The following is a 115,093-nucleotide window of genomic DNA, read 5'->3' on the forward strand; positions in this document are numbered from 1 at the left end:
GTATGTCGTGCATTTGCCGGGCTTGGGGCCGGTGTTTATCTGGCAACCGGAATCACGGCTTGTGCGACGGTCTCTGAACCGCACAGGCGCGGTCGAGCGATTGCTATCATCATGGCCGGAATGGCCAGTGGGACCGTTCTGGGTGTCCCTTTAAGCCTGCTGCTCGCTGAGCAGTCAGGGTGGCAGGCCGCTCTGTGGCTCATTGCCTTGCTAGGGGCTGGCTCATGGCTGGGATTGCTGATCAAACTACCCGATCTGCCTGCCGGGCCGCAGATGACAATCCGTAGCAAACTCCTGCTGCTGGAAAACAGAAAAGTCGTGAGCATCCTGATGGTCTCGCTGTTAGCCGCAGTGTCCAGTCTGGGGATGTATACCTTCATCGTCCCGTTTATAACTGATCCCAGTTATGCAAAAGTCGACAACGTGACCCCCTATCTCTGGGTCTGGGGTCTTGGTGGCGTCGCGGGAAGCTTCTTGATTGCTCCGCTGGTTGAGCGGACTGAGGGGCCAGTGCTGATATTTATCATCATGCTGGTGTTGACCGTTTCACTATTGGCATTGCCAGTGGCCGCCGCCGTATCGCCCTGGTTGGCCATGATTCCTATAGCGATATGGGGTGGCGTGGGATGGGCCTTGCAGGTTCCCCAAAACAACGAATTGATCTCGGCGCGGGAGCGAAATGGCGATGGTAATTTGGCCGTTGCCTTGAACGAGTCTGCCCTTTACCTGGGAAGCGCAGCAGGTGCCGGTGCAGGAGGTTTTCTATTGCTGTTGAACATGCCAGGTTGGACGCTGGCGATCTGTGCCGGTGCAGTGGCGTTTCTTGGCACCGTTTTACAGTTCATGAATTTGCGCGCACATAAAACCCGACTTCCAGGACTCATCCAAAATGTCGAACACCGCTCGATCGATTGAAAAGTACATTTTTGCCAAGGATGCAAACCGGCCTGACCTTCTGCGCCAATCCTTCACTCCGGATGCAACCCTTGAAATGGTTGTGCATACAGGAACCATTTCATTTCCCCCTCAGGTCAGCGGCCGAGCAGGCATCGCTGATGTGCTGGTACGACGCTTTGGCCAGAGTTATGAAAACGTCTATACGTTCTGCCTGGGTGAACCTCCCTCGGCAGAGGCCGTTACCCATGACTGCAAATGGCTGGTGGGGATGTCTGTTAAAGAGACTGGCGAGCTGCGCATAGGGTGCGGCGAATATCACTGGTGTTTTGAACCGCAATCGGGGCTCGTAGAGCAACTGCGCATCACGATCGAACACATGCAGGTGTGTCCACCCCAGGAGTTGGAGCCGGTCATGAACTGGCTGCAAAGTCTCGATTATCCGTGGTGCTTGCCCGGCGAGATGATTGAGCGCGCCCCGCAGATCAGCTGCATGGCCCCGGTCATTGAGTACCTACAAGACTGAGCCTTGGCCCGCGGTCTGCACAATCCTAAAGCGGAACAGCTCCATACACACACCAGGTCTTTGCACCTGGTGTGCTCATTTTCAGCCTGGGCATTGAATTTCTTGCTATAAACGCACTCCATTAACCCCCGCCAGGCATGTTTTTCATCACTTTTCAGGTTTTGCTGGACAAATAGGTGTGTTTTCGGTTGCTGAGTCGATAAGTCGGCCTTAGACTGCCGCCCCTCGTAAATTGAGTGCCGGGTGGCGCTTGAAATAGATGGCACCTAACTGGTTGGGATGAAGAACGGTCAGGACGCTCCCTAATTCGCCTTAATGCACGTATTTTTTATAGAGAAATCAATGACAAAGGATAAGTTGCTGGCCATGCCGGCGGATGACTACATGAATGCCGAGCAACATGCTTTTTTCAGTGAGCTGTTGCAAAACATGAAGGTCGAAACCCACGCGCGTATTGAGCAGAACCGCATCGCGATCGAGAGCCTGGACACTCCGGCCGACCCTGCGGACGCCGCTTCGGTTGAGGAAGAGCGCACCTGGCTGGTGAACGCAATTGACCGCGACCAGCGCATGCTGCCTCAGTTGGAACAGGCTCTGGAACGTATCAAGGATGACAGCTTCGGCTGGTGCGATGACAGCGGCGATGCAATTGGCCTTAAGCGCCTGCTGATCAGCCCTACCACCAAGTACTGCATCGAAGCTCAAGAGCGTCACGAGCAAATCGACAAACACCAGCGTCAGGCCTAAGCGCCTGACCTTGCCGGAGCCGCGCCATGCGGTTCCGGCAGCTTGACGGGTTTGCGGTCGTTCGTACTGCAGCCATACACCCCGCTGTAATCCCCGCTAAAATTTAAACTAGACGTTGAGCTGAATGTTCCGGTTGTGTCCCCTTATATTTGGCACGGCGTGTTTGCGCGAGGCTGAATTAATCGAGGACCAGTGTCATGAGACACTCAAACATTACGGGGCGCGTGCTGCGTGTCGGTATTTTTTTCGATGGTACGGCCAATAACGCGTTCAATATTCTGTCCGGGCAAGCCAGGCATGCTCAAGGTCTGGTGGTCGATACCGGTAGCAGTTATGCCGGTGTGGCGACCAATATAGCCAAGCTGTACCAGTGCTACCCCGCGCAGAAGGCGTTTGATGGTAACGGCCAGGCGCTGGCGGCGCTGTATGTCAGTGGCATAGGCACTACCACGGGGGCAGCCGATACTGCTTTTCCAGGCCTGACCTACGGCCGTGGACGTACCGGAGTATTGGGCAAGGCCGATCAGGCCCAAGCACAGTTGATCGAGTGCATGAGGCACTTTGTGAGCCTTGAGGCGCCTGGTTCGATTACACGTTTGCAACTGGATCTTTTTGGCTTCAGTCGCGGTGCGGCGGCGGCCCGGCACTTTGCCAATCAAGTGCACAGCATCGCATTTAAAACACAATTCCAACTGGCGCCCGAGTTTGAGTGCGAGATCCAGTTTGTGGGGCTGTTCGATACTGTCGCGGCGATGGGCGGGCTGGAGGACTTGGGGGATGTGGGTGACGAGGTCAACCCGGGCCTCAATCTGTACCTTGGGCCAAAATGCGCCCAGCAAGTGGTGCAATTGAATGCGCGTGATGAGCAGCGGCGCAATTTTTCGTTGAGTCGAATCGCGCCACAATGGCCGATGGATATTGCGGTGCCCGGTGCTCATGCCGATGTGGGCGGTGGCTATCCGGATGAAACGCAGGAACAGGTATTTTTGACCCGCAGGCAGAGCAATCTGGTCAGCCCGTCGACTTCGATCAAAGCCACTCAGACCTGGAAGTTGACACAGGCACAACTGCTGGCCTGGCAGGCCGAAGATCTGATTGACCCAAAGGACCCGGACGCCTTTTTAGAGATACGCACCCGCGAACAGCCCGAGGGCAGCCGCCAAGATCCCATGAAACGCGTACAGGCCGCAGTCTTTATGCAGCGTCGGGTTCAGGGGCAGCTGTCGCGGGTGTACCTGCGCATCATGCACGGGCTGGCATGCGAGCAGGGTGTGCCCTTCGGCAAATTGACCGATGCACAGGCCGGGCTACCCGATGAACTACTGCCTATCGCTGCGCAGCTTGAGGTTCAGGTGCGTCAGGGGCGCATTCGTTTGAGTGCTGGCGAAGAGCGTTTGCTGCGCCAGCGTTACGTCCACCAGTCAGCCAACTGGAATGCCAATGTGGGCGAAGGGCTTGGCGTGCTGGACAAGGCTTTCTTCAATATACCGCAAGAGGGCGGGCGCTCGGTGTACGAGCAGAAGGCACCGGTTTAAACCGGCGCGAGGGAGATATTGTTACCGCTGATGCAATGGATCTATGCATTACATAGCTTTTTCCGGCGGCGCTAACGCTCTAAGATGGTCGACATCGTTAGGTAACTAACTAAATAGGTGGAGTCACCATCATGTCTAACCAGGTTGATGTCGCCGTGATGATCGGCAGTGGTGTACCCGCTGGCTTGCGTGCCATGGGGCAGAAGGTCTGCTGGGTAGTACTGGTCAATGGTGAGCAGCGCGGTACGGCATTTTCCAGCCGCCCGGAGGCTGAAGAGTGTCAGGCAGCCTGGCTCGCGCAGCTGAACGCCGACCATTGCGCAATGCAGGTTCGGGCTCAGCGTGCTTGATATGGGCTCGGATGGCGCTAGTTGAAGGTGATCGGGATTTAAGCGTTGAGGGCGCCAGCGTCCACCGCAAGTTTTAGCTCTTGTGCAGAGCTTTTGGCTGCAGTTTCAGCTTGCTCGGCGGTCTTGAACCAGCGGTCTTTTTCGACCTGATGGTAGGTAACCGTTTTCAGCGGTGGCTTGGCCCGCATCACGATCACTGCCTGAAACTCACCGTCGACTTCTTTGGACTCGCCGCGGATAAAAAATTCGCCAATATCAAATTCCGTCACGTGTCACTTTCCCTTCGAGGTAATGAAGCCCAGACAACCCGGCGTCATGGGCCAGGTCGATTTTTTTGCAAGTATGGCAGTTGTTGCCTCTGAGCGGCGCAGTTAACTGAACCGGGCGACGAAAGCCCTGTTGAACAGGGCCCAAACGAAGTAAAAAAATCATCGAATACCTGACACAGAAGTGGATGTGTATACCCAACTTCAGGCCTGAGCCGTTAGAATGGCGCCCCGACGGTATTTTTTAGCCGGTTTTCACTGATGCAGGCCCGGCTTGACGCCCATCCATCTGCGGCGCTCGTTAGTCTTGTTGTTTTATGTCACTCCTGACTCTGGGTTGTATCCGGTTTTCTTATCAAGTGGGCTGAGGCCTTTTTTCTGCTGCCTGTCATTTGTTCTGGTAGCTCCACTTTTAGTTTCGAGGGTTTTTCGTTGGCAGTCAGCAATTTGGAAATGCATGCGTTGTTTGTTCTGGGTGATTTGCGGGCACGGTTGGTCAAACTGTTCCAGTCCCGTTTCGTGTACGTCACCGAGCAAACCGCAGAAGGTATTTACATCGCTGAAATCGATACTGAATCAGCGCTGGTGGTAGACGACAAACCGGGCCTTGGGCTCAAGGTCGGCGATCACTTTCGCGCAGCAGTCTTGCCCAGCCGAGAAGGTGGCAAGTTCGAAATAAAATTTCGTGACATCAAGATGACTGTCTACGGGATTGGTGAATACGCCTATGTCAGCTCGCCTCTGGGCGAAGGCATCGTGTTCAAGGAAGGCCAGACCGTGATGTTGATCTTCGCGGCCAAGGAACAGCTCACCGAAGGTTTGAGCAAAACCTTGAAAGCCGTGACCGCCAAAGCCGCCAAGTGGCCCAAGGGCGAATTGACCTTCAAGGCCAGTAAAGAGTGACCCATTATTTGTAGCCGCTGCGCTCCCTAGTGACAGGGATACTTCAAGCGTGGGAGCGAGCCTGCTCGCGAATGACTTCGCGAGCAGGCTCGCTCCCACAAGGGGCTTGACCCGCAACAGAGTATCTACAACGCCGCAGGCCCTCCCTCAAACAGCCTAGCCCCTATGGACGATGTTCCGGGTGGCAGGCCGTTTGATTATCGTGATCACTTCTAACAAGTGTGCGAGGGACCGCGGGCATGGGCGCAATCGTCTTTTTATCTGCTGTGTGTGGCTGCTGATGACTGGCCCACTCAAGCTCTCGCCCATGCAGCGGTTTGTAAGCAACTGCGCCGAGCTATTAATGGCGCAGCGTAAAGGCTTGCTCGGCTTTTTTCTGTTGGTGACCCTGGCTCTGGGCTACAGCGCCACCCAGGTACGGCTGGACCCCGGATTTAACAAACAGATCCCCGTGCGCCATGCCTACATGGTCAATTTTCTGGATTTCAGCCGGATCTTTACCGGCGCCAATCGCCTGCTGGTGAGCGTGCACTGGAAAGGCCAGGGCGATATCTACAACCCCGAATTCCTGCAGACCCTGCAACAGGTCACGGACGATGTGTTCTTTATTTCCGGGGTCAGCCGCCCCAGCGTGACCTCGCTGTTCACCCCCAACGTGCGCTATATCGAAATCACCGAAGACGGCTACGTCGGTGATCTGGTCGTGCCGCCGCAATACGCCGCAACCGCTGAAGACTTGCAGCAAGTACGCAGCAATGCCGCACGCTCGGGGCAGGTCGGCCGCTTGCTGGCCAATGATCTGAAATCGGCAATGGTGCGCGCCGACCTGCAGGACATTGATCCCAAGACCGGGCAGCCGGTGAGTTATGTGCAAATCGCCCAGCGCCTGGAAGATATCCGCGCCAAATACAGCAGCGCCGATATCGAAATCAACATTGTCGGCTTTGCCAAACTGGTAGGCGATGTGGTCGAGGGACTGAATACCGTGATGGGCTTTTTCGCCATTGCGTTCCTGATCACCGGGGCGTTGCTATGGGTGTATTCACGTTCGTTGCGCCTGACCCTGGTGGCGCTGTTTGTCGCCTTGCTGCCGGTGATCTGGTTGCTCGGTTTGCTGCCATTGCTGGGCCTGGGAATCGATCCGATGTCGATTCTGGTGCCGTTCCTGATTTTCTCGATTGGTGTATCCCACGCGGTGCAAATGACCAATGCCTGGAAGCAGGAAGTACTGGCGGGCAGTGACTCGGTGACAGCGGCGAAGGCGGCATTCAGCAAGATTTTTATCCCCGGTGCCCTGGCATTGCTGATGAACGCCCTGGGCTTCGGGGTCATCATGCTGATCGATATTCCCATCGTTCACGAACTGGGCGTCACGGCCTGCATCGGTGTGATGCTGATGATCATCACCAACAAAATCATGTTGCCGCTGATCATCGCTCATCTGCGCCTTGAGCCGCGCTTGATGAGGGCTCAGGCGCAGTTGTTGAACCAGCGCCACCCGCTGTGGTGGCGTCTTTCAGCGTTGGCCACGCCGGGGCCGGCACTTTGGGTGTTCGCCATCAGCCTGGTGCTGCTGGCGGTGGGTGCGATCAAGGCCCGTGAGCTGGCCACTGGCGATATCGGCTCGGGTGCGCCGGAACTGCGCGCCGATTCGCGCTACAACCAGGACAACCAGAAAATCATCAGCCATTACTCCATCGGCCTCGACGTGCTGTCGGTGTTTCTGACTATTCGTGATCGCAGCGAAGCCTGTCTGGATCCGGCCGTTATGCGGGCGGTGGAAACCTTCGATTTCAAGATGCGCGAAGTCCCCGGCGTGCAGTCGGTGCAAAGCGTGGCGGGCATGAGCAAGCAAGTAATTGCTGGTAACAACGAAGGTAACCCGCGCTGGGCGGCAATTCCAGGTTCAGCCCAGGGCTTGCAGCAGGGCGCCTATGCCTATTCGCCGGACTCGGGGCTGGTGACTGACGGCTGCCAGCAGATGCAAGTTCTGGTGTTTTTGACCGATCACGAAGGCACCACCGTGGCCCACGTGCTGGATGAAGCCAAACGCGTGATCGCCGGGATTCAGGTGCCGGGCGTGGAGTTCAAATTAGCCGGCGGCAATATCGGCGTCATGGCCGCGTCCAACGAAGCGGTCAAGCACGCCGAAGTAGTGATGCTCGCGGCGCTGTTCATCTCCGTGGCGCTGTTTTGCCTGCTGACCTTTCGCTCGCTGCGTGCAGTGCTGTGCATTCTGGTGCCGCTGGCGATCGTTGCCGTGCTGTGCAATGCGCTGATGGCATTGCTGGGCATCGGCCTCAAAGTGGCGACCCTGCCGGTGATGGCGCTGGGCGTGGGGGTAGGGGTGGACTACGGGATCTACCTGTACGAGCGCATCGAGCATGAAATGGCCGAGGGGCAAGACCTTCGCGAAGCCTTCTACCGCGCCATGTGCCAGCGCGGCACGGCGGCGGTGTTTACCGCGCTCACCATGTCACTGGGGGTGTGCACCTGGGTATTTGCGCCGCTCAAGTTCCAGGCCGATATGGGCCTGCTGCTGGCCTTCATGTTTATGGTCAACGTACTGGGCGCGATCTTCCTGCTCCCGGCGCTGGCCGCCTGGTTCAACTTCAGCAATCAACCCCATGCACAAAAATCTGTAGCCGCTGCCGCAGGCTGTGATCGGACGCGCAGCGTTCGTGAAGTTTGAATCTAATAACAACAAGGAGAACTCCATGCGACGTATCACTCATATGGGCGGCTGGCTGTCAGTCGCCCTCGTTTTGCACGGTTACAGCGGGCTGACTTTGGCCCAGGCCCCAGCCGATCAGATCGCCCGACTGGGCAAGGATTTGACCTGCGTCGGTGCCCAGAAGGAAGGCAATGCCGAAGGCACCATCCCGGCATTTGGCGGCCAATGGCTGGGTGCCGCGCCGGGGATGAAGTTCGAGGGCACGGGCAAGCATCCAATCGACCCCTATCCCAACGAAAAGCCGCTGTTTGTGATTACCGCGCAAAACCTGAGCCAGTACGGCGCGCACCTGTCCGAAGGGCAGAAAGCCTTGTTCAAGCTGTACCCACAGACCTTTCGCATGCCCATATACCCGTCGCACCGCGACTTCCGTTTCTCTGACACGGTGTGCAAGGCCACCCTGGAAAACGCTTCGGTGGCCAAGCTGGTCGACGACGGTGAAGGCGTAGTCGCACGCACCGGCGGGGTAGCCTTCCCGATCCCGCAAAACGGTATTGAACTGCTGAAAAATGCATCGCTGTTTACCGTGCGCGCCTGGACCGAGGAATACACCTCGGACAACGCCTATGTGCTCAAGGACGGAAATATCAACTGGGGGCGGGTGCACTCGCGCAACATGGCGCCGGGGCTGGAACCGGGCAAAATTGGCGAGACTGTCGGCAACTCCTCGTTCTATCTCAACGAAACCCTGCTGCCCCAGCGCGACAAGGGCGAAATCAACACCGGCACCGAGTACTGGAACGACAAGACCGAGCCGCGCCAGAGCTGGCGCTACGACCCCGGCACACGCCGCGTTCGCCAGTCACCGGGTTACGGTTTTGATATGGCATTTCCAGGCTCGGGAGGCTCGATCACCGTCGACGAAGTGCGGATATTCAACGGCTCGGCCCAGCGCTATAACTGGAATATCGTTGGTAAAAAAGAGCTGTATATCCCCTATAACACTGCGCGGCTGCACGCCAGTGATCTGAAGTACGCCAGCATGTTGACCCCCGGTCATATCAACCCGGACAACATGCGTTACGAATTGCACCGCGTGTGGGTACTCGAGGGTGTGCTCAAGCCCGGCAACCGCCATCTGTACGGCAAACGCACGATGTATATCGACGAAGACAGTTGGTTCCCGATCATGGGCGACAACTATGACAACCGTGGCGAGCTGTGGCGCACCTCGATGGTCAATTACTTCTACGCCCCGGAAACCCAGACCTGGCAGGCCGGTGTTGGCCTGTATCACGATCTGAACGCAGGCAGCTACCTAGCCTTCAACCTGATCAACGAACAACGTAACGGCTATGTGCTGAACAAAGGCGGTTTTGCTGCGGGTGACTTTGGTCCCGAAGCGGCACGCCGGGCCGGCAAGTAAACCTGTAACGCCCTGACTCCGCTTGGCGCTCTGCCACAGGCCCTGACCTGTGCGCAGAGCGCTGGGCGGAGCAAAAACAAGAATAAAAAGGAGCATGGCATGTTTAAGCAGTACACACGTTTTGTGGGCACCGGTTTGCTGTCGGGGCTCAGTACCCTGGCGCTGGCTGCTCCAACCATCGAGCTGGGTGAAGACACCACACTCGACTCATCACTGACCGTGAACTACACGGCTTCGATGCGAACCGAAAAGCCTGATCATGAATACCTCAACAACATCAACTACGACGATGCCACGCGCAACTTCAAGCGCGGCTCATTGATCAACAACCGGGTTAGCGTGTTTGGCGAGTTGATGCTCAAGCACGACAACCTCGGCGCGGTGGTGCGCGGCAGTCATTTCTATGACGAGGTCTACCACCAGCGCAACGACAACGACTCGCCAGACACGGTGAACAAAACCGGACGCTACAACGACTTCAGCCAGGACACGCGCAAACTCAGCGGGAGCAAGGCGCGGTTGCTGGATGCCTACGTGTATGGCGACTTCACCGTCAATGACGACCAGTACCTGTCGCTCAAGGCCGGTCGGCATCTGGTGGCGTGGGGCGAGAGCCTGTTCTGGCCCAACATCAGCCAGGGCCAGGCACCGGTAGACGCGACCAAGTTCAACGTGCCGGGAACCGAAGCCAAGGATGCTTATCTGCCGGTTGGGCAGCTATCGGGCTCCTGGTCGGTCAACGAAGACCTGGCCTTGCTCGGGTTCTACCAATACAAGTGGGAAGAGACCCAGCTAAACCCGGTGGGTGACTACTTTGGCAGCGACACCTTTGGCCCCGGAGCCGAGTTCTTTCGTCTGGCTCCGGGTGTGGTCAACAACCTGCCGGACTCGGCAGCTGTCGGTTATGGCGGCTCGGTCAAACCCGGCAACAGCGGTGAGTGGGGCCTTGGCACCCGCTACCGGCTGACGCAAAACACCGAGATTGGCCTGTTCCATTACCGCTACCACGACCGCGTGCCGTCGCTGTTTTTCGACTTTACCGGGCAGACCCACTATTCCTCGCTGAGCAAAGTGGGGGGCAACGGCAATGGCCCAAGCTACCAACTGGGCTACTTCGACAACATCAAGCTCACCGGCGTGAGTTTCACCACCAAGGCGGGTGATTCGGTGCAGTTTGCCGGTGACCTGAGCTATCGCGACGGCGCGGCGGTCTACCTGAGCAACGGCGCTCCGGCCCGTGGCCAGGTGTGGCAAGGCAACCTGAACGCGGTGTATATGATCGGGCCGACGTTTATGGCGCAACAGACCACGTTGATGACCGAAGTGGTGCACCAGCGAATTCAGGGTGTGGACGATCTGACCATTACCGGTGGCGGCGCGGGCACGGACGGCACCTTCAACAAATACGTGTATGACGGCCAGACCCGGGGCTCCAGCCTGTTGGGGATCGGTGCGTACTTCGATCACCCTAACGTGTTTAACGGCTGGGACTTGACCACCAAGGCCACCTGGACCCAGAACATCGATGGCAGCGCCTATTCCGGGCTGGGCCGTGCTGAAAAACGCCTGACACTGGGCGGCGATTTCAAATACCTGGGCAACTTTCAGTTGGGCCTGACCTACGTGGCGTATTTGAGTTCGGCAGATATTGCCCAGGGGCGGACCATGGCGGATCGGGACTATCTGTCGTTTAACGGCAAGTACACGTTCTGACCCGGATGTAGACCGGGTTACCTAGCCGGACGCAGCCTCGCGCTGCTCGACAGCGGCTGTAGCCGCTGTCGAGCAGCGCGAGGCTGCGATTGGTCAGGCAGTTCTAACGCGCTTCGCGCGGCATCCCCAGTGCCCGTTCGGCAATGATGTTGCGCTGGATCTCATTGCTGCCGCCGTAAATAGTGTCTGCCCGGGTAAACAGGAACAGCGCCTGCAACCGCGTCAGCTCATAGGGCGCGCCTGCCAGCAATTCAGCTTCAGGCCCAAGCACATCCATCGCCAGCTTGCCCAACTCGACATGCCAGGTCGACCAGGCCAGTTTGTAGATCGTCGCTTCAGGGCGCAGGCTGCCATCCTGAACGCCGGACAACATGCGCAACGAGTTGTAGCGCAACACCCGCAAGCCGCTCCATGCCTGGGCGATGCGTTGGCGCAGGACTGGGTCTTGCGCCGCGCCGTTGGTCTTGGCGATTCGCACCACTTCGTCCAGTTCATTCTGAAACTGCATCTGCTGGCCCAGGGTCGACACCCCACGCTCAAACCCGAGCAACGCCATGGCGATTTTCCAGCCGTCGCCGGGTTGGCCGATCAGGTTGTCTGCCGAAGCGCGTGCCTGATCAAAAAACACCTCGTTGAACTCACTGGTGCCGGTCAATTGCCGGATCGGTTGTACCCGGATACCCGGCTGGTCCATCTCGACCAGCAGAAACGACAGGCCACGATGGCCGACACTGCCCGGCTCGGTCCGTGCCAGCACAAAGCACCAGTCCGACTCATGGGCCAGCGAGGTCCAGACCTTTTGCCCGCTGATTAACCAGTGTCCGCTGGCGTCATCCAGGTTGGCCCGAGTCTTGATATTAGCCAGGTCCGAGCCGGCCCCCGGCTCGGAGTAGCCTTGGCACCAGAAGTGTTGCCCGGCCAGTATGGGTGGCAAAAAACGCAGTTGCTGCTCTCGGGTGCCGAAAGCGGCAATCGTCGGCCCGACCAGCCCTTCGCCAATATGTCCCATGCGTCCCGGACCTCCCGCCCGGGCATACTCCTCAAAGAAAATCACTTGCTGGTTGATACTCAGGCCACGACCACCATGCTCGGCAGCCCAGCCAGCACCGATCCAACGGCCTTGAGCCAGTTGCTGCTCCCAGAGCTTACGCAGCTCTGGAGAAAAGTCTTCATCCCCCGGACCACCACGAAAGCGCAGAGCGGCAAACTCGCCCGTCAGGTGCTGGTGCATCCACTGGGCTACCTGCTGGCGAAACTGCTCGTCTGTCGCGCTAAAGTCGATATTCATGTGCGCTCTCCGAAAATCTGTCTGGCCAATTGTTCGCGATGAAACGCCGGGGTGCCGAGCATCTGCTCATTGGCCCGTGCCCGCTTGAAGTACAGATGCGGGTCGTATTCCCAGGTGAAACCCACGCCGCCATGCAGCTGGATGGATTCTGCCGCGCACTGAAAAAAACCTTCGCTGGCGAAAATTTTTGCCGTGGCGCCAGCTTCACCCAGTTGTTGCCGGGCACTCGGATCACCGTCGATATTCAGGCACTCGTCGGCGATGCAGGCTGCGTAGTAACTGGCTGAGCGGGCGCATTCGATTGCCAGCATCAGGTCGGCACAGCGATGCTTGATTGCCTGAAAGCTGGCAATGCGACGGCCAAACTGCTCGCGCTGGCTGATGTAGCTCAAGGTGATGTCCAGCGACTGCTGAGCGCCACCGGTCTGTTCAGCCGCCAGGCCGATACAGGCGATATGCAGCACATCGCGCAGCATTGGCCAGCCCTGTCCGGGCTCGCTGAGCAACTGTTCGTCGTAGACGACCACGTCGGTCAAGGTGAGGGTGGCCAGGCGGCGAGTCTGGTCCAGTGTGGGTTGCCAATGGCGCTGGATCCCGGGTGTGTCGGCAGATATCGCAAACAAACGGATACCGGCTTCACCGACGCTCCCCGGGGTACGGGTGGCAATGATCAACAGATCGCAGTCGGCGCCGTCAATTACATAGCGATACTCGCCGTTGAGGCGATACCCACCTGAGTGGCTTTGCGCATACACCTGCACGCCGCTGTCGTCCCAGCGCGGCGCGCTGGTGAAAGCCAGGCTGGCGCGAATTTCCCCAGCGGCGATCAACGGCAGCCAGCGCTCCTTGAGTGGTTCATTGCGGCTAAGCAGCAGGGCAGGGGTGGCCAGGCTGCACGTGGCAAAAAATGGGCTTGGCAGCAGACGTCGGCCCAATTGTTCCTGTAACAGGCAGACCTCGACAAAGCCCAGCCCGAGCCCGCCATACACTTCGGGGATCGCCAGTGCTGGCCAATACAACTCCTGAGCCATTCGCGTCCATGTCTCGGCGTCGTACCCGCGCTCGCTGGCCATTGCCGTGCGCACGGCGCTGGAGCTGGCAACCTGGGTCAAAAAACGCTCGGCAGACGTTTGAATCATTCGCTGCTCGTCAGTCAGGGCAAGCTCCATGTAGGCCTCATCGTAGTCATACGGATCGAGGCACCAGCATGAAAGCGTGCAGCGCGGGTGCAATCCCTGAGCTGGACTAGTCCATATGAATACTTCGCGTCAGACTTCGGAGTCCCAGACGACGGTGATATTGCCCTTTGTACTTGCCTTGCGCGGACAACATTTCTTCAACATGCTGTTTTTTGATTTCGAAGTGCAAGGTGGACGGCTTGTTTTCAACCTAATGCGTGGACTTGAATAACTGCTCTGTCGTAACACCCAACTGTTTACGAGAAACTGCCGAGCCATTTTAGCCTGTTTTCGGCAAGGTGCCTGGACTGGTGTTTTCCAGAAGAAGCCATAACTGTTGGGTGAGTAAAACCCAACGCCGCTGTATACACAGTTCAAAGGAGGGGTGACCCCAGTTGCTCCCCATCAGCCAAGGCCGAGCACTATTTTTTGAGGTGGTCAGTGCTATGTTCATTTTAATACCGCGACTTAGGTCTGTTTGTATCTTTGCTGTTTAGGCTGCCCGGATTTTACGTGGCAGTTCAGATGCCATAGTATTTGGCGGTTTTCTGTTAACGTACCGGAGCTAGAGCATCAAATATGATCTGCACACTGCCGTAATACTCACCCGCCTTGAATCCGTCTTGAGGCTTGATCGCCTCGATTCGCAATGGGACTCTGGAACCGTTTCTTGCTTCGCTTTCGGGCACGATTACGGTGTTGATCGGTGTGAGCGGGTGGTTGTTTAAAATCACGCTAAGTTCGATCTCATCGCGCCCATTGGACAACGCTGGCTCATGACCCAAGCGTGCGGCGATGCCGCCGCTGGCGTTGCGCACATCGAATGATGCGCGCAAGGGGTGAAGAAACTCGCGGCCCAGATCCCAGTTCATTCGCTGCTCGCGTTCCAGAAATCCCGGATCCACGGGCAATACATAGAAATCCAGAGTCGGGATGCTGACACTGACTTCAAACGTGTGTTCTTCGCGTGCTGCAAATCCTGCCTGCATCCAGAGTGCCAAGCTTGCCGCGACAGCCAGGTATGAGATTTTGCAGGCAGGACGGTGCATTAGCCTTTAACCTCAATGATTTTTTGTTTATCGGCTTCGATCAGCATAAAGCGATAATGGCGACCGGGCTCTTTAATGAAACTGAATGTACGACCCGGCAAAATATGGTTTTTGGTGACAGGCTTGCAGTCTTGTAAATCCTTGCCCGAGCAATCCTTGAATTCATCGACCACGACCACGGTGTTGCCTTTGTTGTTGAGCGAGTACTTGCCTTTGCTGTCTTCGATACGCGTATCAATGTGGGTTGCCTTGGGGCGCACAAAAAATACCGTGCCATAGCCCGCCAATATATTGACCCCGGCAGACAGGGTCTTTTTGTAGTTGTCGGTTTGGTCCTGGTTCAAGGCAAATTCATCTTCTTTTTCAGGCACTACCGGGACAAAACGTACGCGAAAATAGCGCTCTTTATCGCGGTTGCCCATAAACAACAAACGTGAACCCTGGGTGCCTTTTGCGGGCACAATCAAGCGCGCCGGGCTGGCCATCAAACCGTCACGCACACTGCCTGCCTGGGTTTTTAGTGGCACTTCTTCACTTGAACCGTCTGCCTTGTAAACAATCTCCATGATCTTGATCCGCACAAATGCAGTGCTGGTGCCGCCATTGAATACACGCTTCAGATAGGTGCTTTTATCGCCGTCCATATAGTCATAGACGGTGCCGACATTAATGTTGGGGCCCGCAAGGGCACTGAGTGAAACCAGCCAAAGACCAATAATTGAATAGATGTGTTTCATTGTTTAATCTCACTGTGAATATAGGTGCAGTAAATAATGTGTATAGATTTGCTTTCTGGCTTTTTCACCCGGCTATTTGCGGGTTGTTCTTCATGTCTGCCAACGTATCGGGATGGCAACGTAAATCGCCGATTTGCAAAACGTCTTTCTCTTTTGTGGTGTTCTTGGCGTCAATCCGGAACTGGCACAGCAACTGGTCATCCTTGCGCACTTCCAGGGTTGGTGTGCGGGCATTCATTTCCATCGAGAAGAACCCGTCCACTTCGCTAATGCCCCGGCTGGCGTGGTTGATGATGTGATGGCCCTTGAGTGGGTCGCCTTTGGGGTCGAGCAAACGGCCGAGTACGGTTACGGTTTGCACCACACTGATGGTGCGATAGTCCACGCCGCCCTTGTTCAGGTGGTAGCGGCTGCGAGCGGGTTGAATGGTGGCAGCCGGGACGTCAGTCCCTTCAAAGTCGAAACTTACCGCGCTGTTTTTATACGCCGTGAGCGGGATAAAGTTGCGCCCCGGTCGCAGTATTGTGCTGCTGCCACTCAAGTCATCGGCGCGCAAGGTGATGCCGTCGACATCGGATTGCACATCGACAATCATGCCCGCGCCGCGACCACTGTATTCACTGGCCATCACCGCTTTACCGCCCCCGACTGCGACAGTGCTGTCCAGGTTCAGGCCACCGGTGAACTTGCCGTTATACGAGGAGCGTTGCACAAAGCCGTCGCCATTGAGCGTGTTGGTCTGGACGCTCGCGCGGCCGGACAAGCCGACACCGTAAGTGTCGGTGGTTGCCGTGGCCGAGACGCTTTGCAGCAGGTGATGTTTCAAGGTTTTGTTATAGGTCAGCGAGCCGTTGTTGTCGCGTCCACCGTCGCGGGAGCTGCGTGAACCGAGGCTGGCGGACCATTTTTCGCCCGGACCGCCAAGTGCCAGGCTGACAGATAAGTCGACCCCGCGGTTACGGTTGGCACCACTGCTTGCGCTGGCAGGCCGATCAAAGACCGATAGCCGCCAGTTGCCATCACTGCCGAACAAATGGGTCGTTTGCGCCCAGCCCACGTCAATCCCATGGCCCTTGGTATAGCCATCCGCGTAAGAAAGACGGGCATTCAGGCTGTTTTTGGGGTTGAGACGGTGGTTCATCGAGATCGACGAATTGCTGTTCTGGCCAACATAAGCAGTGCGTTTGCGCAGGCGCGTACCATCCGCCAGGGTTTCGTAGGTGTTACGGGTATCAAGCCAGCTACGGTTGTGATTGAACACCAGGCTGCCGTTGCCGTAGCTGTAAAGCGCGTTCACATCGACACCGGTGCCGTAGTTTTGGGTTTGATAGACGTTGGCGTATACGCTGGCGTTGTTGGCCAGCGTCCAGTCGACTGAGGTTCCCAGCTGCATATTGCCTTTGACCTGTCGTCCGGACAGACCCAGCACCACGCGTGGGTGCAGCAAATAGTTGAGCGAGGCCCCGCCAGTCATATCACCGCTGGATTGGTCTTCCCAGTTGCTTAACAACTTGGTTTCACGCCCGGCAAACAGGTTGTAGCGCCAGCGCTGATCGTGGTTGCGCCAGTTATTGGGCTTGTACACCAGTTCCGAAGTGGTACTGGTGGTCTTGCCGTCTTCGACAAGGCGCACTTCCACTTCATAAATACCGCCTGGCAGGGAGCGGGTATCGATGTTTTGCAGACCAGCCTGTACGGGTTGCGTGTTGATCAGCAGGCCATTGCGGTAAATCTCTACCGCACCTTCACGGTTTGCCGTGATGTGGATGGGGTAAATGCTGGGTTTGGCCATGTCGATGGCCAGGCTATCAGAGCTGCCGTACATCACGCCTAACGCGGTATCGGGGCTGGCGCCGAAGGTGCGAACCTGGCGGGTCAGGCCTTCGGAGCTGGGGGTGAAATAACCGAGGCGAAAAAAGCTGCCCTCGAACTCACGTTGGGTATAGGCCTCATGCACTGCATGATAAAGCTTGGTGTCGTCCGGGCCACCAATACGTGACAGTTGCAGATTTAGCCCTTGGGTCCAATTACCCAAGCTGCTGCTGGCTTCCAGGCCGAAGCGACCGTTGAGGTTTTCTTCCTGGCCGCCGTTGATATTCAGTTGATTGCGCACAATCAGGCCACGGCTGCCGTCTTCTGGCAGGTCGTAGTACATGCTCTGCTGGTTTTCACGCTCGGCGTTTTCAGTCAGCAGCGAGATCAGAGAGTTTTCAAGGTTGTAGTGAACTGCCAGCAATTGTTCGGGGCAGTTGGCAGAGCAGTTGCCCAGTTTGACGCCCTGTTTAAGGTAGTCAGACCATGTATCACGTTCGGCGACCGGGAGGGTGCTGCCGTCGTGGTTGGTAAAGTCAATAAGTGTTAATCGATCGTCACGGGAAAGTACGATCATTGCTTCGCCCAATAGTTGCCCATCGCGCTCGACTTGCACTGCCAATGGAACATCGAAAAAGTGTTCTTCAAAGTCCGCAGGCAAGCCTTTGGCCTGAGCCAATAAACTACGGGGCGTAGTGCCATTGGTTTCAGAGGCTGCAACTGCAGTTGTACCAATCAGAAGGGCAAGCGCCGCCGCGATGGGAGTCATCGGGAACATAATCGAAATACTCGATAGCAGGCAGTAAAGGCAGTAAGAAGCGTTCGGCCAGCCTGAACTGACCGAACGCGATACCTGTTGCGTTACATCAATTACAGGCCTGGATCAAAGGGTTGGCACGTTGTCGAATACAACGGTGTATGCGGCGCTGAAGTCGCCCGACACGCCATCGCCAGGCGCTGCAGGAGTGATTACCAGATCAGCCGAGGTGCCTGCAGTGGCTATAGCGCCGCTGGCGAGTACTTGCTGCGGAGCAGCAGTCAGTGTTGTACCGTTGAAGGTGGTGGTCAGTGCGATGTTGTTGGCGGCAGTACCATTGGACAGCGCGACTGGACCGCCATCGATATAGGCCTTGATCGAACCGGCGGTGTTCTTGATGTTGTATGACTGGCGCAGGGTAGACAACAGACCTGTTTGCAGGTTGTAGTTCATCACTTCGGCCCTGCCGAAGTCAGGGTTTACCGGCAAGACGTGGAACACTTGGGTTGGAATAGAAGCCGTGATGTTGATAGCGGTGGTGGCATCATTTGCAGCCCATGCACTTGAAGAACCGATAGCCAGGGTGACGAGGGAAGTTGCGATTGCTTTCTTGAACATGATTATTACCTGTTTATATGTGTTGAGGACGTGGTATTCCAGTCCTTCAGTGCTGAGCCGGAACTTTATAGTGGCCGGTTGTCGATGCGTTGAATGCTTGGCCGTCTGCAAGATTGTCTTGGTTATCTTGTGAAGTAGGTGGGCTGTCAAAGCGAGGAGAAGTATTGCTTGATCGCATTATGAATAACATAGCAAAGTCCTACTTGTTTTGTGGTTTTATGCCTTCAGTTTTGAAGGGGATTTCCTACGTCATGTAGCGCTGTGTTTTCTACTGCGAGGACTGATTATCACGTGATTGGCTGTTTCTACTTTAAAGGTCAAGCTGGAGGGGTACTTTTTCTATTTTTATGTAAGCCATATTTTCAGGTGTTGTGTGAGATGTATCTCTGCTCGCTGTGTGAGCTGTGCGTTATTTTGGGTGATAAGTTATGTCCATATTTGGTTTGTAAGTTGTATCTTTTCTATTTTGGCTCTTATCTGTTTCAGTAGTTGTACAACGGTGTTTTAGTCACAATTTGAGTTATGGTTTAAGTTCTATTTTTCGCTTTGGGATGTCAGAAAAATGAACGAGCATTATTCTCAAGCTACAGACGCAGATAAACCCACTATTGTGGTCAGGAACTCGGCCCGTGAGCGTGCTGCACGTAACCCCCGGATCTTTGCATCAGGTGATTTGAAATTGTTATTGCTGGAGTTGATTGGCGAACATCCTCGTCATGGCTATGACCTGATCCAGCAAATTGAAGGGTTGTTCGACGGCGCCTACAGCCCCAGCCCCGGGGTGATATACCCGGCCTTGGCCTTTCTTGAGGCCGGGAAACTGGTAGAAGTTGCTATTGAGGGTGATAAAAAAAATTACAGCATTACCGGGACGGGACGTTTATATCTCGGCCAACAGGCGGTCGCCCTTAATGGTGTGCATATGCGTATTGAAGTCAGCCGACGTTCGTTGTTGGGCCAGGAACGGCCGGCAGAGATTCATGAGGCGATGCACAACCTGCGTCACGCGCTGCAATTGCACCAGAGGTATTGGAGCCCGGTAGAGATCCAGCGCGTACATGATCTGCTCAACAACACTGCCAGAGCCATTGTGGATGGGGATGGATAACCAAGACTGGCTACCCTGTAGCAGTTGACTCGCGAAGCGAGGCTACGTCCGGCTGCGTAGCAGTCGTAAAACCATTCAGCTTGGGTGTTTCAGATACATCGCGCTGACCGGGTTTGCGACTGCTGCGCAGTCGGACGTAGCCTCGTTCTACTCGTCAACTGCTACAGGGGGGTGCAGCTCCTGCAAGCTTTAGTCTCAACGGACGATGAGCCACCCCCGGCGCGTTCCCATACTGCTCCCATGCCTTTGCCAACCCGGGAGCACATGTGAACAGCGCAACTCATACCGCATTTCACACCAGTATCGACGCAGGCGTCGCTGAACTGGTGATCGACAGGCCGCCAGTCAATGCCCTCAACAGCCAGGAGTGGCTGGACCTGGCGCACACCCTCGAAGCGCTTGGCCTGGACCCTGAGGTGCGAGTGATCGTGATCCGGGCCGAAGGCCGCGGCTTTTGTGCAGGTGTCGATATCAAGGAACTGGACGCTCACCCGGAACTGATCGTCAAGGTCAACGCGGGCAACTACGCCACTTTCAAGGCTGTGCATCGCAACCCGGTGCCGGTCATCGTCGCAGTCCATGGCTTTGTGCTGGGTGGCGGGATTGGCATTACCGGTGCCGCCGATATTGTCGTGGCTTCCGACTGCGCCACCTTTGCCCTGCCGGAAGTCGACCGTGGCGCCATGGGCGGCGGTGCGCATTTGCAGCGTTTGTTTCCGGTGCAAAAAGTCCGCTATCTGTTCTTTACCGGCGACAAGATTGGCGCAGTTGAAGCGCAGCAGTACGGTTTTATAGAGCGCGTGGTGCCCCGTGAGCAACTGCGCGAAACCGCGCTGCAAATCGCTCACAAGATCGCAGCGAAAAGCCCGGCCATGATCCGCATCGCCAAAGAAGCGTTGAACGGCATCGAAGACGGCAACCTTGAAGACAAATACCGCTGGGAACAGGGCTTTACCCTGCAGGCCTATACCAGTGCGGACTCCGCCGAAACTCGCCGCGCGTTCGTTGAAAAACGCGACGCCAGGTTCTGAGGAGCCGACCATGGAACTGACTTACTCGCCCAAGCAAAAGGCCTTCCGTCAGGAGGTCCGGCAATGGCTGGCGGCGAACCTGCCGCCTGAGCCGCTGGCCAGCTACGACACCCGCGAAGGCTTTGAACAGCATCGCCAGTGGGAAGCCAAGTTGTTCGAAAGTCGCCTGTCGATGGTGATGTGGCCCACCGAGTTGGGTGGACGCGGCTGCGATCTGATTGAGTGGCTGATTTTCGAAGAAGAATATTACGGTGCTGGCGCGCCGATGCGGGTCAACCAGAACGGCCAGTTATTGCTCGGCCCGACCCTGATGGAGTTTGGCACCGAGGCACAGAAAAAAAGCTTTCTGCCACGCATGGCGGCCAGCGCCGACATGTGGGCCCAAGGCTGGTCCGAACCCAACGCTGGTTCCGACATGGCCGCGATCACCAGCAAGGCCACCCGCGATGGCGACGGCTACCTGCTCAACGGCCAGAAAACCTGGTCGACCCGGGCCATCTTTGCCGATTGGTTGTTTGGCCTGTTTCGCAGCGATCCAGCTTCAAGCCGTCACCACGGATTGTCGTTTGTGATGGTGCCGCTCAACGCGCCGGGGGTCACAGTGCGCCCGATCAAGGCCTTGAACGGCAAGGATGCGTTCGCCGAAGTGTTCTTCGATGACGTGCGCATTCCCCTGGAAAATCGCATCGGCGATGAAGGGCAGGGCTGGCATGTGGCAATGGCCACCGCCGGTTTTGAGCGTGGTTTGCTACTGCGCTCCCCGGCGCGCTTTCAGTACACGGCGCGCAAGTTGGTGGAGTTGTACCAGGCCAACCGCGCCAGTGCCGACCGTGACCCGAGCTTGGGCGACGCGGTGTGCAAGGCTTGGATGGATGCGCAAGCCTACGCCTTGTCCGCCTATCACACCGTGGGCCGCCTGAGCCGTGGAGCGCAGATTGGCGCCGAGTCGAGCACCAACAAAATCATCTGGTCGGAACTCGATTTGCGCATGCACGAAACCGCCATGCGCATCCTGGGTGCCAGTGGCGAGTTGACCGGTAAATCGGCAGACGGCCACGACTGGCTGGAAGGTTTTCTGTTTGCTCAGGCCGGGCCCATCTACGCCGGTACTAACGAGATCCAGCGCAATATCATTGCCGAGCGCATGCTCGGTCTGCCGAAGTGAGGCCGGGGATGGACTTTACCTTTACCGATGACCAGCAAACTTTTCGCGAAGCCATCAGCCGCTTTTTGATGACCGAAGCCGCGCCGGAAATGCTTCGTGAAATCTGGGAAACCGACGTCGGCCGCTCTCCGGATTTGCGTAACAAGATTGCCGAGCAAGGCCTTACCGCGTTGTCGATTCCTGAGGCCTTTGGTGGCCTGGGCATGGACGATGTGGCCTGGGCCTTGATGACCCAGGAGCTAGGTTACTACGCCATTCCCGATTCGCTGGCCGACACCGCCTATGTTGCCAGCGCCCTGATCGCCGGCTTGCCCCACAGCGTTGCCCAGCGCGGCGAATGGCTGGAGCGCATTGCCGACGGCAGCTTGCGGGTCGCCATCGGCCACCCGGTCAATCCGCTGGTGGCTGACGCCGGTCATGCCGACCTGTTGCTGTTGGCCCACGGCGATGAAGTCCATGCCGTACCGCGTAGCCAGGTGGATGTGCAAGGGCACGGCAGCCTGGATGCCTCGCGCCGTCTGGCGCAGGTCAGCTGGCAACCGAGTGCTGCGACCCTGGTGGCGCAGGGCGAGCAGGGCCGCGAGCTGTGGGCGCAGACCCTCAACCGTGGCGCACTGTCGGTAGCTGGGCAACTGCTCGGGCTGGCTCAGCGCATGCTCGATCTGTCGGTGGACTACGCCGCCCAGCGCAAGCAGTTCGGCAAGCCGATCGGCAGTTTTCAGGCGGTCAAGCATCACCTGGCTGACGTCGCCACTCAGCTGGAATTCGCCAAACCGGTGCTGTACCGCGCCGCTTATGCCTTGGCGCACAACGAACCGAATGCCGGGGTGTGGGTGTCCCAAGCGCGTCTGGCCAGTTGCGAAGCCAGCTGGCTGGCGGCTCGCCACGGCATTCAGGTGCATGGCGCGATGGGTTACACCTGGGAAGTCGACCTGCAAATGTTTATGAAACGCGCCTGGGCACTGGACAACGCCTGGGGCGACCGTGCGCTGCACAAGACCCGTGTGGCCGAGTATGTATTGAGTGGCGCGGCGCCTTTGGGCCCCGGCTACACGTTTGAGGATTGACTGATGCCCGAAGCCTATATTGTGGACGCGTTGCGCAGCCCTACCGGCAAGCGCAAGGGTGGTCTGGCCCATGTCCATGCGATTGATCTGGGCGCCCATGTGCTCAAGGCGTTGGTAGAGCGTAACCAGATCCCGGCCGACGAATACGACGACGTGATCTTTGGCTGCGTTGATACCATCGGCTCTCAGGCAGGGGATATCGCCCGCACCAGCTGGCTGGCCGCCGGTTTGCCGCTCAACGTTCCCGGCACCACCATTGACCGCCAGTGCGGCTCATCGCAGCAGGCGCTGCACTTTGCCGCGCAAGCGGTGATGAGTGGTACCCAGGATGTGATCGCCGTCGGCGGTGTTCAGACCATGACCCAGATCCCGATTTCCTCGGCGATGCTGGCCGGCCAACCGCTGGGGTTCAGCGATCCGTTCTCGGGCAGCAAAGGCTGGAAAGCGCGTTTTGGCGACCAGCCAGTGAACCAGTTCTATGCCGCTCAGCGTATCGCCGATCACTGGAATATCAGCCGCCAGCAGATGGAAGCGTACGCTCTGGAAAGCCATCGCCGGGCACTGGATGCCATGGCCAGCCGCCGCTTCGTTAATGAAATTGTGCCCTGTGAAGGGGTGTGGGATGACGAAACTCCGCGCCATACCAGCCTGGCAAAAATGGCCGAGCTGGAACCGGTGTCCGCTGAATTCCCTTCGATCACTGCCGCCGTTTCCAGTCAGACCTGCGATGCCTCGGCCGCGATGTTGGTGGTTTCTGCTGCGGCACTCAAACGCTACAACCTGACGCCACGGGCGCGGATTCATCACCTCTCGGTAATGGGCGACGACCCGATCTGGCATCTAACCGCACCGATAGCCGCGACCCGGGCCGCACTGAAAAAAGCCGGCATGAGCATACGGGATATCGACCTGGTCGAGATCAACGAAGCCTTCGCCTCGGTAGTCATGGCCTGGGCCAAGGAGCTGGATTATGACCCGGCCAGGACCAATGCCAACGGCGGCGCCATTGCCCTTGGCCATCCACTGGGTGCCAGCGGGGCACGATTGATGACCAGCCTGCTTAACCAGCTTGAGCAAAGCGGTGGCCGCTATGGCTTGCAGACCATGTGCGAAGGCGGTGGGCAAGCCAACGTGACGATTATTGAGCGCCTCTAGGAGCATTGACATGGCAATTTGTGCAGCACGTACCGTGATTATTACGGGCGCAGGCGGTGGTCTGGGTCGGGCCTATGCGTTGGCTTTCGCCGGGCAGGGCGCCAATGTGGTGGTCAACGATATCCGCCGCGAAGCCGCTGAAGAAGTGGTGGCTGAAATTCGCGAGGCGGGCGGGCAGGCTATCGCCAACGCCGATGACATCACCACTATCGCCACCGCGCAAAACATCGTCGATGCGGCCCTGGCGGCATTTGGCGAAGTGCATGTGTTGGTCAACAACGCCGGGATCCTGCGCGACCGGATGTTTATCAGCCTTGGCGAAGATGACTGGGATGCCGTGATGCGCGTGCACCTGAAGGGGCATTTTTGTCTGGCCAATATCCTTGGCAAACGCTGGCGCGATCTGGCCAAGGCCGGTCAGCCGGTGGCCGCGCGCATCATCAACACCAGTTCCGGTGCAGGCTTGCAGGGCTCGGTGGGGCAGTCCAATTACAGCGCCGCCAAAGGCGGAATTGCCGCGTTGACCCTGGTGCAGGCGGCAGAGCTGGCGCGTTACGGCGTGACCGCCAATGCCTTGGCTCCGGCGGCGCGTACCTCGATGACCGAAAGCGCGATGCCGGACGTGGTGAAAAAGCCAGAAGACGGAGGCTTCGATGCCTGGGCCCCGGAAAACGTCGCACCGCTGGTGGTGTGGCTGGGCAGCACTTTGTCGGGCCATGTGAGCGGGCAAATCATCGAAAGCCAGGGCGGGCGACTGTCCCTTGGCGATGGTTGGCGCACCGGCGTGACCCGCGACAAGGGCGCGCAATGGCAGCCCGAAGAAGTGGGTGTGGTCATGGCCCAGATTCTCGCCGAAGCCCCTGCACCGCAAAGGGTGTGGGGTAGCTGAAAGCACAGGGATACTTCAAGTGTGGGAGCGAGCCTGCTCGCGAAGTCATTCGCGAGCAGGCTCGCTCCCACAAGGGGCTTGACCCGGAACAGAGTATCTACAAGAAGCGGACTTAGCCGTTTGTTATACAGAGAGAATTCAACCATGAGACAAGCGCCCCCTTACGTACCCGGCCACCAACTCTTGGCCGGCAAGTCGATTTTGATCACCGCCGCGGCTGGCGCAGGTATCGGTTATGCCGCGGCCAAACGCTGCGCCGAAGAAGGCTGCCGCGCCTTGATGATTTCCGATATCCACCCGCGTCGCCTCGAAGAGGCAGTCGAACGCCTCAAGGCTGAAACCGGGTTGCAGGCGGTATACGGGCAACTGTGCAATGTCACCGTCGAAGCCGATGTACAAGCCCTGGTCGCGGCGGCTGAAGAAGCCTTGGGCGGGGTCGATGTGCTGATCAATAACGCAGGCCTTGGCGGTCAGGTACGCCTTACCGAAATGACCGATCAACAGTGGTCCTCGGTGTTGGATATCACTCTCACCGGCACTATGCGCATGACCCGCGCCATGCTTCCACACATGGAGCGCCGTGGTGCCGGGGCCATCGTCAACAACGCCTCGGTACTGGGCTGGCGGGCGCAGAAAGAGCAGGCCCATTATGCCGCCGCCAAGGCCGGGGTCATGGCTCTGACCCGTTGCAGTGCGCTGGAAGCGGCCGAAAGCGGGGTACGAATCAACGCCGTGGCACCGTCCATTGCCTTGCACGAGTTCCTGAAAAAAGCCTCCAGCAGCGAACTGCTGGAACAACTCACCAGCCGCGAAGCCTTTGGCCGCGCCGCTGAGGTCTGGGAAGTGGCTAACGTCATGGTGTTCCTGGCCAGCGACTACGCCTCATACATGGTCGGCGAAGTGCTGCCTGTCAGCTCGCAACAAGCCTGAGGACCACCCCATGAGTACGTTATTCAGCAGCGCCGAGCAGTTGCTCGCAGCGCAGGGGCAAGACCTTGGCCGCACCGACTGGCTGGTGCTGACCCAGGAGCGGATCAACCTGTTTGCCGAGGCCACGGGCGATCACCAGTGGATTCATGTCGATCCGGAACGTGCGGCCAAGGGGCCGTTCGGTGCCTGTATTGCCCACGGCTACCTGACCCTGTCCCTGGCCAATCTGTTTATGCCGCAACTGATGCAGTTCGAAAATCTGGCCATGGGCGTCAACTACGGCAGTGACCGGTTGCGTTTCCCGGCAGCGGTCAAGGTCGGTTCGCGGGTGCGTGGGCATGGCCAGGTCGTGCAGGTCGAGGCACTCGGCCTGGCCTTGCAGGTAGTGGTGCGGATCAGCGTCGAAATCGAGGGCAGCGAGCGCCCCGGCTGTGTGGTGGACACCATCAGCCGCTACACCTTCAACCCTCTTGAGAAGTGAGCCTTGAGCATGAATTTGAATGACGTTGTAATCGTCTCCACCGCCCGAACCGCCCTGACCAAATCCTTTCGTGGCTCGTTCAACGACACCGAAGCCCCGGTGCTGGGCGGCCATGTGGTACGTGCCGTGGTGGAGCGCGCGGGTATCGAGCCGGGTTCGGTGGAAGACGTGATCATGGGGGCAGCTGCGCAGCAGGGCACTCAGGGTTACAACATCGGGCGGTTGTGCGCCAACACCGGCGGTTTGCCCAACACCGTGCCGGGCATGGCGATTGATCGCATGTGTGCCTCGGGCCTGATGAGTATTGGCGTGGCGGCGAAAGGCATCATGACCGGGGAAATGTCGATTGCCGTGGCGGGTGGTGTCGAGTCGTTGTCGCTGACCCAGAACAAGTACAAAAACACTTACCGGGCACAATCCGAGGCGGTGCTTGAATGCATGCCGACGGCCTACATCCCGATGCTCGAAACCGCTGAAATCGTCGCTCGCCGCTACTCTATCAGCCGCGAAGTGCAGGACCAGTATTCCCTGCAAAGCCAGCAACGTACCGCCGCCGCCCAGGCCGCGGGTCTGTTCGCGGATGAAATCGTACCGCTGGCTGCGCGCAAGCTGTGCTTCGACAAGGAAGGCAAACCCAGTGGCTATCAGGATGTAATCGCGGACCGCGACGAGTGTAATCGCCCGTCCACCACCCTTGAGGATTTGGCGGCACTCAAACCCGTGTGGAAAGATGGCAAATGGGTGCAGCAAGGTGAGTTCATCACCGCGGGCAACGCTTCGCAATTTTCCGATGGCGCCTCTGCCGTGTTGCTGATGAGCCGTGCCGAAGCCAAACAGCGCGGGATCGAAGCGTTGGGCGTGTATCGCGGGATTGCCGTGAGCGGTTGTGCGCCGGAAGAAATGGGCATTGGCCCGGTGTTCGCGATTCCCAAGCTGCTCAAGCGGTTTGGCCTGACCGTATCTGACATTGACCTGTGGGAGATCAACGAAGCATTCGCCTGCCAGGTGGTGTACTGCCGCGACTTCCTGCAGATCCCCAACGACCGCCTGAACGTCAACGGCGGGGCGATTTCCATTGGTCATCCGTTTGGTATGTCGGGTGCGCGGATGGTGGGCCACAGCCTGCTCGAAGGCCGCCGCCGTGGCGCCCGCTTTGTTGTGGTTGCCATGTGTATCGGCGGCGGCATGGGCGCGGCGGGGTTGTTTGAGCTGAACTGACAGTTTTTGATACTGGTGGGAGCCAGGCAAAACCCGTAGCAGCTGCCGAAGGAACGAGGCTGCGTTCGGCGGCGAAGCCGTCGCAGAATCAGGCACTGCGGTCTGCCAGAAAAACCTTGCTCTCAGGGTTTACGACGGCTTCGCCGCCGAACGCAGCCTCGTTCCTGCGGCAGCGGCTACACGTTTGGATGCGCCACCGCGGACGCCATCTGCGGTATCGGCTTGCGCATCAGCGTCCCCACCACCAAAGCCCCGATCAGCCCCAGCACCCCCGCGACCCACAACACCAGGCTGAACCCGGTTACAAAGGCCCGGGTTGCCAGTGGCTCAATCTGGGCTTGTGCCGCCAGCGGCAATTGGCTCAAGGCTCCCTGCATATCCCCGGCCACCACCCGCGAAGCAATAAAGTGACTCTGCTCCAGCCATTGCCCGGCATCCTGCTGAAGGCTGGTCTGCAGGTTTTGCTCCGTGTGGCTGCCGAGCAAGGCGCCAAACACCCCAATCGCCAACACAATGGCGCTGAAGCGCATGGTGGTGCTCATGCCGGAGGCCATGCCCACACGGTCTCGGGGAACGCAGGCCATGATGTTTTTCTGGGTATCGCCATTGAGCAAACCGGCCCCGGCACCTGTCACCGCCGTGGTCAGGGCAAAACTCAGGTAACCGCCATGGTCTACCGCCCAAGCGCTGAGCAAGTTGCCGCAACCGACCAAGGTCAAACCGGCAGCCATCATACTGGCCGGGCTGAAGCGCGACGCCAGGCGAGCGCCGATACGTGGGCAAATCAACATGGTCAAGGCAAACGGCAACATACCCAGGCCTGACGTGACTGCACTGAACCCCAAGCCGTTTTGCAAATAAAAGGGCAGCAAGGTCATCATCACCTGAGCACAGCCCGCATAGGCAAACATGCCCAGCAGAGCGCCGATAAAACGCGGGTGGCGGAACAGTTGCAGGTCAATCATAGGGCGGCGCTGCATGGCTTCGATCATTACAAACAGGCCCAGCAACAGCACCCCGGCACATATTCGGGCATAGGTCAGCGGGTGGTTCCAGCCAATGCGGTTGGCTTCGATCAAGCCCCAGATCAGGCACAGCAAGCTGGCGCTGAAGGCCAGGCTGCCCCAAGGGTCGAGCCGGGCCGATTGCGGGTCGCGAGACTCGGCAATGGCATGCCTGACCAGCAGCATCAGCAGCAAGCCAACCGGCAAGTTGAGATAGAAAATCCAGCGCCAGCCCAGGTACTCGGTGATCAGCCCGCCGAGGGTTGGTGCCGCCGTCATGGCCACGCCCATGCACGCCCCCCAAAAGGCCCAGGCTTTGGCTCGTTCGACTTCGTCGTGGAAGGCATGCCCGATTGAGGCCAGCGCCGAGGTCAGTAGCAAGGCTGCTCCCACGCCTTTTACGGCGCGGGCGATTTCCAGTAACAGGCTGTTGGGTGCCGCGCCACAGCCGAGGGACGCGAGGATGAAAATGCTCAAGCCCCACAGTAGGGTTCGCTTGCGCCCGAAGCGGTCGGCAATGCTCCCGGCAGGCAGCAACAGGGCGGCAAACGCCAGCATATAAGCGCTGACCACCCATTCGATATCGACAAAGCTGGCCCCCAGATCCCGGGCGATGCTCGGCAGGGTGACCGCGACAATATTGGTGTCGAGCACGATCAGCGAACAGACCCCGCTGGCGGTCAGCAGGGTCAGGCGTGGGCTTACAGTCTTCATGGACGCAACTCCCCGGCAAGCTCAGGCATTACTTTGCAGGCAATTAATTTTACGGGCATGCTCGGTTCCTCCAGTGTGGCGATGGCCACAGTGTAGGGCTGGGCGTTGGCTGGTTTGTTAGCTGACAGCCTGAACTTCATTACCTTTGAGCTAATGCTGCTATGGATATACGCCATTTCCGTTATTTCCTGGCCGTTGCCCAGCAACGCAACTTCACCCGTGCTGCCGAAGTACTGGGAATTGCGCCGCCAACCTTGACGCGGCAAATCCAGGATCTTGAACACGCCTTGGGCGTACGTCTGTTTGTGCGCCAGCAGCGTCAGGTCAGCCTGACTGAAGCGGGCCAGGCGTTATTGCCCGAGGCTGAGGCCACCGTGCGCCAGTTCGAGTTTGCCCAGCGCAATGCACAGCGGGCCGGGCGCGGCGAGACGGGCCATATCGAATTGGGATATGTAGCATCGGCCGTGTATTCGGGGGTGTTGCAGCAACAGGTACAGGCATTTTCAAGTGCGTGTGCCGAGGTCAGCCTGAGCGTACGGGAGGCGCCGATGGCCAGCTTGCCTTCGATGGTTGCCGAAGGGCGCTTCGATCTGGGCTATGTGCGCTCTCCCATGACTTTGCCACAAGGCCTGGAAGCGATTCGTCTCAAGGCTGAGGGCTTTGTTTTGGCGCTGGCGACTGACAGCTGGCTGGCGCGCCTTAAAAGCGTCAGCGCGGCGCATTTGCAAAACGAGACATTTATCTTGCCCGAGCAAATCAGCGGCACCTTGCACGTGGCTGCCCAAGGAGGTTACGCGCCCAGGCTGGGTGCCCAGCCGGGTGGCCTGGTGGCGGTGATCGCGCTTGTATCGTTGCGCCAAGGGGTGGCGGTAGTACCGGCATCGGTGGTCGGTCATATCAGCCTGCCGAATGTACTCTACCGGCCGATCGAGGGCTGTGACGCGCAGTCATGGTTGTCGTTGATCCACCGCCGGTTCGAAAAGTCGGCGGTGGTGACGCGTTATATCGAACAGGTCAAGCGCTTCTGATTGGTCGAATCCAACTGCAGGATTTTGTCGTTTACATGGATGCGTCAGAACCTGGAAGCAGTACAATCGCGCCCCCTTACCGAGCATGGATGCTGTTCGGCACACGTTCACGAGAAGGTCCATGGTGTCTGCAACTTACTCTCCCTCGCTGGTTTTGATTTCCCTGTGTGTCGCCATTCTGGCGTCGTACACAGCCCTTGATCTGAGCGGCCGTATTGCCACGGCGCGAGGCCGCAGTGTGTACCTGTGGATCGGTGGCGGCGCACTGGCCATGGGCTTTGGTGTGTGGTCGATGCACTTTATCGGGATGCTCGCGCTGGAGTTGCCGCTGGAGTTGGGTTACGACCTGGGGCTTACTCTGTGGTCATTACTGGTGGCTATTCTGTCGTCCGGCTTTGCCTTGTGGCTGGTCAGCCAGCCGCGACTGCCCGCGCTGCAACTGTTGTTCGGTGCCTTGATCATGGGCTCGGGCATTAGCGCCATGCACTACAGCGGTATGGCCGCGTTGCGCATGCAGCCGGGGATTGATTACGACCCGACGCTGTTTGGCCTGTCGCTGCTGATTGCGGTGGGGGCTTCAGCCGCCGCGTTGTCGATTGCGTTTCATCTGCGCAAGCAAACCCCTTACGTGCGTCTGGTACGCGGCGGGGCGGCGGTGATCATGGGCCTGGCGATTGTCGGTATGCATTACACCGGCATGGCTGCGGCGAGTTTCCCCCCCGGCAGTTTTTGCGCTGCCGCCGTGGACGGTCTGAGTGGCAAGGGGCTGGATAATCTGGTGCTGGTGTCCAGCCTGGCCGTGTTGGTGATTGCGTTGCTGACCTCGGTTTTTGACGCCCGGCTCGATTCCCGCACTGCCGCTCTGGCGGACTCATTGACCCTGGCCAATGAAGAGCTGACCCAATTGGCACTGCACGACACCCTGACCGGACTGCCCAATCGCATCCTGTTGGCTGACCGTATCGCTCAGGCAATGAGCAAGGTGACGGAGCAGGGCGGGTGTTTCTCGCTGATGTTTATCGACCTCGACGGTTTTAAGCCGGTGAACGATGCCTTCGGTCATCATCTGGGCGACCGCTTGCTGCGTGAGGTGGCCTTGCGTTTGCGCGAGCAGTTGCGCAGCCAGGACACCCTGGCACGCATTGGCGGGGACGAGTTTGTGTTGCTGGTGCGTTTGCTTGAGCCCGATGATGCGCCGCAAGTGGCTGCGCGGCAGGTCGGGCTGTTGTCCAAGGCATTCCGGGTCGACGATCATGACTTGCTGATTTCCGCGAGTGTCGGTATTGCGCTGTACCCTGGTAACGGCCTGACCGCCGAAGAGTTGCTGATGAACGCCGATGCGGCGATGTATCACGCCAAGGGTGCGGGCAAAAATGGCTACAGTTTTTTCGATGCCTCGATGAACATCAACGCCCGCAAGCAACTGCAATTGCTGCAAGACCTGCGTCAGGCTCTGGTGTTGCAACAGTTTTGCCTGCATTACCAACCCAAGTTCGACGCCAGCAATGGCCTGCCGGTAGGGGCTGAAGCCCTGCTGCGCTGGGAGCATCCGCAGCAGGGATTGCTGTTGCCAGAGCACTTTATCGCCCTCGCGGAAAAAACCGGCCTGATCATTCCCATTGGCGATTGGGTGCTCAACGAAGCCTGCCGCCAGATGCGTGTGTGGTTCGATCAGGGCTATAGCCACTGGCGTATCGCAGTCAACCTGTCGGCGCTGCAGTTCTGCCATTCGGGGCTGGTCGACAGTGTGGTCGCAACGCTGGAGCGGCACCAGTTGCCAGCCAACAGCTTGACCCTGGAAATCACCGAAACCACCGCCATGAGCGACGCCGATGCGAGCATGGTGGTGTTGCAGCGCCTGTCGCAGATGGGTGTGGACCTGTCTATTGATGATTTCGGTACCGGCTATTCCAGCCTGATGTACCTCAAACGTCTGCCCGCCAATGAATTGAAAATAGACCGTGGTTTTGTGCGTGACCTGGAGCATGACAGCGATGATGCTGCGATTGTTTCGGCCATTGTTGCACTGGGCCAGGCACTGGGCCTGCGAATTGTGGCCGAGGGCGTTGAAACCGATACCCAACAAAGCTTTTTGACCACGCTGGGCTGTGATGCCTTGCAGGGTTATCTGCTGGGCCAGCCGCTCCCGGCCAATCAGTTTATGGTCGATATTCATCGCGCAGAGGACCTGAGCGCTGGTAAACCGGCGGCGACCTGACAAATCAAACCCTTGACGGTTATGCTGGCGGCCAGATTTGAAATGTTGAGTGGGGAGCGTACTTTTATGGACAAAGTTATCGTGATCACCGGTGGCAGCCGTGGCATAGGCGCCGCAACAGCAGTACTGGCGGCGCAGCAGGGCTATCGAATTTGCATCAACTATCTGGCTGATGTTGCGGCTGCCCATGAAGTGCTGGCCCAGGTTCAGGCTTTGGGCGCAGAAGCTATTGCGGTGCGCGCCGATGTCAGCGACGAAGAGGAAATCATTCGTCTGTTTATCGAGGTTGACGAGCGGTTGGGGCCGGTCACGGCACTGGTCAACAACGCTGGCACCGTGGGGCTCAAGTCACGGGTCGACGAACTGTCCGAGTTGCGCATCATGCACACCCTGAAAACCAACGTGCTTGGCCCGATCTTGTGTGCCAAGCATGCCGTGCTGCGCATGTCGCCCCGCTACGGTGGGCAGGGCGGCAATATCGTCAATGTGTCATCGGTAGCGGCACGCTTGGGTTCGCCCGGCGAGTACGTCGACTACGCTGCCTCCAAGGGCGCGCTGGACACTTTCACCGTGGGCTTGTCCAAGGAACTGGCGGGCGAGGGGATTCGGGTCAACGCGGTGAGGCCAGGCTATATCTACACCGACTTCCACGCCTTGAGTGGCGATCCCGGGCGGGTCAGCAAACTTGAACCGATCATCCCCATGGGCCGGGGCGGGCGTGCCGAAGAAGTAGCCGAGGCGATTATCTGGCTGCTGTCGGACAAGGCTTCCTACACCACCGGCACCTTTCTGGATCTGGGCGGCGGTCGGTAAGATGTAAAAACTCTGTTCCAGGTCAAGCCTTTAGTGGGAGCGAGCCTGCTCGCGTATGATTTTCGCGAGCAGGCTCGCTCCCACGCTTGAAGGATCTTTGCCGCTGCCATCGTAAAACCTGACATCGCGTAGGGTCAGGCCGGAACGGGATTTAGCATGTGCTGGCGCTGCGCGCCAGATCGCAGCCTCGCTGCGCTCCTCAGCGGCTACACAGTGATTTACGACTTGCCATTTCACCTTTTGCGACGATAATGCGACTTATTGCTATTTAAGTCTGGTTATCTATCGTGCCTATTCCTGTGGACCCCAAAACCCTGCTGGCCAGCCTCTATCTCGACAATCATGCCTGGTTGCGCGGCTGGCTGTCGCGACAGGTGCGTTGCCCGCAGGATGCGGCCGATCTGACCCAGGACACTTTTCTGCGCGTTTTCGACGCTCAGCAACTGGAGCGCATCCAGGAGCCCCGCGCTTATCTGAGTACAGTTGCCCGCCGCTTGCTCTGCTCGCTGTGGCGGCGGCGCAAACTTGAACAATCCTATCTTGAGCAGTTGGCCGATCTGCCCCAAGGCTATGCGCCGTCCGCTGAAGATATAGCGCTGGTGCGCGAGGCGATTGAAGCCATTGATCGCGTGCTTGAAGGTTTACCGTCGCGGGTGAAACGGGCCTTTTTGCTCAATCGACTTGAAGGTATGCCCCAGCAAGCCATCGCTGACCAGTTGGGTGTCTCGTTGGCCACGGTTGAGCGTGACTTGCGCCGCGCCTTTATTCATTGCCTCTCGCAAACGGCGCCATCCCAATGAGTACAGCCAAGGTTGATTCGACCACCCGTGCCGCCATTGACTGGATGCTGCGCCTTGAGTCCGGGAATGCCAGCCCTTCGGAGCGTCAGGTGTTCAAGGCCTGGCTGGCGCAAAGTCCAGAGCATCTGGCCGCGTGGCAGCGGGTAGCCGGGGTATTGAAAGCTCCGGTGGCCGATTTGCAATCAGTGGAACGCCGCAGCCCCGGGCAATTGCAGGCTGCACGCCGAGCTCTGCTGAGCGGCACGTCGCCCTCAGGCAAAAATGCCTTGCGGGGCAGCTTGCTACTGTTGCTGCTCGGCTTGGGCGCGGCAGGCTTGGTGAATCGTGTAACGCCATTGACAGGCTTGATGGCCGATCAACACACCGGCACCGGTGAGCGCAAAACCATCGAACTGGCGGATGGCAGTCTTCTGACACTCAATGCCCGCAGCGCGGTCGATATCGAGTTCAGTAACGGCCAGCGGCGGGTACGGCTGCGCGAAGGGGAGTTGCAGGTGGACGTGGCCGCCGATGCCGGACGACCATTTGTGGTAGCCACGGCCCAAGGCCAGGTGCAGGCACTGGGGACGCGTTTCATGGTGCGCCAGGGCGCGGACGAAAGTCTGGCCAGCGTGCAGCAGCACAGCGTGCAACTGGACACGCTGGGGGGGCAGCAACGACGTATCGACACCGGTCAGGCGGTGGCATTCACGGCCAATCAGATAGACCCGCAAACCCCGACATCACGGAGCCAGGCCGATTGGCTCCAAGGCCGGGTCGAACTGCATGATGAGCCATTGTCGGCACTGGTCGAGGCGCTGCGGCCCTACCAGACCGGTGTGCTGCGCATCAGCCCCGAAGCGGCACGGGTGCGGGTGTTTGGGGTTTTTGCGCTGGACAACACCGCGCAAACCCTCAGCGCGCTGGCGCAAACCTTACCGATCAAGGTCACGCGTTACGGGCCATGGCTGACCCTGATTGATGTGAGTCGATAAAAACAACCGAATGCGAATTAATTGCAAATAGTGTGAGGGGAAACCCTTGCTCGTTGGTCAAGGTTACAACTGCCTACCTTGCAACGAGAAAGGACGCCCCATGCCGTACGCCCCGCTAAGACCTTGTCTGCTGGCCCTGACCATCACCCTGTGCCTTGCTGGCCACCCGCTGACTGCGGTGGCCGAGGCGATGCACCGTGAGCAAAGTACCACTCGTTTTTTTGATCTGCCTGCTGCGCCTTTGGGTGTGACCCTGAGCCGGATCGCCCGTGACAGCGACTTGACTCTGTCGGTCGCACCCGCCTTGCTGCAGGGCAAAAAATCCGCTCCGGTGAACGGCATGTATACCCCACAACAGGCTGCCGAACACGCCTTGGTGGGCAGCGGCCTGGGCCTGAGTGTGACCGACAGCGGCGCGTTGAGTGTTTACCCGCAAGCCGAAGCGGGGGCGTTGAACCTGGGAGCAACCAATGTCTCGGCGTTGTTGGCCGAAGACGGTCGTGGTCACGTTGACGGCTTTGTCGCCACTCGTTCGGCGACGGCCACCAAAACCGACACGCCGATTCTGGAAATTCCGCAGACCATCAACGTGGTCACGGCTGATCAAGTGCAGGTGCAGGGCGCCCGCGACCTGACGCAAGCGCTGCGTTACACCCCGGGCCTGAGCACTAACGGCTACACCGACCGCAACACCATCGCGGACGAAATCACCAGCCGCGGCTTTGCCCCGACCTTGCTTTACCTCGATGGCGCGTATTTACCGTCGGCGGGCAGCTTGGGCGGCACTCCGCAAATCGATCCATACACCCTGGAACGTATCGAAGTGCTCAAGGGGCCGTCCTCGGTGTTGTATGGGCAGAACCAGCCAGGCGGCATGATCAATATGGTGTCCAAGCGCCCGAGCACTGAGGCCAAACATCAGATAAAGGTCGGCACTGGCAGTTTTGATCGCTACAACCTGGCCTTTGATTTCACTGGCCCGCTGGATGATGCAAAAACCCTTAGCTATCGGCTGATCGGTGTCGGCAACACCGGCAGCGAGCAGGTGGACCACACTGAAGATTCACGCCAGTTGCTGGCGCCAAGTTTTACCTGGGCGCCCAACGACAACACTGAGCTGACGCTATACGCGCAGGTGCAACGTGATGATGCCCTGGCCGATTACCAGGCCTTGCCTGCGGTGGGCAGCCTGTACCGCAACTCGCAAGGCAACAAGATTGATCGCGACAAGTTTTTGGGCGACTCAAAGTGGAACGATTACAAGCGCGACCAGTATGTGCTCGGCTATCAGTTTTCCCATGCCTTCAACGAGGCGATGACTTATCGCCAGAGCCTGAGTTATATCGACGTCGACGACCGGTACAAGGGTTTTTACCTGAACCGTTTTGTCACCGCCCCGGATGGCGCGACAGACACCCACGCCAGCCGCACCAAGCTCGACTGGCGTCAGCAGAACAGCTCTTACACCTTCGACAACCATCTGCAGAGCGACTTTGTCACCGGGCCTTTGCAGCACACCTTGCTGGTGGGGCTGGACTACAGAAGTTTCATTCGCAAATATCAGGGCTACAACCTGTCCGGCAGTGAGATTCTCGACCTTTACGGTCCGGGAAACTACCGCACCGATGGCGTGCCGACCCTGACCACCCAGTGGGACAACCGGGTCAAGCAAACCGGCCTGTATGTGCAGGACCAGATCAAGCTGGACAACTTTATCCTGACCATTGGCGGGCGCCAGGACTGGGCCAAGGTTGAAAACAATGACCTGCTGGCCAACACGCGGGAGCAGCAAAACGACAACAAGTTCACCGCTCGCGTGGGCCTGACCTATGTCACCTCGTTCGGTCTGGCGCCGTACATCAGCTACACCGAATCGTTCCTGCCGTCAGTGGGCACCTCGGCCCCGGCACGTGGCGCCAAGGCGTTCAAGCCGATGACGGGCAAGCAGTATGAAGTGGGGGTCAAGTACCAGCCCAATGACACCAGTCTGCTCACGGCCTCGGTGTTCGAGATCACCCAGCAAAATGTCCTGACCGGCGATTTGCAGTATCTGGAGTACCAGGTCCAGGAAGGTGAAGTCAGATCGCGGGGCATTGAACTGGAAGGTAAAAGCCGCTTTAACAACGTCGACCTAATCGCCTCGCTGTCGTATCTGGATGTGTTCTACAGCAAGTCCAACTACAACAACCAAGGTAACCGAAGTGAAGCGCAATCGCCGTGGGCGGCGAGCGTCTGGGCCGACTATCACTTCACCGGGCAGGCGCTTGCGGGTGTGACCCTGGGCGGCGGTGCGCGTTACACCGGAAAAAACTTCGGCGACTCGGCCAACACCTTCAAGACCCCGTCATTTGTGATCTACGACGCCACGCTCAGCTATGACCTGGCGGCCCTTGATCCGAGCTTCAAGGGCGTCAGCACCAGCCTTAACGTGCAGAACCTGTTTGATCGCGAGTATGTGTCCTCGTGCAACTACAGCTTTGGCTGTTATTACGGGCAGCAGCGCACGGCGGCGCTGGAAGTCAAATACGATTGGTGATGACACTTTCACTCTTGTGGGAGCGGGCTTGCTCGCTATTGCATCACCACGGTTTGCCTGATTGGTCGCGCCGTTTGCATCGCGAGCAAGCCTGCTCCCACAGGTCTCTGTCGGTTTTTTGGTGCGGGTTCAACGACGCAATTTGAGTGCACTGGCCAGGCTGATGGCCAGTGGTAGACGTGGCAACAGTGTGGCCTGGTAAGCATGGTAAAGATCCGGTTTGCCGGGCCAGATGTTTTCCGAAGGCAGGTTATCGATCCCCAGTTCGTGATGCCAACTGCCGTGCTGGCGGTCGATCATATGCAGGTCGATATAGTCCCAAAACTGTTGATACCAGACCTCGTATGGGTGCTCGTCGGTGCGTTGCAACAACGCAGCCGCCGCCGCTGATGCTTCGGCCAGGGTCCAGTGCAGGCGCTCGCGCACCACCGGCTGATTGTTCCAGTCCAGGGTGTAGACAATTCCGCTGCCGCCATCGACATTCCAGCCATGCAGGCACGCACTGCTGAACAGTTGGCGAGCGTCTTCCAGCAGCCACGCTGGCGCCGACAAACCGCGCTGTTTGCGGGCGGCTTCAAGGTGCAGCAACAAACGCGCCCATTCGAAGGCGTGCCCCGGGGTTTTGCCGAAGGGGCGAAAGCCATCCGCCGGGTTGTCCCGGTTGTAGTCGGGCAACGGCTGCCAGTGGGCATCGAAATGCTCGACGGGCAGGTAGTCGGACTGCGCCGCATGCTGGTGAATAACCCGCTCGGCAATGCGCAAGGCGCGGTCCAGCCACAGGTCTTCGTCGAGCACATCGGCCAGGGCCAGAAAGGTTTCGGTGCCATGCATATTGCTGTTGGCTCCGCGATACGCCTCGCAGTCACTCCAGTCGCGGGCAAAGGATTCCAGCAGAGCCCCCTCGGCTTCGGACCAAAAACGCTCTTCAAGTACGCCAACAGCTTCGGCCAGCAACTCTGCTGCGCCCTGACGCCCGGCCACCACTGCCGAGCTGGCGGCCAGCGCTACAAACGCATGCAAATAGGCTGCTTTGCGGGTGTTGCCATCTTGCGCAGCGGGGCTAGAAAACCAGCCGCCATGCTCGGCGTCACGCAACGGGCCCGCCAATGCGGCCAAGCCGAGGTCGATCAGCGGAGCGCATCCCGGCAGGCCTTGAATGTGGGCCAGAGAAAAGCTGTGCACCATGCGTGCAGTGGTAACGGTGTCAGCCGTGGCATCATCCGGGCGCTGGCCAAATCGATCCAGCTGGGCGAAACCGAGCGGTACGCGGGCCGCTTTGGCGAAATCCACCAGTGCCCGGCCCTGTTCGTGCAACCACTGCTGATGGGGGGCGGATGTCAGCCAGCTTTCGTTGGTCCGGGTGAGGTCGGTCATGTGCCACCTGTATTGTTTTTGTCGTTATTCAGCGCTCGCAGACTAAGGGATTGGCCGCCCGGCTGAAAGCTTTCATCTCTGGGTATAGCTTAAATTTCCGGCACCCAGCGCTGCGACCAGTCGCTGTCCTGCTTGACGATTTCGCGCAGCAGTTCGATGCCTTGTTGCAAGGCCGCACTGTCTCGTTCGCGCGAGTACACCAGATAGGTCGGGTAGCTGAATTCGGGGGCCTTGGGTACACGCTCAAGGGCCCCGCTGTCCAGGTAGCTCTGCACCACGCGAGTGCGGAAGTAGCCGCTACCGCCGTTTTCCAGAATGTAATGCAGGGCTACCGGCCCCAGATTGAAACTGATGGCTGCCCGCGACTTGTCGGGAAGGGCGGCGTCATGCTGGCGGCGAAAGTCCTCGCCCCACTCGATGTACACATAAGGATCGGGTTGCCCCGGCCGACGAATCTGGATCAGTTTTTCTTCGAGCAACTGCTCCACCTGGACCCCGGGCCAATAGGCCGGTTGATAGACCAGAGCAGCGTCCAGCAAGCCCATTTCAACCTGGCGCAACAACTGCTCGGCATCGCTGATCTGGATGCGCAGGGCATGGGTGGTGAGGTGTTGGCGCAAGGCCTTGGCCCAGCTCAGGATCAGTGGGTTGCACAGGCTGACTTCGCCGCCGATGTGCAGCAACTGATCCAGACCTTCGGGGCGCGGCAGGTCGCGACGGGCGGCCTCCCAGGTTTGCAGCAGTTGATTGGCGTATACCACAAAGGCTTCGCCCTCGGGGGTAAGCCGGGCGCCTGCGCGGTTACGGATAAACAGCGTGACGCCGAGCAGGCTTTCGAGCTTGTGCACCCGAGCAGTTACGGCGGTCTGGGTGACATGCAGTTTTTCAGCTGCGCCAACCAGGCTGCCATAGCGAACTATTTCAAGGAAGGTGCGAGCCAGGTCGAGGTCCATAAACACGCCAGTGTGCAAGAGGCCAGCAGTGTAAGGCTAATGCGTCAAAAACACATGAAACAACGACCTTTATTGGCACGCATCAATGTTTATTTCCTGCATCAGGCTAACGTCTCTCCCCTTGGCACAGGGTGGCAGTGATGTGCTGAGCAACGATACATAAAAAAAGGGATTACAGACATGGATGACTTGAAGCGACAGTACGACATTCAACCTTTGATGCAGACCGATATGTCCATTCTCATCAATGGCCAAACGGTTGACGCAGCTCGAGGAGAGACCGTACTCAGCGTATTGAACTCAGTCGGCATACGGCAATTGTCGCCCAATGATCACGGCCAGATAAATGGCGCTTATTGCGGTATGGGTGTGTGCTACTGCTGCCTGGTGAATATCGATGGCCGACACAAGCGTCGCGCCTGCCAGACGGTGGTGCAGCCTGGTATGCAGGTCGAGACCGGAACAAACCGGATCGCCGAGCAGGAGCTGGCGCTATGAATGCCAAACCGGTGATTGTCGGCGGCGGCCCGGCGGGTATGTCGGCTGCGATAGAGCTGGCAGAACACGGGGTGCACAGCACGTTGCTCGAAGAAGCTTCACGCCTGGGCGGCGTGGTCTATCGCGGACCTTTGCGTGACGGTGTCGAACTTGACTACCTGGGCGAGCGCTACAAGGACGCACTGCAAAAGCTGCACCGCGAATTTTCGGCCATTGCCCATTTTGTCGATGTGCGTCTCAACCATCGCGTGGTTGGCGGGCAAGGTGAACAATCTCTGCAAGTGCTGGACGACAGTGAGCAATTGCAGCAAATCGGCTTCGAACAACTGGTGTTGTCCGCAGGCTGCCATGAACGCAGCGTGCCGTTCCCTGGCTGGACTACTGCGGGTGTAATCATGCTCGGTGGTCTGCAACTGCAGATCAAAAGTGGCGTGGTCAAGCCCAAGGGGCCGGCGCTGATCGCCGGTACAGGACCTTTGCTGATGCTGGTGGCCTGCCAGTTGCACGCGGCGGGTGTGGAAGTGGCCGGGGTATATGAGGCGTGCGAGTTTGGCCGGATTGCCAAGCAAAGCCTGGCACTGCTCAATCAGCCGCAGCTGTTTCTCGACGGTTTGAGCATGCTGGTTTACCTCAAGCGCCATGGCGTGGCCGTGCATTACGGTTGGGGTGTAGTGCAAGCACGGGGCGAGGGTGAACTGAGCGAAGTGATCGTGGCCCCGTACTCCAGCACCTGGCTGGCCGATATGAACAAGGCGCAGGCGGTGCCAGCTCGCACCCTGGCGGTGGGCTACGGGTTTATTCCGCGGACTCAACTCAGCCAGCAGATGGGCCTTGAGCACGCTTACAACGTCGATGGTTATCTGGCGGTCAAAGCCAACAACTGGCAGCAGAGCAATCAGCGGTCAATCCACCTGGCCGGGGATGTCACCGGCATGCGCGGCGGTGAAGCGGCGATGCTCACCGGGCGCATTGCAGCGTTGTCGATTTTGCTGCAACGCGGGGTTTTGAGTGAAAAACAGGCGCTTGAGCAGCGCCGCGTGTACCAGTCCAGGCTCAACACTATCGTGCGCTTTCGTGGCGGCATTGACCGCTACACCCAGCGCGGCACGCGTCAGATCGAATTGCCGCAGGCGGACACGGTGGTGTGTCGTTGTGAAAATGTGACCCGTGCGGACATCGACCTGGCCCTGAGCCAGGGCGTGCAAGACATGGCCAGCCTGAAAATGCGCACCCGGATCAGCATGGGCGACTGCCAGGGCCGGATGTGCGTCGGCTATTGCAGCGATCGCCTGCGTGAAGCCACCGGGCGCAAGGATGTGGGCTGGTTGCGCCCGCGCTTTCCGCTGGAACCCGTACCGTTTTCGGCTTTTACCAATGCGTGCAAGGATGCCTGACATGATCAAGACTTATGATGTGGTGATTGCTGGTGGTGGTGTTATTGGCGCGTCCTGTGCCTACCACTTGTCTCGTCGCCAGGATCTGAAAATTGCCATGATCGACTGCAAGCGCCCCGGCAATGCCAGCCGCGCTTCGGCAGGTGGTTTGTGGGCTATCGGCGAGTCTGTAGGGCTGGGTTGCGGGGTGATTTTTTTCCGCATGATGTCTGCTGAACGCAAGCGCGAAGCACAGGGTTCGGCAGTAATTGTCGATTCCACCACGCCGCATATCCTGCCTGATTGTTTTTTCGACTTTGCCCTGCAATCCAATGCGCTGTACCCCGGCTTGCACCAGGAGCTGCTGAAAAAGCACGGCATGGATTTCAAGTTCGAGCGCACCGGGCTCAAGTACGTGATTTATGACGAGGAAGACCGACAGTATGCCGAGCATATCGTCGCCAACATTCCACACTTGGCCGATGAGGTCCGCTGGCTCGATCAGGCGGCCCTGCGCGAGTCGGAGCCGAGTGTCAGCCACGACGCGCAAGGTGCACTGGAATTTCTGTGCGATCACCAGGTGAGCCCGTTCCGTCTGACCGATGCTTACACCGAAGGGGCGCGGCAAAATGGCGTCGACCTGTACTTCAATACCAACGTCACTGAGGTGTTGCGTCAGGGCAGCAAGGTGATCGGCGTGCGCACGGATAACCATGGTGCATTCCACAGCAAAACCCTGATCAACGCTGCTGGCGCCTGGGCGGCAGACCTCAGCGTAATGGCCACCGACCTGAGCATCCCTGTGGCGCCGGTCAAAGGTCAGATTGTGCTGACTGAACGCATGCCCAAGTTACTCAACGGCTGCCTGACCACCAGTGATTGTTACCTGGCGCAAAAGGACAACGGCGAAATCCTGATTGGCAGTACCACGGAAGACAAAGGGTTTGACGTGAGCACCACCTTTCCTGAAATCACGGGGCTGGTGCAGGGCGCGATGCGGTGTATTCCTGAACTCAAGGACGTGAACCTCAAACGTACCTGGGCCGGGCTGCGTCCGGGCTCGCCCGATGAGTTACCGATTCTTGGACCAATGAAGGGGGTCGAGGGGTATTTGAATGCATGCGGTCACTTCCGTACCGGCATCCTGACCTCTGCGATAACCGGTGTGATGCTCGATGCGCTGGTACGAGATGAGCCGCTACCGCTGGATGTCACGCCGTTTCTGGCAGATCGTTTTGACTTGCAACCGGTGATGCGGAAAAAAGTCATGGGCGCATAAACGCCTCTGAAGGCTGTGGGAGCGAGCCTGCTCGCGATGTTTTTGAGGCCTTCGCGAGCAGGTTCGCTCCCACTGATGTTTTAGAAGGTGTATTTGGTGGTCAGCATCAGGTTGCGCGGTTCGCCGTAGTAAGTGGTGCTGAAGTTGCCCAGGCCTGACAGGTATTTTTTGTCGAATACGTTGTTGGCGTTGAGGTTGAATGTCAGGTGTTCGTTGTACTCGTAGCGGGTCATCAGGTTGACCAGCGCATAGCTCTGCTGCTCGATGATGTCGTAGTCAGATTTGGATTCGTTGTAGATCCTGCCGTAAAACGGGCTCTGCCAGTTTACGCCACCGCCCACGGTAACCTTGTTCATCACTCCCGGCAGGCGGTAGCTGGTGAACAGTCGTGCCACGTTTTCAGGCTTGGTAGTTTCCAGCGGGTAGCCATACAAACGGCCGCCATCTTCGGTTTTGGTCTGGGCGTAAGTGTAGCCGGCCATCACATTCCAGTCGGGCATCAGCTCACCGGCCAGTTCAAGTTCGATGCCTTTGGTGGTCGCACCATCAACCGACTTGTAGTAGGTCTCGTTGGCTGCATCGATACCATCAACGACGGCCAGATTTTTCTGCTCGGTGCGAAAAATCGCTGCGGTGGCATTCAGGCGACCGTCGAAGTATTCACCCTTCAAACCGATTTCGTAGCTGTTGCCTTCGGTGGGGGCCAGGGTGGTTCCGGATTTGCTCCTCTCGGTGACCGGTTTGTAGATCGAGGTGTAACTGGCGTACGCCGAGTAGGTCTCGTTCAGGTCATACACCACACCGGCATACGGCGTGACTTTGCCGTGCTGCTTGGAGGTGGTTTTGTTGTCTGAAAATCTAGCGGACTGCACGTAGTATTTATAGGTGTCGTTGTACTGGTAGTCGCTCAGGCGACTGCCAAGGATCAGCGCCAAATCGTCGGTCGGTTTGAAGCGCGCAGCGATATAGGCGCTGTTCTGGTTTTGATTCTTTTCGTACTTGCCGTTTTTCGGGAAGTACGGTTTCGGGTAATCGCCGGACCAGTCAAAGATGCTGCCCGGGACCGCGCCGACCTGGGAGGCGTCAAAGGTCGCACCGGTTTGTCTGGACGACTGTGAAGTGGCGCCTACCACCAACTCATGTTCGCGGCCAAACAGGCTGAACGGGCCGGTAGCGTTGATATCAGCAGTGTTCTGTACGCGATGGCCTTCCCACTTGCCCCAGTAGAAGAACATACCTTTACCGGTGACCGGATCAGGCATGCCACCGCTGGCCGATGCCAGTTGAGTGTCGTGATCATTGGTTTGCTGGGTCAAGGTGCCTTTGACTTTCCAGTCGTTGGCAAAGCGGTGTTCAAGGGAGGCGAAGGTCGACTGTGCCTGAACGTCGCGACGGCTCCAGTCAGTGGCCGGGTTGAATGAGCGACTGAAATCGGTCTTGGTGTAGTTGGAGAAGTAGTACGGGTTACCGGTCCATGACGAGCCGCGTGGCTTGATGTTCTGGTAGTCCATGCCGAAGGTGAACAGGGTGTCCGGGGTCAGGTCGGCCTCGATGATGCCGTAGAACACATCATTCTTTTTCGAGGCGTGATCGCGGTATGAGTCGGCATCCTGATAGACCCCGACAAAGCGTCCACGCACGCTGCCGTCTTCATTCAACGGCCCGGAAATATCACCTTCGGTGCGGTAGTTGTCCCAGGAACCGGCGCTGGCAGTGACTGAGGCCTTGAATTCGCGGGTCGGTTTTTTACGGATCAGGTTCACCGTAGCCGATGGCTCGCCGGAGCCTGACAACAGACCAGTGGCGCCTTTGATGATATCGACGCGGTCATACAGAGCCATGTCGACCTTGGTCGCGCCTTCATCGAACACACCGTCATACTGCGTGTTGACGCCATCGTACTGGAAGTTGGTGATGGCATAGCCACGGGCCGAGTATTCCATGCGGTCGCTGTCGTAGGCCTGGGTGGAAATCCCCGGCGCGTTGCGCAGCACATCGCCGATACTTTGGGCAGCCTGGTCGTCCATTAGCTGACGGGTGATCACGGTAACGGTTTGCGGGGTTTCGCGGATCGACAACGGCAGTTTGGTCGAGCTGTTTGTGGCACCGGTGGTGTAGGAATGTGTGTCTTCGGTGGTCAGTGAACGGCCCATGCCCTCGCCGGAAATATTGGTCGCGCCAAGCTCCAGGCCTTTGCCTTGAGGTGCACTGAGAATCACCGTATCGCCATTGAGCTGATACGAAATGCCGCTGCCTTGCAGCAGGGATTCCAGTGCCTTGACCGGTTCCAGCGAACCGGACACGGAATGCGACTTGATGCCTTGAACCTGATCCGGGCTGTACAGGATTTGCAGGTTGGCTTGCTTGCCCAGTTCATTCAGCGCGCTGGCCAGTGACTGCGCCGGAATATTCAGGGCCACCGGAGCCGCCTGAGCAATGGATGAACCCAGTAATACCGAGGCCACAAAGGCGCTGGACAACAGGGTGCGGCGAACAGTCTGGCGCTGGGTAGCGATCGAAAGAGGGGTCCGGCTCAAGTTTGGTCGTTGCATTGCGTGCCTAGGCTCCAGAGAAGGAAAAATTTTTCTTGTTAATGGGAATAGTTATTAGACGCAGCACGATCAGGAAACCAGAAACAAGTTCCGCAATTAATTCGGATTATTTTTTTCAGCTGTTGCGGGAGTCGCGGTGAGTTGTGTCAGGCGACATCCAGCGCGGTGCTGACTTTGCCGCTGTCCATGCGTACCAGTTGGTCGGCAACGTCGAAGTAACGGTCGTCGTGGGAAATCACGATGATGGTTTTGCCCAGGCGCTTAAGGTCCGGCAACAGCTCGGTGTAGAAAATGCGGCGGAAGGTGGGGTCCTGGTCGGCGGCCCATTCGTCAAATACCAGCACCGGGCGTTCTTCGAGCCAGGCATTGACCAGCGCCAGGCGCTTGCGTTGGCCGGTCGAGAGGTCGGTGGTGCTGAACTGACCGTCGGTGATACTGACCTTGTGCGAAATTTCCAGGCGCTTGAGGTATTGCTCGGCGTCCTGGGGGATTTTCATGTCGCCTTGCACCACGTCGTCGAACAGGTAGTAGTCGGCAAAAATGGTGGTGAACAACTGGCGGTAATCATCGCGGCTTTGGGCTGTGACGGGGTTGCCGTTCAGGCGGATTTCACCTTGCTGCGGTGCGTACAGGCCTAGCAGCAATTTGATCAGGGTAGTTTTGCCGCAACCGTTTTCACCGACGATAAACACAATATCGCCCTGCTTGATCTGCAGGTTGACCGGCCCCAAGTGGAACGGGGCACTGCCATCCACGGCTGGAAAAGTGTAATTGACGTCCAGCAGTTCCAGGCTATTTACCGTCTTGTCCTGTTCCCCCGGCTCGCTGAGCAGCAAGTGCGGTTCGGGTGAGTTGAATTGCTCGGACAAGTCGGCGATACGCCGGAATGCGATTTGCGCACGGCTGATGATCGGCAGGGTGCTGATCAGATGCTCCAGCGGGCCTTTCATATACAGCAGCACCAGGACAAAACCACTGATAACGCCAGGATTATTGCTGGGCCACCAGGACTGCATGGCCAAGGCCAGGCCAATGACCACGAAGAACAGCATCGAGCCCAGGCTTTTGGCGATCACAAAGGTATTGATCGAGCGTACTTGGATGTCGCAGATTTTTTGCGCCGTGCGCGCAATGCCGCTGACGAACATACGCTGACGGCGTGGGCGATGGATGCGCAGTTCCTTGGCGCCCTCGGCAATTGCGTTGTAATGCTTTTGCAGTTCGTCCTCGGCTTCGCGGGCTTCGCTGAAGCCGTTGAGGCCGTAGCCACGGGCAATGTATTGAATGACGCTGCCGATCACGATTGCCACCAGCATCATCAAGAACATGGGCCACGACAGCATCGCCAGATAGCCCATGCAGCCCAGGGTCACGGTCAGGGAAATGGCCAGCGGCGCAAAGGCAAAGGCAAAATCACTGATGGTGTCGACATCGTGGGTCAGCACCGGGATCAGGCGGTGGCTGCGGTAGCGTTCGATTTGTGAAATCGGCGCCGAGAGTACTTTTTCGCCCAGCTCTTTGCGCAACCTGGCAATGATGTGCTGGCCGACGTAGTTGCTGCCAATATCCGAACAGATGCTACTGGCCAGTGCCAGCACGCAGAGCCCGGCGAACAGGGCGACCACCTGCTGTGTGAGGCCGCCTTCGGCATGCAGTGCGTTATTGATGGTTGCCAGCAATACCGTGACGCTTAACCCGCCGACCATCCCCAGCAATACGGACAGGCTGACGATCAGGCGAAACGGCTTGAGCAGGGTCAACAGTTCTCTCAGAACCCCGGGCGAGGTCCGGGGTGTAGCGGGCTGGCTCATAAACAAGAGTTCCTTGGATCAAGGGGAGGGCAGTCTCTTGTGAACGAGTGATTGGGTCGCGGATTTAGCGGCTGAGTGGTTACAGATCACGCTCTACCCGGAACCCGATCCAGTCGCCACGGGTTTGCGGGTAAATATCGTTGCGGTTGCCCGAGCGGGAGAACACCGGCGCCTCACCCCAGTCGTTGCCGCGAATCTGGTGCAGTTCGCAGGTGCTGTCAGTGACCCAGGCGCTGCCGTCGGCGGGCGCACCGATGTAGTCGTTGTGCTTGCAGTCCGCCAGCCACTCATAAACGTTGCCGTGCATGTCGTATACGCCAAATGCGTTGGCCGGGTAGCTGCCCGCCGGTGAGGTGTAGCTGTAGCCATCGGCGGGGCCGTAGGTGTTGGCATGTTTGGCAATGCTGTATGCCTTGCCTTCATCCATCGGGAACGGGAAAGGCCCGGTAGACCCGGCCCGTGCAGCGTATTCACGGGTGGCCTCGCTGACCATGCGATACGGTTTGGCGGTTTTTTTGGAAATCCAGCTGACGTAGTTTTTGACGTCGTTAAAGTCCATGCACACCGCTGGTTGGCGCGGCCCTTGGGGATAGCGCGGTTTGCTGGCGATGCAGGCGCGCCCCGGGCGGTCGTCGCCATCGGCAATCGTGACTCCGGTCTCCTTGATATACGCATCGAACTCGCCCGCTGTGATCTGGAAGCGGCTGATGGCAATCGGTTTGCTGAAGGTCACGGTGTGCATCGGGCCTTCATCAGGTTCGCGCCCGACTTCATCTTGCGGTGTGCCCATGACGAAACTGCCAACGGGCAGTACCACCATTTCAGGGCAATGCTTGCAGTCCTTGAAGACCGTGCCCGGTGGTGCGGGTGGGTTGGCCTGGGCCAATGCGGGTATGGCACTGGAAAACAGGGCGGTGAGGGGCAAGTAATACAGTGGCTTCAACTTAAACATGGGCTGTGGTTTCACTTTAGTGAGTGGGTGCTGGCCTGGCGGCTTTTTGCACGGTGTCCCAGACGCGCAAAAAGTTGCCGCCCCAGAGTTTGGCTATGTCCGCCTCCGAGTAGCCGCGCTGCAGCAGCTCGGCGGTGACGTTGCGGGCCTCGCTGACATCCTTCCAGCCATCCAGGCCGCCGCCGTCGTTGAAGTCGGAACTGATACCGACATGGTCGATGCCGATCTTTTTCACCGCATAGTCGATCGCATCGCCGTAATTCTTGAGCGTGGCTTTGGGTTCTTGTTCGACGATGCTGTACAGGCCGCTGGCGTATTGGCCGAAGCGCTGTTCGGGCCACACGGTAATGATCGCGTCGCCGGGCATCAGGGCCATTTCCAGATTGCGCAGCGGCGGTAAATCGAACTGGCGGCGCAGGGTATTGAGTTTGTCCTGGCTGTCCTGGCTGAGCGGGCGCAGATAGGTGCCGAAACCCACAATCTGCACGACCCCGCCACTGTCTTTGATCAGTTGCATTTCCTTGTCACTGAGGTTGCGCGGGATGTCTACCAGGGCCCGTGGCGCTGAGTGCGAGGCCACCATTGGGGTGCGGCTGAGCTGGCTGACTTGCTCCAGGGCTTTGCTCGACATTTGCGACACGTCAATGATCACGCCCAGGTCGTTTAGCCGCTGCACGGCCTGTTTGCCGGTCGCGGAAAGGCCGTTGAGCGCATCCGGGGTGTCATTGAAAAAGGGCAAGGGGCGTGAGGAGTCGGCCCACTGGTTATTGCCCACATAGCTGAAGCCAAACATGCGCATGCCGCGCGCGGCCCATTGGTCGAGCTGGTTGAGGTCGTTACCCAGTGGATAGGCGTTGAGCATGCTGATGAAAATCGCAAATTTGCCCTCGCCGTGTAGTCGCCTGAAGTCATCCGGGGTGTAGGCAATTGCCACTTGATTGGGGAAGTCACGGACCATTGCACTGATGATTTGGTAGCGCGCCTCCTGTTCATTGCGCGCCGCTGCGACAAACCCGTCAGTTGGTCGATGCGGGGCGTTGGGCCCGTTCCAGATTTCCGGCCAGGCAAAGATCGTCAACGCAGCACCCGACAAGCGCCCCTTGGCCGTCTTCACCAGATCGAACTGGCCAGGGCCATCCTTGTCGGCTTCATTGCCTGCTGTACCAAACTCCAGTGGCACAGTGATATGGCTGTCGAAGGACAGGACCCGCGTTTGCAGCTCATCTGCTTGTTTGATGATGTTCAGCGGGTATCCCGCATTGCCTTTGTAGAAGCTGTCCCAGACCACAAACCCGCCACCGATGGCAGCGGCCAGCACTAGAGGAAGTCCGATCAACAGGGCTTTTTTTGCACGTGGTTTAGTCATTGCCTTCTCTGTAGGAATCCGCAGGCGCAGGGCCTTTGCTATCAGAAAAGAACGAGGAGCAAGGCCCGGAATTTAATCGGCAGTCTGGAATGGTGAATCGTTCTATGGGTAGAACGATGAATGTCAAAAAATCAGACTACTCATATCCACGAATCGAATCTAAGCTTGTGACCATGATTTACAGGAGGTGCAACATGAAAAAGATTCTTGGTGTTTACGCAGCCCCCCGCCCTCATTGGGTAGGCGATGGTTTTCCGGTTCGCACGATGTTTTCGTACGACAGCATGGGCAAACACATCAGCCCGTTCCTGTTACTCGATTACGCCGGCCCCGCAGAGTTCTCGCCAACCACAGAACGTCGTGGTGTAGGTCAGCATCCGCATCGCGGGTTTGAAACCGTAACTATCGTCTACAAGGGCGAAGTCGAGCATCGCGATTCCACCGGTAACGGCGGGGTGATCGGGCCAGGTGATGTGCAGTGGATGACCGCCGCGTCGGGGATCCTGCATGAGGAGTTCCATTCCGAGGCGTTTGCCCGCAGTGGCGGCGCGCTGGAAATGGTTCAGTTGTGGGTCAACCTGCCAGCTCGGGACAAAATGTCCGCGCCGGGGTATCAGGCAATTGTGGATCAGGAAATTCCTGATCTGGCGCTGAAAGACCATGCCGGGCGTTTGCGGCTGATTGCCGGTGAGTTCGACGGCAAGCGCGGTCCGGCGCATACCTTTACGCCGATAGACGTGTGGGATATCCGCTTGAATGCAGGCAAGTCGACTACGCTCGATTTGCACCAAGGCCGCAACACCGCGTTGGTGGTGCTGCATGGCGCAGTTGAGGTCAATGGTCAGGAAGTGGTGCGTGAAGGGCAGTTGGCGCTGTTTGAACGCGACGGTACACAAATTCGTCTTGAGGCCAATAACGATGCGGTGCTGTTGATTTTGAGCGGCGAGCCGATCGACGAGCCAATCGTGGGGCACGGACCGTTTGTGATGAATACAGACGCCGAAATCCAGCAGGCATTTGTGGACTTCCAGTCGGGCAAATTTGGCCGGATGCCCGCGTAGACATAACGCACTAAACCGTAGCTCCAGGTCATGAATGTTCATGGCCTGGCCATTTGTATCTTCTTCCAGAGAGTGAAATCCCATGACAACTTCTTACAAACGTTTGGACAAGGACAATGCCGCCGTTTTGTTGGTGGATCACCAGGCGGGCTTGCTGTCGCTGGTAAGGGATATAGATCCGGACAAGTTCAAAAATAACGTGCTGGCGCTGGCCGATCTGGCCAAGTACTTCAACTTACCAACCATTTTGACCACCAGTTTCGAAACCGGCCCCAATGGCCCACTGGTGCCCGAGCTGAAGGCCTTGTTCCCGGAGGCGCCGTATATCGCTCGTCCCGGTCAGATCAATGCCTGGGATAACGAAGACTTCGTCAAGGCGGTCAAGGCCACCGGCAAGAAACAGCTGATTATTGCTGGAGTCGTGACGGAAGTCTGTGTGGCGTTCCCGGCACTGTCCGCATTGGCTGAAGGCTTTGAGGTGTTTGTGGTGACGGATGCTTCCGGTACGTTTAACGAGATCACCCGGAATTCGGCCTGGGACCGGATGTCGTCTTCAGGGGCGCAATTGATGACCTGGTTCGGCCTGGCCTGTGAGCTGCATCGCGACTGGCGCAATGACGTTGAAGGCCTGGGTGCGTTGTTCTCCAACCACATCCCGGACTACCGCAACCTGATCACCAGCTACAGCACCTTGACCGCTGGCAAATAAACGATAGGTGAACGCGAACTCGGAGCAGTTGCCGAGGGCCGCAAGCGGCTACAGAGATACTTCAACCGTGGGAACGAGCCTGCTCGCGAAGATCATTCGCGAGCACGTTCGCTCCCCACATGTGGCTTGACCTGTAACAGAGTCGCTACAGGTTTTGAGCGATGCTCACACCCGCTCGAAAATCACCGCTATGCCCTGACCGCCGCCGATGCACATGGTCGCCAGGGCGTAGCGGCCCTGTATGCGGTGCAGTTCGTGGATGGCCTTGGTGGCGATGATCGCACCCGTGGCGCCTACCGGATGGCCCAGGGCAATCCCCGATCCGTTGGGGTTGACCTTGGCCGGGTCCATGTCCAGTTCCTGCATTACAGCGCACGCTTGGGCGGCGAAGGCGATATTGGCTTCGATAACGTCCATGTCCTCGATCTTCAATCCCGCCCGTTTCAGTGCCAGCCGCGTCGCTGGTATTGGCCCCAAACCCATCAGTTCAGGCTCTACCCCGGCATGGGCATAGGCCACGAGCCGCGCCATGGGCGCAAGGTTGCCAGCTTGAACCGCAGCGCCACTGGCCAATACCAGCGCCGCTGCACCGTCATTGAGCCCCGAGGCATTGCCTGCGGTCACGCTGCCGTCCTTTTTGAACGCCGGTTTCATCTGCGCCAGCTGTTCCAGGGTGGTGGCCCGTGGGTGTTCATCCTGACTGAACAGCACGCTGCCTTTACGGCTGCGTACCTCGACTGCGGCGATCTGGCTGTTGAAGTAGCCCTGGGCGATGGCCCGGGCTGCACGCTGCTGATCTTCAAACGCCAAGGCATCCTGGGTCTGACGGCTGATGCTGTTGCGCTCGGCGATGTTCTCGGCAGTGATGCCCATATGAATGCCGTGGAACGGGTCGTGCAGAATGCCAAGCATGTAATCGAGCATCTGCGCATCACCCATGCGCGCACCCCAGCGGGCTGCTGGCAGCAGGTATGGGCCGCGGCTCATGGCTTCGGCACCGGCGCCAATGGCGAACTCGGCGTCGCCGAGCATTAGCGTATGGGCGGCCGAAATAATCGCCTGCAAGCCCGAACCGCACAGGCGATTGACATTGTAGGCCGGGGTTTCCTTGGGAATTGCGGCGTTGATCGCGGCGACTCGCGCCAGATAGGCGTCCTGGGGCTCGGTCGGGATCACGTTGCCCATTACCACGTGGCCGATGCGCTCCGGGTCGACCTTGCTCGTCAGCAGCGCAGCTTTTAGCGCGGTGGTAGCCAGATCGGCCAAGGGTACGTCCCTGAGTGCACCACCAAAGGTGCCGATGGCCGTGCGCTGGGCGCTGAGGATGAATATTTCAGAAGCTTGCATGGCGGGTCCTTATTGTTTTATTGGGCCAAATGAGCGGGATTATTTCACCAGAATACGGGGTTGTGAGTCGTCCGTTTGAGGTGCAAGCGTATCGACCTGGCTATCGAGCAGTGTCATGAAAGCATGGGCGGCATTGGACAAGGTGCGTTCGGTATGCACGATGTAACCCAACTGCCGGGTCAACTGGATACCGGGCAAGGTGATCGAGGCCACTTGTTCGTCAAGCATGGTGCGCGGCAGCACGCTCCAGGCCAGGCCAATGGAGACCATCATCTTGATGGTCTCCAGGTAGTTGGTGCTCATGGCGATATTGGGCGTCAGGCCCTGGGCTTCAAACAGGCGATGGACAATATGGTGGGTAAAGGTGTTGCCGCCCGGGAACACTGCCGGATGGCGCGCAATATCGGCCATGCTGACGGCCTTTTGTCGGGTCAGGCTGTGCTCCGGGGCGACCACGAAATCCAGCGGGTCGTCCCATACCGGCACGGCACGGATCAGCGAGTGAGGCTCAGGCGCCAGGGTGATCACAGCCAGTTCGGCGCGGCCATGCAGAATTTCGTCGTAGGCTACTTCTGAATCGAGAAACTGGATATCCAGCGCGACCTTGGGGTAAGTGCGGGTGAATTCACGCAGTAAAGGTGGCAAACGGTGTAGGCCGATGTGATGACTGGTGGCCAGAGTCAGGCGCCCGCTGACCTCGCCATTGAGGTTGTTCAGCGCCCGGCGGGTGTCATCCAGAACGTTGAGAATCTGATAGGCCCGCGGCAGTAAGGCTCGTCCCGCCTCGGTCAGGCTGACCTCACGCCCCAGCCGGTCGAACAGCCGGAGCTTGAGTTGCTGCTCGATGCTGGCGATGCGTTTACTGATGGCGGGCTGGGTCAAAAACAGCCGTTCGGCGGCCCCGGAGAAGCTTCCGGTTTCAGCAATGGCGATAAAAGCATTGAGATTCGCGAGATCCATCTATTCGAATTCCTGTTGGTTATCCAAAGCATGAAAATTATGAATTTGAGTTATTCACTGTAACGCCATAGGATCGACCTCACAAGCCAAGTGGTTATTGGCACAGAAAAGTAGCTGATGAGGAAACCGTCTGATGGCCGGCAAAACGCTCTACGACAAGCTCTGGGATTCGCATTTGGTCAAGCAGCGCGACGATGGCTCGGCGCTGATCTACATCGACCGTCATATCATTCACGAAGTGACGTCGCCGCAAGCCTTTGAAGGCCTGCGTCTGGCCGGGCGCAAGCCTTGGCGCATCGATGCCAACATCGCGACCCCGGACCACAACGTACCGACCACGCCAGAGCGCAAGGGCGGGATCGAAGCGATTGCTGACGAGGTTTCCCGTCTGCAGGTGCAAACCTTGGACGATAACTGTGACGAGTACGGCATCACAGAATTCAAGATGAATGACGTGCGTCAGGGCATCGTTCACGTGATCGGCCCGGAGCAGGGCGCGACCTTGCCGGGCATGACCGTGGTGTGTGGCGACTCGCACACCTCGACCCACGGTGCTTTCGGCGCATTGGCCCACGGCATCGGCACTTCCGAGGTTGAGCATGTGCTCGCTACGCAGTGCCTGGTGGCGAAAAAAATGAAGAACATGCTGGTGTCGGTTGAAGGGCAATTGCCGTTCGGCGTGACCGCCAAGGACATCGTACTGGCAGTGATCGGCAAGATCGGCACTGCAGGTGGCAATGGTCACGCCATTGAATTCGCAGGCAGCGCGATTCGCGAGTTGTCGGTTGAAGGCCGCATGACCATTTGCAACATGTCCATCGAGGCGGGCGCCCGTGTGGGGCTGGTGGCGGCGGATCAGAAGACTGTCGACTACGTAAAGGGTCGCCCATTTTCGCCAAAAGGCGCCGAATGGGACTTGGCAGTCGAAGCCTGGAAAGACCTAGTGTCCGATAGTGACGCCAAGTTTGACAGCGTAGTTGAACTCGACGCCGCACAGATCAAACCGCAAGTCAGCTGGGGCACTTCGCCCGAGATGGTCCTGGCGGTTGATCAGAACGTGCCGGACCCGGCGCAGGAAGCTGATCTGGTCAAGCGCGGTTCGATTGAGCGTGCGTTGAAGTACATGGGGTTGACTGCCAACCAGGCGATTACCGATATCCAGCTGGATCGCGTGTTTATCGGCTCGTGCACCAACTCGCGGATCGAGGATCTGCGCGCTGCAGCGGTGATTGCCAAGGGCCGCAAAGTAGCCTCCACCATCAAGCAGGCGATTGTGGTGCCGGGTTCGGGGCTGGTTAAAGCCCAGGCCGAAGCGGAAGGGCTGGACAAGATTTTCCTCGAGGCCGGTTTTGAATGGCGCGAGCCAGGTTGCTCGATGTGTTTGGCGATGAACCCGGACCGTCTGGAGTCCGGCGAGCATTGTGCATCGACCTCCAACCGCAACTTCGAAGGCCGTCAGGGCGCCGGTGGCCGTACTCACCTGGTGAGCCCGGCAATGGCCGCCGCCGCCGCTGTGAACGGTCGTTTTATCGACGTCCGCGAATTGATCTAAGGAGCGCAGCATGAAAGCTTTTACTCAGCACACGGGTTTGGTCGCTCCTTTGGATCGCGCCAACGTCGACACTGACCAAATCATTCCCAAGCAGTTTTTGAAGTCGATCAAGCGCACCGGCTTTGGCCCTAACCTGTTTGATGAATGGCGCTATCTGGATGTGGGGCAGCCGTATCAGGACAACTCCAAGCGCCCGTTGAACAAGGATTTCGTGCTCAACGCCGAGCGTTATCAGGGTGCCAGCGTGTTGCTGGCCCGTGAAAACTTCGGTTGTGGTTCCAGCCGTGAGCACGCGCCCTGGGCGTTGGAAGAGTACGGCTTTCGCAGCATCATCGCGCCGAGTTATGCCGACATCTTCTTCAATAACAGTTTTAAAAACGGTCTGTTGCCGATCATCTTGAGTGACTCGGAACTGGATGAGTTGTTCGCCCAGGTAGAAGCCGAGCCGGGTTACCAGCTCAGTATCGACCTTGAAGCGCAGACAGTGACCCGCCCGGATGGCAAGGTGCTGAGCTTCGAGATCGATGCGTTTCGCAAGCACTGCCTGCTCAATGGTCTGGACGATATTGGCCTGACCTTGCAGGACGATGTGGCGATTGCCGCCTTTGAAAGCAAGCACCGTGCAAGCCAGCCGTGGTTGTTTCGCGACGCGTGATTGCATTAGATCTTCGTAGCAGCTGCCGCAGGCTGCGTCCGGCGACGCAGTCGTCGTGAAGTCAGAGAATGCGTTTTTTCAGGCTTTACGATTGCTTCGCAACCGAACGTAGCCTGCGGCAACTGCTACAGGTATGGCGCCACTCTTGGAAAGGACATCATCATGACCAGCACCGCCCAGCACAGTCAGGTTGTACAAAAGCAGTTCGGCGAGCAGGCTGCGGCCTATCTGAGTAGTGCCGTGCATGCGCAAGGCACTGAGTTCGGGCTGCTAAAGGCCGAATTGACCGGCAAGTCCCAGGCGCGTGTTCTTGATCTGGGGTGTGGCGCGGGTCATGTGAGCTTTCACGTTGCCGCGCTGGTTAAAGACGTGGTGGCCTACGACCTGTCGCAGCAGATGCTCGATGTCGTGAGCGCAGCGGCAATCGATCGTGAGCTGGGCAATATCAGCACCGTCTGCGGTGCCGCCGAGCGCCTGCCGTTCGCCGATGGTGAGTTCGATTACGTGCTGAGCCGCTATTCGGCGCACCACTGGAGCGATCTGGGCCTGGCCCTGCGTGAAGTGCGCCGGGTGCTTAAACCGGGCGGTGTGGCGGCGTTTATCGATGTGATTTCTCCAGGCAGCCCGCTGTTCGACACCTATCTGCAAAGTGTCGAGGTGCTGCGCGACACCAGCCATGTGCGTGATTATTCGACCGCCGAGTGGCTGCGCCAGGTGAGTGAGGCCGGTTTGCATACGCGCAGCACACAGCGTCAGCGTTTGCGTTTAGAGTTCAGCTCCTGGATCGAGCGTATGCGTACGCCGCAGGTCATGAGTGCCGCCATTCGCCAGTTGCAACAGTCGATGGGCGCGGAAGTTCGCGATTATTTTGAAGTTGAAGCCGATGGCTCGTTCAGCACCGATGTGCTGGTGCTTTGGGCTGAGAAGTAACCCTAAAAATTTCAGGATGCGCCTGCGGGGGCATCAAAAGACAAGAAAGAGGAACCCATGAGCAAGCAGATTCTGATTCTCCCAGGCGACGGTATTGGTCCGGAAATCATGGCCGAAGCGGTCAAGGTGCTGGCGTTGGCCAACGACAAGTTCAAGCTGAACTTCGAACTGACCCATGATCTGATCGGCGGCGCGGCCATCGACAAGCATGGTGTACCCCTGGCTGACGAAACCCTGGAGCGCGCCCGCGCTGCCGACGCTGTCTTGCTGGGTGCTGTGGGTGGTCCGAAATGGGACAAGATCGATCGTGATATCCGTCCTGAGCGCGGCCTGCTGAAAATTCGTGCGCAATTGGGCCTGTTCGGCAACTTGCGTCCGGCGATTTTGTATCCGCAACTGGCCGACGCGTCGAGCCTCAAGCCTGAAATCGTCGCGGGCCTGGATATCCTGATCGTCCGTGAATTGACTGGTGGCATCTATTTCGGCGCTCCACGCGGCACCCGCGAATTGGAAAACGGTGAGCGTCAGGCCTATGACACCCTGCCGTACAGCGAAAGCGAGATCCGTCGCATCGCCCGTGTCGGTTTCGACATGGCCCGTGTACGAGGCAAAAAACTGTGCTCGGTAGACAAGGCCAACGTACTGGCGTCCAGCCAACTGTGGCGTGAAGTGGTCGAACAAGTGGCCAAGGACTACCCGGACGTCGAACTGAGCCACATGTACGTCGACAACGCCGCCATGCAACTGGTGCGTGCACCGAAACAATTCGACGTGATCGTGACCGAGAACATGTTCGGTGACATCCTGTCCGACCAGGCTTCGATGCTCACCGGCTCCATCGGCATGCTGCCGTCGGCGTCGCTGGACACCAACAACAAGGGTATGTACGAGCCGTGCCACGGTTCGGCGCCGGATATCGCAGGGCAGGGCATTGCCAACCCGCTGGCGACCATTCTGTCGGTGTCGATGATGCTGCGTTACAGCTTCAACCAGACCGCCGCTGCCGATGCCATTGAGCAGGCAGTGAGCCTGGTTCTGGACCAAGGCTTGCGTACGGGTGACATCTGGTCGACGGGTTGCACCAAGGTCGGAACACAGGAAATGGGCAACGCAGTAGTCGCGGCGCTGCAGAATCTGTAATCTCTCGGGCCCGTTACTTCCTGTTGGTGGAAGTAACGACCCCACTTTTTGTTAAAGGTGTAGTTGCGATGAAACGTGTAGGTCTGGTCGGTTGGCGCGGTATGGTTGGTTCCGTGCTCATGCAGCGGATGCTGGAAGAGCAGGATTTCGATCTTATTGAGCCGGTGTTTTTCACTACTTCCAATGTCGGTGGACAAGGTCCGTCCGTGGGTAAGGATATTGCCCCGCTCAAGGACGCTTACAACATTGAAGAGCTGAAAACCCTTGATGTGATCCTGACCTGCCAGGGCGGCGACTACACCTCTGAGGTGTTCCCGAAGCTGCGTGAAGCAGGCTGGCAAGGTTACTGGATCGATGCGGCGTCGACCCTGCGGATGCAGGATGACGCGGTCATTGTTCTGGACCCGGTCAACCGTAAGGTGATTGACCAACAGCTGGATGCGGGCACCAAGAACTACATCGGCGGCAACTGCACGGTCAGCCTGATGCTGATGGGCCTGGGCGGTCTGTTTGAAGCCGGTCTGGTGGAATGGATGAGTGCCATGACCTATCAGGCGGCCTCGGGTGCCGGCGCGCAGAACATGCGTGAACTGATCAAGCAAATGGGTGCTACCCATGCAGCCGTTGCAGATCAACTGGCTGACCCTGCCAGCGCCATCCTCGACATCGACCGCCGTGTGGCTGAAGCCATGCGCAGCGATGCGTACCCGACCGAGAACTTCGGCGTGCCACTGGCTGGCAGCTTGATCCCGTGGATCGACAAAGAGCTGCCAAACGGTCAGAGCCGCGAAGAGTGGAAGGCGCAAGCAGAAACCAACAAGATCCTGGGTCGTTTCAAAAACCCGGTTCCGGTGGATGGTATCTGCGTACGTATCGGCGCGATGCGTTGCCACAGCCAGGCATTGACCATCAAGCTGAACAAGGATGTGCCAATCGCTGATATCGAAGACTTGATCAGCCAGCACAATCCTTGGGTCAAGCTGGTGCCGAATCAGCGTGAAGCCAGTATCCAGGAGCTGAGCCCGACTAAAGTGACTGGCACCCTGAATGTGCCGGTCGGCCGTCTGCGCAAGCTGAACATGGGTTCGCAGTTTCTCGGTGCCTTCACCGTGGGCGACCAGTTGCTATGGGGCGCGGCAGAGCCGTTGCGCCGCATGCTGCGGATCTTGCTGGAGCGTTAACCCGCCCCCGGCAGCCCAAGGCCCGCCTCTCGCAAGAGAGGCGGGCTTTTTATTGGATTATCAGGTGGCAATTAACCGTAGCAGCTGCCGAGGAACGAAGGCTGCGTCCGGCGACGCAGTCGTCGTAAAGCCTGAGCCTACGGTCTACCTGTTAAACCGCGTACACAGGTTTTACGATTGCTTCGCAATCGGACGCAGCCATCGTTCCTCGGCAGCTGCTACGAGTCGTCATCAGTCATCAAATATGCCGGTTGCGTTGCCTACCGAGGTTGTGCCCGGTACAGTGCCGCTCCCCACGTTTCGCCTGAGGTAGACACATGAGCCAGTCCTTTGATATCGCCGTCGTTGGCGCCACCGGCACTGTCGGCGAAACCATCGTACAAATACTGGAAGAGCGCAATTTTCCGACAGCGGATTTGCACTTGTTGGCCAGCAGCGAGTCAGCTGGACATTCGGTGCCTTTTCGCGGCAAAAACGTAAGAGTGCGTGAAGTCGATGCGTTCGACTTCAGCAAAGTGCAGTTGGTGTTCTTTGCCGCAGGCCCAGCCGTGACCTTGAGCTTTGCCGCCAAGGCCAGCGCAGCTGGCTGCATCGTTATCGACTTGTCCGGAGCATTGCCTTCGGCCCAGGCGCCACAGGTGGTGCCCGAGGCTAATTCGCAAGTACTGGAAGGTTTGAAAAAACCGCTACAAGTCAGCAGCCCAAGCCCTTCAGCCACAGCCCTGGCAGTGGTCCTGGCCCCTTTGCGCGGCTTGCTGGATATGCAATATGTCAATGTGACCGCGTGCCTAGCGGTATCTGCTCAAGGTCGTGAAGCGGTTTCCGAACTGGCGCGTCAAACCACTGCGTTGTTGAATTTGCATCCGTTGGAGACCCACTTTTTTGATCGCCAGATGGCTTTTAACCTGTTGGCACAAGTTGGCAAGCCAGACGCTCAAGGCCATGTGCCGCTGGAAAAACGCCTGGTGACTGAGCTGCGCGAAGTGCTGGGCATGCCAGCGCTGAAAATATCGGCCACTTGTATTCAAGCACCGGTGTTTTTTGGCGATAGCTTTAGTGTGTCTGTGCAGTTGGCCGGGCCGGTGGATCTGGATGCGGTCAATGCCGCACTTGAAGCGGGCGACGGTATCGAGCTGGTTGAAGACGGAGATTACCCTACTGCGGTTGGAGATGCGGTCGGCCAAGACGTGGTGTACGTCGGGCGGGTGCGCCATGGTGTGGACGACACGTCGCAACTCAACCTGTGGCTGACCTCGGATAACGTGCGTAAAGGTGCTGCGCTGAACGCAGTGCAGTTGGCTGAGTTGTTGATAAAAGACCAGCTGTAAAAGATACTTGGCGCCAATTTGTAGCAGGTTGTCACAGGGTTCCAGTGCCGGTCATCGCAGTTAAGCTGCTGTCAGGGCTTGCAGGTTTAAAGGGGTGATGTGTCTGGCGGCAAAGCCCCGGACCATGCCTTCAGGCAGCAGCTATGCAGGTCTCGTGGGACGAGGTCTGTACCAAAAAGGAAGAGGCTATGGTTCAGGTTCGCAAATTAGTGTTAGCAATCGCCGCCGCTTCGGCGCTGTCATCCGGCATGGCGCAGGCGCTTGAGCTCGGGGAGCTGACCCTTAAGTCGACTCGCAACCAGCCGCTGCTGGCGGAAATCGAGTTGCTCGACGTCAAGGATCTGACTGCCGCGCAAGTTGTGCCGAGCCTGGCCGCGCCACAGGAATTCAGCAAGGCAGGCGTGCCGCGTCCGGCATTTCTGGATGATCTGCATTTCACTCCGGTGATCAATGCCAACGGCAAGAGCGTGCTGCGCGTTACTTCCAGTCAGCCACTGTCCGAACCTTTCGTGAAATTCCTGGTGCAGGTGATGTGGCCAAACGGCCGCTTGATGCGCGACTACAGCGTGTTGTTCGATCCGGCAAAGTTCTCGCCCCAGACGGCCGCTGCGGCAACATCGGCATCTGCCGAGCCTGCGCAATACACCACTTCGTCCCGTGACACCCTATGGGAAATTGCAGCGAAGGCCCGCAATGGCGGCTCGGTGCAGCAGACCATGCTGGCGATCCAGGCCCTGAACCCCGACGCCTTTATCAACGGCAATATCAACCGTCTTAAAACCGGCCAGGTGCTGCGCCTGCCGGATGCTTCGCAAAGCGCCCAATTGCCTCAGGCCAAGGCCGTTAGCGAAGTCGCGTCACAGAATGCCGACTGGCGCAGTGGGCGTCGTACCGTACCGCTGGCGCAACAGCTGGATGCAACCGGTCGCAAGTCCGCGTTGCCGCCTGCTGCAAAAACCACGACTCAGGATGGCTTGAGTCTGGTTTCGGGCCAGGCTGGCAAAGGTGCTGCCGGGGACGCCAAAAGTGTCAGCGACAAACTGGCAATGGCCCAGGAGGGCCTGGATACCAGTCGCCGTGAAAATGCCGAGCTGCAAAGCCGGATGAAAGATTTGCAAAGCCAATTGGACAAATTGCAGCGCCTGATCGAATTGAAAAACGATCGGTTGGCCAAGCTTGAGGCCGAAAGTGCAGTGCCTGCGATAGCGGCGCCTGGCATACAGCCTGCAGATTCGCCTGAAGCCGATATTGCCCCGGCAGTCGAGGGCGCGCCTGCTACCGCTGTAGCGCCAAGCCCAGTCGAAAATGACGTGACGCCAAGCTCCGAACGAAAAATTCAGGATCTGCTGGGTAGCCCGCTATTGCTCGGACTGGTCGGTGGCGGGGCAGTCTTGCTGCTGCTCTTGTTGCTGTTGTTGGCCCGTCGTCGCAAAGCCCAGCAGGCAGCGCTAAAGCATGCGCGAATGGCCCGTGAGCTCGAAGATGAGTCCGACTTTGCGGTTGATCTGGACATGCCGCAAAGCAGTTTTGAAGGGTTGGAAACGCCGGCGCGCAACGTCAAGCTTGAGTCGGCTCCGGCTCCAGTGCCAGTGCCAGTGCCTGTGGTTGAACCCGTAGCGCCCGTTGTCGCGGCGGTATCATTGACCAAACCTGCTGCCGAGGTGTTGGAGCAGGCCGAGAAGCTGATCGAGCAGCGCCAGTTGCCTGAGGCCGCAGCGCTGCTTGAAGCGGCGTTGGAGCAAGCGCCGCAGCGCAGTGATTTGCGCCTCAAGCTGATGCAGGTCTATGGCGAGCAGGGCGAGCGTGATGCGTTTGTCGCGCAGGAGCGTCAACTGGTTGCCAATGGCAAAAATCACGCGCAGGTCGAGCAGCTCAAAAAGCGCTACCCGGGCATGGTTGTGGCTGCGGCAGCGGGCATTGCCACGGCGGCAGTTGCTACACAGCTGCAAGCACAGTTCGTTCAGGAAATGATGCGTGACGATCGCGAGGTCGAAGCAGAACCTGAGCGGGTGGTACCGGTTGAAGAATTTGATCACGATTTTGATCTGAGTCTCGATGAGCTTGAAGAGGCTTCACCTGCCGTGTTGTCCGCGGACTTGAATCTCGGCAAGCCGGCCGCCGACAGCTTTGAGGCCGTGCTTGAACAACAGGCCGAGGTTCAGGCCGCTCGTGAAGAAGTGACGGACTTCGATCTGGACCTGCCTGCGGACTTCGATTTGTCCCTGGCTGACGAGAGCGCCCCTGTGAGTGCGGCGCCGGACAGCTTTTCGCTGGAGCTGGACAAGGTCAATGCCGAGCTGCAGCGCTTGTCGCAAAGCCTTGAGCAGCCGTCGCTGGCTGAGCCTTTTGCCGATGATGAGCCTGAATTCGATTTCCTGTCGGGTGCCGATGAAACAGCCACCAAGCTGGATCTGGCACAGGCCTATATCGACATGGGCGATGACGAAGGCGCGCGGGATATCCTGACCGAAGTCATGGAGGAGGGTAATGCCCAGCAGCAGGCTGAAGCGCTGGAAATGCTGTCGCGGTTGACCTGATGCAGCACTTGTAGCAGCTGCCGTAGGAACGAGGCTGCGTCCGGCGACGAAGTCGCCGTAAAATCTGAATGCCCGGCCTTACAGGAAGATCGTGCATTCAGGATTTACGAGCGCTTCGCACTCGAACGCAGCCTCGTTCCTTCGGCAGCTGCTACGCGGTTTTGCGTGCCCCGCCGTGAAATGTTTCATGGCGTCTTGCCGGGTGGGCCTTATAATGGCTGCCTTTGCGTTTATGAGCAGGCTGTAAGTCCTTGGCAAATATAGATAACCCAGCCGCTGAAATGGCTGAGGAAGGTTTTTTCCGAATCGCGCTCGGCGTGGAATACAAAGGCTCGCGCTATAGCGGCTGGCAGCGTCAGGCCAATGGTGTGCTGACCGTCCAGGAAACCCTGGAAAATGCCTTGTCAAAAGTCGCTGCCTCGCCGGTTTCATTGATGTGCGCCGGGCGTACGGATGCCGGTGTGCATGCCTGCGGACAAGTCGTGCACTTCGACACTCAGGCTGATCGCTCCTTAAAAGCCTGGGTGATGGGCGCCAACATCAACTTGCCCCACGACATCAGCGTCAGCTGGGCCAAAGTCATGCCTGCAGACTTTCATGCGCGCTTCAAGGCTATCGCCCGTCGCTACCGCTATGTGATCTATAACGATCAGATCCGGCCTGCGCACCTGAATCAGGAAATCACCTGGAACCACCGTCCGCTGGATGTCGAGCGCATGGCCGAGGCTGCCCAGTACTTGCTGGGTGTGCATGACTTCAGCGCCTTTCGTGCGGGTCAATGCCAGGCCAAGTCCCCAATCAAGGAAATGCACCATCTTCGGGTGACCCGTCACGGTCGGATGATCGTGCTGGATATTCGTGCCAGCGCATTTTTGCATCACATGGTGCGCAACATCGCCGGGGTGCTGATGACCATCGGGACGGGTGAGCGGCCAGTGGAGTGGATCAAGGAGGTATTGGAGAGCCGTACCCGCCGCTCTGGTGGTGTGACGGCGCATCCTTATGGCTTGTATCTGGTGCAAGTTGAATATCGCGATGAGTTCCAGTTGCCGGAACGTTACATTGGGCCTCATTTCTTGACTGGTTTTACCGAACTGGACGGCTGACGCCCGGATAAGCATTTGTTACCATCCGGGACTTTCGCGTTCGGGGTGTTATCGAGATGTCCGTTGTTCGCAGCAAGATCTGCGGTATTACCCGCATAGAAGATGCACTGGCTGCGGTCGAAGCCGGTGCCGACGCTATCGGCTTTGTGTTTTACGCAAAAAGCCCACGCGCCGTCACGGCATTGCAAGCGCGAGCGATCATTGCGGCGCTGCCACCTTTTGTGACCACGGTCGGGCTGTTCGTCAATGCCAGCGCTTGTGATCTGAACGAAACACTCGATGCCGTACCGCTGGATTTATTGCAGTTTCACGGCGATGAAACCCCGGAGCAGTGTCAGGGTTATCACCGTCCTTATATCAAGGCTTTGCGCGTGAAGGCCGGGGATGACATCGCCGGTGCCTGCAAAGCGTATGCAGGGGCCAGTGGTATTTTGCTCGATGCCTATGTTGAAGGCGTACCCGGTGGAACTGGTCAGGCATTTGACTGGTCTTTGATTCCACAGGATTTGAGCAAACCGATTATTTTGGCCGGTGGTTTGACTGTCGAGAACGTCGCAGACGCCATTGCCCGGGTTCGACCCTATGCCGTGGATGTGAGTGGCGGGGTAGAAAAGGGCAAGGGCATCAAGGATCACGACAAGATTCGTGCCTTTATGCGGGCAGTGCGCACAACAAATTGATGCCGATGTGACGGCTGGCAGTCTGCCGCCGTCCATCAATACCGCTATAAAAAGCGTCGTAAAAAGCAAGTTGGCCCGCAGGTTTGACGGGCAGAAATTAAAGTGGCAGCCGCTCTGGGGCGTGTTGTCGGGACGGCTGAGGGTTGCGAGGTTTGGCTGGTTTGCCGTGTGCTGACCGCCGCCTGCGCAATCATCGCCACACACCTATTGAATTTAGCTCAAGGGCATACACGGGGTCTGGACTCAACGGTTCAGGCCACCGGTACTGGAGAAAAAAAGCATGAGCAACTGGTTGGTAGACAAGCTGATTCCTTCGATCATGCGTTCCGAGGTCAAAAAGAGCTCGGTACCTGAAGGCCTGTGGCACAAATGCCCGTCTTGCGACGCTGTACTTTATCGTCCGGAGCTGGAAAAAACCCTGGATGTTTGCCCCAAGTGCAATCACCACATGCGCATCGGCGCCCGCGCCCGCATCAATATCTTCCTGGATACTGACGGCCGTTCCGAGCTGGGTGCAGACCTGGAGCCGGTAGACCGTCTCAAGTTCCGTGACAGCAAAAAGTACAAGGATCGTCTGGTCGGCGCACAAAAGCAGACCGGCGAAAAAGACGCGCTGATCTCCATGAGCGGTACGTTGCTGGGCATGCCGGTTGTAGTGTCGGCGTTTGAGTTCTCCTTTATGGGTGGCTCGATGGGTGCCATTGTTGGCGAGCGTTTTGTTCGTGCTGCCAACTACGCACTGGAAAACCGCTGCCCGATGATTTGCTTCGCGGCCTCCGGCGGTGCGCGGATGCAGGAAGCCCTGATCTCCCTGATGCAAATGGCCAAGACCTCTGCGGTACTGGCGCGTCTGCGTGAAGAAGGCATTCCGTTTATCTCGGTACTGACCGATCCGGTCTATGGCGGCGTTTCGGCCAGCCTGGCAATGCTGGGTGATGTGATCGTGGCTGAGCCCAAAGCGCTGATCGGCTTTGCTGGCCCGCGTGTTATCGAGCAGACCGTTCGCGAAAAACTGCCAGAAGGCTTCCAGCGCAGCGAGTTCCTGTTGGAGCACGGTGCAATCGACTTGATCGTTGCGCGTCAGGAGCTGCGTCCGCGTCTGGGCAACTTGTTGGCACAAATGATGGGCCTGCCGACGCCGGTGTTTGTGGCTGCGCCTGTTGAAGCGATCGTTGTGCCGCCGGCTCCTGCAAACATATGACCCAGCGCACCCTTGGCGAGTGGCTCGCCTATCTTGAACAGCTGCATCCATCTGCCATTGATATGGGGTTGGATCGCGCACGCGAGGTAACGAACCGCATGGGGCTGCAAAAGCCTGCGCCTCGGGTGGTGACGGTTACGGGCACCAATGGTAAGGGCTCGACCTGTGCGTTTGTGGCAGCGTTGCTGCAGGCGCAAGGGCTCAAGGTGGGCGTTTACAACTCGCCCCATCTGCTGCGCTATAACGAGCGCGTACAAATTGACGGTGCTGAAGTCTCTGATGAACAGCTCTGCGAGGCCTTTGTGGCTTTGGAAGCAGGGCGGGGCGAGACTTCCCTGACTTATTTTGAAATGGGTACGCTGGCTGCCTTCTGGCTGTTTGAGCGTGCCCAGCTGGATGCCGTTGTACTGGAAGTTGGCCTTGGCGGACGTCTGGATGCGGTCAATCTGGTGGATGCCGACCTGGCGCTGGTGACCAGCATCGGTGTCGATCATGTCGAGTACCTGGGTAATACCCGCGAATCCGTAGCCTATGAAAAGGCCGGGATCTTCCGTGCGGGCAAGCCTGCCCTTTGTGGCGATCTGAACCCTCCGCACACGTTGCTCGACAAGGCCAAGGAGCTGGGTTGCCCGCTGTTTTTGCGCGGTCGTGACTTTGACCTGGCTACCACCGACACGGCCTGGCATTGGCGTGGCCTTGATGCCAAGGGCCAGGTTGTAGAGCTGCGGGACATCCCGTTGCTGGATTTGCCCATGGAAAACGCCGCATTGGCCGTGCAGGCCTATGCGTTGACCGATTTGCCTTGGCAGCCTGCGCGTATCATCAGTGTGCTGTCAGGTACTCGTATCACCGGTCGTCTGGATCGTCGCCAGTTCAACTGGCAAGGCAAAACCCTGAATCTGCTGCTGGATGTGGGGCACAACCCGCATGCTGCCCAATACCTTGAGCGGCGTTTGGCGCAGCGTCCGGTGGCTGGTAAGCGCCTGGCGGTGTTCGGTTTGCTGGCAGACAAGGACCTCGATGGCGTAGTGTCACAGCTCACCTCGTCGGTTGAACATTGGGCGGTTGCGCCTTTGCATTCCGGGCGTACACGGCCGGTAGCCGATGTTCAGGCTGCGCTGCAAAATCTTGGTGCTTCGGTTTCGGCCTATGCCAGTGTTGCAGCTGCGCTCGAAGCGCAGTGCGAACGAGCTACCCCCGAAGACGAAATTTTGCTGTTCGGATCATTTTATTGTGTCGCTGAAGCGCTCGAGTGGTTGGAGCGACGTGCCACGGAGGAGGCTGCAAATGGCTTTGCTGGATAAGGTATTCAAGCAGCGGATGGTGGGCGCCCTGGTATTGGTGGCGTTGGCCGTGATTTTTCTGCCGATGCTGTTCTCGCGCCAGGATGAGCAGCGTCAGATCCAGGTTGATGCGCCAAGTGCGCCTCAAATGCCAGTGATGCCGCAAGTTCAGGTCGAGCCGGTTGCCGTGCCTGAGCCGCAGGTTATTGCGCAAGAGCCGGCTGTGGTCGAGCAGCCGGTTGTCCAGCAGCAGGCGCCTGCGCCGGTTGCACCGGTCGTGGCCAAACCTGTAGTGGTTGCGCCAAAACCGCCGGTCGTCACTCCGGCGCAGTCGGTCGCGCAGGCACCGGCCAAGCTGGATACCACGCAAAAGCGTGTTGATCCCAACGGTTTGCCTATCAGCTGGTCGGTTCAATTGGTCAGCCTGTCCAATCGGGCAAGCGCTGATAACTTGCAAAAAACGCTTCGCAATCAAGGATATAACGCATACGTGCGATCCTCTGGCGGAATGAATCGGGTTTTTGTCGGGCCGTTGCTCGAGCGTGCAGAGGCCGACCGTCTGCGTGATTTGCTCGGCAAGCAGCAGAATCTCAAGGGTTTTGTGGTGCGCTTCCAGCCGGAACGTGATTGATCGCGCAAAAAGGTTCAATCTGATTGCTCTGGCGTGGATAAATCGCCTTACCTGAGCGGCGGCGCTCTGCTAAAATGCGCCGCCTTATCTGTCCGTAGGCTGAACTGTGCCATTTACCTGGGTTGACTGGGCGATCGTTGCAATTATCGCCATCTCCGCTTTGATCAGTTTGAAGCGCGGCTTCGTAAAAGAAGCATTGTCGCTGTGCACCTGGATCATTGCTGGGGTCGTAGCCTGGATGTTCGGCGGTTCACTGTCTCAATATCTCTCCGGATACATCGAAACGCCTTCCGCCCGCGTCATCGTCGGGTGCACCATCATGTTTGTCGCCACCTTGCTGGTAGGCGCAATGATCAATTTTCTTATCGGCGAACTGATTCGCGTCACCGGGTTATCCGGGACCGATCGTTTTCTCGGCATGGTCTTCGGCGGTGCGCGTGGTGCATTGCTGGTGGTTGTGGCGGTCGGGCTTTTAAGCCTGGGGCCGGTACAGCAAGACTCATGGTGGCAAGAGTCACGGCTCGTGCCACAATTTCTATTGGTTGCCGACTGGTCCAAGAACCTCATTCTGGGGTGGAGCAGTCAGTGGCTGGCCAGCGGAATCAGCGTACCCGCTGACATTCCGTTCAAGGAGCATCTCTTGCCGGCTATCCAGCCCAAGTGAGTGGTGTTCAGTTCAGATCCATTAAGTAGGGGTTGCGTCGCATGTGTGGCATCGTCGGTATCGTCGGTAAGTCGAACGTCAATCAGGCGCTGTATGACGCGCTAACCGTCCTCCAGCACCGCGGCCAGGATGCTGCCGGTATTGTGACCAGCCATAATGGCCGGTTATTTTTGCGCAAGGACAACGGGCTGGTTCGTGACGTGTTTCATCAGCGTCACATGCAGCGTCTGGTCGGCAACGTGGGCATTGGTCACGTGCGCTACCCAACCGCTGGCAGCTCGACTTCAGCTGAAGCTCAGCCGTTTTATGTCAACTCGCCCTATGGCATCACCTTGGCGCATAACGGCAACCTGACCAACGTTGAACAGCTGGCCAAGGAGATTTACGAATCTGACTTGCGCCACGTCAACACCAATTCCGATTCTGAAGTTTTGCTCAACGTTTTCGCCCATGAGCTGGCTCGGCGCGGCAAATTGCAGCCGACCGAAGAGGACGTGTTCGCAGCGGTAACTGACGTGCACAACCGTTGCCGTGGCGGTTACGCCGTGGTTGCGATGATCACCGGTTACGGCATCGTCGGTTTCCGCGATCCGAACGGCATTCGCCCGATTGTCTTCGGTCAGCGTCACACCGACGAAGGCGTCGAGTACATGATCGCCTCCGAAAGCGTTTCGCTGGATGTCCTGGGCTTTACCCTGATTCGCGATCTCGCGCCGGGCGAAGCGGTGTACATCACTGAAGACGGCAAGCTGCACACCCGTCAGTGCGCGGTAAACCCGCAACTGACCCCGTGCATCTTCGAGCACGTGTATCTGGCGCGCCCGGATTCGATCATCGACGGTGTTTCGGTGTACAAGGCACGTCTGCGCATGGGCGAGAAGCTCGCCGAGAAGATCCTGCGCGAGCGTCCGGATCACGACATCGACGTGGTTATCCCGATTCCGGACACCAGCCGTTGCGCTGCACTGGAACTGGCTAACCACTTGGGCGTCAAGTTCCGCGAAGGCTTCGTCAAGAACCGTTACATCGGTCGTACCTTCATCATGCCAGGCCAGGCTGCACGTAAAAAATCCGTGCGCCAGAAGCTCAACGCCATTGAGCTTGAGTTCCGAGGCAAGAACGTGATGCTGGTGGACGACTCGATCGTACGCGGTACTACGTGCAAGCAGATCATTCAGATGGCCCGCGAAGCTGGTGCCAAGAATGTGTACTTCTGCTCGGCGGCCCCGGCTGTTCGCTATCCGAACGTCTATGGCATCGACATGCCAAGCGCGCATGAGCTGATCGCACACAATCGCAGCACCCAGGAAGTGGCCGAGCTGATCGGTGCCGACTGGTTGATCTATCAGGACCTGCCTGACCTGATCGAAGCGGTCGGTGGTGGCAAGATCAAGATTGACGCATTCGACTGTGCAGTATTTGATGGCAAGTACGTCACCGGCGACATCGACGACAAATACCTGGAACGTATCGAGCGTGCGCGCAACGACGCCTCCAAGGTGATTTCGCAAGGTGTGGGTGCCACCATCGGTATCTACAACAACTAAGTGTTTACCAAACCGGCCCTGATGGGCCGGTTTGCATTTTTCCAGTAAAAAGTAACCAATACAAAGCAATCAATACAACGCAAGGAGTGGGCAGCATGAGTCAGGATTGGGATGCGGGTCGGCTGGACAGCGACCTTGAGGGCGTAGCGTTCGACACCTTGGCTGTGCGTGCTGGCCAGCACCGTACGCCAGAAGGCGAGCACGGTGATGCAATGTTCCTGACCTCCAGCTACGTGTTCCGCACGGCGGCTGACGCGGCAGCGCGGTTCTCGGGTGAAGTGCCGGGCAACGTTTACTCGCGTTACACCAACCCCACCGTGCGCGCCTTCGAAGAGCGCATTGCCGCCCTTGAAGGTGCCGAGCAGGCCGTGGCAACCGCTACCGGCATGGCGGCGATTTTGTCGGTGGTCATGAGTCTGTGCAGCGCCGGAGACCATATCCTGGTGTCGCGCAGCGTATTCGGTTCGACCATCAGTCTGTTCGAGAAGTACTTCAAGCGCTTTGGCGTACAGGTTGACTACGTGCCGTTGGCCGAACTGGCTGGCTGGGACGCTGCAATCAAGCCCAATACCAAGCTGCTGTTTGTCGAGTCGCCGTCCAACCCGCTGGCCGAGTTGGTGGACATCGCCGCTCTGGCCGAGATAGCACACGCCAAGGGCGCGCTGCTGGTCGTCGACAACTGCTTCTGTACACCAGCCTTGCAGCAGCCGCTGAAATTGGGCGCAGACATCGTGGTGCATTCGGCCACCAAATTTATCGACGGCCAGGGTCGTTGCATGGGCGGTGTGGTTGCCGGTCGTGGCGAGTTGATGAAAGAAATCGTCGGCTTCCTGCGTACTGCCGGGCCGACCCTGAGCCCGTTCAATGCCTGGATCTTCCTCAAGGGTCTGGAGACCCTGAATCTGCGCATGCGCGCCCACTGTGCGAGTGCCCAGGCACTGGCCGAGTGGCTGGAGCAGCAGGATGGGGTAGAGAAAGTGCATTACGCAGGCCTCAAGAGTCATCCGCAGTATGAGTTGGCCCAGCGCCAGCAGCGCGGCTTTGGTGCAGTGGTCAGCTTTGAGGTCAAGGGCGGCAAAGAGGGCGCCTGGCGCTTTATCGACGCCACCCGCCTGATTTCGATCACCGCCAACCTGGGTGACAGCAAAACCACGATTACCCACCCGGCGACCACTTCCCATGGTCGACTCGCACCGCAAGAGCGTGAGGCGGCGGGTATTCGTGACAGCCTGATCCGCATCGCGGTAGGTCTGGAAGATGTCGGCGACCTGCAAGCTGACCTGTCGCGAGGCCTGGCTGCGCTGTGATCGACCGCATGCTCGAAACACCGGCCACTACCAATGGCCGTGTAGCGCTGGTAACAGGCGCTGCACGGGGCATTGGCCTGGGGATTGCCGCCTGGCTGGTCACTGAAGGCTGGCAAGTGGTTCTGACCGATATTGATCGTGCCCGGGGCTCCAAAGTGGCCAAGGCGCTGGGCGAAAGCGCCTGGTTTTTGACCATGGATGTGTCGGTTGAAGCCGATGTGATTCAGTGTGTCGCGCAAATCCTGGGTCAGTTTGGACGGCTGGACGGGCTGGTGTGCAACGCCGCGATTGCGGATCCGCACAACATGACTCTGGAAAGCCTCGATCTGGAGCACTGGAATCGCGTGCTGGCGGTTAATCTCACCGGGCCGATGTTGCTGGCCAAGCATTGCGCGCCGTACTTGCGTGCGCATGCGGGTTCGATCGTCAATCTGGCCTCCACCCGTGCCCACCAGTCGGAGCCTGATACCGAGGCTTACGTGGCGAGCAAGGGCGGAGTGCTGGCGCTGACCCATGCGCTGGCTATCAGCCTTGGGCCGCAGATTCGGGTCAACGCGGTAAGTCCGGGCTGGATTGACGCCCGAGACCCCTCTGTGGTGCGTGCAGAGCCGCTGACAGACGCCGATCACGACCAGCACCCGGCAGGTCGGGTAGGGGGCGTGGAGGACGTTGCAGCGATGGTTGCCTGGCTGCTGTCACGTAACGCCGGGTTTGTGACGGGTCAAGAGTTTGTGGTTGATGGTGGTATGAGCAAAAAGATGATCTACGGCGCGTAAGCCTTGTTGCGGGCTGGCCACTATTTTTGCGTTTTTTGAAAAAAACTCAATCTTGTCCTTGACTTAGCTTCGATAGATGCGTAAATTTCGCGGCCTCAACGAAGCAAAGGGTGATTAGCTCAGCTGGGAGAGCATCTGCCTTACAAGCAGAGGGTCGGCGGTTCGATCCCGTCATCACCCACCACTTCTTGAGATTCTCGCAAGAGAAAGGTCGTTCCGAAAGGAGCTACCACCGACGCGCAGCGGTAGTTCAGTCGGTTAGAATACCGGCCTGTCACGCCGGGGGTCGCGGGTTCGAGTCCCGTCCGCTGCGCCATATTTGTACAAATCAGGTTCGCCTGGTTTGCGATTGAAAAGCACCGAAGCTCTTCAGTCACAGGTTTTAAAAGTTTCAAACGGACGCAAGTCCGAGCGATACGCAGCGGTAGTTCAGTCGGTTAGAATACCGGCCTGTCACGCCGGGGGTCGCGGGTTCGAGTCCCGTCCGCTGCGCCATATTTGCTTCAGAGCCCTTGAACTCTCTGAAGCTGCAAAGAAAGCGACCTTCGGGTCGCTTTTTTTGTGTCCGGGTTTTTGTAACAACCTGTAGCCACAACGCACGCAATCAAACTGCGCGCTTGTCGTGAACTGATGCACAATACGGCCTGTACCGTTCTCTTCAGGATCTTTAATGCTTATGTCATTCCCCGTGCGTGCCGTGGTAGTCGCCCTCGTGCTGGCTGGACTCGCAGGTTGTTCAACGAAGAAAACAGCAATCTATGAGCATGAAAGCTTTGATGACTCAGGGACGTTTTCGCGTAACTACCCGGTGACCGACAAAGCTTCTTGTGAGGCGGCACGCCGTGCCTTGCTGAGTCAGGGCTACATCATCACCAGCAGCGACCCGAAAATTATCAGCGGCCACAAGAGTTTCCAGCAAACCGGCGAAAGCCACCTGGAGATCAGCTTTAACGTGGTGTGCGCCGACGATGGTGGTTCGCAGCATCACGCCACCATGTTTGCCAACGCGCTGCAGGATCGTTATGCGCTGAAAAAGGTCAACAACTCGGCCAGTCTGGGAGTCGGCGTGCTGGGGTCGGTGTCGATGCCAATTGGCTCCACGGATGACTCAATGGTTAAAGTCGCCAGCGAGACCGTGTCTTCACCTCAGTTCTATGACCGCTTTTTTGGCCTGGTTGAAGTGTTCCTGCCCAAGCCCAAGGAAGTGGAAAAAGCACCGCCTGTTCCTGAAAAGCCCAAGCCTGAACTGGGAGTGCCCGAGCCTGCGCCCGCCAAGGCCGAAACAGCAGCGCCTGCTCCTGCTGCAGAGCCAGCCACTCTGTCAGTGCCAGTAGTGGCGCCTGTGAGTGAGCCTGTGCTGCCAGCTCCAGCTGTGACGCCTGTGGCTCCGGTTGTGCCTGCGCCAGCGCCAGTGACGGTTACCCCGGAGGTCAAGCCGGCAGCCGAGCTGCCTGAGCCGGCCAAGCCGGTAACGCCCGCGGCCGAGCCTGCGTCTACCCCTGCGCCTGCCGCCGTAGAGCCTTCTACCGGCCAATAAATGTGCAGTAAATCTCAAAAGCTCTGCTACGTTTATAAATGAGTTGTGACAGGGCCCGCGAAGGTGTCATTTTTCCTTCACGTGGGCACTTTATGCTCAGGCAGTAATTAAACAAACAGACTGAAAAGGGATGCTGCAATGGACGACTATCAGGAAGAGCTGCTTGAGTATCAGGCTTTTGAACTTGACCCGCTGGACCCGGCTGACGACGCGACCGAGCTTTGAGCCCGGCACCGCTTCATGCCGATTGGCGCTGACGCCGCCGGTATTCCCCCGGCGTCTGCGCGTTCCAGCGCTTGAAAGCCCTTTGAAACGCCTCGGCTGAGGCAAACCCCAACAAATAAGCGATTTCACCGAAGGCCAATTCCGTGTCACGGATATAGGTCATGGCGAGGTCGCGCCGTGTGTCATTGAGAATGGCGCGAAACTGCGTGCCTTCCTCGGCAAGCTTGCGGCGCAGGGTCCAGGTTGGCAGCTTGAGGCGTGCCGCCACTTCTTCCAGGTCGGGCTCCCGGCCGCCATTGAGCAACGGTCCCAGCAGTTGTGTGATGCGCTCACGCAGGCTGCGGGTGCGGGTCAGTTGTTCCAGTTCGCGTTCGCACAATTGCAGCAAGTAGGCCCAGGTGCTCGGGCAGTGCTGCGGGTTGCGCAGATCGAGGGTGGCATGGTTCAGCCGCAACTGGTTGGTCTCGGCCCGAAAGTGGATTGCCGGGCTGCAGAGCACGCTGTAACGATGTGCGTACTCCGGCTCGCTGAATTCAATGTCGATCTGTTCGCAGCTCAAAGGCCTGGCCGCGACCGATGACAGGTGTTGCAACCAGCCGCAAATGATCGAGTCCACCACAAAGCGGTTATAGGCGTTGTACGGACTGATGGAGTAAAAACGCAGCCAAGCGCCTTGGGCGTCTTCGTGCAGGCTTGACTGGCCGCGGTAGTTGGAGCCGTAAAGGGGCTCAAAGCGAATCAGGGTGCGTGCCGCCTCCCGCACCGTGGGTGCCTGGGCCGCGGTGACACCGGCCAGCCCGACCTGGCTCAAGCGGCTGAGCTGGCCCATGCGCAAACCTAACGCCGGGTCGCCGGTCAGGGTAATCGCCGCGTGCCCCAGGCGCATGTAGCGCGGGATCGACAAGCGCGCCAGTGGCTGGGCCAGTCGGGCCGGGTCAAGCCCGAACTGTTCGAGCAAGGGCGCAGGGTCTTGACCACAACTGCGAACGGCGTCGGCCAGCGATTGAACAAACCCGACCGAAAGATCCCCCAAGCGCATTGGCAGCGGTTTCATCGCTCTATAGCCAGAGGTTCAGCAGGCGGGCGCCAGTGCCGGGCTGATCCGGGCTGGTCTGGCCATTGCGGCTGATAAAGCCCAAGCCGGTGCTGTGCTTGTCCCAGAACTTGCCGCGTAAAAACACGGTCACGCCCGCTTCGGCGGTGCTGATGGGCAGGCTGCTGATCAGGGTCAGGCGGTGCCAGGCATCGCCCTCGGTGACTTCGCCGGGCTTGAGGCTGATTTCGCTGGGCGTCGATACGCTTTTGTAGCCACCCCAAGGTTTATCCCAAGTGGTTTTGCCTACGATAAACGCGGGTACGGCAATCAGTTGCACACCTTTCTCGTTCAGTGTGCGGTAGTTCTCGGGGTACCAGCTGTCGCTGCCGATCAGGATGCCCAGGCGCCCGGCCGGGGTATCCACCACGTTCAGCTCATGGTCGGGGCTCGGCTGGATATAGCTTTGCTCTTCATAGGTCGGCAACAACTGGCGTTGGGGAGTGCCCAGCGCTGCACCGTCTCTATCAAACACAACACTGCTGTTGTACAGCGGGCCAGTGCCGGGCAGCAGCTTGCCGTTCTCGATACGCGGTGCAGGCAGCGCAATGCTACCGGCCACCAAAGTCACGCCGAACTCTTTGGCCAGACCGCCGAACAGCGTCTGGTAGTCAGCCGCCATGCTGTCGGCTTTCATGCGCAAGTGCGCATCGTTGACCCGGCTTTCACCGTCGGCACGCAGCCAGGCATTGGCAAAGGCCAAGGGATTGCTCATGGCCAGCCATTGCATCGCTTGGTTCAGGTTTTCAGCTTGATACAGCTGGTTTTTCTCGCCGCGAAACATCAGCCAGGAACCGATGTGTTCCGGTAATACCACCACGGTTTTAGCGTTGAGCAAGCCTGCATCGCGGGCGGTATTGAGGTAAGCGGCCAGCTTTAGATGGACCAGCTCCAGGCTCTGATAGTCGCGTGGGGACAGGTCGGGTTCGATACCCAGCAGGTTGCCACGGTCATTATTGACGCCCTCGTTAATGGCCAGCTCGATGCGCAGGTCAGAAAGGTAATGGCCAACATCTCGTTGCGTGGTCCAGTAGGCATAGCCGCCGATTGCGGCGACAAGAGCGATCAGTAAGGTGCAGCCAATTAGTTTGCGCATAGAAATAGAACAGACAGCTTTCAGCGGAATTCGACGTCTAGGGTAGGCGGCGCCTGCAGGCTTGCCAAGGGGTGCTGCGCATTTGGGTTAATAATTTGTTAGTTTGGGTCATTGAGTGGGGTCTGCTGAGTCTTTACTGTGCCTCACATCAACGACGGGAGCCGCAGAGCATCCCGCGTCCCGTGATTTAGCCCGTTGTGGAGCTTTCTGATGACCGCCACTCACTACCCGCATTTACTCGCCCCGCTGGATCTGGGCTTTACCACCTTGCGCAACCGCAGCCTGATGGGCTCGATGCACACCGGCCTTGAAGAAAAGCCCGGTGGTTTTGAGCGTATGGCCGCCTACTTTGCCGAGCGTGCCAGAGGCGGTGTCGGCCTGATCGTGACCGGCGGCATTGCGCCCAACGATGAAGGGGGGGTGTACAGCGGCGCGGCCAAGCTGAGCACGGTCGAAGAAGCAGAAAAGCATGTGGTCGTGACTCGGGCGGTGCACGATGCCGGGGGCAAGATTTGCCTGCAGATCCTCCACGCCGGGCGTTATGCCTACAGCCCGCGCCAGGTGGCACCGAGTGCGATTCAGGCACCGATCAACCCGTTCACGCCCAAGGAACTGGATGAAGAGGGCATCGAGAAACAAATCAGCGACTTCGTGACCTGCGCCAAACTGGCCCAGAGCGCCGGTTATGACGGTGTCGAGATCATGGGTTCCGAAGGCTATCTGATTAACCAGTTTCTCGCTGCGCACACCAACCAGCGCACTGATCGCTGGGGTGGTAGTTACGAAAATCGCATGCGCCTGCCCGTGGAAATCGTGCGCCGTGTGCGTGAAGCCGCAGGTCCGAACTTCATCATCATTTATCGCCTGTCGATGCTCGATCTGGTAGCCGGCGGCAGTATCTGGGAAGAAGTGGTGCAACTGGCCAAGGCCGTCGAGTCGGCCGGTGCGACCCTGATCAATACCGGGATTGGCTGGCACGAAGCACGCATCCCGACCATTGCCACCAAGGTGCCGCGCGGCGCGTTCAGCAAGGTGACGGCCAAGCTGCGTGGCTCGGTCAATGTGCCGTTGATCACCACCAACCGTATTAATACCCCGGAAATTGCCGAGCAGATCCTGGCCGAAGGCGATGCGGACATGGTGTCCATGGCCCGTCCGTTTCTGGCCGACCCGGAGTTCGTCAACAAGGCAGCGGCCGGGCGCAGTGATGAGATCAATACCTGCATCGGCTGCAACCAGGCCTGCCTGGACCACACCTTCGGCGGCAAGCTGACCAGCTGTCTGGTCAACCCTCGTGCCTGCCACGAAACGGAACTCAACTACCTGCCAACCATTGCGGTGAAAAAAATCGCCGTGGTCGGTGCTGGCCCTGCCGGGTTGTCAGCCGCTACCGTAGCGGCCGAGCGCGGGCATGCGGTGACGCTGTTTGACTCGGCCAGCGAGATTGGCGGTCAGTTCAACGTGGCCAAGCGCGTACCGGGCAAGGAAGAGTTCTTTGAAACCCTGCGTTACTTCAAGCGCAAGCTGCAAACCACCGGTGTCGAGCTGTGCCTCAATACCCGGGTGGATGTGCAGCAGCTGGTGGATGGCGGCTTTGACGAAATCATCCTGGCTACTGGTATCGCACCGCGTACCCCGGCGATTCCGGGCATCGACAATCCCAAGGTGCTGAGCTACCTGGACGTGATCCTGGAGCGCAAGCCGGTAGGTGCCAAGGTGGCAGTGATTGGTGCGGGCGGGATTGGTTTTGATGTGTCCGAGTTCCTTGTGCATCAGGGCGTTTCCACCAGCCAGGACCGAGACGCGTTCTGGAAAGAGTGGGGCATCGACACCGCGCTTGAAGCCCGCGGCGGTGTTGCCGGGATCAAGCCCGAGGTGCATGCCCCGGCGCGTCAGGTGTTCCTGCTGCAACGCAAAAAAACCAAGGTTGGTGATGGTCTGGGCAAAACCACTGGCTGGATTCATCGCGCGGGCCTGAAAAACAAGCAAGTGCAGATGCTCAATAGCGTGGACTACCTGAGCATTGATGATGCCGGGTTGCATATCCGCATTGGTGAAGGCGAGCCGCAATTGTTGCCGGTGGACAATATCGTGATTTGCGCCGGGCAAGACCCGTTGCGCGAACTGCACGATGGCCTGGTAGCAGCGGGGCAGAGCGTGCATTTGATCGGTGGTGCGGATGTGGCAGCGGAGCTGGATGCCAAGCGTGCGATTAATCAAGGGTCGAGACTGGCGGCGCAACTGTAACTCTCACCTCAACCCTCTCCCGGAGGGAGAGGGGGCTGATTCGTGGCGTTTCGCAGGTCTGCATTTGCCTTTGCAGCCCACACAAAGTGGGCTTTTAATGCACGATCTGCGCTAAAAACGCCTTGGCTCGTGGGCTTTTTGGGGCGTTGAAGAACTGTTCCGGTGGCGAGTCCTCGATCACCATCCCGCCATCAAGGAACAGCACCCGCTCGGCCACCTGGCGGGCGAAGCCCATTTCGTGGGTTACGCAGAGCATGGTCATGCCACTGCCCGCCAGGTTGACCATCACGTCCAGCACTTCGCTGACCATTTCCGGGTCCAACGCCGAGGTCGGCTCATCAAACAGCATGATTTTCGGTTCCATGCACAGCGCACGGGCGATGGCCACGCGTTGCTGTTGCCCGCCGGACAGTTGGCTCGGGTACTTGTCGGCTTGGCTGGCAATCCCGACCTTGGTCAGAAAATGTTGCGCCAGTTCAATCGCCTTTTTGCGTGACAGGCCGCGCACCGACATCGGCGCCAGGATGCAGTTGTCGATCACGCTCATATGCGGGAACAGGTTGAAATGCTGAAACACCATTCCGATTTCGCTGCGCACTTTAGCGGCTTCGCGAGTTGGCAGTGACAGGTCAGTGTCGTTGATCAGGATGCGACCCTGCTCGGCGATTTCCAGGCGGTTGATACAGCGGATCAGCGTCGATTTGCCTGAGCCGGAAGGGCCGCACAGCACGATGCGTTCACCTTCACGCACTTTCAGGTCGATGCCTTTGAGTACGTGAAAGGCGCTGTAGTACTTGTTCAGCCCAGCAATATCCACCACCACCTTGCGCGTGTCGGTTACGGGTGACACAGAGTGAACGTAAGCAGATTGTGCGTGCATGTTGTGTCTCCAGGTGTCAGTGAAAGCGCTCGGCGCTGTAGGGCGCAGGGTCGGTGAAAGGTTTTTCGCCGGTCATCATTTCGGCCAGCAGGCGCCCGCTGACGGGGCCCAGGGTCAGGCCGTGGTGAGCATGCCCAAAGTTGAACCACAGGCCCTTGTGGCGACTGCCTGGGCCAATCACCGGGCACATGTCCGGCAGGCACGGGCGGCGTCCAAGCCAAGGCTCGTCATCGAGACGCTCACCCAGCGGGTACAAGCGCTGGGCGCGTGCTTCGCAACGGCGCAGCTGGATTTCATTGATTGGGTCATCGCTGTCAGCAAATTCGATCCCGGTGGTCAGACGAATACCGCCAACCATCGGCGCCAAGACATAACCACCCACCGAATCGAGAATCGGATGGTGCATGGTATGGCCATCCTTGGCGGCGTAATGCATGTGGTATCCGCGCTTGATCGCCAGCGGAATGCGATAGCCCAGCGGTTCGAAAATCTCCCGTGCTTGCGGTCCAAGGGCGATCACCACTTCGTTACCGACAATCAGCCCTTTCTGGCTTTCGACCTGCCATTGCCCGGCTGTCGCCCGCAGGCTGGTGGCATCGCCGGTCACAAAGTTGCCGCCACGTTTGACAAACAGTTGCGCGTAGCCCTGGGTCAGGCCGCCCGGATTGCTCACGGTCTTGGGGTCGAGCCAGTGAATGCCGCCGATCACATCGGTGTGCAGGCCCGGCTCCAGGGCGTGGACTTGCTGCTCACCGAGCACCCGATAGTTGAGCTTGAACTCGCTCAGGGACGCGGCGTCGCGCTGGGCTTTGTCGAAGTCGGCCTGGGTGCGGTAGACCTCGATCCAGCCACTGTCGTCAATCAGCGAAGTGACGCCCGCAGGCTCGGCCAGCAGGTCGTGCTCGCTGACGCACTTTTCAATCAACGGCAGCATGGCCCGGGTGGCTTTGGCCAGTTCCTTGGGGCCGGACTGCTGCCAGTATTTCAACAACCACGGCCCGGCCTTTGGCAGATGCTTGAGGCTGTAGCGCACATCTGATTGCTGATTGAGGCCATAGCGCAGCAGGCGCGAGATTTCACGCGGGAACGAGTAGGGGATAACGCTGGCGCGCTCGATCAGCCCGGCATTGCCGTGACTGGTGCCGCTGCCCGGCTGGGAGCGGTCGAGCAGCACGACGTTGCGCCCGCGGGCCTGGAGTTGCAACGCGGTACTGACGCCGACGATGCCGGCTCCCAGAACGATGATGTCGCAGTGCATAAACAAATCCTTAAATCGGGGGCCGTGTTCGCAGCCCGAACAATGGGCTTACTGCAAATGGCGGCCGAGGCGGCCTTCGATCAGCTTCAGGCTGCGTCGTACGATTTCCACGATCAGCAGGTACAGCACGGCAGCCCACAGGTAGATCTGGAAATCGAAGCTGCGCGAGAACGCCATCTTGGTCACGCCCATCAGGTCGTAAATGGTCACCAGCGAGGCGATGGCGCTGGCCTTGATCATCAGGATCAGTTCATTGCCCAGCGGGCCGATAGCCACCAGCAGCGATTGCGGCAGGATGATCTTGCGAAAGGCCGTCCAGCGCGACAGGTTCAGCGCCTTGCAAGCTTCACGCTGGCCCTGGGCCACGGAAAGGATGCTGCCGCGCAGGATTTCGGCCTGATAGGCCGCGGTATTGAGGGTGAAGGCCAGCAGGGTGCAGAACCAGGCATCACGGAAAAACCACCACAAGCCCACGTCTTGCCAGAAGCCCTTGAACGAGCCGAGGCCGTAATACAGCAAAAACAGTTGCGCCAGCAGCGGCGAGCCGCGGAAGAAGTACACGTAGGCGCCGGTAAAGCTGCGCAGGAAGCGATTGCTGGACAAACGCCCCAAGGCAATCAGCAAGCCGAGCAAAGCGCCGAGGGTGAACGAAATCGCCACCAGCTTGCCGGTGACCAGCAACCCGTCGATAAAGCGCGGGCCGTAGCGTTCCAGCAGGTCGGGGTTGAGAAACATGTTTTGCAGATCCGCCAGGCTCATGGCTGCGCGCTCCGTTGATGGCGGCTGAAGTAGCGTTCAAGGAAGCTGAACAGCCGCCCGGAAATCGCCGAGAAAAACAGATAGCCCAGGCACGCGACGCTGTAGAACAGCATCGGGTCCTTGGTCACGCTGACGGCCAGGTTGGTTTGGCGCATCAAGTCCACCAGGGAGATGGTCGACACCAGCGAGGTGTCCTTGAGCAGCGACAACCAGTTGTTCGACAGGCCGGGCAGGGCGATGCGCGCCAGTTGTGGCAGCACCACCTTGCGGAATGTGGTGAATTTGCTCAGGCCCAGGGCCGAGGCGGCTTCAAACTGGCCCTTGGGAATGGTTTTGAACGCGCCCAGCCAAATCTCGCTGGAGAAGGCGGCAAACACCAGGCTAAAGGCAACCATCGCGGCAACGAAGGTATTGATCGTGACCTGCGCGTCGTAGCCCATCATGGCGAGGATCTTTTGCGCGGCGATCTGGCAACCGTAGTAAATGATCAGCAGCGTCAGCAGTTCCGGCAAGCCACGGAAGACGGTGGAAAAGGTTGTCGCCCAGGCCCGCACCCAGCGGTTTTTGGAGCGTGCCGCTACGGCCACGGCCAGGCCCAGTGGCAAACCGATGGGCAGGCAGCTCAAGGCCAGTGCAATGGTGACCATAGCCCCGGCGAGCAAGGCCGAGCCCCAGCCGCCACTGGCGAAAGAAAGAAGTGAGAGTTGATCGAGCATGCTCGAATCCCCGGGCAAAATTGGGCCGAAATTCAGCCGCTGCGCACCTTATGTGCACAGGGCAGGGTCATTGGCAGGGAAGCCCTCAAACGAGGGCAGGCGACTCAGTAAATGTCGAAGTCGAAGTACTTGCTGGAGATCTTTTTATAGGTGCCGTCAGCCACGATTTCGTCCAGAGCCTTGTTAAAGCGCTCGCGCAGCACCGTGTCGCTCTGGCGCACTGCAATCGCTGCATCGGCATTGGTGCCGTCTACGTCACCGATGATCTTGCAGCAGTCGTCGCTGGCCTTGTTGATCCACTCCAGCAGGGGGAACTTGTCGGCAATCACTGCATCGACGCGGCCGTTTTTCAGCTCGGCATTGGCCTCGTCCAGGGTCGGGTAGAGGTTGAGCTTGGCGCCGGCTTTCTCGTAGTGATCTTCGGCATAAATGCCCTGGGTTGCTGCGCCTTGGGCGCCGATGGTGCGGCCCTTGAAGTTGATCTGGGCATCGGTGATGTCAGAGTCTTTGGGCACGGCGATCGACAGAGGGGTGCGGTAGTAGTGATTGGTAAACGCAATTTTCTTTTTGCGTTCATCGGTCACGATCATCGATGCGACGATGGCATCGTACTTTTTCGCCATCAGTCCCGGAATGATGCCGTCCCAATCCTGGGCAACGATCTTGCATTGTGCGTTCATGCGTTCGCACAGGGCATTGGTGATATCGACGTCAAAGCCCGAGACCGTGCCGTCCGAGTTGGTGGTGTTGAATGGAGGGTAGGCGCCTTCGGTGGCGATAGTCAGCGTATCGGCGTGAGCGTTGGCTGCAACAGCGGCCACCAGTGCACATGCACTTGCAAAGCGAATGACGTATTTCATCTAGCACCTCGTTTTATTGTTTTGATCCGGGTGAGGATGTGTAGCCCACGAACTCATTGTGTAAGGCCGCGGTTGCCTCAAGACGCTTCTCAACGTCTGGTCCCAGTTGTTTGCACACTTCATTTATCAACAAATGCACCAGCGACAGCATCGCCGCGGTGGACTCCCAGAACAGGTTGAACTCGGTGGGCACGCGGAACACCTCATTGGCGGTCTGGTCTGCCCAGTCACAAAAGGTATCGGTGATCAGCGTGACGTCGATTCCGGCTTCGTGCGCCTTGCGGCACAACAGCTGGGCGTGGCGCGAGTAGCGTCGGGCTTCAAACACCACCAGTGCGCAATCCTCTGGCGGGCACAGCAGCACGTCGGCGTAATGCCCGGCGGCGCCGTCCACCAGTTGCACGCCATCGCGCAGGTATTGCAGCAAGTGCACCATCGAGGCGGCGATCCCGCGTTCGGTCTGGAAACCTGCAACAAACACCTTGCGCCGGGTGGCCAGGCGCTGGCTGACGGTATGCCACTGTGGCGTGAGGCTGTATTCGTAGACCTTGACCAGCGCACCGACTTCCAGCTCAAAGCTGCGCGGTAAAGCTTGCGGGCTGTGGCTCGACTGCTGGCGGAATTCTTGCAAGCGATCACCGACCAGCCACGGGCCATCGCCCAGGTCGTCCTTGAGATCATTTTTCAGGTCTTTGAAATGGCTATAACCCAACGAGCGGCAAAAGCGTCCGACACTGGATTCGCTGACCCCCAGTTTGCTGGCGATGTCGGCGGCAGTCTGAAAAGGCAGCTCGTAAAGATTGGCCAGCATGTAGCTGGCAATCGCCCGACCCGAAGGGGCGGCGGTTGACAGACTGCTTTCAAGGCGTTGTTTAATCGGCTGGCTCACGACTGCATTCCTGTTTTTATTTCAGCGCGAAGCAGAAAGTGAATGTTTTCTGTCATTAAGTCAACAATTGACAGAGAACTGTCATCGAAGGATAGTTTGTCTCAGATAAAAATAATCAGATTGGAGCGCCAGAATGTCTTCCACGCAGTCGCTTTCCCTCGCTGAACTGACCGCATTGCTGCAACGGATTTTTGAGCGTCATGGCACCTCGGCATCGGTTGCTCGGGTACTGGCCGACAACTGCGCACGGGCGCAACGCGATGGTTCCTACAGTCATGGCGTGTTCCGCATTCCGGGGTATCTGTCATCGCTGGCCAGTCATTGGGTCGACGGCCAGGCCGTTCCGGTGGTTGAAGACGTGGCCTCGGGCTTTATCCGCGTGGATGCAGCCGGTGGCTTTGCCCAACCCGCGCTGGAGTCCGCCCGTCAATTGCTGGTGGAAAAAGCCCGCAGCGCCGGGATTGCGGTACTGGCGATTCGTAACTCACATCACTTTGCCGCGCTATGGCCTGATGTTGAGCCGTTTGCCGAGGAAGGCCTGGTGGCTTTGAGCGTGGTTAACAGCATGACCTGCGTGGTGCCCCACGGCGCGCAAAGGCCTCTGTTCGGGACTAACCCGATTGCTTTCGCCGCACCGCGTGCAGACGGCCACCCGATCGTATTTGACCTGGCCACCAGTGCCATTGCCCACGGCGATGTGCAAATTGCCGCACGCAAGGGCCACTCGCTGCCTGCAGGCATGGGAGTGGACAAGCAGGGTGAGCCGACGCAAGACCCTAAAGCCATTCTCGACGGCGGCGCCTTGTTGCCATTTGGCGGGCACAAGGGGTCAGCGCTGTCGATGATGGTCGAGTTGCTGGCAGCGGCCCTGACCGGTGGCAACTTCTCGTTTGAATTCGACTGGTCCAAACATCCGGGCGCGCAGACCCCGTGGACTGGTCAGTTGCTGATTGTGATTGACCCGAGCAAATCCGGCGGCAACAGCTTCGCCCAGCGCAGCGCCGAACTGGTGCGCCAAATGCATGCGGTCGGCCTTGAGCGCATGCCGGGTGATCGGCGTTTTATCGAACGGGCCAAATCGTTGAGCGAGGGTATCCCGCTGGGTGCTGAAGAACTGGCCAAATTGCGCGAATTGGCGGGGTAACCCCGGCCCCTCGTAGCCGCTTCGCTCCTCAGCGGCTACATGAATTGAGCAGCAGTCGTACTCGGCTTATAACGCCAAAAACTGCCTGATCAGGTTGGGCGTACACCCCGTCCAGCGTTTCAACGCTCGGCGAAAGTTGGCCGGGTCGTTGAAGTTCAGGTACTCGGCCACCGCTTCGTTGCTCATGCCCTTGATCTGGTACAGGTACAGCGCCATATGCTTGCGCGCTTGATCCTGCTGCGCCTGAAAGTGTGTGCCGTGCTTGTTCAACTTGCGTTTGAGGGTGGCCTGGCTCATTGAAAAGTGCTGAGCCGCCTGCTCAAGGCCGGGGGTCTGTTGCGCATTGTTGCGCAAGTACACATACAACCGGTCGAGCAAGCTGGCGCGGAACCCTAGGCTGTGTAACTCAATTTGCGCCTGCTGATACGCCACTTGCCGGGCTATCGCCGACGCGTTGGGCCAGAGCCGGGTCAGGTATTCACGGGGCAGGCGCATCATGTCCAGTTGGCTACCGAACTGGGTGTTCTCCCCCAGATGCACCCAGTACTGCTCCACATAACGCGGCTCCGGGTGGCTGAAGCTGCATTCCCATGGCAGGCGCTCGCCGCTGAGCCACTGACTCATGGCCTTTAACGCCGTCATGCTGGCTTCCAGCACAAACCGCAATTGCTCCCCGGCCCCGCAACTGTCGAGCCAGTACACGTAGGCGTACTTGTCGTCCAGCAATAGGCGCGGGGTCAGCAGGGGGCTGAGCAAGGCCCGGTGATGGATCAGGGTTTCCAGGGCCTGATGCAGGTTTTGCGCCTGTTGCAGGGCGTGGCTGGCCGGTCCGTAATGCCCGGGCCACAGGCGTTGGCCAAACAAAAAACTGCTGTCATCGGCTTCGAGCAGGCGCTGTGTGTTGGCGATCAAGCCAAAGCATTGCTGCGGACTGAGGCGGGTGTGCCCGGCGACAATATCGTCGTAAAACAGCCCCGTGCCGCGCAGCAGGCGATGGCTGTCGATGTCCCGGGATAACGCCAGATCGATCAGTGTCGCGGGTTGGTAATGCCCGGCAATAAAACGGCTGTCGGTTTCGTACCAGCGGCTCTCCAGCGTCATGCGCGTTTGCTCCGTGGCGGCTTGGCTCGCGCCAGTGCCAGGTTCAGGCGCTTGAGCAGCTCATCGGGGGCCTCATTCACTGCCATGATCACGGCGGTACTGGCCAACAAATGCACCCGTTCGCCATGCTGCCGGGTTTTGTGGGCCAGGCTCTGCACCGCCTGTTGCAACTCCAGGGCCAGCAGCCGGGCCTGGCTTTCTCCGGTATTGGGCAGCAGCACCACAAAGCGGTCACCGGCCAGTCGGCAGAGCAGGTCGTGACGGCGCAGGTTGAGCAGCAGCAACTGGCTGAGAGCTTGCAGCACGGCGTCACCTTCAGCATGGCCATAGTGCTGATTGATCGAGGCAAAGTCGTCGATATCCAGCGCCAGCAGTGACAGCGGTTGCTGCTGCTCAAGGCTTTGCGCGAGGCAGTCGCTGACCTGGCGCTTGAGGTATTCGGCACCGCCCAGGGGGGTCAGTTTGTCGAACAGCCGATGCTCGCGAAACACCCGCTCGCGTTTCTCCATTTGTTGGTTGATCGCCTGTTGCTCGCGGTGCCAGTGGAACAGGCCGATGGTCAGCAGAATCATGCCGATGGGCATGGGACCTGACTCCAGCCAGTGGTTCCAGTGCAGGTGTTTGGGCAGACGAATAAGTTCGTCCAGCGCGTCCATCCACCAGGAAAAGAACATAAAGCACAAGCCGCTCGCCAAGTAGTTGGTGACCCGCCCGGTGGGTCGGCTTTTAAGCACCAGCCCCAGCCAGAACAGCATAAACAGGGCTGTCCCGCCTTCGCCGACGATATCCAGCCATTGCCACTCGCTGAAGGCTTTTGGTGTGCCGAATGCCAGGTTCAGCAACACGCCGATATTGGCGGCCAGCACCAGCAATAACAGTTTCCAGCGATGGTGTTTAAGCACGTTGAACCAGGTCATGAAGTGTCTGCCAAAAGCGATTGCCGCTCAGCACAACAGAGGTGTGTGACAGCTGTATGACCGGGGTTGCGGGTCGAATCAGCTCAGGTGTGTTGTGTAAAAAAGTCAAACACGGACTCTGTTTTTGTAGCCGCTGCCGCAGGCTGCGATGGGGCGCGGAGCGTCCCTCTGTTTATTGACAGGAAGGGCAAGGCCCTGCGGACCTTGTCGCAGGCTGCGGCAGCGGCTACAGGTTTGGGGGCCATCTGTACAGGAGTCAAATCAGCTCATTTCCCCGCAAAACCCCGCTGAAAACCTTCTGTTCCGGGCGTTACGCCGAACGCTGTCACAGCGCTGTCATCCGCTGGCCCTAGCTTTCGCTCCCAAGTTGTCGGGCCATTTGCCCGGCCTGTAGTGCGTATTTGGGGGAGGGCAAACATGTACAAGTGTCGCAGCAGGGCGCAGTGGGTCGGCTTTACATTCAGTGCATTGGCCTTGGCAATTGCCAGCGAGCGTCTGAGCGCCGCCGAGGCATCGAGTATTGGCGCCACCGAGCACGTTGAAGTGGTCGGGCAGGCGGTAAGCCTGGACAAGGCGCTCAAGCAACAGCGCAATTCGGACAATATCGAAAGCGTGGTGCATGCCGATGGCGTAGCGCAGTTGCCGGACGCCAACGTCGCCGAAGCGGTGCAACGCTTGCCCGGCATCAGCATTGAACGCGATCAGGGCGAAGGCCGTTTCGTCAGCGTACGTGGTCTGGGGCCGGATCTGAACAGCGTGACCATCAACGGTACGCTGGTGCCGTCGCCGGAAAGTGCGCGCCGCGCCGTGGCGCTGGACGTATTGCCATCCGAACTGGTGCAGTCGCTGTCGGTGATCAAGACCCTGACCCCGGACATGGACGCCAACTCCCTGGGCGGCACGGTGGATGTGCAAAGCCTGTCGGCGTTTGACCATAAAGGTCTGTTCTACACCGGTAGCACCGAAGCCGGGTACAACAAGAACAGCCATCAAACCAGCCCCAAGGTATCGGGCGCCATCAGTGACCGTTTCAGCCTCGGTGACGGCATCGACAACTTCGGTGTAGCGGCAGCCCTGAGCTGGAATAAACGCGACTTTCGCTCGGACAACGTCGAAACCGGGGGCGACTGGGACTTCAGCGATGGCGCAAAACTCAACAGTTTCGAGCAGCGGGTGTATGACATCAGCCGCGAGCGCACCGGCGGCGGCCTGAACTTCGACTACAAGCCCGATGACGACACCAGCCTGTACCTGCGCACGCTCTACAGCCGCTTCAAGGACAGTGAAACCCGCAACTCTACCGCCTTCGAATTTGCCGACCCACAGGCCGAGGGCGAGGTGGGTAAGACCAAGACCAAACGCAAGCTCAAACAGCGCGAAGAAACCCAGGAAATCCAGTCTTACGTCTTCGGTGGTGAACGCATGCTGGGCCTGTGGACCCTGAGCGGGCAGGCCGGTTACAGCGAATCCAGCGAAGACAATCCGGGGGGCATTTCCGGGGCCACTTTCAAAGGAAATTCCAGCGTCGGTAACGGTGGTTTCTATGACACCGAAAAGCCGCGGCCCATCATCGGTGCAGGCTTTTATGACCCCGCCAACTTCAGCCTCGACAAGGTGGACTGGCAGGAGCAACACACCAAAGACACCGAGAAGAATATCCGCCTCGACCTGGCCCGCGACTACGACGTGCAGGGCTATGCCTCCCAGGTCAAATTCGGCGGCAAGGTCAGCCGTCGCAACAAGGACAACGACCTCGAAGCCTGGTCCTACAAGAATTTCTCGGATTTGGGCTTTAGCGACGAACAGCTGAACCTCAGCCAGTTCAACAAGGGCAACCTGCATTACAACCTCGGCCAGTACGGCCCAGGTATCAGTGGCGGGGCAATCAAGAACCTGATTGGCGGCTTGAACCCCAACGATTTCTACGATGAGCAAACATCTCGGGCCAATGACTTCGCCATGCGTGAAGACATCAACTCGGCCTACCTGATGAACACCGTCGATATCGACGACTGGCGCTTTATCGCGGGCATGCGCTACGAGGGCACTGAGTTCGAGGCCAAGGGCACTGGCGTGCGCGATGGCGCCTTCGAAGCTCAAGACACCAAGCGTAACTACCATCACTGGTTGCCGGGGCTGCATGCCCGTTACCAGTTGGCGAAAAACACCCAGGTGCGAGCAGCCTGGACCAACTCCGTAGTGCGCCCGACCTTTGGCCAGTTGGCACCGGGGTTTGTGATCGAAGATGACAAGGCCGAGTTCGGTAACCCCAACCTCAAGCCGCTGGAGTCGAGCAACTTCGACCTCGGTATCGAGCACTTTATGGGGCAGGCGGGCACGGTATCGGCGTTCCTCTTCTACAAGGACATCAAGAACTTCGTCTACAACAACGACCTGGCCGGCAGTGGCGAGTGGGTCGACTTCACCGAGGCTCAAAGCTACGCCAACGGCGACAGTGCCAAGCTCTACGGCCTGGAGCTGGCCTACTCGCAGAAATTTGACTGGCTGCCAGCACCCTGGAACGGCGTGATCCTGGGGGCCAACAGCACCTTCAGTCGCTCCAGCGCCAGCATCAAAGGGTTCGATGCGGCGACCGGGACCGACATGAAGCGCGATATCGATTTGCCGAACCAGTCCAATACCGTCGGCAACCTGATGCTCGGCTGGGAAGACGACAAGCTGAGCCTGCGCCTGTCGGCCAACTACAAGTCGGACTACCTCTACGAGCTGGCCGGGGTCAACGACAAGGCCCACGACACCCATGTCGATGCGCAGACTTTTGTCGACTTCAGCGCCCGCTACTCGCTGACCAAAAATCTGCAGATCAAGTTCGACGCCCAGAACCTGACTGACCAGCCGTACTTCGTTTACAGCGGCAACCGTCGCTACAACAACCAGTACGAAGAATACGGCCCGACCTACTCGCTGGGCCTGACCTTCACCCACTTTTAAATGCTCGATGGCCTCCTGTTGGAGCGGGCTTGCTCGCGATACAGGCAACGCGGTCTCACATCTCTATATGGACTGGCATCACCCATGACTCATCTATTCAAACGCCAACCTCGACTGCTGCCCCTGCTGCCCCTGCTGATCTGCCTGAGCGCAGGTAGCGTCCAGGCGGCCACCGAACTGGTCGCTCCGACATTGCAGCAATGGTCCACCAGCCAGGCCCAGGCCCTGAGCTACTTGCCGAATGGCGCAGGCGACGAACGCCTGTCGGTCAGCAAGCGCGAAGGTCTGCTGTTGCTCGATAAGCAGGGTAAAACCCTGAGCCGGGTGCCGGGCGCGTTTGCCGGGCTGGACAGCCGTGCGCTGGGTGCTCAGGTATTGGTCGCCAGCAATGACAAGGACAAGCAGCAAGTCGCGCTGTTCAGCCTCGACCCCAAGAGCCATGAATGGCAGGCGCCGTCTTATCTGCCCGCCCGTGACTATGCGGTGAATGGCGTGTGCCTGTATCAGGACGATGCGAGCAATATCTACTTGTTTACCGTGGGCGAAGAGGGCAAGGGTGAGCAGTGGCTGGTCGCCGCCGACAGTCAGCGTCTGCAACAACCGCTGCTGGTACGCAGCCTGCCATTGCCGCCGCAAGCCAAGTTCTGCCAAGTCGATGACGGCGCGCAGAACCTGTTCGTCAACGAAGAGAATGTCGGCTGGTGGGCCTATCCGGCGCATGCCGAGGCCGATGTAAAGCGCACCCCTGTGGCCTTGGTCGAGCCCTTCGGCAATGTGAAAAAAACGGCCGGGGCTATGGCGCTGGTGCCGGGCGGGATGCTTGGGCTTGATCCAGAAGCAGCGCAGTTGCAGCTCTATCAGCAGCAGGGCAAAGGCTGGGCACCGGCGGCCAGCCTGGCGCTGGCCGGTGTGGTCGAGCCTGAGCACCTGGCGCTGCGCCAGACCGCGCAAGGTCTTGAACTGCTGGTACAGGACGGCGCCAGCGGCAAGCTGTATGAAGGCGCGCTGGACTGGAAAGCCACGCCGGTGAGCCTGGCGCCGGTATTGCCGAGCGTAAGGCCTGGGGTGCAAACCGAGGTGGTGATGAGTCAGGGCGATGCGGCGGATGACCCGGCGATCTGGGTCCATCCGCATACTCCGGCCCTGAGTCGGGTGCTGGGCACCAATAAACAGCAGGGCCTTGAAGTCTACGACCTGCAAGGCAAGCGTGTGCAGCATTTGCCGGTAGGGCGCCTGAATAACGTCGATATACGCCCGGGCTTCACCTTGGGCTCGCGCACCGTAGACCTGGCAGTGGCGACCAATCGTGATCACAACAGCCTGAGCGTGTTCAGCATTGATCGCGCCACCGGTGAACTGCAGGAGGCTGGCGAGATAGCCACCCCGGTCAAGGACATCTACGGGCTGTGTCTGTTCAAGGCGCCAACGGGCGAGATCTACAGTTTTGCCAACGACAAGGACGGCACTTTTGTGCAGCACCGCTTGTTCGCCAAGGGTGACAAGGTCGAGGGCGAACTGGTGCGCCAGTTCAAGGTTGCAACCCAGCCCGAAGGCTGTGTGGCAGATGACCGCAACCAGCGGCTGTTTCTCGGCGAAGAGGATGTTGCGGTATGGGCAGTGGATGCCCGTCCCGACCAGCCAGCGACCCTCACTCATGTGATCAAGGTCGGTGAGCAGGTGCACGACGATATTGAAGGTATGGGCCTGTATCAGACCGAAAAAGACAACTACCTGGTGATCTCAAGCCAAGGCAACGACAGCTATGTGGTGGTCGATGCCGAGCCGCCTTACGCCCTGCGTGGCGCGTTTCGGGTGGGGGTGAATGCCGCCGCGGGGATTGATGGCGCGTCGGAGACCGATGGCCTGGATGTGACTTCGGCCAACCTCGGCGGCCCCTGGAGCAAAGGCTTGCTGGTGGTGCAGGACGGCCGCAAGCGAATGCCCGAGCAGGCGCAGAACTTCAAGTACATCCCCTGGAGCGAAGTGGCCAAGGCGCTGCACTTGCCATAAGCCGGTCATTTAAGTCGCTTATAAATACCCCTTACTGGAGTCACAACATGCACACAACCATGGAACACATGACAATCTGGGGACTGATCAGCGACGCGAGCCTGCTGGTCAAGGGCGTGATGCTGACCTTGCTGGTGGCATCGCTGTTGAGCTGGTTTTTGATCGTGCGCCGCAGCGCCATTTTGCGCCGCAGCGAACGCGATATGGACAGCTTCGCGCAGCGGTTGCGGGCTCAGGGCGAACTGAATGCGCTGTACCGGGAAAGCCGTGACGCCAGCGATGCAGATGCGGGGGCCGGGCAGGTGTTTACCGCCGCCTACAGTGAATACGCCCAACTCAGACAGCAGCCGGGAGTGGATGCCGAAGGCGTGATGCAGGGCGTTGAGCGGGCGCTGTATGTGGCCATCAGCGAGCAGGAAATCCGCCTGGAGAAAGGCCTGCAGTTTTTGGCCACCGTGGGTTCGGTGAGCCCCTATATCGGATTGTTTGGCACGGTGTGGGGGATCATGAATTCCTTTATCGGTTTGTCCCAGGTGCAACAGGCAACGCTGTCCACCGTCGCTCCGGGTATTGCTGAAGCCCTGATCGCTACCGCCATTGGCCTGTTTGCGGCGATACCGGCAGTGATTGCCTATAACCGTTTCTCGGCCCGTGGCCAGACCCTGCTGACCCGTTATTACAGCCTCGGCAATGAAGTGCAGATGCGTTTGTACCGCAACCTGCATACCGGTTCGCGGAACATGTCTGCCGTCGCTTGAAAGGGAGTTTCAACATGCTTGCTCGACCACAGCGCAAACACGGGCCCAAGGCCGAAATGAACGTAGTGCCTTACATCGACGTGATGCTGGTGCTGCTGGTGATCTTTATGGTGACCGCGCCGATGCTGACCCAGGGGGTAAAAATCGAACTGCCGAAAGTTGCCAGCGAAGCGCTGGTCAATGACAGTCAGCAAAAAATCCTGACGTTGTCGGTCAAGGCCGAGGGCGGTTATTACTGGAATCTGGGCAGCGAACTGGACACCAGGAACCAGACCGACAGCGCCGTCAGCCTTGAAGAGTTGCAAGCCAAGGTCAGCCAGGTGGTGGCGCAAGACAGCAACACCCAGGTGTATATCCGTGCCGACAACGAGGCGGGTTACGGCAGCGTGGTCAAGGCCATGGCTGCCCTTCAGCAAGGTGGAGTGAGCAACCTGGGGCTGGTGACCGAGGCCCCGCAATGAGTGCCGCGCTGATGCACGGCCAGTTGACGCAGGCGCCGCCGTTGCCCTGGACCCGGATGTGGCACAACAGCCAGGCGCTGGTGGTCAGCGTTGCCTTGCACAGCGCCGTCGTGGCCTTTTTGGTACTGGGCTGGAGCATGGAGCAATCGTTGCCGGAGCCTACGCCCTCGACCCTGAAAACCCGGCTGGTGATGTTGCCGGCCGAACCGGTCGTGGCGCCAGTGGCACCCGAGCCGGTGCAGGTGGTGGCACCGGCGCCGGTGGTCGAGGTGAAACCTGAGGTGGTAAAGCCCAAGGTCGACCCGCAGATACAGGCGCGCAAGCTGGAGCAGGCAGTGCTGGCGCGCAAGCGTGTGGAGGCGCAGAAACAGGCGCAAGCGGAGCAACGGGAAGCCGCGCAGGTTGAGGCTCAGCGCCAGCAGGCAATGGCGGAACAGGCCCGAATTGCAGCGGCGGATAATGCCCGGCGAGCACAACAGGCCGCTGCGGCAGCAGATGTGCGCCAGTACCTGCCCATCAGCAAACAAGCTCCCGATTACCCGCAGCGTGCGCTGGACAAGGGCATTGAAGGTGATTGTACGGTGGAGTACTCGGTGACACCCCAGGGCAAGGTCGATAACCCCAAGGTGGTGGGTAACTGTCACCCAGCGTTTATCCGGCCTTCACTGGTGGCGGCGGCGACGTTCCGTTATCAGCCACGGCTGGTCGATGGCCAACCGGTGACAGTCCCGGGAGTGCGCAATACCTTTCACTACAAGATCCAGTGAACCTGAATTACCCGAATTACCTGTAGCCGCTGAGGAGCGAAGCGAGGCTGCGATGGGTTGCGCAGCGACCCTGAAATTTTGAAGGTCCTACGGCCCTTATCGCAGCCTCGCTTCGCTCCTCAGCGGCTACTCGCATGATTGACAGGCATCAAGACCCATAGGCTGCACTTGACCTATGCTGCATGCGATTTCAAGCTCAAGGAAATGGCCATGAACGCGCCTGCAACCACCCCTACGCCTGCAACGGCCAAAGCGAAACTCCCCATAGGCCTAGTGATTGCGGTGCTGGTCATGATCGGCATCTTGCTGCTGCCATTGCCTGCCGACTTGCCCGTGGCCGGTCACCGCATGCTGGCGATCCTGGCGTTTGCCGTGGTGGTGTGGATCACCGAGGCCGTCTCGTACGAAGCCAGCGCCATCATGATCACCTCGCTTATGGCGTTTTTGATCGGCATGGCGCCTACCCTGGCCGATCCGTCAAAGCTCTACGGCACTTCCGCCGGTATCACCATGGCCCTGACCGGGTTCTCCAATGCCGCCCTGGCATTGGTAGCGGGTGCGTTGTTTATTGCCGCAGCCATGACCCATACCGGCCTGGACCGGCGTATTGCGTTGGTCACGCTGTCCCGTATCGGCACCAGCACCCGGCGCATACTGCTGGGGGCGATTGCGGTGACCATCCTGCTCAGTCTGGTGGTGCCCAGCGCCACGGCTCGCAGCGCTTGTGTGGTGCCGATCATGATGGGGGTGATCATGGCGTTTGGCGTAGACAAGCGCTCCAACATCGCTGCCGGGATCATGATCGTGGTGGCTCAGGGCACCAGTATCTGGAACGTCGGGATTCAAACCGCGGCCGCGCAAAACCTGCTGACCGTGGGCTTTATGGACAAGATGCTCGGGGCCCGGGTGAACTGGCTCGACTGGCTGATCGCCGGTGCGCCGTGGGCCATTATCATGTCGGCGGTACTGCTGTTTGTGGTACTGAAGATGCTCCCGCCCGAGAGCGACAGCATTCCCGGCGGCAAGGAAGCGGTTGAGAAATCACTGGCTGAACTGGGCCCGATGACCGGGCCGCAGAAACGCCTGATGGGTGTGTCCATCGCATTGCTGCTGGCTTGGGCCACCGAGGGCAAGTTACACAGCTTCGACACCACGTCGACCACCTATGCCGGTTTGGTATTTTTGCTGTTACCACGCTTTGGCGTGATGACCTGGAAAGATGTGCAGTCGCGGATTCCGTGGGGCACGGTGATTGTGTTCGGGGTCGGTATCAGTCTGGGCACGGCCTTGCTGACCACCCAGGCCGGGCAGTGGCTGGGCGCGCAGGTGGTGGAGAACACCGGTCTGGATCAGGTCGGGCCGCTGGGGATATTCGCGATTCTGGGGGCGTTCCTGATTTTGATTCACCTGGGCTTTGCCAGTGCCACCGCGCTGACCTCGGCACTGCTGCCGATTTTGATCGCGGTGCTGCAAACCTTGCCGGGTGAGTTCAACCGCCTGGGCATGACCATGTTGTTGGGGTTTGTGGTCAGCTACGGATTTATCCTGCCGATCAACGCCCCGCAAAACATGGTGTGCCTGGGTACGCAAACCTTTACCGCCAAACAGTTCGCCAAGGTCGGACTGATCGTTACGGCAATCGGGTATTTGTTGATGCTGCTGTTTGGCGCGACGTACTGGAGTTGGTTGGGCTGGATGTAATTCCAATCCAAATCCAAATTCGTAGCCGCTGACTAGGTACGAGGCTGCGATGGGTTACGCAGCGACCCTGAAATCTTGAAGGTCCTTCGGCCCTTATCGCAGCCTCGCTCCGCTCCTCAGCGGCTACAGATCATTCGAGGGGTTCAGTTACCGTTCTCGCTGCGCCCACCGCTGCTGACTTCCGCCGGTACATCCTCACCCGCCATGCGCTTACGGAACAGCGAGGTCCGGGCCAGCAGCAAAGTGGTCACGGGCACAGTGATCGACAGCAAAATCGGAATCAGCCAGGCGTGCAGTACCGGTGTCGATTTCAGCGCTGAAAAATACACGATCGAGGCCAGTGCCACGCCCCACGCGCCAAGGGTCGAGGCCAGTGCCGGTGGGTGCATGCGTTGAAAAAATTCCTTGAGGCGCAGCAAGCCGATGGCACCGCACAAGGCAAACAGGCTGCTGAGTACCAGCAGCACGGCCACCGGTATTTCAATCCAAAGCGACAATTCGCCGACGCTATTCATTCGATCACCTCGCCACGCAGCAGGAATTTGGCCAGCGCAAAAGAGCCGACAAAGCCAAACAGGGCAATCAGCAGTGCACCTTCAAAGTAAGTGTCACTGGCATAGCGGATACCCAGCACCAGCATCATCAACATGGCCAGGATGTACAGGTAATCCAGTGCCAGAACCCGGTCCTGGGCCGAGGGGCCCTTGAACAGCCGGACCACGGTCAGAACCATTGCCAGGCTGAAGATAAACAGGCTGAGCAGGATGGCATTGGTGAGCAGGGCACTCATTCAAAGATCTCCATCAGGGGGCGTTCGTAGGCCGTCTTGAAGTGCTCGATAAACTGCGCATCGTCATCCAGATCGAAGACGTGCAACAGCAACACGCTGCGGTCCAGTGCCAGTTCCGACCAGATGGTGCCAGGCACCACGGTGGTAATCATCGACAAGGCCGCCAGCCCGTTGGCGTCACGCAGGTCCAGGGGGATTTTGACAAACCGCGAGCGCGGGGGCTTGGAACCTGCCCGCAGCACACCCAAAGCCACGGCGATGTTGGACATCACCACATCGCGGCCCACCAGAAAGAACAGTTTGAGGATCACTCCCGGACGACGAATGCGCACTGGCAGCGGCCGCAATGGCGCGAACATCAGTGGTGCCAGAATGGCCAGCGCTGCACCCAGCAACAGGTTGCCGGCACTCAACGACAGGTTGAGCAGCAACCACAGCGCCCACAGTGCGAGAGACAACCAGGGAGCTGGAAAAAGACGCTTCATGGCAGTACCTCCGGCATTGCGGCCTTGGCTTGCGGGCTCGGCACCGGGCGTGTGCCGATCACGGCCATTACATAACGCTCGGGATTGTTCAGGGTATCGGCAGCTGCCTGGGTATAACGCAACACCGGCTCGGCCTTGAATGTCAGTACCACACACAACCCGAGCAGCAGCACGATGGGCAGGCATTCGATACGGCGCAAGATCGGTGACGGACGCTCAAGCGGTGTCCAGAAGCGCTGGATACCCATGCGTGAAAAGGCGATCAAGGATGCCAGCCCGGAGAGAATCAACAACGCCAGCAGGCTCCAGGCCGCCATTGAAATCGGCTCGTCAGTTGCATTGCCCAGGCCCATCGGGTTGAGCAGGGCGTTGAGCAGGCTCAGTTTGCCGATAAACCCGGAGAGCGGCGGCATGCCAATAATCAACAGGGCGCAGGCGATAAAGCTCAACCCCAGAAAGGCCATCGTCCAGGGGATGATCTGCCCGACAACCACTTTCTGCTCGTCATCCAGGTTGCTGCCGCGGGGCGGGGCGCAAGGTTCGGCCAGGCTGGGCTGTGGTTCTGCATCGTCCTCAAGCACCAGGTCGCTGGAAGAACGCGAGCGTTCGATCAACTCGGCCAGCAGGAACAGTGCGCTCAGGGCCAGGGTGGAGCTGATCAGATAGAACAGCGCCGCAGAGGTCAGGTTGGGCTGGGCGAAGCCCACGGCCGACAACAGGATACCGGCGGAGACCAGAATGCTCAGGCTGGCCATGCGTTCCAGTCGCTGGGCAGCGAGGATGGCAATGGCGGCACAGACAATAGTCGCCATGCCGCCGTAAATCAGCCAGTCTCCGGCGAAGTACGCCGAGGCTCCGGCTTGACCGGAAAACAGCAGGGTCCACAGTCGTAGCACGGTGTAGATCCCGACCTTGGTCATGATCGCGAACAGGGCTGCCACCGGGGCGCTGGCCGACGAGTAGGCCGGCACCAACCAGAAGTTCAACGGCCACATGCCGGCCTTGGCCAGAAACGCCACGGCCAGAATGGCCGCGCCTGCATGCAGCAAGCCGCGATCGGCTTCGGGCACCAGGGGAATCTTCAGTGCCAGATCAGCCATGTTCAACGTGCCAGTGACGCCGTAGATCAAGGCCGCACCGATCAGGAACAAGGAAGACGCCAGCAGGTTGATCGAAATGTAATGCAGCCCCGAAGACACCCGTGCCTTGCCCGAGCCGTGGAGCATCAGGCCGTAGGAGGCGGCCAGCAGGACTTCGAAAAACACGAACAGGTTGAACAGGTCGGCGGTCAGGAAGGCCCCGTACAGGCCCATCAGCTGGATCTGGAACAGTGCGTGGAAACTGGCCCCGGCGCGGTCCCAGCGGGCCATGGCGAACAGCAGGGCGCAGCTGGCGATGATCCCGGTCAAGACCAGCATCAGGGCGCTCAAGTGATCAACTACCAGGGCAATCCCGAAAGGCACTTGCCAGTTGCTCGGCAGGTACACGCCAATCGAAGTCGGAACGGCTTGTTGTTGGGTCCACAGCAGCAGCATCACTGAGATGCCGAGGCCGAGCAGGGTTGAGATCAGATTGATCCGGGCTTTCAGCGGGCGGTGTTTTTCGCCCAGCATCAGCATGCAGGCCGCGGTCAGCAGCGGTAACAGGATAGGCGCGACGATCAGGTGCGGCATCAAATTCATTCTTTAGGCTCCCGGCCATCTACGTGGTCGGTACCGGTCAGGCCCCGAGAGGCCAGCAAGACCACCAGAAACAGCGCGGTCATGGCGAAACTGATGACAATAGCGGTCAGCACCAGTGCCTGGGGCAACGGGTCTGTGTAGTTGAGCAAGTCCTGGGGTACGCCGTCCTTGATCACTGGCTCCTTGCCGATAAACAGGCTGCCCATGCTGAAAATAAACAGGTTGACCCCGTAAGACAGCAGACACAGGCCCATGACCACCTGAAAGGTTCGCGGACGCAGAACCAGCCAGGTACCCGAGGCGGCCAATACTCCGATTGCAATGGCAATGACTTCTTCCATCAGGCGGCTCCTTCTTTGGTTGCAAGAGCGGATTGAAGGGGAGGTTGCGGGGCAAGCTGATTACTCGGGCGATGGGCTCGTACCGATTGGTGAGCCAGCGCCGTAAGGATCAGCAGGGTTGCACCAACGACCACCGCGTACACGCCGATATCGAAGAACAGGGCGCTGGCCACATGGATATCGCCCAACAGCGGCAAGCTGAAGTGAACGGTATGGGTGGTCAGGAACGGATAGCCCAAAGGTATTGCGCCCAGGCCGGTCAGGGTTGCACACAGCAGGCCGGTGCCCATCCAGCGCAAGGGTCGCAGGCTCATTTGAGCTTCAACCCACTGCGTGCCGGCAACCATGTATTGGAGGATAAACGCCACCGACATCACCAGGCCTGCGACAAAGCCACCGCCCGGCTGGTTGTGCCCGCGCATAAACAGGTACATGGACACCACAAAGGCCACTGGCAGCAGTAAGCGTACCAGCACTGCGGGTACCATCATAAAGCCCAGTGCGGTGTCGCTGGCGCTGCGCGGGTTGACCAGATCGGTCATCACGTCCTTGGCCAGCAGGCGTTGCTGGGCAGGCAGCTGCATGCTTTCCTTGGAGGGTCTGAAGCGTCGCAGCAGGGCAAACACTGTCAGGGCCACGGCGGCCAGAACAGTGATTTCGCCCAAGGTGTCGAAACCCCGGAAATCCACCAGCATTACATTCACCACATTGCTGCCGCCGCCTTCAGGCAGGGCCCGGCTGAGGTAGAACGAAGAGATATCGTTGGGGGTTTGGCGGGTCAGCATCGCGTACGACAGCAACGCCATGCCGCCACCGACCGCAGTGGACAGCAACAAGTCACGCAAACGGCGGATCTGAGCCTTGCGCAAGGTGCCGGGTAATGGCGAGACCTCTTCGATACGTCGAGGCAACCAGCGCAAGCCCAGCAGGATCAGCACCGTGGTCACGACTTCAACCACCAGTTGGGTAAGGGCCAGATCCGGCGCCGAGAACCAGACAAAGGTCACGCAGGTCATCAGGCCGCACACGCTGACCATCGTCAGGGCTGCAAGCCGGTGGTACTTGGCTTGCCAAGCGGCGCCCAGTGCGCAGGCAATCGCAATCAGCCAGAGGGTGATGAAGACAATCGACCCCGGTATTTTCGGCCGATCACCCCAGCTCAGGCCGCTGTAGAGCATCGGGATCAGCCCCGCGATGACGGCGACCAGAATCAACAGGAATAGCTGGGTTTGCAGGCGCTGGGTGCTGATGCGCCGCTCGATTCGCCGTGCGCCGCGCATGATCACTACCAGGCTGCGCTCGAAGAAACGCTTGCCGTTGAAGTACTTGACCAGTGGCGGCAGCGGGAAACGTTCGAGCTTGAGCTGTTTGCGCAGCAACACATACAGCAGGATGCCGCCTGACAAGGCAATCAGGCTCATGATCATCGGTGCGTTCAGGCCGTGCCAGATGGCCAGGCTGTACTCGGGCAGCTCTCCTCCTACCACCGGTTGCGCGGCTGCAGCGAGCAGCGGGCCGACGGTTTGTGCCGGGAAGATACCGACCGTCAGGCAAGTCAGCACCAGCAGCTCAACCGGAGCGCGCATCCAGCGTGGCGGCTCGTGCGGGGTATGCGGCAGGTCTGTCGCCGGAGGGCCGAAGAACACATCCACGGTAAAGCGCAGGGCATAAGCCACGCTGAACGTACCGGCGATGGTCGCGATCACCGGCAGGGCGATTTCGACCCAGGCCGTGGAGTTGATAAACACGGTTTCGGCAAAGAACATTTCTTTGGACAGGAACCCGTTGAGCAGCGGCACCCCGGCCATTGAGGCACTGGCCACCATGGCCAGGGTTGCGGTGTAGGGCATGAGTTTGAACAGACCGCTGAGCTTGCGGATGTCCCGCGTGCCGCTTTCGTGGTCGATGATCCCGGCCGCCATGAACAGCGAGGCCTTGAACGTTGCATGGTTAAGGATGTGAAACACTGCGGCAACCGCTGCCAGCGGGCTGTTAAGGCCCAGTAGCAGGGTGATCAGGCCCAGATGGCTGATTGTCGAGTAGGCCAGCAGCCCTTTAAGGTCATTTTGAAACATCGCGCAGTAAGCGCCCAGCACCAGGGTGCAGGCACCGGCGCCGCTGACGATCCAGAACCACTCCTCGCTACCTGACAGGGAAGGCCAGAGGCGGGCCAGCAGAAAGACCCCGGCCTTGACCATCGTTGCCGAGTGCAAATAAGCCGATACGGGAGTTGGCGCCGCCATTGCGTGGGGCAGCCAGAAGTGAAACGGGAATTGCGCACTCTTGCTCAGGGCGCCGATCAGGATAAGAGGGAGCAGGATCGGATACAGACTGTGGGCGCGGATCTTGTCGCCCGCGGCGAGCACAGCATCCAGATCATAGCTGCCGACGACATGGCCAAGCAGCATGACCCCCGCCAGCAGACACAACCCCCCGGCGCCCGTGACCATCAGCGCCATATAAGCGCCGCGTCGGGCATCCGAGCGGTGGTGCCAATAACCAATCAGCAAAAATGAAAAGAGGCTGGTGAGCTCCCAGAAAAATACGATCTGAATCAAATTGCCCGACAGCACCAGGCCGAGCATGGCGCCCATAAATGCCAGGAAAAATGCGAAGAAACGCGGCACCGGGTCTTCGGGTGACATGTAATAGCGGGCGTACAGCGACACCAACGTGCCGATGCCAAGCACAAGAATCGAGAACAGCCAGGCGAATCCGTCCAGGCGCAGGACAAAATTCAAGCCGAGACTGGGCAGCCACATGAACTCTTCGCGAATGACCCCACCGTGGGCAATTTGCGGATAGAGCAGGGCTACTTGAACAGTGCCGATCAATGCAATCAGACCGGCTAACAGTGATTCACTGTTACGTGCGTTATGCGGCAAAACAGCCGCCAGACAGCTGCCGACAAAGGGCAGAAGCAGTAGAACTATCAGGGACATAGGCTTCTAATCTGCAGGAGTTTGTAAACGATCATACGTGGCGAGTTGCAGATCACCAACACTGAACCTGTGGCTGAATCCTACAAAGTCCATCGACCACCGGTAAATGTTTCCTTCAGCCTGATCTCTGTATGAGCACTTTTAATTAAGAATAATCGTCTTGCTGTTTTCAATCGCAGGCCTCATCGCCTTGCTTTTCTTGAGGTTCATCGAGCTTCCTGGTCTTGGTTTTTAACTCACTCACAATCACCGCGGCCACAATCAGCGCCGCGCCCAGCAATGCAATGGCGGGCAACCGCTCGCCAGCCAAGCGCCCTGCGATACCGGCCCAGACCGGCTCACCGGCATAAATAAGGGTTGCGCGGGTCGGTGAAACGCTTTTCTGAGCCCAATTCATCGCTACCTGTATCGCTGCACTGGCGGCGCCAAGGCCCACGGCACTGACTAACAATAGCCATGAAAAGTCAGGAATGGCTTCTTGTGCAGGAATAACCATCAAAAAGGCCAGAATCGACGCAGTACTGAGCTGAACCACCGTGACCCGGCGCACGTCGACTTTGCCTGCATAAGCGCTGATCAAAATAATTTCGGCGGCAATCGCAATAGCGCTGATCAGCGTGGCGATCTCGCCAGGGCTGAAATCGAGGGAGGCGCCGCTCGGACCGGACAGCAGCATCAGCCCGGTAAAGGCCAGCATGATCCCCAGGCTGGGCATCAACCCTGGCCTGCGTCCCAGTACCAGCCACTGCAGTAATGGTACAAAGGGTACATACAGCGCAGTGATAAACGCCGACTGGCTACTGGGTATGGTCTGCAGGCCAATGGTTTGCAAGCCGTAGCCGAGCATGATCGAAACCCCGATAAACATGCCTGCCTTAAGCTCGAACAAGGTAATGCCACGCAGACTGCGAATCGAAAACAGTGAAACAATTGCCGCTGCCGCAGCAAAGCGCAGGCCCACAAAAAACATTGGCCCGCTCGCCGTCAACGCGTGCTGCACCAATAGAAAGGTGACACCCCACACCATAGTGATAAGGATCAGCACGCATTCCGCTTTACTCAAGCGAGAAGTCAGAGACAACAGTCTGGATAGTTTCAATGGCGTCGCAACCTTGCGTGCTACGTGAAGGGAGACGCACAATGCGCCAAAGCTGGGCAGTATACTGCGCAGCCCCACAAGGTGAGCAATATAGTGCCCAAAGAAAATTCACAGCGTGCGTCAGTCCTGCAACACGTCAGCCAGAACGTCCGCCGTCTCCGGCTGCTCGCGCACCTGAGCCAAAGCGCTTTATCAGAACTGTCTGGCGTCAGTCGCCGGATGCTGGTAGCCATAGAAGCGGGGGAAAAAAACGTCAGCCTCAGCACCCTTGACCGCGTTGCGGAAGCCTTGAACGTAGGGTTCAGCGACCTGATCCAGGCTCCTGGCTCGCCCGACCCGAGTCGCATCAACGAAGTGGCCTGGAGCGGCACCCAGGTGGGGAGCAAAGCGGTACTGCTGTCCAAAGCCACGGCTACACGCGAAGTGGAACTATGGGAATGGACACTGGAGCCGGGTGATGAATACCACTCGCAGGCAGATGGTGAAGGCTGGAGCGAACAGTTGTACGTATTCGAAGGCTGCCTGACTTTGGTGATCGACGAACAGGCGCTGCGCTTTAGCGCGGGAGAGTTCTACATGTACCCCAGCAACAGACCCCATGTGTACCGCAACGAAGGCGACGGGATATTGCGCTTTATGCGCAATGTCGTGATCTGAAAACCGGTGACCTGAGAATAACTAAAAATTATTAGAATTCAGGGGGTTGCCAGCTTCAACCTTCTAGTACATAATGCGCGCCATCAGCCCGGGGGCAACTACCTGAAGTGCTGAAGAATCAAATGCTTGTAGCGATAACATCGCAGTAACAAACTCTTGTTTTTGACGCTTCTAACGAAACCTCAAGCACAATTGGCCGAATAGCAAAATGGTTATGCAGCGGATTGCAAATCCGCCCACGCCGGTTCGATTCCGGCTTCGGCCTCCACATTCGAAAGCCCCGTAGATCAAGGTCTGCGGGGTTTTTTTATGGGCTCAGGAAAGTGAAGTGTTCCATTACTTTGAGCATGGTGTTCCATAACTATTTCACTTTGTGGGCTTGGCGACGGCTCCGATACGCCGGTAAACACGTTCCGTAATCCCTTCTTTTGAGTGCCCAAGAAGTGCGCTCGCCTCCGAAATATCTGCAATTTCCGACGCAGGCTTTGGCCTGATATCACGAAACTGAAATTGCATGATCCGCTTTGCCTCCTCCTCAGATCCCGATGCCCTGGCCTTATCGGCGGCAAGCAGGCGGGTCGCGTCCCAGCGGTTGCGCATCATTTGCCAGGACACCCGCACACCGCTTTTGCTGAGAATGAAATCTCGCACCCGGACGCAACCAGTTGGCCGTCACCGCATGACTTGGCTATGTGTGAGGCCACGGCCTTGCCTTGGCATATTTTGAGCTGGCCTGAGGGGGATTTGCGCACGATTACTCCGACCGGCAGTACGCCTATGCTGAAGCGCCCATTTGTTCACGGTGCCTGGGGTTGCTGGCAGGTTTGTGCTGATTGGTGCAAACGCGAATGGGGGCTGGAGTTTGAAGCTTTCAAGCGTGAGGATGGTTGGTGGGAGAGTGCGGACAACACCAGCCTTTACGAGTCCAATTACGAAGCAGCGGGCTTTGTGCGGGTCGATCAGCCGCAGCGCGGTGACTTGATAATTATGGCGATTGGGCGAACGGCTCACCCGAATCATGCGGGGATTTATCTCGGCGATGATACTTCGTTACCTAGTGAAGACTTAAATGTGTTCGGGGCAGGGCCGTTTTTGCTGCATCACCTTTACGGACGGCCGTCTGAAGTAATGGTTTATGGCGGGCCTTGGCTGGATCGAACGCGCCTGATCCTCAGGCATAAAGACGCAAAATTACCAACATGACGCGGCGTGGCCGCAGGAGAAATTTATGAAAGTTGTATTTGTAACAACCAAACCGGGGGCTCAGGTAGTTGTTGGGCTTGGGCAAGAGAAAGCGCCGACTCCAACGAAGCCAGCGCCCATTTAAAATCAGTAAATCCGAGACTGCAGGAAGGAGAGTATTTTTACATATTCTGCTTGGCTACCGTTCTGGATCTGAGTCGCTTTGTATGACTCAAGATCTTCCCGCAAAGCCTGTCTGTCTACAGCCTCCAGCTTCGTAGCTGCGCTGATAATTGCGCCAAGTGTATTCAAAGTTACCGCTGAGACAGTATTTGCTGATTGCTCCAATTGAGCCAAGCGGTGTTATACGTTTTGCATTTGACCTCTGGGTCGTATACGCGCCGATATTGGTGCAATCCCAGTCCTTGGGCTTGCAGGTAAAGGACTGAGGGAATCCTTCAATTCATCTATCGCTGCCCATCCGGCAGGAGGAGAGCTGTATGCAGCCGAGCCAGCGTTACATGCTGACCATTCACGACCTATTTGCCATTACCAAAGACGGTATCTGCGGCGCTGAAGCCGAGGTTGCCATTCTGGATGGGAAGTTGAGATTGATCGCTTGAGTTTCAAGGGAAAGTCGGGCCAGGCGGGTATGGGTATGGGTATGGGTATGTTCGGGTTTACACTGCTAAGCCGGGGCTCAAGGCAAGGATCGTCTCAGGCCCCGGCTCAATGACTATGGAATCAGTTCTGAGTTAGATCAGACCAGACGAAATCATCTGTTTCCGGTCTGTGGGACCCATACCGTGCAACGTACCCCTCACCAGCGACCTTTGCTTGAGACTCCGCTTCAGCTTTGTTTAAGTAAACGCCGTGGAGGCTCCACGGTGCATTCCTCAAAACGCCCCAACCGAGAAACCATCCCGCGCTATCTGGGTCTTTAGGTAGTTCATTGCTCACATTGACCTCCAGGTCATAAATGCGCCGAAGTTGGCGCACCCCCAGCCCTTGGGCTTGTAGGTAAAGGACTGGGAAAATCCTATTGCGTAAGGGCAGGAGGCTACTACGGTAGGTGATGGGTTGTTACTGGGGATTCGTACAGGCTGCAACCATTTGCCATTCTATAGGCAATCTGCGTACACTTAGCGCCAATGAAAACAGTCTTCTTTGAAACCACAAGCTTCACTGCCACGTTGGGTGACTACCTGACTGACGATGAATACCGGCAGCTTCAAGTAGAAATGCAGGCGAACCCGGCCGCAGGCGATGTAATGCCGCGTACGGGTGGATTTCGAAAGCTACGCTGGCAAGATGCCCGCAGAGGGAAGGGCAAGCGTGGCGGGTTGCGGGTCATCTATTACTGGCTGCTGGATGATGGTCAGTTCTGGATGTTTGCAATCTACGACAAGGATGAGCTGGAGAACCTGACCGCCGATCAGGAGAAAGTACTGAAGGCGGCCATTGGTGCAGAATTGAAACAACGAGGTGGAAAATGAAAAAGCGCGATCTGTTTGCCGAGCTGATGCAAGGCGTGAACGAGATGGGCGAACATCGTGAAGGGAAGATCACCCTTCGTCAGTACGAAGTGGAGGCGTTGCCGGCTCCCGAAGTGACTGCTGCCGAAATTGTTTCCATTCGCGAGAAGCTGCACATGTCTCAGCCAGTGTTTGCCCGGCAGATCAGAACCAGCCCGGACACACTGAAAAATTGGGAGCAGTCGAAGTCAAAGCCCAATGCCCAGGCAGCGCTGTTGATCAAATTGGTTCAGCGCTTTCCAGACATGGTTGACCGTCTAAACGCGGTGTAAATTTATGCGTACCCGAAAGCCCAGCTGGCTGGGCTATTCTTGGATTGCTTCTGGCTGCGGATCAGTAATCTCAAGTAGCACATGGTCGTGTGACGCCCGTGTTGCCCTGTAGAGCATGCACCGATCTAGCAGGATTCTTTTCATGCTCCTGGCTGATGCAAGGTGCCTGGGCTCGACAGAGACCGTCACGGTCCTGTCACTCCGAGTATCGGTGACTTCCAGGTGATAGCGCGCAATCAAACCGTCGTCTCGTTTGGTGTGGCCGAGGAGTTTGAAGGTGAGGGTAGGTTCTGACATATCATTTTCCTTGCATTATACGCCGATGCTAGCGTAACCCCAGTCCTTGGGCTTGCAGGTAAAGGACTGGGGAATCCTTTAGCCTTTTGTTTGGGTTTTGACGATCAATTCCCAACGCACTTCTACCTTTTGGTCGGCGTGCTGATGACGATTTTGAGGGGGGAACTTATCGCCCTTGTTGGAAGTGATCTCATCGCCGCAACCTGTGCATCGATAGATACCAGAAGCAGGCACTGCTGCTCCAATGCCATAGACATAGTTCCATTCGTCAGCTCCGGTCAGAATCGTCGGGGCTATTTGCCTGATTCGGTGGGCTGTGGTTGCGGTTATCTCTGCCATCTTCAATCCCTCGAATTTCTTAGCTGGGGGGCGCAACGCTACTACGCTGCAGCTTGGTACAGCCACTGGAATTCCATCCACACTTGATGTCTGGACAGTGCCTAGTTGTGGTGGATTTCTGTAGTGGCGTTTTAATGCTAAAGTGATCCTTTCTCTCAAAGGAACTGAGTTATGGCCCTCAGAATCAGGAAGAGCATCAAAATAGCCCCTGGCGTTCGAATCAACATCAGCAAGAGTGGCGTCAGCACATCTCTAGGCGTGAAAGGCGCAACAGTAAATCTCAGTAAGCGCGGTACGCGGATAACTACTGGCATTCCGGGAACTGGAATCTCTTCGTCGAAGCTCTACGGGGCCGCAAAGAAAGTTTCTGCCCCTACGCCGCCAACACCGTTGTGGGCGCATGTGGTCACCTGGCTAGTTATCGCTGCAGTTCTTTGGTGGTTTTTCAGCTGAGGTCCCCGCACAGCTCTATTGTTCTCGGTGCCCTGTAATAAGAAAGCCAAGCTAAGTGCGGGCTTTGTGTGTTTGGTGACTTCTATCCGCGCTTCAAAGAAATCATCGCATCCACGAAACGTTCAGCTTTCTTCTGCGTATCTACAAGTGAGCTGTTCATGACGTTACCGCCAGTACTCCGAGTCTGCACAACCCATCGGCCGCGTTTCGAGTAGAGGGCTACGCTACCGATTGAGTTGTAGTAAATACGAGTCTGAACGGCTTTTGACGATGTTCGTGAGCTGCCTGCTGCTATCGCTCCGCCACCGAGAGGGACTGCACTGGCAAAGCCGCTGGTGGTCGAGAGTATGCCGCTGCCATAACCAATGTACTCATCAGTAAACACGACCTGTTCCGGCCTGGTCTTGAGAGGTTGCTCCATCAGCACCTGCTCAATTACCGAGCGTGCCTGCTCTGGGCTGATCTTGGTCGGAGTGTACTCAACGACCTTTGACACGCACCCTGTGAGCAGAAGCATTAGTGCAGCTATTCCGAAGGTTCTCATCACAGGCTCCGTTATTGTTGGCGGGGCATTCTGCCATGACGGCGTTGCTGATGCTAAAGTCCCGCCAAATCAATTGAGGGAACGACATGCGAGTTCTGATAGGGGCGCTGGCGCTGGGCTTTTTGGCGGGGTGCTCTACATCTCCAGTAACGGAAACTACAGGCAAGCCCGTTGAGGAAAATCGTATTTACGAGCGGTCCTATGTTGCCCCCATATCTGTCCCTCAGGACAAGGCGGCTGTGACGTTTTTACGAGACTCCGGTTACATGGGGTCCGGTTGTAGCCATGACATTTATGTAAATAATATAAAGGTTTTTGCAATTCGGCAGGGTGAGCAAATCAAGCTTGCACTCGACCCGGGGCCGTACCTTTTTCGTTTAGAGACGGGCGGCGGGCTCTGCCCGAATATCGCCGAGTCGCAAAGTACTGAGCTGAAGTCAGGCGCGAGTGAGGTCTACCGTATTTTGATCCCATCGGACGGTAACTTGAGGTTGACTCGGATACGTTAGTCGCATGCTGGTTCAAGAAAGGTAGCGTTTAATGAAACGATTTTTCACTGCGTTTATTGTGCTGATGCTGGCAGGGTGTGTATCTCCCAGTGACCTGAAAGCAAATAAGCCAACCCTCAGCTCCTTCACGAAGAAAGAGCCAAAGCAGTATGCTTTGTGCGTCCTGCCGCGCTGGCAGGACGCGAGATCGGAAGCATCGATGTCAGAGACTGAAAGTGGCTACCGGTTGGTTGTTGGCGAGTTTCAGTTGACTGACGAGCTTTTAGAGGTCCAAAAGACGTCTTCAGGTAGCAAGGTAGACTTCTTTCAGCGAGTAGCATGGATGCCTGGCGTTGGCCGAACGGCAATTGAATCCGCCGTTCGTGAATGCCTATAAGTACGGTTTTGAGAAGTAAGAAATATTTCACTGAAGCCGCCCTCGGGCGGTTTTTTTACATCCGGAGAAAAGTAATGGCTGCATCTGCAATTGACTATTCGCCCCTCGAAACCATTCGACTCTGCGGCGCACTGCGTCAGTTTGGTAAGGAGTATCGGCTTTCAGTCCGGAATCCTGCAGAAACGATCAAAGCCCTTTGCATCCAAGTACCAGGGCTGGGGCGTTTCATAAGTTCAGCGAAAGCAAAGGGTCTTGAATTTGCGGTTTTCCGCGGAAAGCGGAATATCTGTAAGGGTGAACTTGGGTATCACGGACGGGGAGAGATCAAAATCGTGCCGGTTATCACCGGCAGTAAACGAGCAGGTCTTCTACAGACAATCGTGGGGGTGGTTATGATCATCGCCTGGTTTATCCCGGGCTTCCAGGCTCTTGCGCCGGTAGGCATTGCGCTCGTAGCCGGCGGCGTCATCCAGATGCTCAGCCCCCAGCTAGGCGGATTAAAAACCAGTGCAGCCCCAGAAAATACCTTCGGCAGCGCCAAGAACACCACAGCCTCAGGCAACCCGGTCTCCCTCTGCTATGGCCGCTGACGCTGGGGCGGTGCAATTATTAGTGCCGCCATTTATGCCGAAGATCAAATGTAACAATGCTCACATGGCGAAAAAACCTTGGAGATTATTGTGCGTAACAATCAACGCTACATTCTGACTTACTGGGACTTGTTCACTATCCAAAATGGGGTGCTTTGCGGCGCAGAGGCCGAAGTCGCGGTTCTGGATAACGGTGTGGAAATCGATCGAATGAGATTCACTGGGAAGTGCCAATGCAAGGAAGGCTATCGCCGTGCCTACACTGGAAAGCCGGGGCTGACGGCAGAGCTTGCGTTTGGCCCCGGGCGAATCCACTTTACGGCGGAAGACCTTAAGGTCACTTCGCAGGCGTAGAGCCACCTATGAAGTCGTTAGTTCCGAGCTTGTGCGAACCAAATTCGACAGCATGACCTGCACCCAATCGTTTCGCCTCGGCCTGCGCCACATGTTTTTCGGCGTAAATATCGATGAAGCTCCAGGGCGCATTGCGCGCAACCGGCCATCCCATGACGTTGCCAGATACATCAGGGTCCTTGGGAAGATTTTTAGCCAAGCTCCGAATTGACATGACTGCTCCTTGATTTAAAAGAAGGCTGAACGCTACTACCTCAATGAGTTTTTTGCGTTACTGGCATTTCATCCACTCTGTACAAATACCCACACCGCTCATGAGGCGGTTTTTTATTGCCTGGAGAAAAGCATGGGCGCAGCACAGTTAATCGATATCCACGGCGCCAAGGGTGGATCAGACAAGCCGAGGACACCCACCGAAGCCCCGGACAGCCTGCGCTCTATTGCCTTGGCAAAAATGCTGATTGCGGTCGGTGAGGGGGAGTTTGACGGGACGCCAACGGCCAACAATATCTTTCTCGACAACACCCCGCTGCAGGATGGGCAAGGCAATCTCAACTTCCCGAATGTGAAGTGGGAGTGGCGCACCGGCTCCGTTGAGCAACCCTACATCAGCGGGATTCCCTCAGTGGAGAACGAAACCAGTTTGGGCATTGAGCTGCGCAGCGGCACGCCGTGGGTGCGAGAGATCAACAATACCCAGCTTTCTGCTATGCGCCTGCGCTTTGCCTGGCCAATGCTGCAATCGATTGATGCCAGCGGGAACATCAACGGTTACCGGATCGAAGTGGCCACCGATGGCGGTGCGTACCAGGAGGTGCTGAGCGAAGCGGTAGATGGTAAGACCACTAGCGTGTACGAGTGCACGCGGCGCATCGATTTGCCCAAAGCTGCGAGCGGTTGGTTGTTGCGGATCACGTGCTTAACCGCCAACCAAAACAACAATAAAATCGCTGACACCATGCAGATTGCAGGTTTCACTGAGGTTATCGACGCCAAGCTGCGGTATCCGAACACGGCGCTGCTTTAAAATGAATTTTCGGCTGAGCAGTTTCGCAACATCCCTGCGATTACGATTGAGTGCGATGCCCGCAAAATGTCGGTATCCAGCAACTACGACCCGCGCGTTAGGTCTTACGTTGGAATGTGGGACGGCACGTTCAAGCAGGCATGGACCGATAATCCGGTCTGGATGACCTACGACATTACGGTCAACGACCGTTTCGGTCTTGGCCGCCGGATCAAACCCTGGCAGGTCGACAAGTGGGAGCTGTACCGCATCGCCCAGTACTGCGACCAGTTGGTACCGGACGGGAAGGGCTGTATGGAACCGCGCTTTATCTGCAACCTGAACCTGCAGGGCAAGGCGGATGCCTGGACGTTGCTGCGGGATATTTCTGCGATCTACCGAGGCATGACTTACTGGGCTCACCTGCCGCGTGGTTTATGGCGCCCGTAGAGCCCAACTTGACTCAGCGCATGCTCAACGAATTATCGGAATCACCGGCGACGGAGATCAAGGACTGATCGCGCTGCAGGCCTGTCAGGCCTATGTCAAAGAAATATCAGGGGTGATTTGAGAAGATTCTCGGGGTTGCTACGTGTTAAATGTGGAGTTTGGTAATAGGCAGATTTATTGTGCGCATTTATTGAAAATGAACCTTTTCAAGGGCTTCTGTCCATGGCTACTTAGCAAACTCTGAGGTGCCCCCTATCAGGATTAATAATTTTTTGTGCTCATCGGGGCTCGTTTTGTTGCTTTTTTCTGGCGCATTGGCGGGCTGCGGTACGCAGTCGGCTTCGATTGTCAGTGAGCCGTTGCGCCCTGGTCACCAGGAGCCTGTGGCCTATGTGGTCGGCTCGATCGGGCCACTTGATTTGAGGGCTTCTCCCGCGCCGAATCAACGCTTGTTGTTTCGCAAGCGCAGCTCAAAGAATGGTGCGGCGGGTGTCTGGGTTGGAGCGGGTAGAGAAACACCGCAGGATGTGAAAGAGCAGGGAGGTGCCGCTAGCGTATTTGTCTTGCCGCTCAAGCCTGGCGATTATGAGCTTTATGACTTCCAATTCACCTCCAGCAACTACTCGCAGACTCTTGGCACGACCTACACGTCAAGCCAGGCTCGGGAGAAGTTCAACCTGCCGCTTCACCTGCAAGCCGGTAAAGCATATTACCTAGGCGAGTTCCGCTCATTGTGTATCGGCGGCTCAATGTGCGCATTTCGCTGGCGTGACCAGCAGGTGCGCGATGAGCAGTTTGCTCGCCAACAAGTGCCAGAGCTGCCTGCCTTGCAACTGGTGCCGCTGGATTTTGACAGGGCGGCGCCCTTTATCATTCCACCGACTTCTTCCTCCGGCGCAAGCCGCAACAGTACCTCAGAGACTCACCCATGAACCGTTTCATTGCTGTTGGTACCCTAGCGTTGCTGAGTGGCTGTGCCGTCAACAATACCCTGCCTGAACGTTCGATAACCGATGCTCAGGATTACCTGATGCCAATCCATGTGATGGTTGACGACCCGCTTCGAGCCGCACCAATACGCAACCAGTTGCGGGAAACCGGAGTGTTCCGCTCGATTGAAAGCGGCACCGGAAAACCAGGCGATTATGCTGTGCTTATCAAGTTCAAGAGCGAGCGCGATCTGCCGCCTTTTCCGGTGGTATTGCTCAGCGCAGCCACCCTGTTCTTATTGCCCTTGTCCCAGAGCATTGACACCACCACCGAGTTTTCCTTGAAGCACGATGGCAAGCTCTTGAAGCAATATAACTACCGCAACGTGACGCAAAAATACACCTGGCTACTTGATCAAAGTGGCGATATGGCTGATCAAAACGTTAATCGCATCGCCCGCGCATTTGCTCAGGACGTGCAGCGTGACGGCTTGGTACCTGCTGAGCATCCGCAATGATTAAATTCATAGTTTTGGGAACCTCATTGCTGCTTAGCGGCTGCAGTACGGCGCTTAAACCCCTGGACTACAAGGCGCAACGGGCCTATGTGCCGATGAGTGTGTCGATGCAGTCACCGACGTCGCGCTTTGAGGAAGAAAAGCAGCGTCAAGTGATCCAGGTACTACGTGATACTGGTGCGTTCAGCTTTCTCGACGGTAGCTTGAGCAAGACAGGCTACAGCCTCCTGATCGACGAACCGGGCGGCAAGGGCGCAGGCTTGGTGAGCATCCTGGGTGCATTGACACTGCTGACGGTGCCTGTGCCTTACACCTACGAGCGGAACATACGCGGAAGGCTGTTCAAAGACGGTCAACTACTTAGAACCTACGACTATCAACGTGGGGGCTGGACTGTAATGGCCTGGTACATCCCGATGGTTGAGCCCGAAGCGCAACGCCAGATGCTCGATGAGCTGATGCGGGATATGGACAAGGATCGGCTGGTACCTTATCAGTAACGAATGGCCGCCGACTTCAGTTCTTGCCGCTGGTTGGTTAGATCATGGCCATCGTCGCAGGTGACGCCTTGGTTGAGGCTTAATGCTGGCGTGGGAGTAAAGAGACAACTCAGCCGATTGTCCAGTAACGTTGGGTGTCGTTGCAGTGATGCCTGCTGCTGGAGTCCAGCGTCCGGCTTGAATAGGGTGTCAGGTGGCGAGGCGTATTACTCGGGAGTGATTTCTGGTCAGTCGAAAGCTGCAGGAATTATCGTTTTTGGGTCCATTACCCAAGACTGAACATAGATAGAATACGGGCTGTAGGCTGCTGGAAGTATCCCACTAATGGAACGCCAAGCAACCTACAGACCACGGTTATAAAGGACTTTAGACCCGGATTGAAAATCCGCCCACGCCGGTTCGATTCCGGCTTCGGCCTCCACATTCGAAAGCCCCGTAGACCCTGGTCTACGGGGTTTTTTTATGCCTGCGATTTGACGATGAGTTCCGCAACTTTTTGGATCGCTTCCGCAAGTCGGTGTATTTAACCCGTCGACTAGCTCCTTTGTCTGGGGCTGGGGAGAGCTCACGGATCGATGGTGGGTGATGAGTCGGACGATTTTTTTGCGGTTGGGTGCAGAACCACCTTGAAGAATTCGGGCGCCAATTTAAGTGGGCTCTCAGCTCACGGCAGATATTCGAGTGGCAAAAAATGACCCGCCCGGAAACCTTGACCGACATCCAGCGCGCGGCACCCTTTATAGGTGTTAGGTGCCCTGTTGATCTGATGGCGACCACCGAGCCTCGAACCTGGATAAGGTGTCTTTGGTAGTGGAGTCTTCAAGTTACGTTTGAGGTATTGACTCATACACTTACTCGTAGCGGTTGGGCTTAAGATAGTGCCGGGGTTCATGCATAGTGTCTGAAGCGCGCTTAGGGCGCGTAATGTATAAGCGATTATACTGGCAGAGCTGCTATTCGCAGCAGGAATACAACAATAGAGGTGTCACGGTAGACAATGACGGAAAGAGCAGGCAACCCCAGGAATTCGTCCACCGATGAGAACGTGAGCACGAGGCAGCCCGCAGTCATTCTGGACTTACGTTGGCTCATTCTCACCCTCGTACTGTTATCTGTCCTGGCTACGTTGGGCAATAGTCTCATCACGGCATATAGAGTGCAGCGGGATGCTTTGATGGACCATGCGCTGCAATCAAGCAGTGCTTATGCGTCAAAAGTAGCTTCAAGCCTCTCTGAATTCATTCATTCTGCACAAAGCCATCTGCGTTATAGCGCCGACGAGTTGGGCAAGGAGTGGGGTAATGCCAAGGTACTGCGGGCCGAAGCTGTACGCCTACAAAAGCAGGATGCAGATTTTAACTCGATAGCGATTGTCGATACTAATGCCAAAGTTCTGGAAGCGTACCCAGACACACTGCAAATCAATGGTTCAACTTTGCGATCGGATGCGATTCGAAAAGCCATCGATGTGAAACGTCCCTACGTTAGCTCAGCTTATAAATCAGCAGCTGGTAA

At 58.2% G+C, this 115,093-nt stretch carries 102 protein-coding genes, 4 tRNA genes and 4 pseudogenes (2 of these 110 only partly in view); 73 read left to right on the top strand and 37 right to left on the bottom strand.

The features are described 5' to 3' along the window. From U5A05_RS09590 to U5A05_RS09610, 5 genes are all read left to right on the top strand, one after another. Positions 1 to 915, top strand: the 3' portion of a protein-coding gene (locus U5A05_RS09590; RefSeq protein ID WP_321836205.1) for an MFS transporter. 297 nt of this gene lie to the left of the window's left edge; the window shows 915 of its 1,212 coding nt (coding positions 298-1,212); its start codon lies beyond the left edge, outside the window; its stop codon occupies positions 913 to 915. Beyond that, entirely contained in the window at positions 890 to 1,420 is a 531-nt protein-coding gene (locus U5A05_RS09595) for a nuclear transport factor 2 family protein (protein ID WP_321836206.1), read from the top strand. The genes U5A05_RS09590 and U5A05_RS09595 overlap by 26 nt, the downstream gene beginning before the upstream one ends. Before the next feature lie 342 nt (positions 1,421 to 1,762). After that, entirely contained in the window at positions 1,763 to 2,167 is a 405-nt protein-coding gene (locus tag U5A05_RS09600; protein WP_261741873.1) for a TraR/DksA family transcriptional regulator, read from the top strand. 197 nt (positions 2,168 to 2,364) lie between these two features. Then, positions 2,365 to 3,702: a DUF2235 domain-containing protein gene (locus U5A05_RS09605; protein ID WP_321836207.1), complete on the top strand. Its 1,338-nt coding sequence runs from the start codon at positions 2,365 to 2,367 to the stop codon at positions 3,700 to 3,702. A 131-nt stretch (positions 3,703 to 3,833) separates the two neighbouring features. After that, the gene (locus U5A05_RS09610) at positions 3,834 to 4,052 is read left to right on the top strand and encodes a hypothetical protein (RefSeq protein ID WP_261741875.1); all 219 of its coding nucleotides are present in this window, start codon (positions 3,834 to 3,836) and stop codon (positions 4,050 to 4,052) included. A 38-nt stretch (positions 4,053 to 4,090) separates the two neighbouring features. On the opposite strand, the gene U5A05_RS09615 is transcribed toward U5A05_RS09610, so the two are convergent. Then, positions 4,091 to 4,321 carry a hypothetical protein gene (locus U5A05_RS09615; RefSeq protein WP_261741876.1) on the bottom strand — a complete coding sequence of 77 codons (231 nt, stop codon included), beginning with the start codon at positions 4,319 to 4,321 and terminating at the stop codon, positions 4,091 to 4,093. 429 nt (positions 4,322 to 4,750) lie between these two features. On the opposite strand from U5A05_RS09615, the gene U5A05_RS09620 reads away from it, so the two are divergent. The 4 genes from U5A05_RS09620 (at position 4,751) to U5A05_RS09635 (ending at position 11,034) form a co-directional block, all read left to right on the top strand. After that, a complete protein-coding gene (locus tag U5A05_RS09620) occupies positions 4,751 to 5,221 on the top strand; it encodes a hypothetical protein (protein WP_261741877.1) in 471 nt (156 codons plus the stop codon). Positions 5,222 to 5,528: 307 nt separating this feature from the next. Further along, positions 5,529 to 7,913, top strand: coding sequence for an efflux RND transporter permease subunit (locus U5A05_RS09625; protein ID WP_321836498.1), 2,385 nt, complete (start codon positions 5,529 to 5,531; stop codon positions 7,911 to 7,913). A 25-nt stretch (positions 7,914 to 7,938) separates the two neighbouring features. Then, positions 7,939 to 9,321 (top strand): DUF1329 domain-containing protein, encoded by a 1,383-nt coding sequence (locus tag U5A05_RS09630; RefSeq protein ID WP_321836208.1) that lies wholly within the window; start codon positions 7,939 to 7,941, stop codon positions 9,319 to 9,321. A gap of 99 nt (positions 9,322 to 9,420) precedes the next feature. Next, entirely contained in the window at positions 9,421 to 11,034 is a 1,614-nt protein-coding gene (locus tag U5A05_RS09635) for a DUF1302 domain-containing protein (RefSeq protein WP_261741879.1), read from the top strand. Between the two features lie 103 nt (positions 11,035 to 11,137). Here the strand turns inward: U5A05_RS09635 and U5A05_RS09640 are convergent, their stop codons facing one another. From U5A05_RS09640 to U5A05_RS09665, 6 genes are all read right to left on the bottom strand, one after another. Then, positions 11,138 to 12,322 carry an acyl-CoA dehydrogenase family protein gene (locus U5A05_RS09640; RefSeq protein WP_321836210.1) on the bottom strand — a complete coding sequence of 395 codons (1,185 nt, stop codon included), beginning with the start codon at positions 12,320 to 12,322 and terminating at the stop codon, positions 11,138 to 11,140. Then, entirely contained in the window at positions 12,319 to 13,491 is a 1,173-nt protein-coding gene (locus tag U5A05_RS09645) for an acyl-CoA dehydrogenase family protein (RefSeq protein ID WP_321836211.1), read from the bottom strand. Before U5A05_RS09645 ends, U5A05_RS09640 begins: the two co-directional genes overlap by 4 nt. Positions 13,492 to 14,051: 560 nt before the next feature. Further along, the gene (locus U5A05_RS09650; protein WP_261741882.1) at positions 14,052 to 14,549 is read right to left on the bottom strand and encodes a CS1 type fimbrial major subunit; all 498 of its coding nucleotides are present in this window, start codon (positions 14,547 to 14,549) and stop codon (positions 14,052 to 14,054) included. After that, positions 14,549 to 15,286, bottom strand: a complete 738-nt coding sequence (locus U5A05_RS09655) for a molecular chaperone (protein ID WP_261741883.1) — start codon at positions 15,284 to 15,286, stop codon at positions 14,549 to 14,551. Before U5A05_RS09655 ends, U5A05_RS09650 begins: the two co-directional genes overlap by 1 nt. Before the next feature lie 64 nt (positions 15,287 to 15,350). Then, positions 15,351 to 17,876, bottom strand: a complete 2,526-nt coding sequence (locus U5A05_RS09660; RefSeq protein WP_321836212.1) for a TcfC E-set like domain-containing protein — start codon at positions 17,874 to 17,876, stop codon at positions 15,351 to 15,353. 105 nt (positions 17,877 to 17,981) lie between these two features. Beyond that, complete coding sequence (locus tag U5A05_RS09665) at positions 17,982 to 18,473, bottom strand: CS1 type fimbrial major subunit (protein WP_321836213.1); 492 nt, start codon at positions 18,471 to 18,473, stop codon at positions 17,982 to 17,984. 562 nt (positions 18,474 to 19,035) lie between these two features. On the opposite strand from U5A05_RS09665, the gene U5A05_RS09670 reads away from it, so the two are divergent. The 9 genes from U5A05_RS09670 to U5A05_RS09710 all read left to right on the top strand — a co-directional run bounded on the left by U5A05_RS09670 (position 19,036) and on the right by U5A05_RS09710 (position 27,517). Further along, complete coding sequence (locus tag U5A05_RS09670) at positions 19,036 to 19,581, top strand: PadR family transcriptional regulator (RefSeq protein ID WP_261741886.1); 546 nt, start codon at positions 19,036 to 19,038, stop codon at positions 19,579 to 19,581. 266 nt (positions 19,582 to 19,847) lie between these two features. Further along, positions 19,848 to 20,612, top strand: a complete 765-nt coding sequence (locus tag U5A05_RS09675) for an enoyl-CoA hydratase family protein (protein ID WP_261741887.1) — start codon at positions 19,848 to 19,850, stop codon at positions 20,610 to 20,612. Between the two features lie 10 nt (positions 20,613 to 20,622). Beyond that, the gene (locus tag U5A05_RS09680; RefSeq protein WP_321836214.1) at positions 20,623 to 21,777 is read left to right on the top strand and encodes an acyl-CoA dehydrogenase family protein; all 1,155 of its coding nucleotides are present in this window, start codon (positions 20,623 to 20,625) and stop codon (positions 21,775 to 21,777) included. Between the two features lie 8 nt (positions 21,778 to 21,785). After that, positions 21,786 to 22,844, top strand: a complete 1,059-nt coding sequence (locus U5A05_RS09685; RefSeq protein ID WP_261741889.1) for an acyl-CoA dehydrogenase family protein — start codon at positions 21,786 to 21,788, stop codon at positions 22,842 to 22,844. A gap of 3 nt (positions 22,845 to 22,847) precedes the next feature. Continuing rightward, entirely contained in the window at positions 22,848 to 23,999 is a 1,152-nt protein-coding gene (locus U5A05_RS09690) for an acetyl-CoA C-acetyltransferase (protein WP_261741890.1), read from the top strand. A gap of 10 nt (positions 24,000 to 24,009) precedes the next feature. Further along, positions 24,010 to 24,888 carry an SDR family oxidoreductase gene (locus U5A05_RS09695; RefSeq protein ID WP_321836215.1) on the top strand — a complete coding sequence of 293 codons (879 nt, stop codon included), beginning with the start codon at positions 24,010 to 24,012 and terminating at the stop codon, positions 24,886 to 24,888. A gap of 144 nt (positions 24,889 to 25,032) precedes the next feature. Continuing rightward, positions 25,033 to 25,818 (top strand): SDR family oxidoreductase, encoded by a 786-nt coding sequence (locus U5A05_RS09700; RefSeq protein WP_261741892.1) that lies wholly within the window; start codon positions 25,033 to 25,035, stop codon positions 25,816 to 25,818. 10 nt (positions 25,819 to 25,828) lie between these two features. Beyond that, positions 25,829 to 26,299, top strand: coding sequence for a MaoC family dehydratase (locus U5A05_RS09705; RefSeq protein ID WP_321836216.1), 471 nt, complete (start codon positions 25,829 to 25,831; stop codon positions 26,297 to 26,299). A 9-nt stretch (positions 26,300 to 26,308) separates the two neighbouring features. Next, positions 26,309 to 27,517 (top strand): acetyl-CoA C-acyltransferase, encoded by a 1,209-nt coding sequence (locus U5A05_RS09710; protein WP_261741894.1) that lies wholly within the window; start codon positions 26,309 to 26,311, stop codon positions 27,515 to 27,517. A gap of 176 nt (positions 27,518 to 27,693) precedes the next feature. On the opposite strand, the gene U5A05_RS09715 is transcribed toward U5A05_RS09710, so the two are convergent. Further along, positions 27,694 to 29,235: an MFS transporter gene (locus tag U5A05_RS09715; RefSeq protein ID WP_261741895.1), complete on the bottom strand. Its 1,542-nt coding sequence runs from the start codon at positions 29,233 to 29,235 to the stop codon at positions 27,694 to 27,696. A gap of 161 nt (positions 29,236 to 29,396) precedes the next feature. Here U5A05_RS09715 and U5A05_RS09720 point away from each other — a divergent pair, with 161 nt between their 5' ends. The 6 genes from U5A05_RS09720 (at position 29,397) to U5A05_RS09745 (ending at position 37,604) form a co-directional block, all read left to right on the top strand. Then, positions 29,397 to 30,263 carry a LysR family transcriptional regulator gene (locus tag U5A05_RS09720; protein ID WP_321836217.1) on the top strand — a complete coding sequence of 289 codons (867 nt, stop codon included), beginning with the start codon at positions 29,397 to 29,399 and terminating at the stop codon, positions 30,261 to 30,263. A gap of 121 nt (positions 30,264 to 30,384) precedes the next feature. Next, entirely contained in the window at positions 30,385 to 32,481 is a 2,097-nt protein-coding gene (locus tag U5A05_RS09725) for a putative bifunctional diguanylate cyclase/phosphodiesterase (protein WP_261741897.1), read from the top strand. 66 nt (positions 32,482 to 32,547) lie between these two features. After that, positions 32,548 to 33,294 (top strand): SDR family oxidoreductase, encoded by a 747-nt coding sequence (locus U5A05_RS09730; RefSeq protein ID WP_261741898.1) that lies wholly within the window; start codon positions 32,548 to 32,550, stop codon positions 33,292 to 33,294. A 299-nt stretch (positions 33,295 to 33,593) separates the two neighbouring features. Continuing rightward, positions 33,594 to 34,094: a sigma-70 family RNA polymerase sigma factor gene (locus U5A05_RS09735; protein ID WP_261742411.1), complete on the top strand. Its 501-nt coding sequence runs from the start codon at positions 33,594 to 33,596 to the stop codon at positions 34,092 to 34,094. Further along, on the top strand, positions 34,091 to 35,068 hold the full coding sequence (locus U5A05_RS09740; RefSeq protein WP_321836218.1) for a FecR family protein: 978 nt from the start codon (positions 34,091 to 34,093) through the stop codon (positions 35,066 to 35,068). Before U5A05_RS09735 ends, U5A05_RS09740 begins: the two co-directional genes overlap by 4 nt. A gap of 100 nt (positions 35,069 to 35,168) precedes the next feature. Further along, positions 35,169 to 37,604, top strand: coding sequence for a TonB-dependent siderophore receptor (locus tag U5A05_RS09745; RefSeq protein ID WP_321836219.1), 2,436 nt, complete (start codon positions 35,169 to 35,171; stop codon positions 37,602 to 37,604). Between the two features lie 129 nt (positions 37,605 to 37,733). Here the strand turns inward: U5A05_RS09745 and U5A05_RS09750 are convergent, their stop codons facing one another. Continuing rightward, entirely contained in the window at positions 37,734 to 38,978 is a 1,245-nt protein-coding gene (locus U5A05_RS09750; protein ID WP_261741901.1) for a D-mannose isomerase, read from the bottom strand. Between the two features lie 89 nt (positions 38,979 to 39,067). Further along, positions 39,068 to 39,931, bottom strand: coding sequence for a LysR family transcriptional regulator (locus U5A05_RS09755; RefSeq protein ID WP_261741902.1), 864 nt, complete (start codon positions 39,929 to 39,931; stop codon positions 39,068 to 39,070). 180 nt (positions 39,932 to 40,111) lie between these two features. Here U5A05_RS09755 and U5A05_RS09760 point away from each other — a divergent pair, with 180 nt between their 5' ends. The 3 genes from U5A05_RS09760 to hcnC are packed head-to-tail and all read left to right on the top strand — an operon-like array spanning position 40,112 to position 43,081. Next, entirely contained in the window at positions 40,112 to 40,429 is a 318-nt protein-coding gene (locus tag U5A05_RS09760; RefSeq protein ID WP_321836220.1) for a (2Fe-2S)-binding protein, read from the top strand. Beyond that, positions 40,426 to 41,823 (top strand): cyanide-forming glycine dehydrogenase subunit HcnB, encoded by a 1,398-nt coding sequence (hcnB, locus tag U5A05_RS09765; protein ID WP_261741904.1) that lies wholly within the window; start codon positions 40,426 to 40,428, stop codon positions 41,821 to 41,823. Before U5A05_RS09760 ends, hcnB begins: the two co-directional genes overlap by 4 nt. A 1-nt stretch (position 41,824) precedes the next feature. Beyond that, positions 41,825 to 43,081, top strand: coding sequence for a cyanide-forming glycine dehydrogenase subunit HcnC (gene hcnC, locus U5A05_RS09770; protein WP_321836221.1), 1,257 nt, complete (start codon positions 41,825 to 41,827; stop codon positions 43,079 to 43,081). 80 nt (positions 43,082 to 43,161) lie between these two features. Here the strand turns inward: hcnC and U5A05_RS09775 are convergent, their stop codons facing one another. From U5A05_RS09775 to pvdM, 4 genes are all read right to left on the bottom strand, one after another. After that, positions 43,162 to 45,633, bottom strand: coding sequence for a TonB-dependent siderophore receptor (locus U5A05_RS09775; RefSeq protein WP_261741906.1), 2,472 nt, complete (start codon positions 45,631 to 45,633; stop codon positions 43,162 to 43,164). Positions 45,634 to 45,779: 146 nt separating this feature from the next. Beyond that, complete coding sequence (locus U5A05_RS09780) at positions 45,780 to 47,444, bottom strand: cyclic peptide export ABC transporter (RefSeq protein WP_321836222.1); 1,665 nt, start codon at positions 47,442 to 47,444, stop codon at positions 45,780 to 45,782. A gap of 79 nt (positions 47,445 to 47,523) precedes the next feature. Continuing rightward, positions 47,524 to 48,396, bottom strand: a complete 873-nt coding sequence (gene pvdO / locus U5A05_RS09785) for a dihydropyoverdine dehydrogenase (RefSeq protein WP_261741908.1) — start codon at positions 48,394 to 48,396, stop codon at positions 47,524 to 47,526. A 16-nt stretch (positions 48,397 to 48,412) separates the two neighbouring features. Next, positions 48,413 to 49,762, bottom strand: coding sequence for a pyoverdine-tailoring dipeptidase-like protein PvdM (gene pvdM / locus U5A05_RS09790; protein WP_321836223.1), 1,350 nt, complete (start codon positions 49,760 to 49,762; stop codon positions 48,413 to 48,415). 194 nt (positions 49,763 to 49,956) lie between these two features. Here pvdM and U5A05_RS09795 point away from each other — a divergent pair, with 194 nt between their 5' ends. Both U5A05_RS09795 and ycaC read left to right on the top strand, forming a co-directional pair. Beyond that, on the top strand, positions 49,957 to 50,823 hold the full coding sequence (locus tag U5A05_RS09795; protein ID WP_261741910.1) for a pirin family protein: 867 nt from the start codon (positions 49,957 to 49,959) through the stop codon (positions 50,821 to 50,823). 82 nt (positions 50,824 to 50,905) lie between these two features. After that, positions 50,906 to 51,532, top strand: coding sequence for an isochorismate family cysteine hydrolase YcaC (ycaC, locus tag U5A05_RS09800; protein WP_261741911.1), 627 nt, complete (start codon positions 50,906 to 50,908; stop codon positions 51,530 to 51,532). Positions 51,533 to 51,697: 165 nt separating this feature from the next. On the opposite strand, the gene U5A05_RS09805 is transcribed toward ycaC, so the two are convergent. Further along, positions 51,698 to 52,879: an acetyl-CoA C-acyltransferase family protein gene (locus U5A05_RS09805; RefSeq protein WP_321836224.1), complete on the bottom strand. Its 1,182-nt coding sequence runs from the start codon at positions 52,877 to 52,879 to the stop codon at positions 51,698 to 51,700. Positions 52,880 to 52,918: 39 nt separating this feature from the next. Further along, complete coding sequence (locus U5A05_RS09810; RefSeq protein ID WP_261741913.1) at positions 52,919 to 53,839, bottom strand: LysR family transcriptional regulator; 921 nt, start codon at positions 53,837 to 53,839, stop codon at positions 52,919 to 52,921. 133 nt (positions 53,840 to 53,972) lie between these two features. On the opposite strand from U5A05_RS09810, the gene leuC reads away from it, so the two are divergent. The 20 genes from leuC (at position 53,973) to U5A05_RS09910 (ending at position 73,894) form a co-directional block, all read left to right on the top strand. Further along, a complete protein-coding gene (leuC, locus tag U5A05_RS09815) occupies positions 53,973 to 55,391 on the top strand; it encodes a 3-isopropylmalate dehydratase large subunit (RefSeq protein WP_261741914.1) in 1,419 nt (472 codons plus the stop codon). A 10-nt stretch (positions 55,392 to 55,401) separates the two neighbouring features. Then, entirely contained in the window at positions 55,402 to 56,046 is a 645-nt protein-coding gene (gene leuD, locus U5A05_RS09820) for a 3-isopropylmalate dehydratase small subunit (protein WP_261741915.1), read from the top strand. 162 nt (positions 56,047 to 56,208) lie between these two features. Next, on the top strand, positions 56,209 to 56,976 hold the full coding sequence (locus tag U5A05_RS09825) for a class I SAM-dependent methyltransferase (RefSeq protein ID WP_261741916.1): 768 nt from the start codon (positions 56,209 to 56,211) through the stop codon (positions 56,974 to 56,976). A gap of 57 nt (positions 56,977 to 57,033) precedes the next feature. Next, positions 57,034 to 58,116, top strand: a complete 1,083-nt coding sequence (gene leuB, locus U5A05_RS09830) for a 3-isopropylmalate dehydrogenase (protein WP_261741917.1) — start codon at positions 57,034 to 57,036, stop codon at positions 58,114 to 58,116. A 68-nt stretch (positions 58,117 to 58,184) separates the two neighbouring features. Continuing rightward, positions 58,185 to 59,297, top strand: a complete 1,113-nt coding sequence (asd, locus tag U5A05_RS09835) for an aspartate-semialdehyde dehydrogenase (protein ID WP_261741918.1) — start codon at positions 58,185 to 58,187, stop codon at positions 59,295 to 59,297. 317 nt (positions 59,298 to 59,614) lie between these two features. Then, the gene (locus tag U5A05_RS09840; RefSeq protein ID WP_321836225.1) at positions 59,615 to 60,625 is read left to right on the top strand and encodes an aspartate-semialdehyde dehydrogenase; all 1,011 of its coding nucleotides are present in this window, start codon (positions 59,615 to 59,617) and stop codon (positions 60,623 to 60,625) included. A gap of 188 nt (positions 60,626 to 60,813) precedes the next feature. Next, entirely contained in the window at positions 60,814 to 63,162 is a 2,349-nt protein-coding gene (locus U5A05_RS09845) for a FimV/HubP family polar landmark protein (protein ID WP_321836226.1), read from the top strand. Between the two features lie 281 nt (positions 63,163 to 63,443). Next, a complete protein-coding gene (gene truA / locus U5A05_RS09850; RefSeq protein ID WP_261742412.1) occupies positions 63,444 to 64,268 on the top strand; it encodes a tRNA pseudouridine(38-40) synthase TruA in 825 nt (274 codons plus the stop codon). A 56-nt stretch (positions 64,269 to 64,324) separates the two neighbouring features. After that, entirely contained in the window at positions 64,325 to 64,948 is a 624-nt protein-coding gene (locus U5A05_RS09855; protein WP_321836227.1) for a phosphoribosylanthranilate isomerase, read from the top strand. A 280-nt stretch (positions 64,949 to 65,228) separates the two neighbouring features. Continuing rightward, entirely contained in the window at positions 65,229 to 66,149 is a 921-nt protein-coding gene (gene accD, locus U5A05_RS09860; RefSeq protein ID WP_261741922.1) for an acetyl-CoA carboxylase, carboxyltransferase subunit beta, read from the top strand. Further along, the gene (gene folC / locus U5A05_RS09865) at positions 66,146 to 67,453 is read left to right on the top strand and encodes a bifunctional tetrahydrofolate synthase/dihydrofolate synthase (RefSeq protein WP_321836228.1); all 1,308 of its coding nucleotides are present in this window, start codon (positions 66,146 to 66,148) and stop codon (positions 67,451 to 67,453) included. Before accD ends, folC begins: the two co-directional genes overlap by 4 nt. Beyond that, positions 67,437 to 68,063, top strand: coding sequence for an SPOR domain-containing protein (locus tag U5A05_RS09870; RefSeq protein ID WP_261741924.1), 627 nt, complete (start codon positions 67,437 to 67,439; stop codon positions 68,061 to 68,063). Before folC ends, U5A05_RS09870 begins: the two co-directional genes overlap by 17 nt. Positions 68,064 to 68,169: 106 nt before the next feature. Beyond that, positions 68,170 to 68,727, top strand: coding sequence for a CvpA family protein (locus tag U5A05_RS09875; RefSeq protein ID WP_261741925.1), 558 nt, complete (start codon positions 68,170 to 68,172; stop codon positions 68,725 to 68,727). A gap of 41 nt (positions 68,728 to 68,768) precedes the next feature. Further along, positions 68,769 to 70,274 (top strand): amidophosphoribosyltransferase, encoded by a 1,506-nt coding sequence (purF, locus tag U5A05_RS09880; protein WP_261741926.1) that lies wholly within the window; start codon positions 68,769 to 68,771, stop codon positions 70,272 to 70,274. Positions 70,275 to 70,369: 95 nt separating this feature from the next. After that, positions 70,370 to 71,581, top strand: coding sequence for an O-succinylhomoserine sulfhydrylase (locus U5A05_RS09885; protein ID WP_261741927.1), 1,212 nt, complete (start codon positions 70,370 to 70,372; stop codon positions 71,579 to 71,581). A gap of 8 nt (positions 71,582 to 71,589) precedes the next feature. Beyond that, complete coding sequence (locus U5A05_RS09890) at positions 71,590 to 72,357, top strand: SDR family oxidoreductase (protein ID WP_261741928.1); 768 nt, start codon at positions 71,590 to 71,592, stop codon at positions 72,355 to 72,357. 108 nt (positions 72,358 to 72,465) lie between these two features. Next, positions 72,466 to 72,541, top strand: a tRNA-Val gene (locus U5A05_RS09895). Between the two features lie 55 nt (positions 72,542 to 72,596). After that, positions 72,597 to 72,673: transfer RNA gene (locus U5A05_RS09900), tRNA-Asp, on the top strand. A 102-nt stretch (positions 72,674 to 72,775) separates the two neighbouring features. Next, a tRNA-Asp gene (locus U5A05_RS09905) sits at positions 72,776 to 72,852 on the top strand. Between the two features lie 175 nt (positions 72,853 to 73,027). Beyond that, entirely contained in the window at positions 73,028 to 73,894 is an 867-nt protein-coding gene (locus U5A05_RS09910; protein ID WP_321836229.1) for a DUF2242 domain-containing protein, read from the top strand. 238 nt (positions 73,895 to 74,132) lie between these two features. On the opposite strand, the gene U5A05_RS09915 is transcribed toward U5A05_RS09910, so the two are convergent. After that, a complete protein-coding gene (locus U5A05_RS09915; RefSeq protein WP_321836230.1) occupies positions 74,133 to 75,173 on the bottom strand; it encodes an AraC family transcriptional regulator in 1,041 nt (346 codons plus the stop codon). Positions 75,174 to 75,177: 4 nt separating this feature from the next. Continuing rightward, positions 75,178 to 76,308 (bottom strand): nitrilase-related carbon-nitrogen hydrolase, encoded by a 1,131-nt coding sequence (locus U5A05_RS09920; protein ID WP_261741931.1) that lies wholly within the window; start codon positions 76,306 to 76,308, stop codon positions 75,178 to 75,180. Positions 76,309 to 76,518: 210 nt separating this feature from the next. Between U5A05_RS09920 and U5A05_RS09925 the strand changes: the two genes are divergently transcribed. Continuing rightward, a complete protein-coding gene (locus tag U5A05_RS09925; RefSeq protein WP_321836231.1) occupies positions 76,519 to 78,555 on the top strand; it encodes an NADPH-dependent 2,4-dienoyl-CoA reductase in 2,037 nt (678 codons plus the stop codon). A 94-nt stretch (positions 78,556 to 78,649) separates the two neighbouring features. On the opposite strand, the gene U5A05_RS09930 is transcribed toward U5A05_RS09925, so the two are convergent. The 6 genes from U5A05_RS09930 to U5A05_RS09955 all read right to left on the bottom strand — a co-directional run bounded on the left by U5A05_RS09930 (position 78,650) and on the right by U5A05_RS09955 (position 83,917). After that, positions 78,650 to 79,435 (bottom strand): amino acid ABC transporter ATP-binding protein, encoded by a 786-nt coding sequence (locus U5A05_RS09930; protein ID WP_315968154.1) that lies wholly within the window; start codon positions 79,433 to 79,435, stop codon positions 78,650 to 78,652. Between the two features lie 16 nt (positions 79,436 to 79,451). Beyond that, positions 79,452 to 80,693 carry an NAD(P)/FAD-dependent oxidoreductase gene (locus U5A05_RS09935; RefSeq protein WP_321836232.1) on the bottom strand — a complete coding sequence of 414 codons (1,242 nt, stop codon included), beginning with the start codon at positions 80,691 to 80,693 and terminating at the stop codon, positions 79,452 to 79,454. 48 nt (positions 80,694 to 80,741) lie between these two features. Next, on the bottom strand, positions 80,742 to 81,452 hold the full coding sequence (locus tag U5A05_RS09940; protein ID WP_261741934.1) for an ABC transporter permease: 711 nt from the start codon (positions 81,450 to 81,452) through the stop codon (positions 80,742 to 80,744). Continuing rightward, positions 81,449 to 82,168, bottom strand: coding sequence for an ABC transporter permease (locus U5A05_RS09945; protein ID WP_261741935.1), 720 nt, complete (start codon positions 82,166 to 82,168; stop codon positions 81,449 to 81,451). The genes U5A05_RS09940 and U5A05_RS09945 overlap by 4 nt, the downstream gene beginning before the upstream one ends. A gap of 104 nt (positions 82,169 to 82,272) precedes the next feature. After that, a complete protein-coding gene (locus U5A05_RS09950) occupies positions 82,273 to 83,028 on the bottom strand; it encodes a transporter substrate-binding domain-containing protein (protein WP_261741936.1) in 756 nt (251 codons plus the stop codon). Between the two features lie 13 nt (positions 83,029 to 83,041). Next, a complete protein-coding gene (locus tag U5A05_RS09955) occupies positions 83,042 to 83,917 on the bottom strand; it encodes a MurR/RpiR family transcriptional regulator (RefSeq protein WP_321836233.1) in 876 nt (291 codons plus the stop codon). Between the two features lie 133 nt (positions 83,918 to 84,050). On the opposite strand from U5A05_RS09955, the gene U5A05_RS09960 reads away from it, so the two are divergent. Further along, positions 84,051 to 85,061 carry an Ldh family oxidoreductase gene (locus tag U5A05_RS09960; RefSeq protein ID WP_321836234.1) on the top strand — a complete coding sequence of 337 codons (1,011 nt, stop codon included), beginning with the start codon at positions 84,051 to 84,053 and terminating at the stop codon, positions 85,059 to 85,061. Positions 85,062 to 85,127: 66 nt separating this feature from the next. On the opposite strand, the gene U5A05_RS09965 is transcribed toward U5A05_RS09960, so the two are convergent. Next, complete coding sequence (locus tag U5A05_RS09965; RefSeq protein WP_321836235.1) at positions 85,128 to 86,162, bottom strand: AraC family transcriptional regulator; 1,035 nt, start codon at positions 86,160 to 86,162, stop codon at positions 85,128 to 85,130. Further along, positions 86,159 to 87,079, bottom strand: coding sequence for a GGDEF domain-containing protein (locus U5A05_RS09970; protein WP_261741940.1), 921 nt, complete (start codon positions 87,077 to 87,079; stop codon positions 86,159 to 86,161). Before U5A05_RS09970 ends, U5A05_RS09965 begins: the two co-directional genes overlap by 4 nt. A 417-nt stretch (positions 87,080 to 87,496) precedes the next feature. Between U5A05_RS09970 and U5A05_RS09975 the strand changes: the two genes are divergently transcribed. The 6 genes from U5A05_RS09975 to U5A05_RS10000 all read left to right on the top strand — a co-directional run bounded on the left by U5A05_RS09975 (position 87,497) and on the right by U5A05_RS10000 (position 95,728). Beyond that, entirely contained in the window at positions 87,497 to 90,031 is a 2,535-nt protein-coding gene (locus tag U5A05_RS09975; protein WP_321836236.1) for a TonB-dependent receptor, read from the top strand. Positions 90,032 to 90,115: 84 nt separating this feature from the next. Beyond that, entirely contained in the window at positions 90,116 to 92,041 is a 1,926-nt protein-coding gene (locus U5A05_RS09980) for a phytase (RefSeq protein WP_321836237.1), read from the top strand. A 47-nt stretch (positions 92,042 to 92,088) separates the two neighbouring features. Then, positions 92,089 to 92,799, top strand: a complete 711-nt coding sequence (gene tolQ / locus U5A05_RS09985; protein ID WP_321836238.1) for a protein TolQ — start codon at positions 92,089 to 92,091, stop codon at positions 92,797 to 92,799. A 14-nt stretch (positions 92,800 to 92,813) separates the two neighbouring features. Beyond that, positions 92,814 to 93,260 (top strand): protein TolR, encoded by a 447-nt coding sequence (gene tolR / locus U5A05_RS09990; RefSeq protein WP_261741944.1) that lies wholly within the window; start codon positions 92,814 to 92,816, stop codon positions 93,258 to 93,260. Next, entirely contained in the window at positions 93,257 to 94,027 is a 771-nt protein-coding gene (locus tag U5A05_RS09995; RefSeq protein WP_321836239.1) for a TonB family protein, read from the top strand. The genes tolR and U5A05_RS09995 overlap by 4 nt, the downstream gene beginning before the upstream one ends. Positions 94,028 to 94,237: 210 nt before the next feature. Then, positions 94,238 to 95,728 carry an anion permease gene (locus U5A05_RS10000; protein WP_261741946.1) on the top strand — a complete coding sequence of 497 codons (1,491 nt, stop codon included), beginning with the start codon at positions 94,238 to 94,240 and terminating at the stop codon, positions 95,726 to 95,728. Positions 95,729 to 95,871: 143 nt separating this feature from the next. Here U5A05_RS10000 and U5A05_RS10005 read toward each other — a convergent pair whose 3' ends face one another. The 7 genes from U5A05_RS10005 to U5A05_RS10035 form a co-directional block, all read right to left on the bottom strand. Beyond that, positions 95,872 to 96,243, bottom strand: coding sequence for a Na+/H+ antiporter subunit G (locus U5A05_RS10005; RefSeq protein ID WP_261741947.1), 372 nt, complete (start codon positions 96,241 to 96,243; stop codon positions 95,872 to 95,874). Next, positions 96,240 to 96,518, bottom strand: a complete 279-nt coding sequence (locus tag U5A05_RS10010; protein WP_261741948.1) for a K+/H+ antiporter subunit F — start codon at positions 96,516 to 96,518, stop codon at positions 96,240 to 96,242. Before U5A05_RS10010 ends, U5A05_RS10005 begins: the two co-directional genes overlap by 4 nt. Continuing rightward, positions 96,515 to 97,003, bottom strand: a complete 489-nt coding sequence (locus U5A05_RS10015) for a Na+/H+ antiporter subunit E (protein WP_261741949.1) — start codon at positions 97,001 to 97,003, stop codon at positions 96,515 to 96,517. Before U5A05_RS10015 ends, U5A05_RS10010 begins: the two co-directional genes overlap by 4 nt. Next, on the bottom strand, positions 97,000 to 98,685 hold the full coding sequence (locus tag U5A05_RS10020) for a monovalent cation/H+ antiporter subunit D (protein ID WP_261741950.1): 1,686 nt from the start codon (positions 98,683 to 98,685) through the stop codon (positions 97,000 to 97,002). Before U5A05_RS10020 ends, U5A05_RS10015 begins: the two co-directional genes overlap by 4 nt. Further along, complete coding sequence (locus U5A05_RS10025) at positions 98,682 to 99,026, bottom strand: Na+/H+ antiporter subunit C (protein ID WP_003446102.1); 345 nt, start codon at positions 99,024 to 99,026, stop codon at positions 98,682 to 98,684. Before U5A05_RS10025 ends, U5A05_RS10020 begins: the two co-directional genes overlap by 4 nt. Further along, complete coding sequence (locus tag U5A05_RS10030) at positions 99,026 to 101,968, bottom strand: monovalent cation/H+ antiporter subunit A (RefSeq protein ID WP_261741951.1); 2,943 nt, start codon at positions 101,966 to 101,968, stop codon at positions 99,026 to 99,028. Before U5A05_RS10030 ends, U5A05_RS10025 begins: the two co-directional genes overlap by 1 nt. A gap of 169 nt (positions 101,969 to 102,137) precedes the next feature. Then, complete coding sequence (locus U5A05_RS10035; protein ID WP_425262897.1) at positions 102,138 to 103,145, bottom strand: DMT family transporter; 1,008 nt, start codon at positions 103,143 to 103,145, stop codon at positions 102,138 to 102,140. 15 nt (positions 103,146 to 103,160) lie between these two features. On the opposite strand from U5A05_RS10035, the gene U5A05_RS10040 reads away from it, so the two are divergent. Next, on the top strand, positions 103,161 to 103,724 hold the full coding sequence (locus tag U5A05_RS10040; RefSeq protein ID WP_321836240.1) for a helix-turn-helix domain-containing protein: 564 nt from the start codon (positions 103,161 to 103,163) through the stop codon (positions 103,722 to 103,724). 194 nt (positions 103,725 to 103,918) lie between these two features. Beyond that, positions 103,919 to 103,992 (top strand) — tRNA-Cys (locus tag U5A05_RS10045). Between the two features lie 98 nt (positions 103,993 to 104,090). Here the strand turns inward: U5A05_RS10045 and U5A05_RS10050 are convergent. Continuing rightward, the gene (locus tag U5A05_RS10050; RefSeq protein WP_425262898.1) at positions 104,091 to 104,327 is read right to left on the bottom strand and encodes a site-specific integrase; all 237 of its coding nucleotides are present in this window, start codon (positions 104,325 to 104,327) and stop codon (positions 104,091 to 104,093) included. Between the two features lie 42 nt (positions 104,328 to 104,369). Here U5A05_RS10050 and U5A05_RS10055 point away from each other — a divergent pair. The 4 genes and pseudogenes from U5A05_RS10055 to U5A05_RS10070 all read left to right on the top strand — a co-directional run. Beyond that, positions 104,370 to 104,927 (top strand): annotated as a pseudogene (locus U5A05_RS10055) (NlpC/P60 family protein); the annotation flags it as partial. A 479-nt stretch (positions 104,928 to 105,406) separates the two neighbouring features. After that, on the top strand, positions 105,407 to 105,529 hold the full coding sequence (locus U5A05_RS10060) for a hypothetical protein (protein WP_321836241.1): 123 nt from the start codon (positions 105,407 to 105,409) through the stop codon (positions 105,527 to 105,529). Between the two features lie 528 nt (positions 105,530 to 106,057). Continuing rightward, entirely contained in the window at positions 106,058 to 106,402 is a 345-nt protein-coding gene (locus U5A05_RS10065; RefSeq protein ID WP_321836242.1) for a toxin, read from the top strand. Then, complete coding sequence (locus U5A05_RS10070) at positions 106,399 to 106,713, top strand: helix-turn-helix domain-containing protein (protein WP_321836243.1); 315 nt, start codon at positions 106,399 to 106,401, stop codon at positions 106,711 to 106,713. The genes U5A05_RS10065 and U5A05_RS10070 overlap by 4 nt, the downstream gene beginning before the upstream one ends. A gap of 375 nt (positions 106,714 to 107,088) precedes the next feature. Here U5A05_RS10070 and U5A05_RS10075 read toward each other — a convergent pair whose 3' ends face one another. Beyond that, complete coding sequence (locus U5A05_RS10075) at positions 107,089 to 107,349, bottom strand: protein L (protein WP_321836244.1); 261 nt, start codon at positions 107,347 to 107,349, stop codon at positions 107,089 to 107,091. Positions 107,350 to 107,520: 171 nt separating this feature from the next. Between U5A05_RS10075 and U5A05_RS24255 the strand changes: the two genes are divergently transcribed. After that, positions 107,521 to 107,802, top strand: coding sequence for a DUF4236 domain-containing protein (locus tag U5A05_RS24255; RefSeq protein ID WP_425262899.1), 282 nt, complete (start codon positions 107,521 to 107,523; stop codon positions 107,800 to 107,802). An 82-nt stretch (positions 107,803 to 107,884) separates the two neighbouring features. On the opposite strand, the gene U5A05_RS10080 is transcribed toward U5A05_RS24255, so the two are convergent. Next, the gene (locus tag U5A05_RS10080) at positions 107,885 to 108,346 is read right to left on the bottom strand and encodes a hypothetical protein (RefSeq protein WP_321836245.1); all 462 of its coding nucleotides are present in this window, start codon (positions 108,344 to 108,346) and stop codon (positions 107,885 to 107,887) included. Positions 108,347 to 108,886: 540 nt separating this feature from the next. Here U5A05_RS10080 and U5A05_RS10085 point away from each other — a divergent pair. Both U5A05_RS10085 and U5A05_RS10090 read left to right on the top strand, forming a co-directional pair. Further along, the gene (locus U5A05_RS10085; protein WP_321836246.1) at positions 108,887 to 109,231 is read left to right on the top strand and encodes a hypothetical protein; all 345 of its coding nucleotides are present in this window, start codon (positions 108,887 to 108,889) and stop codon (positions 109,229 to 109,231) included. A 74-nt stretch (positions 109,232 to 109,305) separates the two neighbouring features. Further along, positions 109,306 to 109,821: a tail assembly protein gene (locus tag U5A05_RS10090; protein WP_321836247.1), complete on the top strand. Its 516-nt coding sequence runs from the start codon at positions 109,306 to 109,308 to the stop codon at positions 109,819 to 109,821. A 337-nt stretch (positions 109,822 to 110,158) separates the two neighbouring features. Here U5A05_RS10090 and U5A05_RS10095 read toward each other — a convergent pair whose 3' ends face one another. Continuing rightward, positions 110,159 to 110,389 (bottom strand): hypothetical protein, encoded by a 231-nt coding sequence (locus tag U5A05_RS10095; protein WP_321836248.1) that lies wholly within the window; start codon positions 110,387 to 110,389, stop codon positions 110,159 to 110,161. Positions 110,390 to 110,521: 132 nt separating this feature from the next. Here U5A05_RS10095 and gpJ point away from each other — a divergent pair. The 7 genes and pseudogenes from gpJ to U5A05_RS10130 form a co-directional block, all read left to right on the top strand. After that, positions 110,522 to 111,601, top strand: a pseudogene (gene gpJ / locus U5A05_RS10100) (TipJ family phage tail tip protein); the annotation flags it as partial. 7 nt (positions 111,602 to 111,608) lie between these two features. Next, positions 111,609 to 111,752, top strand: a pseudogene (locus U5A05_RS10105) (lysis protein); the annotation flags it as partial. A gap of 262 nt (positions 111,753 to 112,014) precedes the next feature. After that, a complete protein-coding gene (locus U5A05_RS10110) occupies positions 112,015 to 112,563 on the top strand; it encodes a hypothetical protein (protein ID WP_321836249.1) in 549 nt (182 codons plus the stop codon). Beyond that, positions 112,560 to 113,078 (top strand): hypothetical protein, encoded by a 519-nt coding sequence (locus U5A05_RS10115; protein ID WP_321836250.1) that lies wholly within the window; start codon positions 112,560 to 112,562, stop codon positions 113,076 to 113,078. The genes U5A05_RS10110 and U5A05_RS10115 overlap by 4 nt, the downstream gene beginning before the upstream one ends. After that, entirely contained in the window at positions 113,075 to 113,578 is a 504-nt protein-coding gene (locus tag U5A05_RS10120) for a hypothetical protein (protein WP_321836251.1), read from the top strand. The genes U5A05_RS10115 and U5A05_RS10120 overlap by 4 nt, the downstream gene beginning before the upstream one ends. A gap of 613 nt (positions 113,579 to 114,191) precedes the next feature. Further along, positions 114,192 to 114,317, top strand: a pseudogene (locus tag U5A05_RS10125) (DNA adenine methylase); the annotation flags it as partial. A gap of 258 nt (positions 114,318 to 114,575) precedes the next feature. Beyond that, a protein-coding gene (locus U5A05_RS10130) for a sensor domain-containing diguanylate cyclase (protein ID WP_321836252.1) crosses the window boundary here: on the top strand, positions 114,576 to 115,093 show its 5' portion. The gene runs 1,114 nt beyond the window's last position; only the first 518 of its 1,632 coding nucleotides appear in the window; it begins with the start codon at positions 114,576 to 114,578; the stop codon falls past the right edge of the window.

Source organism: Pseudomonas kulmbachensis (genome assembly GCF_963681935.1).
GTDB lineage: Bacteria > Pseudomonadota > Gammaproteobacteria > Pseudomonadales > Pseudomonadaceae > Aquipseudomonas > Aquipseudomonas kulmbachensis.

Bases quoted from the DNA above. Each gene is read 5' to 3' on its own strand.
- U5A05_RS09595 (WP_321836206.1), top strand. From the start codon at position 890: ATGTCGAACACCGCTCGATCGATTGAAAAGTACATTTTTGCCAAGGAT.
- U5A05_RS09600 (WP_261741873.1), top strand. From the start codon at position 1,763: ATGACAAAGGATAAGTTGCTGGCCATGCCGGCGGATGACTACATGAAT.
- U5A05_RS09605 (WP_321836207.1), top strand. From the start codon at position 2,365: ATGAGACACTCAAACATTACGGGGCGCGTGCTGCGTGTCGGTATTTTT.
- U5A05_RS09610 (WP_261741875.1), top strand. From the start codon at position 3,834: ATGTCTAACCAGGTTGATGTCGCCGTGATGATCGGCAGTGGTGTACCC.
- U5A05_RS09625 (WP_321836498.1), top strand. From the start codon at position 5,529: ATGCAGCGGTTTGTAAGCAACTGCGCCGAGCTATTAATGGCGCAGCGT.
- U5A05_RS09630 (WP_321836208.1), top strand. From the start codon at position 7,939: ATGCGACGTATCACTCATATGGGCGGCTGGCTGTCAGTCGCCCTCGTT.
- U5A05_RS09635 (WP_261741879.1), top strand. From the start codon at position 9,421: ATGTTTAAGCAGTACACACGTTTTGTGGGCACCGGTTTGCTGTCGGGG.
- U5A05_RS09640 (WP_321836210.1), bottom strand. From the start codon at position 12,322: ATGAATATCGACTTTAGCGCGACAGACGAGCAGTTTCGCCAGCAGGTA.
- U5A05_RS09645 (WP_321836211.1), bottom strand. From the start codon at position 13,491: ATGGAGCTTGCCCTGACTGACGAGCAGCGAATGATTCAAACGTCTGCC.
- U5A05_RS09650 (WP_261741882.1), bottom strand. From the start codon at position 14,549: ATGCACCGTCCTGCCTGCAAAATCTCATACCTGGCTGTCGCGGCAAGC.
- U5A05_RS09655 (WP_261741883.1), bottom strand. From the start codon at position 15,286: ATGAAACACATCTATTCAATTATTGGTCTTTGGCTGGTTTCACTCAGT.
- U5A05_RS09660 (WP_321836212.1), bottom strand. From the start codon at position 17,876: ATGTTCCCGATGACTCCCATCGCGGCGGCGCTTGCCCTTCTGATTGGT.
- U5A05_RS09665 (WP_321836213.1), bottom strand. From the start codon at position 18,473: ATGTTCAAGAAAGCAATCGCAACTTCCCTCGTCACCCTGGCTATCGGT.
- U5A05_RS09670 (WP_261741886.1), top strand. From the start codon at position 19,036: ATGAACGAGCATTATTCTCAAGCTACAGACGCAGATAAACCCACTATT.
- U5A05_RS09680 (WP_321836214.1), top strand. From the start codon at position 20,623: ATGGAACTGACTTACTCGCCCAAGCAAAAGGCCTTCCGTCAGGAGGTC.
- U5A05_RS09685 (WP_261741889.1), top strand. From the start codon at position 21,786: ATGGACTTTACCTTTACCGATGACCAGCAAACTTTTCGCGAAGCCATC.
- U5A05_RS09690 (WP_261741890.1), top strand. From the start codon at position 22,848: ATGCCCGAAGCCTATATTGTGGACGCGTTGCGCAGCCCTACCGGCAAG.
- U5A05_RS09695 (WP_321836215.1), top strand. From the start codon at position 24,010: ATGGCAATTTGTGCAGCACGTACCGTGATTATTACGGGCGCAGGCGGT.
- U5A05_RS09700 (WP_261741892.1), top strand. From the start codon at position 25,033: ATGAGACAAGCGCCCCCTTACGTACCCGGCCACCAACTCTTGGCCGGC.
- U5A05_RS09705 (WP_321836216.1), top strand. From the start codon at position 25,829: ATGAGTACGTTATTCAGCAGCGCCGAGCAGTTGCTCGCAGCGCAGGGG.
- U5A05_RS09710 (WP_261741894.1), top strand. From the start codon at position 26,309: ATGAATTTGAATGACGTTGTAATCGTCTCCACCGCCCGAACCGCCCTG.
- U5A05_RS09715 (WP_261741895.1), bottom strand. From the start codon at position 29,235: ATGAAGACTGTAAGCCCACGCCTGACCCTGCTGACCGCCAGCGGGGTC.
- U5A05_RS09720 (WP_321836217.1), top strand. From the start codon at position 29,397: ATGGATATACGCCATTTCCGTTATTTCCTGGCCGTTGCCCAGCAACGC.
- U5A05_RS09725 (WP_261741897.1), top strand. From the start codon at position 30,385: ATGGTGTCTGCAACTTACTCTCCCTCGCTGGTTTTGATTTCCCTGTGT.
- U5A05_RS09730 (WP_261741898.1), top strand. From the start codon at position 32,548: ATGGACAAAGTTATCGTGATCACCGGTGGCAGCCGTGGCATAGGCGCC.
- U5A05_RS09740 (WP_321836218.1), top strand. From the start codon at position 34,091: ATGAGTACAGCCAAGGTTGATTCGACCACCCGTGCCGCCATTGACTGG.
- U5A05_RS09745 (WP_321836219.1), top strand. From the start codon at position 35,169: ATGCCGTACGCCCCGCTAAGACCTTGTCTGCTGGCCCTGACCATCACC.
- U5A05_RS09750 (WP_261741901.1), bottom strand. From the start codon at position 38,978: ATGACCGACCTCACCCGGACCAACGAAAGCTGGCTGACATCCGCCCCC.
- U5A05_RS09755 (WP_261741902.1), bottom strand. From the start codon at position 39,931: ATGGACCTCGACCTGGCTCGCACCTTCCTTGAAATAGTTCGCTATGGC.
- U5A05_RS09760 (WP_321836220.1), top strand. From the start codon at position 40,112: ATGGATGACTTGAAGCGACAGTACGACATTCAACCTTTGATGCAGACC.
- hcnB (WP_261741904.1), top strand. From the start codon at position 40,426: ATGAATGCCAAACCGGTGATTGTCGGCGGCGGCCCGGCGGGTATGTCG.
- hcnC (WP_321836221.1), top strand. From the start codon at position 41,825: ATGATCAAGACTTATGATGTGGTGATTGCTGGTGGTGGTGTTATTGGC.
- U5A05_RS09775 (WP_261741906.1), bottom strand. From the start codon at position 45,633: ATGCAACGACCAAACTTGAGCCGGACCCCTCTTTCGATCGCTACCCAG.
- U5A05_RS09780 (WP_321836222.1), bottom strand. From the start codon at position 47,444: ATGAGCCAGCCCGCTACACCCCGGACCTCGCCCGGGGTTCTGAGAGAA.
- pvdO (WP_261741908.1), bottom strand. From the start codon at position 48,396: ATGTTTAAGTTGAAGCCACTGTATTACTTGCCCCTCACCGCCCTGTTT.
- pvdM (WP_321836223.1), bottom strand. From the start codon at position 49,762: ATGACTAAACCACGTGCAAAAAAAGCCCTGTTGATCGGACTTCCTCTA.
- U5A05_RS09795 (WP_261741910.1), top strand. From the start codon at position 49,957: ATGAAAAAGATTCTTGGTGTTTACGCAGCCCCCCGCCCTCATTGGGTA.
- ycaC (WP_261741911.1), top strand. From the start codon at position 50,906: ATGACAACTTCTTACAAACGTTTGGACAAGGACAATGCCGCCGTTTTG.
- U5A05_RS09805 (WP_321836224.1), bottom strand. From the start codon at position 52,879: ATGCAAGCTTCTGAAATATTCATCCTCAGCGCCCAGCGCACGGCCATC.
- U5A05_RS09810 (WP_261741913.1), bottom strand. From the start codon at position 53,839: ATGGATCTCGCGAATCTCAATGCTTTTATCGCCATTGCTGAAACCGGA.
- leuC (WP_261741914.1), top strand. From the start codon at position 53,973: ATGGCCGGCAAAACGCTCTACGACAAGCTCTGGGATTCGCATTTGGTC.
- leuD (WP_261741915.1), top strand. From the start codon at position 55,402: ATGAAAGCTTTTACTCAGCACACGGGTTTGGTCGCTCCTTTGGATCGC.
- U5A05_RS09825 (WP_261741916.1), top strand. From the start codon at position 56,209: ATGACCAGCACCGCCCAGCACAGTCAGGTTGTACAAAAGCAGTTCGGC.
- leuB (WP_261741917.1), top strand. From the start codon at position 57,034: ATGAGCAAGCAGATTCTGATTCTCCCAGGCGACGGTATTGGTCCGGAA.
- asd (WP_261741918.1), top strand. From the start codon at position 58,185: ATGAAACGTGTAGGTCTGGTCGGTTGGCGCGGTATGGTTGGTTCCGTG.
- U5A05_RS09840 (WP_321836225.1), top strand. From the start codon at position 59,615: ATGAGCCAGTCCTTTGATATCGCCGTCGTTGGCGCCACCGGCACTGTC.
- U5A05_RS09845 (WP_321836226.1), top strand. From the start codon at position 60,814: ATGGTTCAGGTTCGCAAATTAGTGTTAGCAATCGCCGCCGCTTCGGCG.
- truA (WP_261742412.1), top strand. From the start codon at position 63,444: ATGGCTGAGGAAGGTTTTTTCCGAATCGCGCTCGGCGTGGAATACAAA.
- U5A05_RS09855 (WP_321836227.1), top strand. From the start codon at position 64,325: ATGTCCGTTGTTCGCAGCAAGATCTGCGGTATTACCCGCATAGAAGAT.
- accD (WP_261741922.1), top strand. From the start codon at position 65,229: ATGAGCAACTGGTTGGTAGACAAGCTGATTCCTTCGATCATGCGTTCC.
- folC (WP_321836228.1), top strand. From the start codon at position 66,146: ATGACCCAGCGCACCCTTGGCGAGTGGCTCGCCTATCTTGAACAGCTG.
- U5A05_RS09870 (WP_261741924.1), top strand. From the start codon at position 67,437: ATGGCTTTGCTGGATAAGGTATTCAAGCAGCGGATGGTGGGCGCCCTG.
- purF (WP_261741926.1), top strand. From the start codon at position 68,769: ATGTGTGGCATCGTCGGTATCGTCGGTAAGTCGAACGTCAATCAGGCG.
- U5A05_RS09885 (WP_261741927.1), top strand. From the start codon at position 70,370: ATGAGTCAGGATTGGGATGCGGGTCGGCTGGACAGCGACCTTGAGGGC.
- U5A05_RS09890 (WP_261741928.1), top strand. From the start codon at position 71,590: ATGCTCGAAACACCGGCCACTACCAATGGCCGTGTAGCGCTGGTAACA.
- U5A05_RS09910 (WP_321836229.1), top strand. From the start codon at position 73,028: ATGCTTATGTCATTCCCCGTGCGTGCCGTGGTAGTCGCCCTCGTGCTG.
- U5A05_RS09915 (WP_321836230.1), bottom strand. From the start codon at position 75,173: ATGAAACCGCTGCCAATGCGCTTGGGGGATCTTTCGGTCGGGTTTGTT.
- U5A05_RS09920 (WP_261741931.1), bottom strand. From the start codon at position 76,308: ATGCGCAAACTAATTGGCTGCACCTTACTGATCGCTCTTGTCGCCGCA.
- U5A05_RS09925 (WP_321836231.1), top strand. From the start codon at position 76,519: ATGACCGCCACTCACTACCCGCATTTACTCGCCCCGCTGGATCTGGGC.
- U5A05_RS09930 (WP_315968154.1), bottom strand. From the start codon at position 79,435: ATGCACGCACAATCTGCTTACGTTCACTCTGTGTCACCCGTAACCGAC.
- U5A05_RS09935 (WP_321836232.1), bottom strand. From the start codon at position 80,693: ATGCACTGCGACATCATCGTTCTGGGAGCCGGCATCGTCGGCGTCAGT.
- U5A05_RS09940 (WP_261741934.1), bottom strand. From the start codon at position 81,452: ATGAGCCTGGCGGATCTGCAAAACATGTTTCTCAACCCCGACCTGCTG.
- U5A05_RS09945 (WP_261741935.1), bottom strand. From the start codon at position 82,168: ATGCTCGATCAACTCTCACTTCTTTCTTTCGCCAGTGGCGGCTGGGGC.
- U5A05_RS09950 (WP_261741936.1), bottom strand. From the start codon at position 83,028: ATGAAATACGTCATTCGCTTTGCAAGTGCATGTGCACTGGTGGCCGCT.
- U5A05_RS09960 (WP_321836234.1), top strand. From the start codon at position 84,051: ATGTCTTCCACGCAGTCGCTTTCCCTCGCTGAACTGACCGCATTGCTG.
- U5A05_RS09965 (WP_321836235.1), bottom strand. From the start codon at position 86,162: ATGACGCTGGAGAGCCGCTGGTACGAAACCGACAGCCGTTTTATTGCC.
- U5A05_RS09970 (WP_261741940.1), bottom strand. From the start codon at position 87,079: ATGACCTGGTTCAACGTGCTTAAACACCATCGCTGGAAACTGTTATTG.
- U5A05_RS09975 (WP_321836236.1), top strand. From the start codon at position 87,497: ATGTACAAGTGTCGCAGCAGGGCGCAGTGGGTCGGCTTTACATTCAGT.
- U5A05_RS09980 (WP_321836237.1), top strand. From the start codon at position 90,116: ATGACTCATCTATTCAAACGCCAACCTCGACTGCTGCCCCTGCTGCCC.
- tolQ (WP_321836238.1), top strand. From the start codon at position 92,089: ATGCACACAACCATGGAACACATGACAATCTGGGGACTGATCAGCGAC.
- tolR (WP_261741944.1), top strand. From the start codon at position 92,814: ATGCTTGCTCGACCACAGCGCAAACACGGGCCCAAGGCCGAAATGAAC.
- U5A05_RS09995 (WP_321836239.1), top strand. From the start codon at position 93,257: ATGAGTGCCGCGCTGATGCACGGCCAGTTGACGCAGGCGCCGCCGTTG.
- U5A05_RS10000 (WP_261741946.1), top strand. From the start codon at position 94,238: ATGAACGCGCCTGCAACCACCCCTACGCCTGCAACGGCCAAAGCGAAA.
- U5A05_RS10005 (WP_261741947.1), bottom strand. From the start codon at position 96,243: ATGAATAGCGTCGGCGAATTGTCGCTTTGGATTGAAATACCGGTGGCC.
- U5A05_RS10010 (WP_261741948.1), bottom strand. From the start codon at position 96,518: ATGAGTGCCCTGCTCACCAATGCCATCCTGCTCAGCCTGTTTATCTTC.
- U5A05_RS10015 (WP_261741949.1), bottom strand. From the start codon at position 97,003: ATGAAGCGTCTTTTTCCAGCTCCCTGGTTGTCTCTCGCACTGTGGGCG.
- U5A05_RS10020 (WP_261741950.1), bottom strand. From the start codon at position 98,685: ATGAATTTGATGCCGCACCTGATCGTCGCGCCTATCCTGTTACCGCTG.
- U5A05_RS10025 (WP_003446102.1), bottom strand. From the start codon at position 99,026: ATGGAAGAAGTCATTGCCATTGCAATCGGAGTATTGGCCGCCTCGGGT.
- U5A05_RS10030 (WP_261741951.1), bottom strand. From the start codon at position 101,968: ATGTCCCTGATAGTTCTACTGCTTCTGCCCTTTGTCGGCAGCTGTCTG.
- U5A05_RS10050 (WP_425262898.1), bottom strand. From the start codon at position 104,327: ATGATGCGCAACCGCTGGGACGCGACCCGCCTGCTTGCCGCCGATAAG.
- U5A05_RS10060 (WP_321836241.1), top strand. From the start codon at position 105,407: ATGCAGCCGAGCCAGCGTTACATGCTGACCATTCACGACCTATTTGCC.
- U5A05_RS10065 (WP_321836242.1), top strand. From the start codon at position 106,058: ATGAAAACAGTCTTCTTTGAAACCACAAGCTTCACTGCCACGTTGGGT.
- U5A05_RS10070 (WP_321836243.1), top strand. From the start codon at position 106,399: ATGAAAAAGCGCGATCTGTTTGCCGAGCTGATGCAAGGCGTGAACGAG.
- U5A05_RS10075 (WP_321836244.1), bottom strand. From the start codon at position 107,349: ATGGCAGAGATAACCGCAACCACAGCCCACCGAATCAGGCAAATAGCC.
- U5A05_RS24255 (WP_425262899.1), top strand. From the start codon at position 107,521: ATGGCCCTCAGAATCAGGAAGAGCATCAAAATAGCCCCTGGCGTTCGA.
- U5A05_RS10080 (WP_321836245.1), bottom strand. From the start codon at position 108,346: ATGAGAACCTTCGGAATAGCTGCACTAATGCTTCTGCTCACAGGGTGC.
- U5A05_RS10085 (WP_321836246.1), top strand. From the start codon at position 108,887: ATGAAACGATTTTTCACTGCGTTTATTGTGCTGATGCTGGCAGGGTGT.
- U5A05_RS10090 (WP_321836247.1), top strand. From the start codon at position 109,306: ATGGCTGCATCTGCAATTGACTATTCGCCCCTCGAAACCATTCGACTC.
- U5A05_RS10095 (WP_321836248.1), bottom strand. From the start codon at position 110,389: ATGTCAATTCGGAGCTTGGCTAAAAATCTTCCCAAGGACCCTGATGTA.
- U5A05_RS10115 (WP_321836250.1), top strand. From the start codon at position 112,560: ATGAACCGTTTCATTGCTGTTGGTACCCTAGCGTTGCTGAGTGGCTGT.
- U5A05_RS10120 (WP_321836251.1), top strand. From the start codon at position 113,075: ATGATTAAATTCATAGTTTTGGGAACCTCATTGCTGCTTAGCGGCTGC.